This is a genomic window from Streptomyces sp. NPDC005402 (assembly GCF_040606575.1).
GTDB lineage: Bacteria > Actinomycetota > Actinomycetes > Streptomycetales > Streptomycetaceae > Streptomyces.
This window is the reverse complement of sequence record NZ_JBEXFB010000025.1, coordinates 1-115,343: the sequence shown is the minus strand read 5'-3', so window position 1 is coordinate 115,343 and position 115,343 is coordinate 1. Positions and strand designations below refer to the sequence as shown.

Sequence of the window (115,343 nt, the reverse complement as noted above, 5' to 3'; positions counted from 1 at the left end):
CGCGGCTGCGGTCTGCCTTCCGGCAAGACACCGACGCGACGCAGCAGCCACACGGGCGGCCCGCCGATCCGGGACGTTCGGAAGGGTGGAAACGTCGAGGATTAGATACTCGGCTTGGTCCAGAAGTCTCGTCCTCCCCGCCGCTCGCACCGCCCCCATCGGCGCGAGCGGCGGCAGGGGAGTGATCGGCATGGCCGGCGCGAGACGGTCGCACTACTGCTCGTGGGTCAGGTGACTTTGGACGACCGGCCGGCAGGTTACGTACGTCGGCCAAAGCGCCCACGGCGGCGGCGATGCCCTCGGCGCCGCCGAAGCCGACCCGGCCCTTCCCCGCCGCCATTTGGATGGTTCCGGTGCCGCGGATGCCGAGCGCGCGCACGTGCGGCCGATGTGGGCAGGTCGTCATCCTGGCCGAAACGGGCCGTCCGCGAACGTTCCCCTCGACGCCCCCGACACCGTCTGTCCCCGCTCTCGAGCACGTTGATCGCTTGGCGTGTGGCAGCGACGGCTGCCCGCCACGTCGGCTGCGGTTGTGACGGTGACGTCGCCGGTCGGTCTCCACCTACGGGCCGAAAGAAGGTGCCGACGTGGCCTCGCGGCCGATCGCGCGGGCGATGGCGCGCGCCTCGATGCCCGCCTGGCGGAGAACGCCGGTGAGGGGATTGGTGTAGCCGGTGAAGTAGAGACCCGGTGCTCGGGGATGGGTCTGTGGACCTACGGCAAGGGGTTGTCCGTCCTCGTCGACAACGCCCAGGGGGCCGACCATGTCCTGGAGGTTGGTCCGGTACCCAGTGGCGGCGATGACGGTGTCGGGCCGCAGTCGGGTGCCGTCGGCCAGCACCACGTCTGGGCCGTCGAACCCCTGGACGGCCGTGACCGGCTCGACCCGCCCGGACCGGACGGCGTCCACGAAGCCGTGGTCGAGCACGGGGTTGACCCCTTCGCGGACGTTCCGGGTGTACAGGCCCGTCCGGGGCCGTGGCAGTCCCCGTGAGGTCAGGTCGGGTACCGCGAGACGTTGCGTGAGCAGAGAGGTGCGATCGCGCCAAGCCAGCGGAAGGACTTCCGTCAGTCGGCCGACCGCATGCCATCGGGCACTTGAGCGGGGCAGGATGTTGGGTGGGGTGCGGACTGCGATCCTTACCCGTTCGGCTCCGGCTCCGGCCAGGACACTGGCGATCTCGGTACCGCTGTTACCTGCACCGACAACCAGGACGTGCTGCCCGCGGTAGGGGGCAGGGGAGCGGTAGTGGGCCGAGTGCAGCAGCGTGCCGGTGAAGGTCGTACGCCCGGGCCAGTGGGGGATGTTCGGGGCGTGGCAGCGGCCGGTGGCCACCACGACCGCCTCAGTGGGGAAGGGGCCGCCCGGGGTGTGGACCAGCCACCGGGGACTCGAGCCGGACTCGGCCTTCTCGATGCGCAGCACCGGGGTCGTCAGCCGGACGTCGAGCCGGTGGTGGGCCACGTAGCTCTCCAGGTAGCGCACATAGTCGTCCCGGCTCATCCACGGGCCGGCCTGACGCGGCACCGGCAGGCCGGGAAGTCTGGAGGTGCCGGGGGTGGTGTGCAGGCGCAGATGGTCGTATCGCTGCGCCCAACTGGCTCCTACTCGGTCCGACCTTTCCAGGATCACGGTCGGTGTGCCGGAGCGGCGCAGTAGCGCGGCGGCCGCCAGGCCGTGGGGGCCGGCCCCGATCACGATCGTGGGAGTGCTGACGTCTCGCTGTGGTGTAAGGGTCATCGCTTGCTTCAACGGCAAGTCCCGATTCACGTCACGCGCGGGCTAGAGGCCCGTGGAACGGCGATGCCACCTGTGGACCGGCACGGCGGTGGCCGCCGTTACATCGGAGGTACGGACTCGTTGACACCGGGCAGCAGGGTGCCGCCGCCTACAAGGGGGTCGGTCCGCCCAAGGCCGCAACCGTCCGGACCACACGCAGCTGAGCGTCAGGCGCCGGACGCGGCAGGAGACATGGACGTGCGCGGCCCCGGCTCTCTGCGACGGGCTCGTCCTCCGGGTCGGCCCGGCTACACCGATCCGTCTTTCGAGGGGTTCTTGTGCAGGCAGTGACGACGTGCCACCGGCCACGGCTGTGGATCAGCGGAGTGTGCAAGGGGTACGGCAGCAAACAGGTCCTGCGCGATGTGGACCTTGATGTGCCTGCCGGGACGTTGGTGGGAGTCGTCGGCGAGAACGGGGCCGGCAAGAGCACGCTGCTCCAGATCGCCGTAGGACACCTCGCACCTGATCGCGGGACGGTGACACGGACCGGGACGGTGGGGTACTGCCCGCAGCGAGCGGTACTGAACGATGCGTTCACCGTCCAACAGCATCTGCGGTTGTTCCAGATGGCCTACCGGCTGCCGGCTCTGGAACGCGCCGACGAACTGATGGAGCTGCTGGCGCTGTCCGACTGCCGTCGACAGCAGGTCGGCGAACTCAGTGGTGGAACACGGCAGAAGCTGAACCTGCTGATCGCGCTCATGCACGATCCGCAGCTGCTGGTTCTCGATGAGCCCTACCAGGGCTTCGACTGGGACACCCACCAGCGGTTCTGGGCTCTGGCCGCCGGTCTGCGTGATCAGGGCCGGTCGATCATCGTGGTTTCGCATCTGCTGCACGACCTGCATCACTTCGATGCGATCGCTCATCTGCGCCAGGGGCGTCTGTACTTCGAGGAGACCATCCGTTGAGGCTCTCCCGGATGTCATTCACCGAACTGCTGCGCTGCACTCTGCTGGGCCACCTGCGCAACCGGCTGGCGTTGGCTCTGGCCGTCGCGTTCATCCCGGTCTGGATCGCCGTGGCACGCATGTGCACCTCCGACGAAGTGGTACGCATCTGGCTCGACGCCATCAGTGCCCCCGTCTCCGCGCCGGCCAGCCAGGTGGGCCAGGTGGCCAGCGCGCTGGGCGCCATTACCATGGTCGCCGGCTTCATCACCTTCACCGAGACCTTTCAGTCCCGGCAGATGGACCGCCGTCTGCTGCTGGCCGGCTACCCCCGGCTGCCGATGCTCCTGGCCAAGCTCGCCGCCGTCACCCTCACCGCCGCCCTGCTGGCCGTCTACACGTCGGTCCTGCTGTGGATCTCCCTGCCCGTACGCCACGCCGGCCCTCTGATGTTGGCCCTTGCGGGTGCCGGCCTCGCCTACGGCGGCATCGGCCTGTTGCTCGGCTCTCTGGTCCACGGCGAGCTGGAGGGCTTCTTCCTCATCATCATGCTCAGCCTGGTCGACACCGGCCTGCAGAATCCCGTCTTCAACACCCTCATGGATGTGACAGGCGTGTCCGCGCTTCCTCTGTACGGCGTGACCCAGCTGGCGCTCAGCTCAGCACTCACGCCAAGAATCCCCTGGTCCCACGGCCTACTCTCCCTCACCTGGTCCGCAGCAACCGGCGCCCTGGCGCTGTTTGTCCTCCACACTCAGCGCCCTTCCCCCTCCCCGTTGCCGCGCAGGGCGGGGGCCCGGAAACAGTGATCACGGTGAGGGCTGGGCTTCCGCCCAGGCCCCGGTCCCGGCCCAGGATCCCTTCGGTCAACGGTGCAGGCAGACTCGTCGAGGTCAGTCATGCCGCGCTGAGTCGGCCGGCGAAAGTCGATGTCACCGACACCCAGGGTGCTTTGAAGCGCCAATTTCAGTGGGCCGGTCCCCGGTCCGGCACGTTGTCCGACTCCAGGAGCCGTCTGAGCCCGGTCGGCGTCGTACGTGGTTGCCGCTCCTCGTTCGCCTCGCCGCAGCGCACCCCGTGAGTTTTCGGGCTACCCGGGTGCACTCTTCTTGACCTCCTACGGTTCGCTGCCTCCAACAGAGCAGGGCATCCCTGGCTCCGCCTCGCTCCAGCCGACGCCAGGGCGGACGGCTACCGCTAGGACCCGGCCGGGCAGGTCGCCGGCCGGTCAAGCGGCATCGGCCAGGGGACGTCCGCTCCGACGGATGCCCTTCTCGCTGCGCACGCGAGCGTGCTCGCGGCGCTGGGCTGCAAGCACGTCGGGGTGACGGACATTCGCGTTGCGCCAAGCTCAGTCAAGCGTGCAGGGCCCGGGTCTGCACGATGTGGTTGGGGTCCGGGCATGGGAACGACACGCCTCTCGTCGCGGTCTCACGCAGCGGGATCGCCTGCGGCCTGCCGCTCGCGCCGCACTGGGGTCCGGAGGCCCTCGTACGCGCCTGGCGTTGACCGGCCGGTGTCTGCCCTCCGGGGGAGCGGCGGAGGGACGTGAGTGGCCGGTCGTCACCCGCCTTCAGACCGGTCCGGGGCGTGGTGCTGAATCGCCCGGGCGGCCAGGGTGCGGTGGCAGATCTTGCCGGTGGGGCCGAGGGGCATCTCCTCCACCACCAGGAGGAGTTCGGGGAGTTTGCGGCGGGCCAGGCCGCGGTTCAGCAGGTGGGTGGTGAGGTTGGACAGGGTGGGCGTGGGCGTGCCGGGGGCCGGGCGGACGCAGGCGCACAGGCGTTCGCCGAGGGCCGGGTCGGGTACCGGGACGCAGACCGCCTCGGCCACCGCGGGATGGCTGCCGAGTTCGCGTTCGACCTCGGCGAGGCTGATGTTGAGGCCGCCGCGGATCACGATGCGCTTGAGCCGTCCCAGGACGTGCAGCCGTCCGTGCTCGTCCAGCCGGCCGAGGTCGCCGGTGCGCACCCAGCCGTCCGACGTGCGGTAACGGGCGTCCAGTTCCGGCGCGTTGACGTAGCACATCGGTGTCATGGGGCCTCTGGCCTCGATCTGGCCGGTGTGCCCGGTGGGCAGGGGCCTGCCGTCCGGGCCGGTGACCCGGATGCGGGCGACTGTGGGGTCGGGGGTGCCGACGCTGTCGCCCGGCGGGTGGCACTCGCCCGCGGTGTGGCAGTTCACGCCGTCCGAGGAGCCGTAGACCGTCACCACCGGCCGGGTGAACCGCCTGAGGCACGCGTCAGCGGTGGCTGCGGGCAGCGCCGCGCCGCTGGAGACGACGACGCGCAGCGACGAGGTGTCCTCGTCGGGCCGGGGTGGCAGGTCGACGAGCCGGCGGAGCATCGTGGGCACCGCGAAGAGGTGGGTGGGGCGGTGCTCGGCGACCAGCCGCAGCGCGTCCTCCGCGTCGAACACCGACTGCACGATTAGAGTGCCGCCGAGGGCGGCGAGGGTGACGGGCGTGCCGAGGGAGCCGAAGGAGGAAGCCAGCGGGACGAGGACGAGGTGACGGGGCGGCACCGAGGAATTCGGGTGGAGCGCCCGGACGTAGCGGGCCCGGCCGCCGGCCAGGGCGTGATGGCTGTAGGCGACCATCTTCGGCTCGGACTCGGTACCCGAGGACACCAGGATGCGGGCGGGGCCGTACGGATCGGCCGACCGGTGCCGCCGGCCGTGCCGAGACGTGGGGAGCGGGGCGTGCAGCCCCTGGGTCCGTCCCTTGCCGGAGCCGGGTACGAACACGGTGTGAAGGTGGGGAAGGTCCCAGACGACCTGCGCCTGAGGCTCCACGGTGAGGACGGCGCCGTGGGCCCGTGAGCGGGCGAGCAGCGCCCGCAGGTCACGGTCGTCGCGGCCCGGTGGGAGAGGGAGGGCCACCCCGCCGATCGCGTACACGGCGAGTTCCGCGGCGACGGCGTCGCGTCCGTTGGGCAGCCGCAGTGCCACCACGTCCCCGGCCCCCAGGCCCGCCTGCTCGAACACGGCTGCGATGCGGCGCACCTCGGTGTCGAGGGCCGCGTAGGACAGCACACCGGCGTCGTCCACCAGCGCCTCACGGTCCGGGTGTTCCCGGACATGGGCGGTGAACAGGCTGTACAGGTCGGTGTCCGGGCACACGCCGGCCGCCACCCAGGCCCGTCGCAGGTCGCGGGGCACGAAATCGGGGAACGGGACTCCGGCGCGTGAGGTCCACACCGGTTGCTCGTTACCCGTCGTCCCCGTCGTCCCCGTCGTGGTGGGAGCGGCTGTCATGCGAACTCCCACGGTGTGTACGGACGGGCGAACCCGTCTGCCGGGCCCGGTGGCGCCACGGCTTTCCGGAAGGCGGCGTCGTGGGGCAGGTCGGACAGGTCGGTCAGTACGGAGGTCGCCGTCAGCCCCGCCTCGGCCAGCCGCACCCGCCACTCCTCGGTCGTACGACGGGCGAACCGGGCCGCGACGTCCCGCGCGGACGTGGTGTCGGAGCCGTCCAGGAGGCGGCGCACCGCCTCGGGGTGCCGCCGGGCGCGGGGGCCGAGGTACAGGTGGCCGTCCGCCGTGCGCAGCGGCCGGTCCAGTGGCGTCCAGCGGACCCGGTGCGCGGGACGGGGGACCAGGGCGCCCGCGGAGAGCAGACAGGAGTGGACCTGGCTGCCCCGGTGGGCCGTCTCACGGACCGCCAGCGCGGTCAGCACGCCCTGGGCGCACACCAGCCCGCCGAGCACGTCGGTGAGGGTCATCAGGGACGGGGCCGGGGGTTCGTCGGCCGGTCGTACCGCGGCGGCGAGTCCGCTGTGCACCTGGGCGAGGTAGTCGGTGCCCACGGGGGGCCGGTCACCGAAGGCGTCGCCGAAGCCGGATGCCCAGGCGTACACCGGAGCGGGGCTCCCGGGCATCAGGTCGGAGGCGGCCAGACCGAGACGGGAAGCTTTCCCGGGGGCCCAGTTGTGCAGGAACACGTCGGCTTCGGCGGCCAGGGCGCGGACGGTGCCGCGGCCCTCCGCGGTGGTGAGGTCGGCCTCGATGACCGGCTTACCCGCGTTGAGCGCCAGGAACCGGGCCGAGCACTCGCCCGCCAGCGGGGGGAGCCAGCGCATCGGGTCGCCGCCGGGCGGCTCGATCCGTACGACGTCGGCGCCCAGCATCCGCAGGATGTGCCCGGCGAGCGGGCCCTGCACTCTGCGGGTGGACTCCACGACCCGGATCCCGGTCAGCGGCAGGGCCGCGTCGCGGGCCGGGCGCGGGGAGGAGGGGGCCCCGACGGCGCTGTCCGCTTGCGGCCCCCGACCCGGCGCGGGATCCGGCTGCGGCCAGGGGGCCAGTTCCCAGGGCTCCAGGCGGACGGCGGGGGCCGGGTCGGAACGTACGACGAGGAGGCTGACCCCGCTGTGGTCTGCGGCGGCGCGCAGATGCGGCAGCGTGTGACGGCGTGCGGCCTGCCGCAGCGGGTCGGGGAGGGGACAGACGGCGGTGGCGAACCGCTGCTGGAAGGGCAGCCAGCCGCGGCCCGCGACAGGGGGCGGCACACCGAGCCGGGCCCAGAACTCCCGCCAGGCGTCCGGGTCGAGAGTCTCGACCTCCACCCGGACATCGTCGGACGTGACCAGGGTCGCCAGGCCGCCACCCGTCTGCGTCGCGGAGGCGGGCGGGCGTCCGGGTTCTGCCGGGCCACCGCTCCCCCCGGCCGTCGCGGCGGCGAGGTACTGGCCGACCGCCAGCAGCGCTCCCTGAGCCACCGAGGTCCGCACCTCGCACAGGTCCAGCCCGCGGGCCCGCCCGACGCGCAGGGCGGTGGCGCCCAGGGCGGCGAGTACGCCTGTCACGACCGAGGCGTAGTCGACTGCCAGCGGGGAGGGCCCGCCCGTGGCCCGGCCGTGGACGTGCATCAGCCCGCAGGCGGCCTGTACGGCACGCTCGTCCGGCAGGTCCGTTGCGACGGGGCCCGCCCACTCGATGCGCGGCTGCACCGGGTCCGGGCCGGCGCCGGCCCCCTGCGACAGGGCCTGTGCGGTGTGCCGCAGCAGACGCTCCGCGATCGTGGTGGCGACGGCCGGTCGGGCCTCGGTCCGCAGTCCCGGCGTCACGGCCGCTCCTCGGCGGGCCGACGGCCCTGTACGGAGTAGAAGACGCTGGAGGCGGCACGGAAGGACTGGTCCCGCATCAGATCCCGCACCCGGTCCAGGTCGTCGTCGGTCATGCCCTGTTCCTTGAGCCGGTCCCGGAGGTTGCGGGTGTGGTTCAGCTGGAGCCCCAGGCCGGGGTCCTGTGCGTGTCGTACGCCGATGTGGAGGTGGACGTCGAGGGCGGTCAGCCCGGCCGCCTTCATGACGGCCGGTACTTTCCGTGCCCAGCACGGGTCGCCGCCCGCGGCGCGCAGCGCCGCCGTCTTGGCCTCGAGGAACCGGACGTACAGTGCCTCGGCCCCTGCGTCCGGGGTGAGCAGAGGCGGTTCGTAGGAGGCGTCGATCTCGTCGATCTGCAGCAGGCCGCCGGGTTTGAGGGCGCGCACCAGCTTGTGCAGGACGGTGTCACGGGTGGGCACGTGCTGCAGGACCAGGCGGGCCACCACCAGGTCGTAGGCTCCCTCCGGGAGCGGGTCGCGGGTCACGTCGAGGGCAGCGACCTCAAGGCCCGGGCCGGGTACCAGGTCGCGGGGGTCGAGGTCGGTGGCGAGCACGGAGCCGCCCGGTGCGACCCGGTCCGCCAGCCAGCGCGCGATGCTCCCACCGCCGGCACCGACCTCCAGACAGCGCCAGCCCGGACCGACGCCAACGGCGGCAAGCCGGGGCAGGGTCACCGGGTCGTACGCGGCGGCCACGCAGCGGTGCTGGTCGCGGCTGTGCGCGGTGCCGTTGCCGAAGACCGCGCGGGCGCTTTCCCGGGCGTGGGACGGCTCCCGGGCGTGGGACGGCTGGGACTGGGTATCGGGAGACGGCTGGGGCACGCAGAACTCCTCTCGCCACGTGGTGGCTTGTCAGATCAGGCTCGTAGGCGGTGGCTTGTCAGGCCCGGCTCGTAGGTGGTGGCCTTTGTCAGGTCCAGCGGCCGGTCCCGGTGACCGCGGTGCCGGTGAGGTGCCGGGCCAGGGCGGCGCGGCGAACCTTGCCGGTGCCCGTGCGAGGGACCTCGTCCCAGGTCAGGACCGCGGGCTGACGCATCGTCGGCAGCCCCTGGGCGGCCTGTTTCCAGGCATCCGGATCCAGTCGGCCGTCGGCGGTGACCACGGCCGGCAGCGGATCGCCGTCCGGGGCGCCGACGATCACGCATTCCAGGGCCTGGGGCAGCCGCTGCTCCAGCACGTCCTCGGTCCGCAGGCAGCTCATTCCGGGCAGGGTGTCGGCCTCGCGGTCCAGGACGCTGACGCTGCCGTCGCGGTGGTGCACCCCCACATCACCCGTGGACCACCAGTTGCCGACGCGCTTGGCCTCCCAGCGTTTTTGTTCGCCGACGTAGCCCAGGGCGAGGGCCGGTGTGCGGACCAGGAGCAGACCCGGGCGGCCGCGCGGGACCGGGCGCAGTGTGTCCGGGTCCACCACGCGCAGCCGGGTCCGGCCCGGCACCGGACGGCCCAACTTGCGCGTCGTGGACGCGGCGTTCGGTGCGAGCGCGGAGCTCCGCGTGTGGAAGCGGAACGTCAGCGGTCCGGTCTCGGTCTGGCCCCAGCCCTGCATCCACAGCGGGTGGGCGCGGCGGCTGGCGGTCAGGTACGCGCGCAGGGCGGGCGGGTGCATCGCGTCGTAGGTGCTGATGTACAGGCGGACGCGCCGGAACGGGTTGTCCAGCCGTACGGTGAGCCGCCGCAGCCGGACGTAGGTGGCCGGCAGCGCCTCCACCACGGTGGGCGGGTACGCCCGCAGCAACGGGTCGGCGGTGTCCGGGTCGTCGCCGGTGAGGACCACGATCCTGGCGGGCGCGAGCGCCGTCACCACCGCCGTCCAGCAGAAGGTGCGCCCGTGTGCGTACGCGCTGGCGTTGCACAGGACGTCGTCCCGGCGCAGGCCGATACCCGGGTAGCGCACCGCCTCCAGGCGGGCCAGCTTGTGCACGAGTGTCCGCGTGGAGTGGACCACCAGTTTGGGCACGCCGGTCGTCCCCGAGGTGTGGTGGATGACCAAGGGCTCGTCCTCGTGGCGCCGTACCGGCGCACCGGGTCCGGAGGCGTCCAGTGCGGCGAGGTGGGTCGCGCCGGGCACAGCGGTGTCGACGGTGATGCAGAGGGGGGCCGCGGCGGCGGCGTCCCGGCAGCGGGCCAGCACCGCGGAGGTGGTGATCAGCGCGGCCGGCCGCAGCCGCCGCAGCAGGGTGAGGAGGTCCGGGGTGTCCAGTCGGGCGGACAGTTGGGCAGGCACGGCGCCGACGCGGACGGCGGCGCAGGCGAGCAGGTCGTAGTCCCAGTGGTTGTTCTTCACGATGGCCACGCGGTCCCCGGGCCGGACCCCGGCTCCGGTGAGCCGGGCGGCGGTGGCGCGGACCAGGGCGGCGAGCTCAGCGACGGTCCACCGGGTGCCCGCCTGCGGGGCGATGTCGAAGGGCCGGTCCAGGTGGAACACGGTCCGGGCGCCGCCCGCCGCCGCGTCGTCGAACAGGGTGCCCATGTCATGCGGTCGCACGGATCTCCTCCGCCAGGTCGGGGCCGGACGACGGGCGCCGCCGCAGCCTGCTCAGGACACGGGACGCGGCCAGCGCGCCCGCGCGAACGGCACCCTCGGACGCGGGCCGCAGCATCACCCAGTCGCCGGCGTACTCCACGGCGCGCGCCGGGCGGGCCAGGAAGCCGGGGCGTTCCCGCAGCGCCTGCGGGGTGGCTTCCGGCAGGCCGTGGCGGAAGGCGTGCACGAGGTGGTGGCGGCGGGCACCGGCGAGGCCCGGTACGTAGCGTTCCGCCGCGTGGGCGAGCACATCGGCGGCCTCGTCGGGGGAGGCGTCCAGCAGCTCGCGGACCCGGCGCGGACCGGCCACGAGGGTGATCAGCCCGCGCCCGGCGGGGGCCCGGCCGGGGTCCTTGGCGTGGTCGACGACCACACCGGAGAGTACGTCCTCCTCGACGGCCGGGGTGAGCAGGATATGCACCGGACGCCGGTCGGCCGGGGCCAGCGGGCGGTCCAGCAGGTAGCTGACCTTCATCATCGGGGTGAAGGTGCAGGCCGTGACGAACGGTCGCTCGTCGGCGGGGACGTCCGGGCGGAGCGCCGCCGCGACGGGAGCCGGTACGGCCAGGACCGCGGCCCGCGCCCTGACCTCACCGTCGTCGAACCGCAGGACGGCGTGCTCGCCCGCGTCGGTGACCTCCCGCACGGCGCGGCCGGTGACGACGTCGGTACCGGCGGCCAGCCGGCGGGCCAGGAAGTCCATGCCACCCCGGTAGGTACGCCAGGTGGTGGGGGAGCCGGTCTCCAGCAGCAGGCTCACCAGGGGGGCGGCGGCGGAGCGGGCGGTGTCCCAGCCGAAGAAGCACCCCGCGACCGGCTGGAGGAGGTAGTCGTGCAGGTCGGGGTGGTAGCGGGCGGCCGTCTCCCGCACGCTGGCGGCACCGAGCGGACTGTGCTCGGGGCGGTCGCCGTCGAACCGGGTGCGACGGCGACCGGTCCACGCCGAGAAGACGGCCAGGTCGAGCCGGGCGCGGGCGGACAGGCCGGCGCCGGTGAACACCGCCGTGCTCTCGCCGACGCCGAGGTGGGCGCGCCCGTCACGCCAGACGGCCACCCCACCGCCGACCCGGGGGACGTCCGCCGGGCCGGCGCCCAGTCGGCGCAGCAGCTCCCAGGTGGCACGGTAGCCGCGCGAGGCGACTTGCTCGGCTCCGGTGTCCACCGTCCAGCCCTCGTGGCGCAGGCTGCGCATCCGGCCGCCCACCTGCGGCAATTGCTCGTAGACCCGCACCGACAGCCCGGCGCGCCGCAGTTCGTGGGCGGCGGTCAGACCGGCGATGCCGGCGCCGACGACCGCGACGTCGACCTCGGGCGTCATCGGGCGGCCCCCGCTGCCACCAGGATGTTGGCCACGGTCATCAGCACCACACTCAGCCGGTGCACCGCGAAGCCCGTCCGGCGGGCCGTCATGATGTCTGCCCGGACGAACCCGGTCAGGTACTGGCGGGCCCGCAGCGCGGTCGCCGGCAGCATCAGCAGCACGAACCACCACGGGGCCGCCCCGGTGACCGAGGCGACCGCACCGATGAGGAACTCGGTGACCGACAGGGCCCCGATGAAGACGGCGTTGCCCCGTTCGGACACCAGAGCCGCCACGGTCGGACGGCCCACCGTCCGGTCGCCGGCGACGTCGTTGGTGTTGGAGTAGACGCCGAACATCAGCGGCCCGAACCCGAAGAGCACCGCCTGCACCATCAGGAAGCCGGACCAGCCCCCTGCCACCAGGCCGTACGGCACGATCACGAGCACGGCACCGAGAGCGACGAGGAACGCCTCCTGGAAACCGTGGTAACTGATCTTCAGGCCGTACGAGTACTGCAGCGACACGGCGAACAGCGCGCCCGCCGCCACCAGCGCCCACAGCGGGCGGTGCGGTGCCAGCGCGGCGGCGCCCACCCACAGCACAGCGCCCGCGGCCGCGCAGCCCCAGGCGAAGCGCAACGCCTGCGGCACCGTCAGCGTCCCGGCGACGAGCGGTTTGCGTGCCTTGCTGCGGAGTGGATTGTCGGGACCGTAGTTGGTGAGGTCACTGCCGTCCCGGAAGCCGGTGACGTCGTCCAGGGCGACCATCGCCATCAGGACCGCGATCTCCCCGGCCAGGAACAGCACCAGCACCAGCGCCTGCCGGGCCGTGAAGTCGCCGACCGGGAACAGGGCGGCGGAGAGGGCAAGAAAGATTCCGAGGTAGTAGTCGTACACGTCCAGCTTGCCGAGCCGCGCGTAGACGCGCAGCCTGCTGGTGCCATGGGCGGCGGGCGCGGGACGGCCGACCGCGATGCTGTCCGTCATGGGTGACCTCTTGGGTTTCTCTGCGTCGGACGGGGTGCCGCGCGCCGTCCGGGAGACGGGACGGTCCCGGCGGCTGTCGTATGTTGCTGTGCTCTGTTGTGGTGCTGTGCTGTAGTGCTGCGCCGTCGTGCGTCAGGGGCGCTCGGTGACGAACGCGCACACCAGGTCGGCGACGTGTTCGACCTGCGTGTCGCTCAGCAAGTGGTGCACCGGGAGCGCCAGATGACGGCGGGCGGCCTGTTCCGCGCACGGCCAGCGGGCACCGGGGGGCGCGTAGGGGGCGAAGGCGCGGTGCGCGGGCAGGGGACGCGGGTAGTAGACGTGCGAGGCCACCCCCCACTCGGCCAGATGGGCGCCGAGGGCGTCCCGGTCGGAGGCGAGCACCGTGTAGACGTAGAAGCACCGGCCGTCCCGGTCGGGCGGGGGCGGGACCACACCGCGGCCGGTCAGCGGCGTGAAGCGCTCGGTGTAGTAGGCGGCGATCTCCGCCCGCCGCGCCAGCCGCTTGGGGAAGCCGCGGTAGCGGTGCGTCTGGAACGCGGCCTGGATCTCGTCGAAGCGGCTGTTGAGCCCGATGGCGTGGTGCACGAAGCGCTGCCCGGCCACCTGGCCGTGGTTGCGCAGCATCCGCACCTTCTCGCCCAGCTCCGCGTCCCGGGTGACCACCACGCCGCCTTCGCCGGGCATGCCGCAGGTCTTGACCTGGACGAAGGAGTAGACGCCCGCCTCGCCCCACAGTCCGGCCGGAACACCGCGCAGGACGCCGCCCTGGGCGACCGCCGAGTCCTCCACCAGACGCAGTCCGTGCCGACGGGCCAGCTCGACGAACCTCGGCATGTCGGCCATCACGGAGAACATGTGGGCCGGCATCACCGCCTTGGTCCGCGCGGTGACGAGTCGCTCGGCATGGTCCGGGTCCATGGTCATGGTGTCCGGCCGGATGTCGGCGAAGACCGGGGTGGCGCCGGTGCCGGCCACCGACGCGGCCAGCGGCGCGCACCCGAACGCGGGCACGATCACCTCGTCACCGGGACCGACCTCCAGAGCCCGCAGCACCAGGGAGAGCGCCGAGGTGCCGCTGGAACACGCGACCACGTCGGCCGCCCCCAAGTCCTCGCGCAGCAGATCCTCGAAGGCCGCGGTGCGCCGGCCCAGGATGAACCGCTGCTCCGGGTCCAGGCCCACCTCCCGGACCAGGCCGATGAGCGCGGTGCGGTCGGCTTCGAAGAGGGCGGGCGGGAAGAACGGGACGGCGGGAGGGAGCGATACGGTCATACGGTCGTCCTCCCGCCGGCGAGGAAGCAGCGGACGGTGTCACACACGCGGTCCAGGTCGCCGGGGCCGAGATCGGGGTGGAACGGCAGAGCCACGGCACGCCGGGCCGCCGCCTCGGCGTGCGGGAACTCGCCCGTCCGGTGGCCCAGGTGGGCGAAGACGGGCTGGTGGGGCAGCGGCACCGGGTAGTAGACCTCGGTGCCGATGCCGTGCCGGTCGAGATGGGCGACGAGAGCGTCCCGGTCCTCGGTCTCGATGAGGTAGACGTAATACACGTCGCGGGTGCCAGGCCCCTCGGCGGTGACGCGCGGCAGGCGGATGATGCCCGGCACGTCCCGCAGGCGGGCGGTGTAGGCGTCGGCCAGCTCGGCCCGGTACGCGATCTGCTCCTCCAGGAGGGGCAGCTTGGCGAGCAGGACGGCCGCCTGGATGTCGTCCATCTTGCTGTTCACGCCCGGCCACGCGCTGTCGGTCGAGATCGCCGGGAAGTCGTTCAGCGTACGGCCGGTCCTGCCGTGGTGGCGCAGGGCCGCGACGGTGTCCGCCACCTCCGGGTCGTCGGTGAGCACGGCTCCCGCGTCCCCCAGCGCCCCGAGCGTCTTGGAGGGGAAGAAGGACAGCACCCCTCCGGCGCCGTGCAGGCCCGCGTGCACACAGCGTCGGCGCATGCCGATCGCCTCGGCGCTGTCCTCGACCACCGTCAGACCGTGCCGCCATGCGACCGCGGTGACGGCCTCCAGGTCGGCCATGGTGTGGAACAGGTGCACCGGCATCACGAACCGGCTGCGGGGAGTGACGGCCGCCTCCAGGGCCGCCGGATCCATCGCGTACGTCCCCGGGTCGATGTCGACGAACTGGGGCCGGCCGCCTGCCAGAACGACGGCCGACGCGGTGGCGAAGAACGAGTACGCGGGCACCAGGACGCCGTCGCCGGGACGCAGCCCACAGGCGCGCAGCAGCAGCACGAGCGCGTCGGTGCCGCTGTTGACGCCGACCACGTACCGCGCGCCGGTGTATTCCGCGAGCGCCGTCTCAAGCTGTCCGACCTGTTTTCCGTGAGAGAACTTACCGCTGTGGAAAACCTCCTCCAGTGACTTTTCGATGGAAGGCCACAGCAGTTCGAAGGTTTTAGCCTGGGAAAAGAAGGGAACCGCATGCGCCGCTTCTTCTACGGCCGGTAATCCGCTCAATTTCTTCACCGCTCCGTTGGGTCGTGCCGAATATCGACGCTAATAGGAATCGTGGGCCGCAGAGAATGAGGAAGGGGCAACTTCACACTTTGTGAGTAAATGCCTTCCGGATGTCTTGACCCATTCCTTCCGGGACGGCAATAGTCCTGCGTCACAACGGAGTTGGCGCACGGACTAGGAGGCCCTGTGCTGCAGCCCCTCGTGGTCGGGCTCGGCCGGTCCGGATCCGGACTGCACTTGAGGACGCTGGCCCGGCTGGCCGGGCGGACCGGAAGCACGGGTGATCCACTCGTCGCCCTGCCCGCGGTCGGCTGCGACCCGCGCGCCGGCGTTCTGCGGCTGGCGGCCGCCCCCGACGGGACGACCGTCGTCACCACGCTGGACGAGGCCCTGGACCACGTGGACCCCGCCAACGCGGTGGTGCACGTGTGCACGCCGCCCCGGTTGCGGCACGCCTTGATCGCGGAGCTCGCCGGGCACGGCTTCCGCCGGATGATCGTGGAGAAACCCCTGGCCGCGTCCTGCGACGAACTCGACGCCCTGATCCGGCTCCGTGACGAGACGGGCCTCGCCCTCGTGGCCGTGGCCCACTGGACCGGCTCCCGGCTCGCGGGCCGACTGCGCGGGCTCGTCCGCGGCGGCCGGCTCGGCCCGCTGCGGCGCATCACCGTGGACCAGCACAAGCCGCGCTTCCTGCGGTCCCTGACCACCGACGGGCACCAGAGCGCCCTCGACGTGGAGATCCCCCACTCCCTGGCCCTGGCCCTCGACCTGGCCGGCCCCGCCGAACTGCGCGCTGCGCGCTGCTGGGACCTGCGCTGCGAAGACCGGGAGCTGCCGGGTATGGGCGGCGCCCACCTGGAACTGGAGCACAGTACCGGGGTGTCCACCCTGCTGCGCTCCGACCTGGGCGCACCCGTGCGGCAACGCAGCGTCGTCTGCGAGTTCGACGGCGGGACGGCCACGGGCCACTTCCCCCTCAGCGAGGACGACGACCACGCCCAGCTCGTCATCACCCCTGCCGGCGGCGATGCGCGCGCGGCGCCGACCGGAGCCCCCGCCACGGGCGGCGTGCCAGGACCCGGCCGCCAGGTTTTCCGGGACGACGCCCTGACCGACTTCCTGGAAGGCGCCTATCGCGGCTTCCTCTCCCAAGCGCCGGACGCCACCGGGTTCTCGCTCGCCGGTGAGACCGCCCGCCTGCTTTGCGCGGCCCGGGAACACTGCGCCGCCGCACCATCCGCCTACACCAGGAGCCGCTGACATGCCCCGACATGGCACCGCCGGATACCGCGCCGCGGGATTCGGGCCCCTGGCCGGGATCGGCGACGAGGCGGCGCCCGATACCGACGGCCAGCTGGCCGCCTTGTGCCACCTGGGCTGGAACGCCATCGAACTGCGCACCATCGACGGCACCGCACTCGCCGACCTCTCCCCAGCCGCCTTCGCCACCCTGGCCCGGCGGCTGGAGGACGTCGGCGTCACGGTGATCGCCGTGGCCTCCAGGATCGGCAACTGGTCCCGTCCCGTCACCGGTGACCTCGCCGTGGACCTCGCCGAACTGGACGTCCTGGCCGAGCGGTGCGCTGCCCTGAATTGCCGTCTCGTACGGATCATGTCGTACCCCAACGACGGTCTGACGGAGACCGAGTGGGCCGACCGCGTCCTCGCCCGCACCGCCGTCCTGGCGGACCGCGCCGAGCGCGCGGGCCTGGTGCTGGTGCACGAGAACTGCGCGGGCTGGGCCGGGGACCGGGCCGACCGCGCGCTCCGACTGCTGCGTGCCGTGGACAGCCCGGCCCTGCGCCTGCTGTTCGACACCGGCAACGGCGTTCCCTACGGCTACCGCGCGCCGGACATGCTTCAGGACCTCGCCCCCTACGTGGCCCACGTCCACATCAAGGACGCCGTCCGCACCCCGGACGGCACCACCGCCTACACCCTGCCCGGTGAGGGCGGTGCCGAGGTGGCCGCGTGCCTGCGGATCCTGGCCGCCCACGGCTACACCGGGGCCCTCTCCCTCGAACCGCACCTCGCCGTGCGCCCCCACGAGGGCCTGGTCCGGGCCGGTGAGGACGCCGGTGACCTGTTCGTGCGGGCCGGACAGGCGCTCACCCGGCTGCTGCGGTCCGTGGAGGCGGCACCCGCCTGTCCGGACGGTACGGCGTGACCGCACTGTTCACCGACCAGTACCAGAAGCTGCTGCTGGACCTCCTGCGCCTGCCCAGCGTCAACCCTCTGGAGGCCGGGCCCGACGACCCGCCGTCCCGGCTGCCCGACCTCCTCGACCGGTACGCGGCAGCCGCCGCCGACGCGGGGTTGGACACCGTACGGCTCGCGGCCGCGCCCGCCGCATGTCTGGACCGGCCCGGGGTTCCGTCCACCGTCCGGGCCGCCGCGTGCGATCCGCGCTTCCTAGCAGACCAGCCCAGCCTGCTGCTGCGGCTGGGACCCGAGCGTCCCCGCGTGGACACGGTGATGTTCAACGTCCATCTGGACACCGTCGCCGGACACGTCCCGCCCGCCTTCGACGGAAGCAGGTTCACCGGCCGGGGCGCGGTCGACGCCAAAGGGCCCGCCGTCGCCCTGCTCGCGGGACTGCGGGCCGCCGCGTCCCACCCCGCCGTCGGACGGGACATCACCGTCCTGGTCCAGGCCGTCGCCGGGGAGGAAGGCGGCGCCCTGGGCACCTACGGCACCCGCCCCCTGCTGGAAGCCGGCCATTACGGACGCCTCAACGTGTTCTGCGAGCCGACCGGTCTGCGCGCGCTGCCCCGGGCGACCGCTTCCATGACCACCCGGATCACCGTCACCGGTGAGGACGCCGTGGACGACCATCCGGACGCCGGACACAACGCCACCGTGCTGCTCGGCTTCCTCGCCCAGCACCTCGCCACCCGCCTGGACGGGGCCGTACCCGGCGCACGGGTGTGCCTGGCCGGGCTGCACACCGGCCGCACGCACAACCGCGTCCACGGCACCGGCACCCTGTTGGTGAACCTGTCCTACGGCACCACCGCGGACGGCCGTCACCTGAAGGCCGCAGTGACCCGGCACGTCAGCGACGGTCTGCTCCGCTTCACCGAACTCTTCGCCTCCACCCGGGAGTTCGCCCGCACGGCACGGGACGGGGCACGCATCACACGGCTCGGCTGGGACAAGCACGGACTGCCCGCGCTGGACAACCGCGATCCCTGGGCCGAGGCACTCCTGGCCCGCGCGGGAGCCCGGCCGGCGGACGGCGACCCCGGTTTCACGTGCGACGCCATCTGGGCCGCCGGTCTGGACGACGCGTTCACCACCGTGCTCGGCCCCGGTGACCTCGCCGCCAACCACGCCCACGCTCCCGGGGAGTTCGTCGACCTCGCCGACCTGGAGGACTTCGCGAACGTCGTCCACCGCCTCGTCACTCTCTTCGCCGAAGACCACCGACCGGCCCCTCCCGTAAGGAACCCCGTATGACGGTGTCCACCGCCTCCCCGGCACCCTCCGACCACGCATCCGTCCTTGTCGGCCACGCCGAGCTGCGTGCCGCGCTGACCGGCCTGTTCACCGGCCACGGCATTCCGGTGCCCCGGGCCCGGCTCGCCGCCGACGCGCTGTGCCACGGCGACCTCACCGGCCTCGACTCGCACGGGGTGTTCAACCTCACCCGGCTCTACCTGCCGCTGCTGGAGTCGGGGCGCTGCGCCCCCCGTGCCGAACCGCGGACCGTCACCGACCTGGGCGCCTGCGCGGTCGTCGACGCCCGCCGCGCCCTGGGCCTGTGGGCCGCGGCCGAAGCCATGGACGACGCCGTCGCCCGGGCCCGCCGGCACGGCGTCGGCCTGCTGTCCGTGCGCGGCGCTACCCACTTCGGGTGCGCCGGCTTCCACGCCGTCCGCGCCGCGCACGCCGGAATGATCGGCGTCGTCGCGAGCAACTGCGGCGGCCAGCGCATCGCACGCCCGCCGGGAGGCGCGGTGGCCATGCTCGGCACCAACCCGCTGAGCGTCGCCGCACCCGCCCTCGACGGCCACCCCTTCCTGCTGGACATGAGCACCACCGTCGCGCCGACCGGACGGGTACGCGTCGCCGCCCGCCGCGGCACGCCGGTGCCCCCCGGCTGGCTGGAGGACGCGGCGGGCGACCCGGTGACCGATCCGTCCGCCTTCGACCGCGGCGAGGCGTTCCTGCGCTGGCTGGGCGGTACGGCCGAGACCGGGGTCCACAAGGGCTACGGACTCGGTATCGCGGTGGAACTGCTGGCCGCGGTGGTGTCCGGGGCGGCCGTGGGGCCCTCGCCCGCCGCCCTGGAAGGAGACGGCCGGCCGCACGGACAAGACGACGGCATCGGCTTCTTCCTCCTCGCGATCGCCCCGGACGTGCTGCGTCCGGGCACGGACGTCGCCGGCTCGACCCGGTCCCTGTTCGGCGCGCTCGCCGACTGCCCGCCGGTGCCCGACGGCGAACCGGTGCGTTACCCGGGCTGGCGGGAGGCCGAACTCGCCGCCGAGCGCCGGCGCGACGGCATCCCACTGCCGGAGCACCTGTACCGGGAACTGGCCGACCTGGGCCTCCTCGGCGGTCCCGGCTCCGGGAACCCGCGATGACCCGGCCCCTGCGCCTGGGCGTCGTCGGCCTCGGCGCCATCTCCCCCTACTACCTGGCCGCCGCCGAACGGCTGCCCGGCTGGGAGCTGTCGGCCGTGTGCGACACACGCGACCAGGCCCTGGAGCAGTACCGGGGCCGAGCGGCCCGCTTCAGCGACCACAGGACACTGCTGGCCCGGGCACGGCCGGACGCCCTGGTCGTGGCCGTCCCCAACCACGCGCACCTCCCGGTCTGCCGAGAGGCGCTGGCCGCCGGTGTTCCCGTGTGCGTCGAGAAACCCCTTGCCCTCACAGCCGCCGAGGGAAGCCTGCTGGTGGATCTCGCACGGCGCTGCGGCGTCGCTCTGATGACGGCGTTCCACCGCCGCTACAACGCGGCCGTCCGCGCGCTGGCGCACCAGGCGACCGGCCGGAAGATCGTCGCGGTCCGCGTGCGGTACCTGGAGCGCATCGAGGAACATCTCGGCGGTGAGGACTGGTACCTCGACCCCGCCCGCTGCGGCGGCGGATGCGTGGCCGACAACGGCCCGAACGCCCTCGACCTGGTGCGACTGCTGCTCGGCGACGTCACGGTCACCGGCTGCGAGATCCACCGCGACGGCTCGGGCGTCGACCGGCAGGCCGTGATCCGCCTCAACAGCCCCACCGGAGCCACCGCATCGGTGGAACTGGACTGGTCGTATCCGGGAGAACGCAAGGACGTCGAGGCCGAACTGGCCGACGGGGAGGTCCTGCACGCCGACATGCTGGCCGGCCACCCCGGCTTCAAGGCGTCGCTGTGGCACGAGTACGAGGCGATCCTCACGGAGTTCGCCGCCCTCGCCGGCCGGCGCGCCCCGGTCGGCGAGGGAGCGCACGGCGGCCTGCCCGCACTGGAGATGGTCGAGGCTGCCTACCGCTGCGCCCGGCCCGCGTCCGACGCGGCGACGGCGGAGGCGGACCGGTGAACCCGGCGGAGGACGGCCCGAAACGTGTGGTGCGCGCGAGCCTGGTCAAGGTGCTGACGCACCACCGCACGGACCGCGGGATGCGGTTGGAGGAACACGCGGCGCGCTGCGTACGCCGGGGCGAGGTGCACGAACTGGTCAGCACCGACCAATGGGACCCGCGCCCCGGAGCCCGGATCGACCGGGTGGGCTTCCTCGGCTTCGCGGAACTGGTCTGCGGCGGCGTGATCGACCGCGGCGACCTGGTGAGCATCGGGGACACGCCGGTCGGCACGGTCCTCGGCTTCGACGCCTGCCACCTTCCGAACCACTACAACATCCTGATCCACACCCCCCGTCCGGTCAGTGGGCGGGACCTGCGGCTGCGGCCCGAGGCCCGTGTCACCTTCGTCCAGGGCCCGGATGACGGGGGCCTGGGGCAGAAGGACTGACGCCTTCGTCCAGGCCCCCTTCATGGGGTGGCCCCCCTGAGCGGATGCCCAGGGGGGTCACCGGAGCCGGTTCGGCAGGTCAGCCGAGAAGCTCGATGTCCAGCCGGCCGAAGTGGAAGTCGCGGAGCGCCCCCAGCAGTTCCTCCTCGGACAGGCGGCCGTCGCCGTTCGCGTCGATCTGCCCGAACATGTCACCGGCCCGGGAACGCGGCACGCCGACGGCGGTCAGCCAGGCCTGGAACTCGCGCTCGTCGATCTCGCCATCGTGGTTGTCGTCGCACAGGTGGATCAGCGCCTTCACGATGGGGGAGAGGGCGCGGTTGAAGCTCGCCTCGCCCTCCTTGAACAGCATGTCCCCCGTGGCGCTGAGGAACTGCTCCCGGCTGATGCCGCCCCCGGCGGCGACTCCGGCCTTCTGGGCCAGGTTCTCGTAGAGCCCCTGGAACGCGGTCAGGAGTTCCTGCACCTCCGCAGAGTCGGCCTTCCTCCCCAGGTTCTGGGCGATCCGGGCTGCCTCGCCCTGGAAGTCGGCGGGTTCCAGCACACCGTTGCCGTCGGTGTCCCACTTCTCGAAACGCTTCACCAGACGGTCGTTGGCGACAGCAGTGCTCATGTGTTCTCCTTCTCGGTTCGTCTCGGAGAGATGACGGGCTGCGGCCCCTGGTCAGGGCCGCGACCGCGCAGGGCGCTGCCACTGCGCGGGTCTGTGGGCCGGCGGGACGCCGGCAGGAAGGCGCCGACCGGGGTCGGCGGGAGGAGGCGTCGGCTGAGGCGGCGAAAGAGGTCGCGGCTCCAGTGCGGGAGGCGCGACGGGGCTGTGTCAGAGAAGCGTCACCCTGCTGCCCACGGCCTTGCCGCGGGTGTCCAGCACGGTGCAACGGGCTCGGCCCAGAGTTTCTCTCGCGTAGCAGGCGTGGTCCTGCAGCAGGATCGCCACATCCGCCTCAGCCAGGGCTTCCCGCAGGTCCGTGGCGCGCGGCAGGGACCGATCGTCCACGCTGAAGTCGGCCGCGTACGGGTCGTGGTAGAAGACGTCGACCCCGGTGGCAAGCAGCCCTGCGGCCACGGGGCGCGCCGGTGACTCGCGTATGTCGGCGACGTCGGCCTTGTAGGTGACGCCCAGGAGGAGGGCACGTGCGCCCTCGGGTCGGCCGCGCGTCTCGGTGAGCAGTGACAGGGCCCGGTTCACGACATGCCTCGGCATGTGGGTGAGGACCTCGTGTGCGGCTGCCAGCATGCGGAAGGAAAAACCGTGGGACCCCGCCCGCGCGGCCAGATAGCGGGGGTCGACGGGGATGCAGTGCCCGCCGACGCCGGGACCGGGACGGAAAGCGGCGAAGCCGAACGGCTTCGCCGCCGCGCAGTGCAGAACGTCCCAGACGTCGATGCCGGCCTGGTGGCAGAACAGCGCCACCTCGTCGACCAGGGCGATATTGACGTAGCGGTAGGTGTTCTCGAGGAGTTTGGCCATTTCCGCCTCCCGCGTGCCCCGGGCGAGGACGAGGTGGTCCACGAACCGCCCGTAGAACGCGGTGGCGTACTTCGCGCACAGAGCGGTGCAACCGCTCACGACCTTCGGGGTGTTGCGGACGTCCCAGACCTCGTTGCCGGGGTCGATGCGCTGCGGGGAGTACGCGAGATGGAAGTCCTCGCCCGCTCGCAGTCCACTGCTGCTCTCAAGCAGCGGTCTCACGACATCCTCTGTGGTGCCGGGATAGCTGGTGGACTCCAGGACGACGAGCATGCCGGTGCGCAGCCGGGCAGCGACGACTCTCGAGGCGTCCTGCACCGCGGACAAGTCGGGTAAGCCCTCCGGCGTGAGCCCGGTTGGAACACAGATCACCACGGTCTGTGCGTCGTCCAGGATCGCGGGGTCGGCCGTGGCGCGGAAGCCTGCGTCCAGCATGGCCGCGACCTCGGCGTCGCAGACACCACCGACGTGCGAGGGGCCCTCGGCGAGACCGGACACCACGGTGCCGGACACGTCGTACCCGGCGGTGGCCAGGCCGGCCGAGACCGCGGCTCGGGCGAGCGGTAACCCGACATGTCCAAGCCCCATGACGACAAGGTCTACGGTCATGTGAAGCAGTACTCCTGGGTGTGGGGGGACCGGAGCATGGAAAGCGGTGGTTCAGGCCGAGAAGCTGCCGCTGCCGGGCGCCACGTGCGCCCCGAAGCCGGGCTGCACGGTGAGGCCGGGCGTCAGACAGAAGGGGTCGCCGTATACCGTGACCGGCCCGTCGGTGCGATTCGTCAGCACGTGTGCGTCCGCCGGAAGCTTGTGACAGCCGTGAGGATCCTGGTAAACGGTCAGCGGCACCAGTTCCGTCCGGAACACCACGACCTCGCCGGGCTCCGCCGCGGCGGCTGTACCGGGGACTGCGGTCCCCGCGAAAAGCGCACAGGTCACAGCGAGCAGAAAGGTCCGGGCACCACGCATAAGCAGCCTCCTTTGGAATTCTTCGGTCATTTCTATTTTCCTCGGGAATTCTTCGCGGGGCGAAGGACGGTTGGGCGCCGAGGCCCCCGCACGAATATCGTCACAGTCCGTTGGTGAGTTCTTCGTGTATCTGCGGATGGTCATCCTGAATCGTGCGTCGCGGCATAGCGCAGTGCCGCGATGAAAGCTGTGTGGGCGTCGCCGTTGACCTCGTCGAAAGGGTCGACCCGGTGACCGTTCTCGCGGGTTACCGGCGAGAACGGTGGCCGCCGAGGCGAGGGCGTCAACGTGCGCGGCCGGCCTGGCGATCAGGCCGAGGGCGGAAACGGGGGATGTCGACCAGGTCGGCGTAGTGGTTGGTGAGCGCGGTGCGGATCATGGCGGCGCAGGCGTCGTGGAGGGAGGTCAGGCGGCAGGTAGCTGCGGTGTCGAGGGCCTGTCTGGTCATGAAGATGCCGTCGTCGCTGCGGGGCCACTCCTGTTCGCGCACGGAGTGCCAGGTCCGCAGGCTTCGGTGTCCTTCTCGGTTAGGGCCCACTTGCCGGCGCGCCCAGGTAGTACAGGACACGGTATTTGTCGGCTTCCTCCTGCTCGACGCGGATGCCCAGGACCCGCATCGACCTCACCACTTGGGTGGAGAAGAGGTAGGCGGCGGTGACGCTGCACTTCTGGGAGACCGGCTCGGCCCACGTGCCGTGGTCGCACTGCCCGGAGCGCTTCTGAAGTTCCCGGGCGGAGGCGTGCACCAGGCGTCGCACCTTGGTCGCGGTGGCCGCAAAGGCGCCGTCGGTCAAAGCGTTCTTGTTGCCCATGTCCATGAAGTGCCGGGAGGACTGAGACAGGCGCCGCCCTGGGGCCTTCCTTGGCGCCGAGACGCCCGGTGCAACGCAGCGTGAAAGCCTCGACCGGGGAGGGGTGGCAGCCGATCAGACTGGCCGTGGCCCGCATCATCGAGACGGTGGCGTGATGGTGCGAGAAGTACGCCTCCGCTCTGCGGACGTCCTCAGCCGTCCAGCCCGGCGGCGGCGCCACGGCCTCGCGCGGGAGCTTCTCGAGCCAGCGCAGCATTTGGTGATGCGGCGTGGGGAGCGTACCGATGGTGCGGAAGAAGTCGTTGGCGTGAGGGAGCTCGCCGGAGTCGAGCAGTTCGGCCGCAGAGACGTCCGCCGGCGGATCACCGATCTCGTGGGCCTCGGGCAGGTCTTCGACGGTCATGGGCACGGCTGCTTCCCTTTCTGGCGGCCATGAGACGGGAGCGGAACAACAAGTCGTGCGGCGTTCTTCGGGAGAAGAATGCTGCTGCGCTTCGGCGCCTGGAGTCTGTCCGCTTGCCGGAGAAGGATGCGTCGACGGCAGGTGGTGTACACGTGTGAGTGAATGCGCCTGCATGTGTGGTCAGTTGGCGGCGAGTGAGATGGCGACGTTGTGTGCCGCGAAGGTGCCACGGTCAGGGCGTGGAACGCGTCGTCGTAGCCGAACCGAGGGAGGGGTCGGGGTGCTGGATGGGTGGTCCACCGCGCTCGCACGGGAGGAAACCGCCGGTGACCACGTCCAACACTCCGACGAAGGAAGCCCGTTGAGCGAGCTGACCGGCACCCGCATTCACCACGGCCGTCAATCTCGGCCTGCCTCACTGGCCGATGCCCCGAACCAGTACATCCAGCGGGCTGACGAGAGCAAGACGGGCTGTCTCGACTTCCTCCACCTGGTGCTGCCCGAGAGGACGACCGGCGCTTTCGGCAGGGCCTGCGGCTGTCGAAACTGTCGCAGCACAAGACGCTAGACGACTACAACCTCTCCTTCCAGCCCGAGATCGGCCTCCGCAAAGGCAGGCACCTCGCCAGCTTCTCCTTCGTCGAGGAGAAGGCCAACGTTGTCCTGCTCGACCCGGGTGTTGTCAACGGTTTGATCTTGATCTGAGTATGTTGTTGCTGGTCGGGACGTTCCTTCGATCGATGTGGAGTGGACGAGAAACGCGATTGCCGGGGCGGCCTCTCCGGGCTCACAATCGCCGCGTGAACGATCTTCCGCGGGCTGACTTCTCCGCCAAGCCCACGCTCATCGGTGAGAGGGTGCTCTTGCGCCCGTTCCTCCTGGACGAGGACGCTTCCGCGCTGCGGTCGATCCTCCAGGACCCGGAGGTGGGCCGCCTGACCGGCAGTGACCACGGCCCGGTGGATCCTGAGCCATGGGACGATGCCGCCGAGCAACGGATGCGTGCGTGGTATGGCACTCGTCACGAGCAGTCGGACCGGTTGGACCTGGCGGTGGTCGAGCGTGCGACCGGTACCTGCGTGGGTGAGGCGGTGCTCAATGAATGGGACAGTGGCAACCGCAGCTGCAACTTCAGGATCGCGGTGGCCGCGGCCGGCCAAGCCCGTGGACTCGGCACCGAAGCCGTGCGATTGATCGTCGGTTATGGCTTCGAGCGGCTCGGGCTGCACCGGATCTCGCTGGGTGTGTTCTCCTTCAACCCGCGCGCCCGCCGTGCGTATGAGAAGGCTGGGTTCGTGGTGGAGGGCGTCCGGCGCGACGCGCTGCTGTATGACGGGGGGTGGGTGGACGACATCGTGATGTCGATCCTGGCTCCCGAGTGGGAGCGTCACCGCGGCCATCCGGCATCTGGCCGGTGACCGGGCTGAACTCTGGTGAGGCGGGACACGGAATTCAGCAGGGTCAGATGACCCCGGACTGTGGCGAGGCGGTGCCGCCGCGGCGGGCGAGTTCGCGTCGCAGGTCGAGGTTCTCGCCGTGAGCCTTTTAACGCGTCGCGCAGAGCCGCGCGGAGCATCCAGCTGTAGGTGCCCGACGGGTAGGGCTTGTCGCCAGCGGGAAGGAACGGTGCGGGACAAGACCGCCGCCCTGCGAAGGAAGGGCGCTGGTCCCGCTTCCTGGACGCCGCACTTCCCGCATCCCGCGCCAGCGCGAACTCAACGACGAGCACTACGTCGACGACCAAGCACTCGCGCAGACCCCCGCCGCCCTCCATGGCCGTGAGCACGGGATCACCCGCGTCGGGTGAGGTCACCGGCGCCGGGCGTGTCCACGCTGAAGACAGCACACAACGGCGGCCGGGCCGGAGCCCGGGACGGAGGAGACACATGAGCGCGCAGACGTACCTCGCGTACGACTACCCCCTGCTGAGCGTCTTCTGGAGCATGCTCCTGTTCTTCTTGTGGATCATGTGGTTCGTGCTGCTCTTCCGCGTCGTCTTCGACATCTTCCGTGACGACGAGATGAGCGGCTGGGGGAAGGCCGGCTGGCTGGTGTTGACCATCCTGCTGCCCTTCCTGGGCGTCTTCATCTACGTGATCGCCCGCGGCAAGAACATGGGCCGCCGGGAAATCGCCCAGGCGCGGGCGCAACAGGAAGCCTTCGACGCCCGCGTCAGGGAGGCCGCGGGCGCCGCCAACCGGCCCAGCAGCATCGACGAGCTCGCCAAGCTGTCGGAGATCCGTGCCCGCGGCGACATCACGGACGACGAGTTCCTCAGGGCCAAGGAACTGGTCCTGGCCGGTCACGGCCCGGCGGAAACCACCGGCTCCACCACCCGCAGCCACGGTCTCTGAGTATTCGGACCCCACCAATCGAGGCGCAAGAAGATGACCACGACAAACACCTGGCAGGAACACACGGCGAAGCAGGAATGGGCCACGGGCCTGACCGCCTTCGCGGCAGTGATGCTCTTCCTCGTCGGCCTGCTCGACATCTTCCGGGGCATCATGGCCATAGCCGAGGACGACATCTTCGTCACGACGCGCAACTATGTGTTCGAGTTCGACCTGACCAGCTGGGGCTGGATTCACCTCGCACTGGGCGCGGTCGCTGTGATCGTCGCCATCGGGCTGCTCCGGACCGCGATGTGGGCGCGCGTTGTCGGCGTGGCCATCGCCGGACTCGTCATCATCGCCAACTTCCTCTCCCTGCCCTACTACCCGGTGTGGTCAGTCATCATGCTCACCATGTCCGGGTTCATCATCTGGGCCCTGTGCGTGGTTCCGCATGCCAATCTCTCCGACCTGTCCGAGGCGCGTCCACTGGCCGAGGAGCGCCAGCCGAGCAGGAGCACGTATCCGCGCGGGCCCGCATGAGTACATGGCGGTGAGGTTCTTGCCGTCCTCGCCCCGCTGTCCTCACCTTGTGCGCACCGTCCGGCAGGCCGTCGCCGGGCCGCCCGCCCCGATCCTGCGGGCACCGGGCCGTACGGCGGCGCGTGGCGATCCCTCAAGGTGCGGAGGGGACCTGGGATTCGGTGGTCCTCGGGGCGGGGCCGGTGTCCAGGAATTCCCGGACGGCAAAGCCCAGCAGCACGATGACCGTGGTCCACACCACGACCGCCATGGTCGGGTAGCTCCAGGTGAAGAGGACGATAGCGGCGACCACCACCATCACGACCCCGATCCAGTGCTTGAAACGGTGGACGAACCGCCCGACCGCCCCCAGCCGAAGTCCCCCGGAGACCGCGACGTCGCGCAGGGCGCCGATGCTCCTGCGGCATCCGTTGCGGACGGGGACGGCGATCTTGGACGGGCCGCTGAGGAAAGCGCCGACGGCGGTGATGAGGGCGACGGCACCGAGGGCCCGTACGCCGGCGCGCAAAAACTTGATCAGTGCGTCGTACACCGCTCCGGCGGCGGCCGGGGACGCGCCGGAAGGCAGATGGTCGAGGTAGACGTCGCGGAAGACGGTGAGGGTGATCCCGAGGCACAGCATGGCCACGAACACCGCCAGTCCCACCCCGATCAGCGCGTGCCGGCGGTTGAACGCGGTGTACACCCCCGCAGCGGCCACCAGCAGGGCCACGACGGGCAGCCAGCCGCCCATGATCTCGAGGATCCTCATGTAGGTCTTGATCTTGCCGATGTCCTTCGACTGGACCACCACGAAGTCCGTGTGGACATCCGGGATCTTCGCGGCCGCTCCGAGGCCCGCGTCGACCAACCGTTCCTTGACCTGGGCCACGATCGGCGCCACGTCGATGGCCACCTGGTCGTTCTTCAGCGAGACCGCGCGGCCGCCTTCGCCCGTCAGGGCCTTGTCCACGGCCGAGTGCACCCTGCGGTTGCCCTCCACCCAGGCCGTCTTGAACGCACTGCTGGTGACCGCCCGCTCCACGGTGGCGCTGATCAGCTGCTTCAGACCGTTCGTGATCGGCGCGTCCAGGTTGCCGACCAGCTGGGCCGCCTTCGGTGGGACGCTCTTCTCCGATACGGCATCCTGCAGCTGTTTGACCAAGGCGTCCACGTCGATCTGTGCCAGCACCACGTCGGTGACCCGGTTGGTGACCGCCTTCTGCACATCCGGATCGGAGGCCAGCGGCCCTACCGTGGCGACGTAGCGGTCCGTGTCCCGCACGATGCTGTTCGCCCAGACCGCGACCACGGACAGCATCGACAGCAACGCCGCGAAGAGGATCAGCAGGACCGAACCAGCGGATCGGAACGGGTGATGCCGCGCAGCCCGCGGGCGCGCGCCACTCTCCAGGGCACCCAGGCGGTGCCGCAGTTCGTCCAGTTCGTTGCGTTCGCGGGTGTTCAGCGGCTTGTCGATACCGTCGGTCATGGACACCAGGAGATCCGTGTTGCGCCGCGCGTGCGACCCGTGTGCGCCCGACGAGTGAATCGCGCGCGATGTGCGACCGCCGCCATGCGGTGTTGCAATGGTGTGGGGGAGCAGGGACGAGCCCAGAGGTGAGCCGTGAGCGACGTATTTGATGAAGTCGACACATCCGGCCAGATGGGACCGATCGACTACCTGGTCGTGGAGTTCCCCGGCAACCGAATGACCGGCGAGGGCCTCCCCCTCCTGGTCGACCTGGTGGACCGAGGCCTCATCCGGATCCTCGACCTGACGTTCATCCGGAAGGATGCCGACGGATCCGTGACCGGTCTGGAGATCGGTGATCTCACCGGTGACGGTGAACTCGACCTGGCCGTCTTCGAAGGAGCGTCCTCCGGCCTGCTGGGCCAGGACGACCTCGAAGAGGCAGCCGCCGCCCTCCAGCCCGGCAGTTCCGCCGGCGTCCTGATCTACGAAAACCTTTGGGCCGCGCCGTTCGCCGCTGCCCTGCGCCGCGGCGGTGCCGAGCTGGTCGCCTCCGGGAGGATCCCGGTGCCCGCGGTTCTGGCCGCCCTCGACGCAATCGAAAGCGCGCCCTGAAGGGCAAAGGGGCGAGAAGGGAGATCACCATGCCGGGTCTGCTCCGAGGGGTCGCCCGTACGGCCGTCGTCGCCGGAACGGCGACCGCCGTGTCCAACCGAGTGTCCCGCCGACAGCAGGGGCGATGGGGGGCCCAGCAGGAGTACCGGGAGCCCGCGGCGCAATCGGCGCCCCAGTACCAGGCGTCCGCACCGCAGGCGATGCCTCCTGCCGAGCGGCCCGCTCCGGTGGCCTCCGACATGACGACCAAGATCGAACAGCTGAAGCAGCTGGGTGAGCTCAAGGCCCAGGGAGTTCTCACGGAAGCGGAGTTCGAGGACCAGAAGCGCAAGCTCCTCGCTTCCTGACCTTCTTCGGCAACGCCACCCGACCAGCGCGCGAGCGAGCCTCGTTCGAGATCCCGATGCGTACGACGGGACGGTGCAGCACCTGACAAGGAAACGTCCGCCTCCGCGCCGGACCGCGCGTCTGGCCCTCGTCGCGGGAGCCGCGGCGGTGGTGGTCCGATGGGACGGTCACCGACATGTGCCTGTGTCGGTGACCGTCCCATCGCGCAGTCGAAGGTTTCGCCGCTGAGGTTCTCGGAGGGCTCCAGGTGCCCCTCTTCTCCTACCGATCCCAGGAGTCGCCGAAGTCCTCCTTCCGGGCGACGCACAGGGCCCAGATGATGAACCCGGACATGGCGATCATGATGACCGACCACACCGGGTAGTACGGCAGCGAGAGAAAGTTGGCGATGATGACGAGCCCCGCGAGGGCGACGCCGAGGACCCTGGCCCACGTCGCCCCCTGGAACAGCCCCACGCTGACGATCACGGCGACCACGCCCAGGGCGAGATGGATCCAGCCCCAGCCGGTCAGGTCGAACTCGAAGACGTAATTGCGTGTGTTGAGGAAGATGTCGTCCTTGGCGATCGCCATGATGCCGCGGAAGATGTCGAGGACGCCTACGAGGGTCAGCATGACGGCGGCGAAGGTCATCAAGCCTGCGGCCCACGCGAACTTCGTGGAGTGGTCTGTCCGGGGTGCTTGGGTGGTGGTCATCTTTCTGCCTCGTTTCCTGGTACGAGTTCAGTGAGTGGCGGACATGGTTGTGGTGCCGGGGCAAGGGGTGTGCCGGACTCGCTCAGGACGAGGCGCTCGGTGCGGTGGAACCGCGCGTCGGGGACGTCTCCGCGGGTGCGGATGTCGGACGGCGAGTTCTTGGCGCTCCTGGTGCGAGTGCTGTCGGGTGCCGCCTTGGGCGTGTTGCTCGGCGCTCAGCGCCACGTGGGTGCTGTCGCCGCGGCCCGGGTCGGAGGTGGCGGGTGACGTTGCCGAGGCATGGGGGCCTCCTCGAGGGAGGGAGCTGGACCTCACGCCGGCGGTGGGCCGGATCCGGTCTCGGAGCGGTTCGTGCGCAGGGCGGCGCGCAGCGCCAGGGCGAGCCCGAGTTCGGCGACCCCAAGCAGCACCAGCCACAGGCCGAGCAGCCGGGTCAGGGCTACGGCGGACTCGGAGGGCAGGGCCAGCACCACCACACCCGCGACGGTGGCGAGGGCTGCCACGCCGAGGACGAAGCCGCGGTGCGGCATGCCCTTGGCGGCGAGGGCCATCCAGGCGGTCAGCATGCCGGTCACCAGCCAGACGGCGCCCGTGATGAGCGAGAGTGCGGCGACGGTCTGCATCGGGTGCCGTAGGCACAGCACCCCGGCCAGGACGAACAGCACCGCGACCAGGCAGCCCGTGTGCCGGTCGCCGTGCTCCCGGGCGAAGGCGGCGACGAAGCGGAAACATCCCGTCACGATCAGATACAGGCCGATGAGCACGGCCAGCACATGAAGGGTCTCGTCCGGCCAGACCAGGATCAGGATGCCCGGCACCAGCGTCGTCACCGCCGACCCCAGCAGCCAGGTCCAGGAACCGCCCAGCCGGGCCAGCTGTCGTTCGGGACCGGAGTCCGTCGTGTCAGCCGACCGGGCCTGGACGCCGTGCTGGGTGGCTTCCGCCCTGTCGGTCGCAGGATCGGGTTCGGTGTGCGGGATCGGACCACGCGGCACGGTCACGGCGCCTCCTCGCATGAAGCGGTCCGGCTCCGGACCGCCGGTCGAACGGTGCGCGGGCTGTTCACACCGCCCTCGCCTCGCCAGCATCGTGCGCATCACCGCATGCCGGGTCACCCCTGGCGGGTGATCCGCGCCGGGGGCCGTGGCGGTGGGCTGATGCCTGTACGGCTCATTCCTGTACGGCGCATTTCTGTACAGGACAAAAGTCCCGGAGGGACGACGTGATACGCCATGAGTGATCCAGCCGTCGCCTGGGAGCAGGCCTCCGAGGCAGGAGGGACGGCCTTTCCGCCGCTCACGACTTCACCTCCCAGCCGCCTGTCGACGGCAGCCGCGTTCGTGTGGGCAGCCCTCACGGCGACGGCCCTGATCACCGTCTGCTATCCGCTGCGCCTGGATCGCGGCGAAGAGGACGCGCCCACCGCGTTCCTGGTGGGCGGCATGCTCGCCATGGCCGACATCTCGCATGGGAGGTGCGGGCCATCATGCGGTCGCCCAACCCCCGCGTGAAGGCGGTCGACGCACTGGCCGCCGCTGTGGCGCCGTATCTGCTCCCCCTCGCCGGCACGCGCTGCCTCCTGGAGCAGTCTGCCGCGGCCTCCTTCAGCGAATCGCCGACCAGGACCGACGCCCTGTACTTCACGCCGACGACGTTCACAGCCGCCGGGTTCGGAGACGTCAACGCCCGTTGCGAAACCGCGCGCATGGTGACGATGCCCGAGGTCGGCCGACTGATGCTGCTCGTCGTCGCGACGCGGCTCCTCGCCTACGCCGTGCAGACGGGACTGCGGCGGGGCGGGCAGGTGGGACCGGACGACGGCGGCAGGGAAACGGACGGACAGCCATGACGACCCCGATGACCACGCAGGCGGCCCTGTCCGCGGCCGAACGGGCGGCATACGGCAAGGACGCACGTAAGCGCGCTCCGCGTACCTGCCACGGATGGTTCGAGGCGGACGGGGGCCGCATCGATCCGGTGGAGGTGCTGGAGGGCCAGTCGGCCACCCGCGTGCCGGAGTTGGTGCCCATCCGCTACGGCCGGATGCTCGAGTCGCCGTTCCGTTTCTACCGGGGCGCCGCGGCCCTCATGGCCATGGACCTCCGGCAGCTGCCGAACACGGGGCTGACGGTGCAGTTGTGCGGAGATGCCCATTTGCTGAACTTCCGGCTGCTGGCCTCACCCGAGCGCCATCTGGTCTTCGACATCAACGACTTCGACGAGACCCTGGCCGGCTCCTTCGAATGGGACGTCAAACGGCTCGCGGCCTCCTTCGCGATCGCCGGCCGGCACAACGGATTCTCCGCCGCCGAACAGGACAGCGCCGTACGCGAGTGCGTACGCGCCTACCGTACGCGCATGCGTGCATTCGCCACGATGGCCACCCTGGACGTCTGGTACGCGCAGGACGACGCCGACCAGATGCGGGCCCTGATGGCCTCGTCGATGAGCAAGGAGGCCAGGCACCGCACCGCCCAGGCGACAGCGAAGGCCCGCACCCGCACCCATCTGCAAGCCTTCGCCAAGCTCACCCGGATCACGGCCGACGGACGGCGGATCGCGCCCGATCCGCCACTCGTCACTCCTCTGCGGGACCTGCTGAACGATCCGTCCGACGACCGCCAGGAAAAGGAGCTGCGCAGCGTGGTGGAGGGATACGCGCGGACGCTGTCGTCGGAACGGCGGTTCCTGCTGCGCCGCTACCGGCTGGTCGACATGGCCCGCAAGGTGGTCGGCGTCGGCAGCGTCGGCACCCGGTGCTGGATCCTGCTCCTGCTCGGCAAAGACGACGACGATCCGCTGCTGCTGCAGGCCAAGGAGGCCAATGAGTCGGTGCTGGCCGCCCCCACCGGTGCCGCCCGCTACGACAACGAGGGCCGCCGCGTGGTGACTGGACAGCGGCTGATGCAGACGACCAGCGACATCTTCCTCGGCTGGACTCACGCAACGGGCCTTGACGGCAAAGGCAGGGACTTCTACGTCCGCCAGTTGCGGGACTGGAAGGGCATCGCCCAGCCGGAGACCATGGACCCGGCCCTGCTGCGCCTGTTCGCCCACCTGTGCGGAGCGGGGCTGGCCCGGGCGCATGCCCGCTCCGGCGACCCCGTTGCCATCGCCGCCTACCTGGGCGGCAGCGACCGTTTCGACCGGGCGCTTGCCGTCTTCGCACAGGCGTACGCCGACCAGAACGAGCGGGACGCCGCCGCACTGGCCGCGGCCGTCGCGTCGGGCCGGGTCCGCGCGGCCATCCTGTGACCGGGCGGTGTTGACCGGGCGGTGTCAGTCGGGCAGCCGCCGCATCTCCAGCACTTTCAGCCCCAGCGACTGACAGCGGCCCAGCAACCCGTACAGGTGTGCCTCGTCGATGACAGGGCCGAACAGCACCGTTTCATCGGAGATCACCACGTGGTCCAGCTCGGGGAAGACCTTGGCCAGTGTCTCCGAGAGATGTCCCTCGACGCGGATCTCGTAGCGCATGTGCCGCTCTCCTGCCGACAGCCGATGGCAGTCTTCCTGGGCTTCGTGTCCGAGCTTGCTGCTCTCCGGCCACACCCCGCCTCACCCTGGGCAGGTGACCCGCGCCCGATTTGGCCGGCTGCGCGGACACGCGGGTCTGGTGGACGACACGGTGGGGTTCGGCAGACGCAGGTGTGAATGTACGGCTCTCAGCGCCGGATCCGGCGGAGTGAACCCGCGTCCTCGTGGCGTCCTCGATGGCGCGCCGACGGCGGTTACGCTCGTGCGGTTCACCTTCGTGCACGTCTAGGAGGGCAGGGCGACGGCCGGGATCAACCGCGAGCGTCTGACCAGGACGCTGACGTTCTGGCTGCGTCCCGCGTTCGCCCTGCGGGTACTCAACCGCTTCCAGCGCATCGTGGGGTTCGACCGATCGATGGCGCTGGCCTCCAGCGCCTTCACGGCGCTGGTGCCGCTCGCCCTCCTGCTCGGCGCTCTGCTGGGCAGTGTCGCTCACATGGACGCGGCGGAGCGGATCATCCGGCGCTACGATCTCAGCGGCGCCGGAGCCGACGCCGTGGCGTATCTCTTCTCCCCGGCGCAGAACGACACCGCGAGCACCGGTGTCTTCGGCGCGGTCTTCCTGACGATCTCCGTTCTGAGCTTCGCCCGCGCCGCGCAGCGGCTCTTCGAGCAGACCTGGGAACTGAAGCCGCTCAGCGTGCGGAACTCGCGCAACGGCCTGTGGTGGATCCTCACCCTCGGCGCCTACGCCCTGGTCAGCGGCTGGATTTCCGCGGTGCTCGGCGGGAGCGCGGCCGGCCTGCCCGCCGCTGTGTGTGAGGCGGCCGTGACGGCGGTGTTCCTCACGTGGACCGGCTGGATCCTGTCGGCCAGGCGGATCGCTCTGCGTGCACTGGTCCCGTTCGGCGTCACCGGAGCCGTTCTCACGTCGCTCTACTCCTGGGGTGCAGCCTTCTACCTGCCGCACTTGTTCAATACGTACGCGGACCGCTACGGCGTGGTGGGCAGCGTCTTCGCGATGCTCTCGGCCCTTTTCGCGGCCATGTTCGTCCTCGTCGCGTCGGCCGCGCTGGGCCGCGAGGTGGGCGACGAGCTCACCCGGATCCGGCAGGGACGGCGGCCCTCCGAGCACGAGATCCGTCAGGAGTGGGAAAGCGTGGTGGAAGGGATGCGTTCTCGCTGGCGCAGGGCGCGCGGGGACGCGTCCGGGCGGCGGAAAGGCATCCGGTCCTGACGAGGGGCCCGCCGCACACGGGCGGGGCCTGGCCGTCAAGTCTTGCGCCCGGGTACACCTGCACTTCGTGCCGCGGCCCGCGCACCGGTGCCCGGTGCGCGGGGGAGGCACGTTGCTGCCATCAGGCCGCCGAGTCCTGCGACGGCCAGGGTGATCATGGCCACCGCGTAGGCGCCTGTGGTCAGTCCGGAGACCAGGATGGTGCCGGCGATGGCGGTACCGAAGGAGGACCCGAGGTTCGACACGCTGCGGGACAGGCCGGAGATCTCTCCCTGCTGCCTCTCAGGGAACTGCGACTGCACGATGTTGACCGACGGCGTCAGCATGACGCCCAGGCCCAGCCCGATCAGCAGCAGTCCGGGGACGAAGGCCCAGGCGGAGGAGATCGTTTGCACCAGGGCGACCAAGGCGACCACGCCGGCGTCGCAGACGATGAAGCCGGTCATGATCAGGGTGCGCTGCGACCTCCGCCCGGCCAGCCGGTGCGCGGCCAACGACGTGGCCAGGAGCCCGAGTGTGGCGGCGGTGAACACGACTCCGGTCTGGATGGCGTCGTAGTGGCGCACGGTCTGAAGGTAGGCAGACACCGTGAACGAAGTGCCCATGAGCATCAGCCACTGGATGTTCTGGGTGGCCAGCCCGAGGTTGGAGACGCGGTCGTGGAACAGGCCGACCGACAGCAGTGGCTCCGTTCCGGAGGCTTCCTTTGCGCTTGCCGAGTGGAAGAACCACGCGAGGACGCCCGCGCCCAGGACCAGCAGGCCGATGGTGAGCCAGATGTTGTCGTCCGCTGCCAGGATCCCCATGACCACGAGGACGAGACCCGTTGCCGAAAGGATGGCGCCGACGACGTCGAACGAGCGGGTCGGATCAGGCGGCAGCGGATCGTCGAGTCGGCGGCTGAGGAAGATGATCACCGCGATGACCAGTGCCTGGAAGACGAAGGCCGCGCGCCAGCTGATGCCGGTGGTGATCAGTCCGCCGATGAGTGGTCCGGCGGCGGCACCGATGCCGCCCAGTGCCATGACGATTCCGAAGGCGCGGGCGCGTGATGTTTGGCCAGGGTGGAGGAGGGTCGTGAGGATGTAGACCGGCGGAATGAGCAGGGCGGTGCCGATCCCCTCGAAGATCGAGTTGCCGAGGATCAGGACGCCCAGATTCGGGGCCGCCGCGCTGACCAGAGCGCCGATCGCGTAGACGGTGAGGCCGGTCAGGAAGCAGCGCTTGCGGCCGTAGCGGTCGGTCAGCTTGCCGCCGGGGATCATCAGCGCCGCCATCACCACCAGAAAGACGGTGATGGCCACCTGCACGCCCTGGACGGTGGTGTCCAGGTCCTCGCTGATGTCGTTGATCATCACGTTCATGTTGGAGCCGGCGAAGCTGCAGATGAACTGTGCGAGGGCCAGCGCGGCCAGGGCCCGTCCTGGTCCGGCCGCTTGGCGGGGCGGGATTGACTCAACCACTGCCGGGGCTCCCAGCAACGCTACCGGTGGGCACCCTGAGACCCCGGGTCGACGGGCGCCATGAGCCGTCCGCGCGGAGACTCCCACCCTGCTCGGACAGTTCCTCGTCCAGTGCCATGGCCGCGGTGACCAGGGCGAGGTGTGTGAACGCCTGTGGGAAGTTGCCGAGTTGCTCACCCGAGGGGCCTATCTCCTCGGCGAAGAGACCGACATGGTTGGCGTAGGTGAGCATCTTGTCGAAGGCGTACCGTGCCTGGGCCAGTCTTCCGCTGCGGGCGAGGGCCTCGACGTAGAAGAAGCTGCACAGGTTGAAGGTGCCTTCCGAGCCGCGCAGACCGTCGGGGGAGGCCGCGGGGTCGTAGCGGTAGACCAGGCTGTCACTGACCAGCTCCTCGTCCATGGCGTCGAGGGTGCTGAGCCAGTCGGGGTCACGCGGGGAGATGAAGCCGACCTTCGGCATCAGCAGAAGGGAGGCGTCCAGCACCTCGGTGTCGTAGTGCTGTACGAACGCCTGGCGCTTCTGGTGCCAGCCGTGCTCGACGATCTGCCGGAACACCGTGTCACGCGCCCTGGTCCAGCCGAGTGTGTCGCCGGGGCGGGAGAAGGTGTGGGCCGCCTTGATCCCGCGGTCGAAGGCCACCCAGCTCATCAGCCGGCTGTAGGTGAAGTTCTGCCGGCCGCCGCGGGTTTCCCAGATGCCCTCGTCCGGCTGGTCCCAGTGATCGGCGAGCCAGTCCAGGACATCACTGAGCGCCTTCCAACCGCGGATCGCTCCGATGTCCCCGCCCACGACCAAGGCGTCCGATGCCTCGCCGTAGATGTCCAGCTGAAGCTGGTCCGCCGCCGCGTTGCCCGCCCTCACCGGACGGGAGCCCCGGTATCCCTCCAGGTGGTCCAGGACTTCCTCCGAGAGGTACGGGTCGCCGTCAATGCGGTACATGATCTGCAGAGGGTTGCCCTCCGGCGTTTCCCGGGCCTCGATGCGGTCCCGTAGCCATCGGCGAAAAGCCTGCGCCTCCTCCTGAAAACCCAGGTCGATCAGAGCCCGGACCGAAAGCGATCCGTCGCGGACCCATGTGTAGCGGTAGTCCCAGTTGCGCTCGCCGCCGACCTGCTCGGGGAGCCCCATGGTGGCAGCTGCGATGGGGGCCCCGGTGGGCGCGTACGTGAGCAGTTTGAGGGTGATCGCGGAGCGGTTGACCATGTCCTGCCAGCGCCCGTGATACGTGCACGAACGCAGCCAGGACAGCCAGAAGGACCGGCAGCCCTCCAGGTCGCCGATGACGCTCTCCAGCGAGGGGCGTGGGGGCGCGGAAGCACCGCCTGCCGTACTGGTCAGCACGATCGCGGCGGCCTCACCGGCCGCGAGCGTGAAGCGCGAGGTGACGTCGTTGCCCTCGGCACGCAGCGAGACGCCGGCGGTGGACTGCACGCAGAGGTCCGTGCCCGGGCCGTGGAACGCCGCCGTGCTGTCGTCGGCCAGTGCCAGCTCGTGGGACGCGCGGCCGTAGTCGAAGCGGGGACGGCAGATGAACGTGAAGTGCAGAGTGCCGCGGACCACGCGGGCGACTCGCACCAGGCGGTGTCCGTCCTGGGGCGTCGTGGAGTCGATGGGGACCATGAAGTCGGCTACCTCACCGACGCCCTCAGGCGCCATGAAACGGGTGACCAGAATGGCCGTGTCGGACAGATACAACTGCCGGACCGTCGAGCCGTTTCCGGACGGAAGGTCCGCCGCGAGACCGCAGTGCCCGCCGCGCTCGCTGTCCAGCAGTGAGGCGAAAACACTGGGGGAGTCGAAGCGAGGCGTGCACCACCAGTCGATGCGTCCGCTGGAGGAGACAAGAGCGGCCGTCTGCAGGTCGCCGATCATGCCGTGGTCGGCGATGGGCGGATATTCGTTCACGATGTCCTCCGACTCGCGGACATGCCCTCGGGCACGGCGCCGGTACGGCCGGCACGCGTTCAGCCTTCGCGCCGGCCGTCGCAAGGGCATCACCCCCCGCGGGTGAAGGCGCGCCATGGCCCCCGAGACAGTAGGAGCTCTCGCCGCAGTCGGCGGACGAGGGTCAAGGGACCAGAGACCCGCATCGGGGCCGTTCGGTCCCTGTGTGGCGCGCGGCGGGGCGAGGGGGTGTGATGGTGGAGGGCCTCCGCGACCCGGCGGGTGGTGAGAGCAGTGGCACTTGACGACAAGATCCCGCGACATCCTGCTGGTCAGAATGTCGATCCGCTCGGCGATCCGTTTCTGCGGAGCCGCTTCGCCCTGCCGGCGAGACCAGTGACGTTCCTGCGCCGTGACCGGCTCGTCGAACGTCTGGAGCAAACCTTCTCCACTCCGCTGGTCATGGTCAACGGAGCCGCGGGGGCGGGCAAGACCCTGCTTGTCGGCGACTGGGCCGCGAACCTCGAGCAGCCGGTGGCCTCGCTGACGGTGGACGAGACGGTCCGGCGGCCGGGCATGTTCTGGGCTCATCTGATCAAGGCCCTGCACACCGCGGGTGTGCCGATGCCCGCCGACATCGGCTTTCCCTCCGACGCACGGCGCGTCAACCCCACCCTGTTGAGCCGGCTGACGGCGCAGCTCAGCGGCACCGGCCTGACCGTGGTGATCGACGAGTACGACAAAACAGTGCCCGAGGTCTCGGAGCAACTGGCGTTCGTCCTGCACCACGCCGGGCCGGGACTGCGCCTGGTACTGGTCACCCGCACCGAACCGCTCCTGCCACTGCACCGCTATCGTGCGGCCGGCGAACTGGTCGAGATCAGGGACGCCGAGCTCGCCTTCACGCCCGAGGAGGCCGTGGAGCTGCTGGACCTGCACGGACTGCGGGTATCCCTCGCGGCGGCCGACGCCCTCGTGGAGCGCATGCGCGGTTGGGCGGCGGGTCTGCGGTTGTGCGCCCTGGCCGCTCGCCAGAGCCCGGATCCGGAGCGCTACCTGAAGGAGTTCGAAGTCGGCCACAGCACGGTCGCCGACTTCCTGCTGGCCGAGGTGCTCCGGCGGCAGCCGACGCCGACGCAGGACCTGCTGCTGCGCGTCAGTGTTCTGGAGCGTTTCTGCGCCGACCTGGCGGACGAGCTGACCGGTCGCCGTGATGCCGCGCCCATCCTGGCCGGACTGCACCATGTGAACGCCTTCGTGGACGACCTGGGGCACTCCTGGTACCGCCTGCATCCGCTGTTCCGGGAGATCCTGCGCGTCCATCTGCGGGAGCGGAGCCCCGGTCTGGAACCGGAACTGCACCGGCGGGCCGCGCACTGGCTGCGGCGGTCCGGGACACTGCCGGAGATGGTCGCCCACGGCGCGGCTGCCGGTGACTGGGAGTTCACGGCTCGTGCCCTGGTCGACGACCTGGCGATCGGGCAGCTGTTCACCGGCCTTTCCTCCGATGACCTGGACCGGCTGTTCGCCGGGATGAAACCCCTTCCGCCGACTCCGGAGTCGGACCTTGTCCAGGCGGCCCGCGACCTCTCCCACCACGACGTCGACCGGGGCCTGACCCGTTTGGACCACGCGAGGGAGCACCTCGCCGCCGAGGACGCGTGCCCTCCTGCTGCGCAGCTGAGCTGCGCGCTGCTGGAGGCGTTGGCGGCCCGGTTGTCCGGCTCCCCGCAGAGGGCGGAACAGGCGGCGCAGGCCGCCATAGAACTGCAGCGGGAGGTTCCCGTCCACCTGCTCGACGAGCATCCGGAAGTGCCCGCCCTGCTGCTGACGCATGTGGGTTCGACGCGGCTGTGGGCAGGGCGGCTGGAGGAGGCACGAGCCGCCCTGACCGTGGTCACGGGCAACCAGGGGGGTGCATCCACGGCGCTTGCCCGGCAGGAGTCACTGGTTCACCTGGCCCTGATCGACTACCTCACCGGATGGCCGGACAGGGCCCAGCACCACGTGTCGGCCGCAAGGGCGGAGTCGGAACGCTTCAGCCTGCCCGAGCATGCCGACTCCGGTCTCGGGGGACTGGTCATGGCAGCGGTAGCGGTCGAGCGCGACGAACTGGACCAGGCGCAGACGCTGCTCGATCAGATGCCCGACGGTGAGGCGCCGGACCCGGTGACGGCTGCGGGGCGGTCCCTCGTGACAGCCCGGCTGCTGCTGGCTCGGGGCAGGGCACGGGCCGCGATGGCGGCAAGCGCCACGGACGTGCCGGCCGACGTCGCCTCTCCCTGGGCGGAGGGTCATGCCGCGCTGGTCGCCTCAGCCTGCCACCTGGCCGAAGGCCGCCCGGACGCGGCCGCGGAAGTGCTGCGTGACCTGGACACCGATCAGCCGGTGTGTGCGGTAGGCGCGGCGCGGGCCCACCTGGCGACCGGCGACCGGTTGACGGCACTGGGGGTGCTCAACGCGATGCAGGGCACGCAGAACATCGGACCCGCGCTGCGTGTACGCGCCATGCTGGTGCGGGCACAGGCCGCCCACGCGGGTGGCGACGACCTCGTCACCCACCGGCTGCTGACCGAGGCGCTGCTGACCGGCCGCCGCGAGAGACTGCGTCGGCCCTTCCGGGAAGCCGGCGGATGGATCGCGCCGTTCCTGGCGCAGCCACCGCTACGGGGACTGGCCACCGGATGGCTCACGCCCGGTGACGCGATGCCCGGTGCGGGGGCTGAGCCGCCACCCCTACTGGTCGAACGACTGAGCGAGCGTGAGTGTGACGTGCTGACGCTGCTGGCCCAGATGATGTCGACCGAAGAAATCGCCGCCGAGCTCTTCGTGTCGGTGAACACGGTGAAGACCCACCTCAAGAATCTCTACCGGAAGCTCGCAGTGAGTCGGCGGAGTGACGCCGTGCGACAGGCTCGCGAGATGGGGCTCGTGTGACCGCACGGCGGCGAAAACTCCGGTGACTGGCTCGCAGGGTCGGGGCGGCCTCGGTGTCGAGGGGCGGGAACCCCTCGTCGGCCCGTCACGTGCGCCGCCGCGGCACGCGCCGTCCCCCGTGAGGGGTGAGGTGGCGCATCGGGGGCTTGGGGTGCGATGGGAGCGGCGGCAGGGTGACCGGCCGCCACCCGGGTGCGAGCGCCGCGGCCCGGGCCGACTGGGCGAGGTGGGCACCGTGCGATGCTGCCGGGCTCTGAACGCCCTGGGGAGGATCCCGTCAGTGGTTCTCGACGGATCGGTTCGCCGATGCCGTCACGCACTTCCGCGCAACCGCCCAGCTCGGTGGCCGACGGACGGCGATGCGGGCCGCCGGCCGCACTGTCGTCGCCGACCGCGCGGTTCCGCGACCGGCCGTTCGCAGCCCGGCCTCCTGGGACCACTGAGGGGACGTACGTCGTTCGTAAGGCAGGGACCATGTTGAGATCCGACCCCACCATTGCCCGTGAGCGTCGCAGGGAGCACCGCGCCAACGCCGACTACACCGGCGGTGTCTACGGTTCCCTGCTGGCCGCCACCGTGGTGATCGGTGCCGGCACGCTGGGCTCCTTCCCCCGGCTGGAGCTGGTCGTGCTCCTGCTCCTGAGCGGGGTGGCCTTCTGGATAGCCCATGTGCACGCCCAGCTGTTCGGCGCCCGCCTCGCCCAGCACCCCCTGGACCGCCACGGTGTCCTGCACGTGTGCAGGGACGAATGGCCGATCGTCAAGGCGGCCGTCCCTCCGGCTGTGGCCGTGGCGGTCAGCCCGCTGCTGGGACTCGACGTCCAGGGCACGCTGTGGCTCGCGCTCGCAGTGGCCGTGGCGGGGCAGATGGGCTGGTCAGTGGCGGCGGCTCGGCGGGCCGGTGCCTCAGGCCGCCTGATGGTGCTCACGGCCTCGGTCAACCTGCTTCTCGGTCTGCTGATCATTTCCTTCAAGCTTTTGGTGAAGCACTGACATATCGGTCACGTGGGCGTCGGCCGTCACGCGGTACCAGTCGGTGGCGTCGCGCGAAAAACGCCGGAGCGGCTGTCGTTCCGGGAATCGAAGGGATCTGGTCCAAGATGTGCCGCTGGATCGCCTATTCAGGCACTCCTGTCCTTCTCAGCAAAGTCCTGTTCGAACCGACGCACTCGCTGATCGACCAGAGCCTGCACTCCCGTATGGGGGTGGAAACGACCAACGGGGACGGCTTCGGCATCGGTTGGTACGCCGAGAACACGGCCCTCACTCCGGCCGTCGTGCGGGACATCGGCCCCGCGTGGAACAACCGCAACCTGCAGGAGGTCGCCCACCACGTTCGATCGGGTCTCTTCTTCGCCCATATCCGGGCGGCGACGGGTACAGCCGTGCAGCAGTCCAACTGCCACCCCTTTCGACACGGCCGCTGGATGTGGATGCACAACGGGATGATCAACGGCTTCCGCCTCATGAGGCGCGACCTCGCCGTGGCCGTCGATCCCGCGCTGTACCCCGACATAGAGGGGTCCACCGACTCCGAGCTCATGTTCTGCCTGGCGCTCACTTTCGGTCTGGAGGAGGATCCACCCGGTGCTGTGGCGCGCATGGCGAGCCTGATCGAGGAGATGGGGCACTCCCGTGGTGTTCAGCATCCGCTCCAAATGACCATCGCTGTGGCCGACGGCGAGCGCGTGTGGTGCTTCCGCTACTCCAGCGAAGGCCGCTCGCGGTCGTTGTACTTCAGCACCGAGGTCGCCACGCTGCGCGCACTCCACCCGGATGCCGCCTTCCTTCAGGACATTTCCGATGAGACCCGGCTCGTCGTGTCGGAACCGCTCGGCGAACTCGCCGGAGCCTGGAACGAAGTACCGGAGAACAGTTACGGAATCGTCCAGCCGGGCCGTGATGTGCTGCACGCCTTCCAACCCGGCCGTGCGGAGTGACCGCAGCCGGCTGGCGCTTCGGCGTGCAGCGGCTCCACCATCCGGCCCGGCCCACTCGGTGGTTGAGGCCCTGATACATCCGCGCACGCACCAAAACGGATCCTCGTCCGAGAACGGAGGCGGCTGCCCTGTCATCCGTGAACCGCGGTGCCCGGTACCGCGGTGGACGACAGGTCAGGCGGACCACGCGGCTGAAATCGTGTCGGGGTAGGACGCGAAGCCGGTGTTCATCGGCGTGGGCGCCAGGTGTCGTAAAGGGCGGCGACGGCGGCGCGTTGACTGAGAGGCCGGCATCGGCCCCGCGCCTCCCAACGCCCCTGCCATGCTGTACGCCGTTGTCTCCTGAACTCTTGATCCGGCAACGCCCGCACCGCGAGTACGACGTCGGCGGTCGGCTGGACCGGGCCAACGTGAATGCCGGGCAGCGACGCGTCGACGTCGGCAGCGTGACCGTCCGGCTGCGCCGGGGAGGAGGCGTCGGCGGGCCGCCCCGGACCCCGCGGGGCGATGCCGGGGGGCGAAGCGACGCCGAGCGCGGAGGTTGCTGCATCGCCCCGTCAGGGATGAAGCCGATGGCGCTGGCGGACGTGGTCCTGCCGCGGGCGTCGTGATCTACGTCCCGGGGATCTCGAGATCCCCGGGAAGCATGTCCGCTTGATGGCCGTGTGGTCAGGGCGCGTCGATGAGTGTCCGGCCGTCAGCGGGCGCGAGCGTCGCGATTCCGCCTGCGTAGGCGGACTGTACGCGGGAGCGCTCGGTGGTGTTCGGTGTGGCGTTGGTGCAGGCCGTGCCGGCGCTCGATCCCGACATCAGCTGTGAGCAGGGGCCGGGCTTGGTGTCCGGCAGGCCGAGGCTGTGCCCCAGTTCGTGAGCGGCGATCCGGGTCTTGTTGTAGCCCTGGTCCACGGCCTGGCTGCCGAGCTCGACGCGGACCTGGCGGCCCGGACGAACGGGGCCGAGCGTGGCCTGCGGCCAGCCCGTGGTGGCGACGATGACGATCTCGGCCGCGGTGCCGGGCGCCGCTTCCACCAGATGGACGTTGCTCACGTTCGCGTTCCACGAGGCGACACCGGCCGCGATCGCGGCCTCCCAGCCTGCGGCGCGGCTGTCGTCGTAGCGAAGGGTCACCGCAGCCGCCTGCGCGGCGGACGATTCACCCGCGGGAGCGTGAGCTGCGGTCGCGGGGCCCGCCATGGCCAGGACGAGCGCTGTGGCGGAAGTGCCTGCCTTGAGCCAAGTGCCGAGGGGCATTGCTGCTCCTTCATCCGTGGGGGGGAATCCGGCCCCGGCTGGGCCGGGTACGCGAAGGAGCGGCACGAGTTGTCCGGTGAGGGCTGGACGCACCGTCGACCGCCCCTCCGGCGCGGTGCGATGATATGCCCTGCGATCCCGGGCTGCCATGTACCTGCCATGATGAATATCCGTCAGAATCCAGTTTCCAGCGGAAGTTGTCTCGCTGGTCTTCGAACGCCATCCGCTGCGCCTGTGTGACCGCCAGTCAGGGATGGGCGAAGCGGACCCGTCCTGTCCCCCTGGCCCGCAAGAGCCCGAGCGTTAGCCCCTGAAAGAACGGGCTGCGATGGAGCACCGTCCTTTCGCCTGCGCGGCCCGGGAACTCGGGGGCGCCGGCCTGTGATTCCACATGGGTGAGACGTGCAGGAGCTGCTCGCGGGATGACCGGCCGTCGTCCGCCGCAGGCAGTTGCCGCATAGCGGAGGCGCGCTCCCTCAGGCTTGCTGCCAGGCGTTCGTCCCCGCCGCCACGCACAGGGCTCGACGCCGATGTTGACGCCGTCCCGGTAGGTGAGGGTGGCCGCCGCCTCCAGTAACCGTTGCCTGCGGCGCAGCTTCACTTCGCTGGCCGTACCGCGAGGTTGACGCGCCTGTCGTCCCCGGCGCGGCGGCGCACGCCGGGGGCCACTGCGAGTAACGGCACGGGTGACCCGCCAGTACGCCGGGACGGCGGCCTTCTCGGGCGTCGCCTCCGCTCAGCGCACGTCCGCCGCATCGAGCAGGGCGGCCACGGTGGGAGCGAGGAGCCCTGTTCGTGTGTCGGCTTTGATTCCCGCACGGGCGCTGGCGCCATCGAAGACCAGGATCAGCTGCCGGGCCAGCAGGCCCGGGTCGATCGCCCCGCCCCGTTCGGCCTCGGTGCGGAAGAAGGCTGTCAGGTTCTCCTTGACCTGGCGGGCGACCCGGCTCGCGGGGTGGCTCGGGTCTTTGAGCTCGATCTGCGCGATGAGGTATCGGCAGCCCTGGAAGTCGGCTGCACCCGCCTGCGATTCCGCCTGTTCGAACACGTGCAGGATCCGCTCGCGGGGTGGACGGTTGTCGTCCGCCGCGGGAAGGAGCGCCGTCACATAGGCGGAAGAGCGTTCCTCCAGGCTCGCCGCCAGCAGTTCGCCTTTGCTCTCGAACAGCTGGTACATGGAGCGCTTCGACACCCCCGCGGCCTTGCACAGCGCGTCGACGCCGATGTTGACGCCGTCCCGGTAGGTGAGTGCGGCCACTGCCTCGAGCAGTCGCTCTCGGGAGCTTGACTTTGCTTGGGTGGTCATCTCGCGAGGTTAACTCGATTCTGGTCTGCTGAAAACCGATCGGTTTACAGTGCTCAGTCTTTTCGGGCTTCGTTACCGCGGGGATGCGGTGCAGCCGGCGGGGCGCGCCGGCTGCACCGCATCCCTGCGGAACGGAAGAACGCGGCCCTCACTCGGGCGCCGCAGGAGAGGGTCGAGCGGATACCGCTGGTGATCTGTCGCAGGCTCGAACCCTGCGAGGAAGCGGCAGAAGCAGGGCGGCGCCTTGATGGGGGTGGCGACCGAACGTCGGCACCGCCCATGCGGTCTCCAGGATCGGTGCGCTCACCCTCCCTGCCGCGTTCGCCGCGCCCGGCGTCGCTCGCCTGCCACTGCCCTTACTGCGCTCGGTGCCCCCATGGCCGGTATGCCCATCGGCCTCGCGTATTCAGCCCACAACGTGGGGCCCTCTGCCGGCGGTGATCGCTTTGATGAAGACGGAACGCGCCGGCAGAGGTGGACGCAAGGCATCTCTCACCACGGTGGGTTCAGGCTCAGTGGGCGATCACAGGCTCGCCCTCCGACGGCGCCAGCGGCGTATTCGGAATCAGAAGGGCCGAAAGGGCGGCGCCGACCACGAAGAACCCTGCGCCCCACGCCAGGGTGGCCGTGTAGCCCTCGACCCCGGCCTGCGCCACGGCCAGTGCGCCCGGCTTGTGCGAGGACAGGTAGTCGGTCGTGGCCGATGAGGCGACGGTGGTCAGCAGTGCGGTGCTGATGGAGCCACCCACCTGCTGGCCGGTGTTGATCAGTGCGGAGGCGACGCCCGAATCCTCGTGATGGATGCCTGCGGTCGCACCCTGGAACGCGGTGGTCATCACGCCACCGAGGCCGAGACCCAGCAGGATCAGACCGGGCATGATGTGGGCGGCGTACGTGCTGTCCAGCTCGAGCTGGGTCAGCAGGGCCATACCGGCCGCGGCGACCAGGAAGCTGGCGCTGACCACGATCTTGGGGCCGACCCTGGGCAGCAGCAGCGAAGGTGCCGTGGTCGACGCGGCGACGATGCCCGCGACCATCGGCAGGAACGCCAGGCCGGTCTTGATCGGCGAGTAGCCGATGCTGGCCTCCAGGTAGTAGGTCAGGAACAAGAAGATCGAGAACATCCCCATGCCGATGACGAACACCGCCAGGAACGAACCGCCACGGGTCCGGTCCAGCACGAGTCGCAGCGGCAGCAGCGGATGCGCCACCCTGAACTCCAGCCATACGAATACCGCGAGCAGCACCACACCGACGATCATGGAGCCGAGGGCGACCGGATTGGTCCAGCTGGTGGACTCGACGTGCGCGAATCCGTAGACGATGCCGAACAGCGCCGCGCTCACCACGATCGTGCCCGGGATGTCGAGTTTGGGTCGCTCGGTGACCGCAGGTTTGGCGAGCAGCAGCACCGCACCGACCAGTGCGACAGCCGCGAAGATGACGTTCACGTACATCACCCAGCGCCACGACGCCCATTCGGTGAGCATGCCGCCGAGCAGCAGCCCGATCGCTCCGCCCGCACCGGCCAGCGCACTGAAGATGCCGAACGCCTTCGGCCTTTCGGCCGGGTCTGTGAAGGTCACGCTGAGCAGCGAGAGGGCCGCGGGCGCGAGCAGCGCGGCGAACAGCCCCTGGGCCACACGTGCTGTGACGAGGATGGCGAAGCTGTTGGCCGCACCGCCGAGGACGGATGCGGCCGCGAAACCGATCAGGCCGGTCACGAAGGTGGTGCGCCGGCCGAACAGGTCGCCGAGCCGGCCGCCGAGCAGCAGCAGGCTGCCGAACGCCAGGGCGTAACCCGTGATGACCCACTGTCGGCTGCCGTCGCTGAAACCGAGGTCATGTTGCGCCGCGGGCAGCGCGATGTTCACGACGGTCGCATCGAGCGTGACCATGAGCTGCGCCGTGCCCAGCACGACGAGCACCCACCAGCGCACGGCATGTGAGCCGCGGCGGCCCGAGTCTGTTGTCCCGGAGGCAGGCGCCCCACGGTCGAAGGTGGTGCTCACGTTTCCCCTTGCTTTGCTGGGCATCGGCCGAACACAGGTCGGAAACCGATCTGTTTCCACTTAGATAAACAGATCGGTTTCCGTGGTGCAAGTGCGGGTCGCCTGCGGCCGGGAGTGACCCAGCGGAGCCGAAGCCCGCGCAAGCCGGTGGCGCGTGACTGGTCGTTCGACGTCGCGGCACGGCTGTCCGGGCGAGTCGGCGATCCGTGGCGGTACCCGGGCGCGTTCAGCGCGGTGCTGCTGCCGTTGCTCGGCGCTGCTGCCGCTGAAGGTCATCGCGAGGAACCTTCTGTCGCTGAGCGCGCCCTTCAGGGCCCCTGGTTCGGATCTTCCAGGACGGCCACCTGTGCAACGTGCTCTGCTTCGATGCGGGAGCCGCGCGACAACCAGGACGACGACAGCACGGAAGTCGTGGCGACCGCCCTTTAGGTCATCGGCCTCCCGGCGTGGGTGCGGCGCTACAAGCCGGCCTTGCTCCCCTGTCGGCCGCGAATGCCGCTGGCCCGCCGCTGCGGCCGTTCGCCATCAAGGGGACGGCGTGGCGGCCGACGGCATCGCTGACGAGCCGGAATCCGCCTGGGTCGGGCGGCGCGGCGGCCTGGCCGCCGGCTCGAACAGTGCGCAGGGGGGCAGGGTGCAGAGGGTTGCCCGCTTGGTGAGGGTGATCTGGTTGCAGAAAACCTTGCCGGGCTTGCGCTCGGAAACCCATCGGTTTACCTTGGTGGAAACCGATCGGTTTCTCATTGTCTGGAGAGAGTCATGACTGCTTTGAAGGGCGCGAACGTCTTCGTCACCGGCGGCAGCCGCGGTATAGGCAAGGCGCTGGTGGAGGAGCTGTACGCGCGCGGTGCCGGCAAGGTCTACGCCACGGCCCGCGACCCGCGCAGCGTGACACACCCCGACGCGGTCCCGGTGGCGTTGGAGGTCACCGACCCCGCCTCCGTGGCGGCCGCCGCCGCACAGGCGCAGGACGTCACCGTGCTGATCAACAACGCCGGCGCCTCGGTCGGCGCGTCCTTCCTCGACTCCCCGGTCGACGACGTACGCCGTGAGTTCGAGACCAACTTCTACGGCCCGCTGCTGGCCGCCCGGGCGTTCGTGCCGGTCATCGAGCGCAACGGCGGCGGCCACATCCTCAACGTGCACTCCGCGCTCTCCTGGATCGCGCTCGGCGGCTCCTACAGCGCCTCCAAGGCCGCCCTGTGGTCGCAGACCAACTCCCTGCGCCTGGAGCTTCAGCCGCGTGGCATCGCCGTCACCGGACTGCACGTCGGCTACGTCGACACAGACCTGACCGCAGGCGTCGACGCACCCAAGTCGGACCCCCGTGACGTCGCCGCACTCGCCCTCGACGGCATCGAGACCGGCGCCCACGAAGTCCTCGCCGACGACATCTCGCGGCAGGTCAAGGCCGGTTTGGCCGGCGACCTGGCCGGGCTGTACCCCCAGTTGGTCAAGTAGCCACCCATACGAGGAGTCGGCGAGATGCCCGTCCACGAGCCACGTCCCACGATTCACATTCAGGGGACCGCCAGCCACACCATCGCCCCACGCGCGGGACACGACGGCCGCGAGGGAAGCCTGCGCTACCTCAAGGCGGGCACCGGCGCCCCCCTGGTCCTGCTGCACACCGTGCGCACCCAGGCCGAGCACTTCCGTCACCTCATCCCGCTGATCGCGGACCGGTACACCGTGTACGCGCTCGATCTGCCGGGGATGGGCTACTCCGAGATCGTGCCCGGGGCGTCGTACGACGAGCCGGCCATGCGCGCGGGCGTCAAGCGGCTCCTCACCGAACTCGACCTGCACGACGTGACGTTGGCGGGGGAGTCCATGGGGGCGGTGCTCGCCCTGACCACCGCGGCCGATCTCCCGGAGCGGGTCCGGCGCGTCGTCGCGGTCAACACCTACGACTTCCGCGGCGGCATCGCCCGGTCCAGCCTCCTTGCCCGTACCGTCGTCAGCGGAGTTCTCGCCCCGGGGGTGGGCCCGGTGATCGCCGGGGTCGAGCCCAAACCTGCCCTCCGCAAGATCCTCCAGGGCGGCCTCGGCGACAAGAGCGCGCTACGGGACGACTACGTGGACGAACTCCTGCAGGTCGGCCGCCGCCCCGGCTACCCGACCGTCGCCCGGGGCGTGTACCAGAACCTGCCCACCCTCATAGCGGCCCGCTCGCGCTACCCCGAGGTCAAGGCGCCCATCCACCTCGTCTACGGCGAGAAGGACTGGTCCCGCCCCTCGGACCGCCAGGCCAACAAGCAGCTGCTGCCGGCCGCCGACTTCACACAGGTCCCCAGCGCAGGCCACTTCGTCGCCCTGGAACGGCCCGACGTACTGGCCGACCTGCTGCACGCGGTGGCCTGACACCCCGGACCACTGACCTGAGAGCAGTGCATGGCGGAGACGCAGATCGAGGTCGCCGTTCCGGCACAGATGCGTAGTGGCACCGTCCTGCGAGGCTGTCCAGCGACTCGGCGGCCCGGGGCCGTGGCCCGGTGCCGCTGAGCCCGCTTCATGCTCGATGCGGTGGCGGCTGCCCGGCGCGGGTTCATGGTGGTCGTTCAGGACTTCTGCGGTCGGTTCACCCCCGAGGGGGAGCGGGAGCGGTGCGCGTACGAGGCGGATCCGGCAGCATGACCCTGCAGGGCGTTGGGCCGGCCTGCTTCGGCTCGGTGGCCGCAGGCATCGGAACAGGCGGCGTGCTCTGGCCGGAGGCGCGGCGGTGCTTACCGCCGGCTGGATTCTCACCTGGCCCACGCCACCCCGGCCCCCACGTCTCTCTGACAGACGCCGTTGCGGACCACGTACAGGGTCTTGAGACCACGAACAGCCCATGGAAGATTCATGCCGCATGATCGATGAATTCGCGAAGGACACCCTGCACGGGAGGCTGCGGCGGGACCGCGAAGCGCTGCTCTGGAAACTCGACGGCTTGTCCGAATACGACGCCCGCAGACCTCTGACGGCGACCGGGACCAACCTCCTCGGCCTGGTCAAACACGTGGCCACCGTCGAGGCCAGGTACTTCGGCGAGGTCTTCGACCGCCCTTCCCCGGAATCGCTGTCCCGGTGGCAGGACTCCGACGGCAGCGATCAGTGGGCGACCGAGGACGAGACCCGCGATCAGATCATCGGGTTCTACCGGCGCACGTGGGAACACTCGGACGCCACGATCGTCGAGCTTCCCCTCGATGCCCCCGGCCACGTGCCGTGGTGGCCGGAGCCGTATCCCAACACGCACTTGTTCGCCATCATGGTCCATGTACTCGGCGAGTCCATCCGGCATGCCGGCCACGCCGATATCCTGCGCGAGGGCCTCGACGGCCGGACCGGGGTACGTGCAGAAAACGAACAGCAGCTCGATGAGGAAGCCCGTGCAGCCTACTGCGCGAAGATCGAGCAGGCGGCCAGGTCGGCCGCATCAATCGCGCCTTAGTGGGTCATGCCTGGCAGTCCGACATCAACTCCTGTACCGGGGCTTGTGATTTTCGAGCACCCGGCCACCTGATATGCCCGCGTCACTCGACGTGGTTCAGCCCGTGCCTTTTGTGGTCCACGTCCAGCTCGAACGCGTCCGCGTCGATCAGCGGGCGCAGGGCGCAGGGCGCCGGCGGCCGGGACCGAGGCGGAGAAGCTGTAGCGGCGAGCGGGTTCAAGTTGCGGTGCTGCACGCCGCGCGGCATCGGAGTGGGTGGCCGGTGGCGTGCAGCTGACGATCGACACCAGCGTCGCCCCCTACGAGCGGGTGGTCGCGGCGTTGGGGGCCGCGTAGGGCTGGCAGCGCTCGCAGTCGCGTCCGCCGGGTCTGCTGCGGGTACTTCCCGCGGGATGGCGAAGAAGAGGTCGGGCTCTTTGTCAGTGTCTCTGAGGAGGAACGGCCACGGACCCGTTCATTCCGTGTCCGGGTTCGGTAACCGGTGGCGGTGGTCTACAACGCTGGTCGGGTGACGCGGGTCAGACCCTTCGAGGTCGACGAGCTGTTGGAGCAGTCGACGAAACGGGGGATTCACATGAACATCATTCAGCGTGTCGCAGCGGTCGGAGCGGTCGCAGCCGCCGTGGTCGGCGCCATGGGGGCCGTCGCTCCGCAGGCAGGGGCGGCGACGCCCTTGGCGAAGTACAACGGTGTCTGTGGGGCGGGCTACACGGTGGTCGACTCGGCGGCGGTCGGTACGGCGGGCACGGTCTACCTGACGTACAACCCCTCGACCGGACAAGACTGTGTGGTCACCGTGCGCGCCCGTCCCGGCACCGCCGTGTCCATGCTGGCAGGGCTCACGGACGCCCAGGACGTCGACCCCGAGTTCGATGACGGTGACTACACGACCTACGCCGGCCCGGTGTACATCGGTCACCCCGGGCACTGCGTGAGCTACTGGGGACGGATCTCCGGCCAGAGCGGCGGAGCGAACAACGTGCACTGCACACCACTGACGGACTGAGCGGTCAGTGGGCCCGGACCAGGTGCTCGCATACTGCTTGGAGGGTCACGCCATGGTCCGCATCTACACCGGTCAAGGCCGCGACAACGACGGCGACCAGTACATGGACCGCCGCGACTAGGTGCGGGACAGCTACTCCGACACCGCCACGCTGCGCAACGACCACAGCCGCTTCATCGGCGACGCGTCCCGGGCGGGCGTCATCACCACCCCTGACCCGCATCCCGCATCTGCGGGCTCGAGATGCCACGGGATGTGGCCCCGGCCGGTTCGCCCGGCCGGGGCCATCCGGCGTGCACGGCGCGTAACAGCTGGCACGGGTAGACCGGCGGAAACCTGGGGCCCCGGGATGCTTCGTTCCGAGCCGGGATGCGGTCATAGTCGGGCGCGACCGCTCAGGTTTGCTGCGGTTACGTGACGACGTGATCGTTTTGCATGAGATGCGATGGCCGGAAGAAGTCCGGGATCTGGTGGCCGTCGACCCCGGCGCACGAGAAGGCACCGAAGGAGGAGATCGAGGAAGTTCTCGCTCTCATCAACCGCGGGCAGAGCAATTCGCCGGTTCACTTATGCCGTTCGACTATCAATAGCCCCTCCCCTCATCGGTCAACGAATCACACCTGGGGCCGTGTGGATCGGGGAGGTGGCTCGCCGAGAAGCGACGCGCCCCGCAAACCCTCTCCGGAGAACGTGGCGGGTGACGTAGTCGCGGGCGATGAGAAGCTTTCGCTCGATGCTGCGCGGGGGGGCAGCGCTCCATGCGCAAGAACGGCCTGTTCCTGCCCGAACGCATCGCAGCCCTCGACACGTGCTCCAAAGCCGGGTTGTCGGCTCCGGCCGGGGCCCGGTGAGGGCCCCGGCCGGAGGCGGCGTCAGCCGTTCAGCGGTGCGACCGTGATCCGGTCGATGTCCGGCGCGTACGCCGAGGAGTTGGCGAAGGTGACGGTGTTGGTGCCGGCCTTGAGAGTGACCGGAACCGGCAGGTACCAGTAGTTCGACCAGCTGTAGGTGTTGCGGAACATGACCGTCTGCGTGGTGCCGTTGACGGTGATGTCGGCCGCCCGCGAGACGACGTTGGTGTTGTAGTTCCCGGAGCCCGAGACCTGGTTGTTGGCGTAACGGACGCTCATCACGTACCGCCCGGCCTTGGCGGTCTTCACGGGCAGGGTGAGGGTGTTGCCGGAGCCGTTGCCGATGTTGCCGACGTACTTGCCGTCCGAGGTCCAGGAGTTGCTCGCGACAGCCGCGCTGCCGGCGAGGGTGCCGTCCTCGGCCTCGTAGGCGGTCACGCCCTCCGTGCTCGGCGCACCGGTGACGCGCAGGTCGCGCAGGGAGAGCGAGTTGGAGCCCTGCGCGGCCGCGGTGATGCGATTGTTGCCCGCCGACAGGTACAGCCTCAGGGTCTTACCCGTGTCCTTCCCCCTGACCGGTGTCAGCGTGGCGGCGGTGGCGCCGTCTAGGCTCAGGGTGCCGCGGCCGGTGTAGTCGGCCCGCACCGTGTAGTACCCGTCGGCCGGTGCGCTGACGTCGAAGACGGCCTTGTCGTTCTTCCGCAGCACCAGGGTGCCGGCGCCGCTGACGCCCGAGGTGGAGTAGTCGTACGACGGCGAGCCGGTGATGTCGGCGTACGTCGCCGGGTAGACGGCCTGCGGTGTTTCCGACGCGGTGAGGTCGATCTTGTCGAGGGTGACCTCGCTGGTGCCCTTGGCCAGGGCCAGGGTGTGGGTGCCGGCGGACAGGGTGACCGGGGTGCGCACGATGGAGCGGTAGGTCCAGTTCAGGGTGGACCCGTAGGTGAGGGTCACCGGGGAGCCGCCGTCCACCGTGAGGGTCTGGGTGGAGGGGGTGCCGGACTGGTTGCCGTAGAAGACGTCCAGGTCGTACGTGCCCGTCTTCGGGACGGTGACACTGAAGGCGACCTTGCTGTTCGGCTGGTTGAGGCTGCCGACGTCCTTGGTGCCGGAGGTCGCGAAGCCGTAGGGGTTGGAGCGCGAGCCCTGGGAGTAGACCGTGCCCGCGGTGATCGCGGCGTTCTCGGCCTCGTACGACGCCGACCAGGGCAGGCTCGCCGCGGTGGACGTGCCGTGTCCGGCCGGGTTGACGGTGACGCGGTAGGCGGCCATGGGGTCCAGGCCGGTCAGCGGCACGGTGACCCCGTGGTCCTTGCCGACGGTGAGGGTGGCGCGGGAGACGACGCTCGGTGCGGCGGCGGCGCCCTCGTAGCCGCTCCATCCGACGCGCTCCACGGTCACGTCGACCTTGTGTCCGAAGGAGGCGGGTATGTGCCGGAGCACGGTGTCGACGGAGCCGGAGGTGCCGCCGAGCAGGACCTGGGCCTGCTTGCGGCGTGTGTCCAGTGACCCGATGCCCTGCAGTGTGTCGATGGTGTTGGCCTGCGGCGGGGTCGTCTCGACGGTCTTGCCGGTCAGTCCCGCGTACCAACGGAGCAGCCACCAGCTGCCGTTGGGGATGTTGGTCTGGACGGCGTTGTCGTTGAGGTTGCCCGCGATGTTCCAGTACGCCTGGTCGGCGTAGACCTTGTTGCGTTCGAACATCGACAGCCACTGGACCATCTGCCCGGGGACGGACTGGTCGCGCCGGTTGGCGTACTCGTTGATGCTGACCGGTCGCGCGGAGATGCCGGCGTTCTTCTCGATGGCCCGGTAGGCGGCGAGGTTGGACTCGAAGTTGGCGAGGGAGCTGGGGTCCAGCTCGTGCCAGGTGGTGACGTCCGGCAGGACGTTGTTGGCCTTCGCCCAGGGGTAGAAGTCGGCCATGAGACGGGCGTCGTAGTGGGTCTCGTTGGGGCCGGCGATCCGGGCGTTCGGGATGATCGAGCGGATCTTCTTGTAGACGGTGGCCCAGTCGCTCTCGAACCTGTCACGCGCGCCGGTATACGTGGCGGTGTCGGAGCTGCCCAGGCCCTGGTACCAGATGCCGTCGGGCTCGTTGAACGGCACCCACACGAAGTCGTCCGCGTCGGGGCGGGCGGCGACCTTGCGGACCATGGTGTCGACCTTGGCCAGGTAGTCGGCCAGGCCGAGGTTCTCGTAGGGCCACTGGGAGTAGTAGTCCTGCATGTAGATCTGGACGTCGCCGCCGCCGGCGCGATCGTAGGCGGGCTTGACCGTCAACGCGTCGCCGTTGGGGTGCTGCAGGCCGTCGGGCGCCTTCTGCACGATCGAGGTCATGTGCAGTGGGTCGAGCAGACTGTCGCCGGGGACGCCGTCGTCGCTGAGACCGTAGAGGGTCCCGTTGGCACCGTGCATGACGGCGCCGGTGGTCCGGCCGAGGTCCACTGTCAGCTGGGGTGTCGCCGCTTGCGCGGCAGGGATGGTCAGAGCCGTGCCCGTGAGGGCTGCGGCGACGACGCCCACGCCCACGAGGGTGCGGAAGCGTCCGGATCTGCTGGTTGTACGAGGCATGACGGTCCTCCTCCTCCCGCGGCGTTGCGGGAGGCGTGCGGGGCTGGGTGGATCCGGCGTGGGCCGGGGGTACTTGACGGTGTCGCTGGTGATGCCGGAGACGCTACGGCCCTGGGCGGTGACGAAGACGAGCATGTGGGAGGGCTCGTCATCGCGCACAGGCGAAGATCAGCTGCCGGTGGTCGAGGTACTGCTGGGCGCCGGTGACCCGAGTGGGGTCGAGCGGCAGGGTGTCCTCGTCCCCTCCGTCGGGGGTGAAGCAGGCGGCGGGATACCGATGGTGTCGGCTGCGAGGTGGTCGCCGGCACCGGTGGTGTCGCTCAGGACCGCGCTGACGTACGGCTTCCTTGGGAGTTTGCTGGCGGTCTGCGCGTCCCGGCTCCTGCCGGGCGGCGCGTCTGGGCTCCTGCCAGGCGGCGAATGAGACGACGCCCCTGGCGCTCGCAGGGGCTGTCGCCGCCCCTTGCCGCCGAGTGTGGCCACGGCGCCTCGCAGGGTGGCTACGCAACCGTGGAGGGCGATGTCGGGCGAGCGGACTGGCACGGACCGGATCAGACCGCCGACCAATGCCGGGACGAGCGCGTCGCGGCTGGAGCCCGGCGCCTCGGTGGCCGCCTGGGTCCGCTCCGGGATCCCGTCGTTCACGTCGGAGAGGCCTGTCGCATCTTTGTGACCGGTCACATGCATGCATGGATTGTGAGCGGTCACAACGTGGGCGTCAAGAGGTGGGCGCACGGAATTCATGCTCCGAATCCGGCAGTTGGCGACGGCCCGGGGTCCCCGTCGAGCGGAGTGCCCAGCTCAGGCCTGCGAGGATTGCCTAGGCGCGGCCTGTTCGGAGGGAGGGAAAATGTTGACCACGTGAGTCGGGGGTGGGGCGGCAGATCGCGTCTGGTCTCGGCGTCGGGGGCTCTTTGTCGGGCGGCGTCGGCGGTTCGGTCTTCTTGCGCAGTCGATACAGTTCAGTTCCTCCGCCTCCTTCCGGATCACCAACGTCACGGACGGACTCGCCCTGGACAGCGGCGGCGATGTCACCTCGGGCTCGAACCTCAAGCAGTGGGCCTGGGACGGCAGCCCCAACCTCCAGTGGCGGGCGGTCGAGCTCGGTGACGGCTACTACAAGCTGGTCAACATCGCCAACGGCATGGTCGCCGATGGCTGGGGTGACGCGGCGAACGGCGCCGCCGCGCTCGTCAGGCACCCTGATCGCCGACCGGGGCGACGGCCGTTACTCGATCGCTAACCGCACCACGGGTCTGGTGCTCGACGGGGGCGGCAACGTCGCCTCCGGTTCCTTCACCAAGCAGTGGACGTATGACGGCAACACCAACCTGATGTGGACCTTCACCGCCCTGTGAGGCTCACGCCGGAGTGACAGGTGGCCGCCCGCGCGGAACAACGGCGCGGGCGGCCACTGCCTGTTCGTGACCAGAACCGAGCAGCCCTCACCGCCCGGGCGCCTTCCCCGCTTCCGGCGACGCCCGGGCGGCGAGGGCACTCTGCAACCAGCTGCTGTGTGGGGCAGTTTGGCGTCGTCCTGCGGACTGCAGCCTGGAACGCCCATTGCTGTGCCCGGGAGCCGTCGCGCTGTGTGGCCACCACGTACGGGGCCCGTACTGGAGTCGGGCCCCAGGGCGAGATCCTGAAACGTTCGGATACGCGAACGAGGGCGATGGGCAGCCTGTTCACCCGGCGAGAGCCCGGCCCCACACCGGCGCGACCCGCTCCGGCAGGGGGCCGCTCCCGCTTCGGCGCACGGGCGGCTGCCGCATCCCGCGCGGCGAACAGTCCCGGCTCGCCATCGGTCAACCACCCTCGCTCGACCAGGCGTTTCAGCTTCGACCCAAAGCCTTCGACCTTGCTCTTGTCCGTCGACAGGCCCAATGCGGCACTGAGGTGATGCGCCCGCATCGGAAGCACCACATCGCTGAGCACCTCGACGATTTCCTGGTAGACGCGCGGCAACACGCCCCCCGTCAGATCGGGCGTCCATTGCGGCACCAGCCGCACCCCCCAGCGGACCCTCCTCGGCGGGACGCTCCGCCCCTTTTCGCCGCCGTGGCAGCCGACGCCGTGGTGGTCTGCGGCCGCACCTGCAGCTCGGGCTCCTGAACCGACCCGTCACCCGAGAGGATCTCCGTCATCGTCTCGCGGGTGATCTCCAACCGCGACAGGACCGCCTCCTGATCCTCCAGACGCCCGGTCAGCTCTGCGATCTGCTCCGGCAGTTCCTCAAATCTGCTCCCGCGTGGCAGCCTCCCGCCGATCGAGTTCCTCCCACCACGACACCATCGCCGCCTCCAAGACCGCGTCCTGGGACACGACGATCCGCCCTCCGACCACGAACGGCAACGGCGCACGGCATCACCAGCTCACTTCACCGAAACTTGTGCAACTTGAAGATGCTGGTCACGGGGTTGGTGTGGATCGTTGATCGCGTACTCGTGCTCGTTACGGGCGATTCCCCACGCTCAAGATCGCCTGCCCGTGCGCTCAGCGACGGACGCGGTAGCGGATGTGGGTGGCCTGCGGCGTGTCGATCACCCGGACGATCTCCAACTCGATCTCTGACGGCAACACATCGAACAGCCGATGGCCACGCCCGAGAAGCACCGGGATCTGATGTATCTGCACCTCATCCAACACCCCGGCCTCGAGCGCCCGCTGCGCCGTGTACGCGCCACGCACCTGCACGTCTCTGCCTTCGGCTGCAGCCTTGGCCTGTGCCATCGCGCTCTCGATCCCATCGGTCACGTACGTCACCAGTGGATAACCCCAGCGAGCGGCAGGCCCGGGCGGGCGGTGGCTGGGCACAAAGATCGGGAGACCGCCGTGATCACCACCCCAGTGATCCATGAGCTCGGCAGTCCGCCGGCCCGCGAGCACCGCACCGGCCGCATTCCATTCGTCCTGGAATTGCACAGCCGGCCCGGATGGCTGGCCGGACTCCCCGTCAGCGTCGGCCCACTTATGCAGCCGCTCGCCATCGTCGCCGCCGAGGAAATCGTCGGTGTCGGCGATGTACCCGTCGAGTGACACCGACATATCGAGTACTGATCTAGACACTTCGACCTCCTGTGGTCTTCCTCCAGAACCGGTTTCACTGCGTGTAGACCTGGCGTGGCGGCATTACTCATCGGCCTGACAGACAAGCATCACCACAGGCACCCGCCCGCGACCAGCCGAGGAGACGACCATCCACCGACACCAGCCCCGATGACCAGCCGTTTTCCAGATACACAATGCTCACTGCAGAAGAGCCGCACCCCAACTGGATCCACTCTGCCGACGGGCTCGCCGTCAAGGCGGGTGACGCGGAGGAGTCCATCATCAGCGGTGTCGACCCCGTCCTGACCGCCGAGGCCGTCAAGCGCCTCAACTGGCAGGGCATGCGCGCCTTCACCGAGACGCTGGGCGCCGCGGCGACCGACGTGCCGCTGACGTACGTCGTGGCCACCGAGGATCCTGCCCTGCCGCCCGAGGTGCCGGAGCAGTGGGCCGGCGCGCGGCCCATAGTCTGCGTGTTCCGTGCGGGCACGCACTCCCCGCACCTCTCGCACACCGACGAGGTCGCCGCCTTCCTCGCGGAAGCGGTCGCACGCGCCGAGAAGTAGATCGCGGACCGGCCGTCTTCCATGCGGTGGGAAGGTCTCCCGCCGTCAGGGCGGTGAGGAGGAACGGAAGTTGGCCGGAGGCACGTCCAGCCCGTACTCGGGCAGCACGCCAGGTTGCCGTTTTCCGGGTTGGCCGGGAGGCGCAAGTCGGGGTCAAGCACAGCTCGCCTTTGGCGGGGCGAGTCCTGCAATCTCTCCGCGATTTCATGAATTGCCGGACCGGCACCTGCACCACCTGCCCTCACCCATACGGGCCCTGCCAGCGCAAAGATCGGAACCCACTCACGCCCAACCGAGCCCCTCCGCCACCCGGTTCAGAAGGCGTGCGCCATCAGCTCCGCGAACAGCGCGTGCTCGTCGGCATCGAGGCCCCGCGAGCGGAACCAGCCGCAGATGTTGGCGCAGTCGCGTTGGAGGAAGGTCATCCCGTTGAGGTTGCCGACCAGGTCGACGATCTGTGGCAGGTCGATGACGACCAGCCGCTCGCCGGCTGCCAGGATGTTGTACGCCGATAGGTCGCCGTGCACGACGCCGTTCTGCACCATCGTCGCGAGCGCGTCGGTGAGCTGCTCGAAGTACGCGGCCAGCAGCTCGGGTGAGGGTCGGGTCTGGGCGAGCCGGGGCGCGGTTGCGAGGGCGCCGTCCTCGTCGACGACGGTGATCCACTCCATCAGGATCTCGGTGCCGTCGATCTGGACCGGGTAGGGAACCGGCAGCCCGAGGTTCCAGAGTCGCACCAGCGCACCCCACTCGGACACGGCCCACTCGCCGGCCGCGACCTGTCGGCCGAAGGTGCTCTTCCGCTTGACGGCCCGCTCGTCACGTGAGCGTTTCATCGAGCGCCCCTCGGTGTAGGACGCGGCGCGGTGGAAGGTCCGGTGCTCGGAAGAGCGGTAACGCTTGGCCGCCATGACGACGGCGCCGGCGGGCTCGAGCGGGTCGGCGCGCTCGATGAGGTGGACGTCGGCTTCCTTGCCGGTCTTGAGGACGCCGAGTTCGGTGTCGATCGCGCCCTGCGAGGTCACCACCCAGTCCGGGAGCGGCTCGGGGCCTCGGCAGAGGGGTTCGACACTGAGCCAGGTCGACCAGCGCCGGCCGTCCCCGGGCTCGTCGTAGGAACGGAAGTCGAAGACGAACCGATCGTCGATGTCGCCCAGTTCGTCGCGTGGCGGGACGTGGCTCTGGGGGGCGGCGAGGAAAGCGTCAGGAGATGTCGGGTGCAGCGGGAACTGCGGGTACTGCGGGAGATCGTCGTGAGACATCGCTGGAGGTGCTCCATGAGATGAGAGGGAAGCGGTCTGCGGGCAGGCCGAGGACAGTCGTATTCACGGTCGTGCCTCCTCTCGTGGAGCACCGGGCAGCTCCCGATGTCGCGCCCATGCTGCGGGACGGACACGGGGAGCGGCAACCGAATAAAGCGGGCTGCGTCGAGCGGTTTCTGCGGTGCCGTACGTCCTCCGCACACGCCACCGTGGCGCACCGCCCCCCACGGGCGGCGCGCCGTGTTCACTACAACTCCCCGAGCGTCTCGACACTTGCGAGCGCCTCCCTCGGCGGAATCGCCAGCAGACGCGCGTGACGGGCGGGGCCTACTCGGGGAAGTCACCAATGGGGGCAGCGAATTCGTCCGGCGCGCCCAGCCGGACATCGAGGCCTTCGGCTTGGTTACGCTTGGATCCGGTGCCTTTGCCGACGGCGTCCAGGGGGTCTTGCGGGAGACGCTGGTGGAGGAACGGCCCCGGCACGTTCGACGAGCCCGTCACTTGCCTACGACTGGGGCCTTGGCAGGACGTCGGTCATCGCGACGGTCACGACCACCGTCATTCCGGCCGGCGGCCCGTCCGCTGTCTCCGCACCCCCCGTACCGCTGTCGGCATCGACACCGTGAGGGTCGACGGGGTGGCGCGGGGCTCGGTCATGTTCACCCCGGCAGACGTTAATTGAGCCTGTCCACTGTCCAGTCGACAGTGGACGGCTCGCCCCCGGTGCTCGTGAGACCACATCGCTCGGCGCGTTGCACCCTGTGTCAGTTCCGGTGTCAGCTGCGTTCTCCACCGGTGGTGCCGAGTCGGACCAGCACGGCCGTGTTGGGGCGTGGCAGGGCAACGGTGAGGTGCGCCGTGGCCGCATCCCAGATTGCTGTGGCGCCTGCGTCGGTCGGGTAGAGGAGCTCGACGCGCGGGGGAGTGCCGGTGAGGTGGGGGAGCCGGAGGGTCCTGCTGCCGGCGTTCTCCAGGGCTTCGGTGCCCGAGGGGGTGGGTTCCCGTCGCCACAGTGCGAGGTAGGTCGCGGAGTCGGTGCGCAGTCCGTGGGCCAGCCACTCGTCGTCCCATGACGGCAGACCCAGGGGCCAGAGGGGAAGCGCGTCGTTGATCTCGGACCGGATGCGCTTGTAGACGTCGACGCCCGAGCGGACGAGTGCCGACTGTGCGTCGTCCATGCGGTCCAGGAAGCCGGAGAGGTGCACGCGGCCCAGCAGGGCGGTGGTCATCGTGAACGCGATCTCGTCGAGATCGAAGTGGGGCTGGGGGTAGGCCCAGACGGCTGCCTGTTCGGGCGTGACCGCGGTGGTCGCGGCGGCTGCGATGGGCGGGTAGCGCAGCGGGTCCTGCTGGTCGCTGGTGGACTGCAGCTGGGTGACGGCGAGTTGCGCGTAGTCCATACGCAGGCCACCTGATCCGCAGTTCTCCAGTACCAGGTCGGGATGGCGGTCCAGGAGCGAGGCGAGCCAGTCCAGGTGGGCGCGGTGGTGCCCGAGCAGACCCGCACCGGCGCTTTCGGTATCGTTCTCGGTCCCGGGGCCGATGTTGATGTTGTAGTCGAGCTTCAGGTAGCCCACGCCCCATTCGCCCACGATCCGGTCGACGACCTGGTCGAGGTGGGCGCGGGCGGCGGGGTGGCGCAGGTCCAGGTGGTGGCGGCCGTGCTCGGTGATCCGGACCCCGCCCCGGCGGAAGAACGCCTCGGGCGGCAGGGTGTCGGCCAGCGGACTGCGTACGCCGACGACCTCGGGTTCCAGCCACAGCCCGGGCGTCATGCCGTGCTGTCTGATGGCGTCCAGCACTTCCTGGATGCCGCCCGGAAAGCGGCGCCCGGCGGGTTCCCAGGCGCCCACGGCGTCCCACCAGCCCTGGGCGTCGTCGTCGTACCATCCGGCGTCGATGACGAAGACCTCCGCCCCGGCGGCACCGGCCGCCTCGATGAGCGGCAGGAGCTTGTCGGTGGTGGGGTCGCCCATCAGGGTGTTCATGTAGTCGTTGTAGATCACCGGCAGGGCGCGGTGGTCGGGGTGGTCGCGGCGGATGCGGCGGCGGTAGGCGGTGAGCTCGCCGAACGCGCCGTCGAGTCCACCGGTCCTGGCGCGGACGAGGACGGCGGGCACCGTGGTGAACTCCTGGCCGGGAGCCAGGGTCTGACGCCACTGGTGGTGGGCGTCGTCGGGTCCGAACAGCGCGATGTAGGCGGCGCCCTCGCGCTCGCCGGTCTCGTAGCGCCAGCCCGCGCTCGACTCGATCTGCCACAGCCAGGCGCCCTCACCGCCGTCGGTGAGGGCGGCGAGGGGCAGGTGCCGGCCGGTCGACCAGGAGCCCTGCGAGTACCGCTCGAAGCAGCCGCGGCCCTCGTGGCCGTGGGCGGCCCGGTTCAACGGGACGACCTGGTCCCGGAAGGCGGCTTGGCGCCAGCGGCACTCGGCGAGCCAGTCGTTGTCCGCCCAGTGCAGGGTCAGGCCGTCGAGACCGGCCGCCCGGTCGACGATGCCGCCGAGGGTGAGGGTGGACACGCTCTCCAGATGCAGGGGGGAGTCGCCCTCGTTGACCAGACGTACCTGCGAGCGCAGGAAACCCGAGCCGGGGACGGTGCTGAGGGTGACGTCGGCGGCGAGACGGGTCTGCGGGTCGGTCAGCCGGATCGTGGTGTGCCGCCACTGTCCGTCTTCGACGGTGTCGTGGTCGCGGAGCACCAGGCGGTTGCCGACGGTCGTGTCGATGAAGCGTTCTCCGGACCAGGTGCGTCCGTGTCCGGTGAGGACGACCTCGACGACGGGGACGAGGGAGTCCCAGTGGTGATCGGCGTCGGTCAGTCTGACGGACCCGGCGGAGTCTGCGACGGCGCGCAGTCCGAGGGCTTCATGGGTCCACAGCAGAGACTCCTGGGCGATTTCAGCAGCAGCTGTCAACGCGATTTCCCTTCTGGGACAGATCGAACGGTTCGGTGGTCCCAGGCGGGCGTCTTGAGCTGGTATGCGCAGGTGGCGTTGGGTTTGTGGGGTCTCCAGGCCTGCGAAGCGATGGTTCGCGTTTTTGCCTGCGAGGTAACACCGCGGTTGCGACCTCTTGACGACCGTGCTGTGACCGCTCACAATCCTCGCATGTCTGTGACCGGTCACACAAGCTCCGGAGCCCATGCCGGCCCTCAGGGGAAGCAGCAGAAGCCCGCGAGTATCCGCGACGTCGCCCAGGCGGCCGGCGTCTCCTACCAGACGGTTTCGAGGGTCATCAACGACCACCCGAACGTGAAGGACGAGACGCGGCGCCGGGTCGAGGCCGCCATCGGCGAACTCGGCTTCCAGCGCAACGCCACCGCGTTCGCCCTGGCCAGCGGCGTCACCAAGTCGGTCACAGTACTGACGTCCAACACCGTCCTCTACGGCTACGCAGCCACCCTGCAGGGCCTGGAGGAGGCCGCCCGGGCCGCCGGCTACTCGGTCGGCGTACGGGTCCTGACCCCCGAGGACGACCTGGACCGGACGATCGCCACGGCGACCTCGGCCGGGGGCGGGATCATGGTAATCGGTTTCGACCGGCTCGGAGCGGCGGCCCTGGACCGTATTCCGTCCAACGTGCCCTGCGCCGCGGCCGTCGAAGCGCCGCCACCGGGCCGGACACCTCCCCGACCGGCCGTGTGGGTCGACGACCGGGAGGCGGCCCGCGCCGCCACCGAATACCTCCTCGGACTCGGCCACCCCACCGTCCACTACGTGGCGATCCCGGCGTCCACGGGCTCCAAGCGCTCGGCGGCACCACGCGCAGAGGGCTGGCGCCAGGCCCTGGTGACCGCCGGTGTCACCCCGCCGCCGCCCACGGGCAAGGGCTGGGACGCGCAGGCCGGCTATGACGCGGGCCGCAAACTCGCCCGCGATCCGGGCGTCACCGCGATCCTGTGCGGCAACGACGACCTGGCGCTGGGCGTGCTGCGCGCCCTGCACCACGCCGGCCGGTCCGTCCCGGGGGACGTCAGCGTCATCGGCTTCGACGACGCCCCGCACTCGGGGTTCGTGACACCCGCCCTCACCACGGTCCGCCTGGACTTCCAGGGGCTGGGCCGCTCCGCCTTCGGACTCCTGCGCGCCCAGCTGGAGTCCGACTTCCAGCCGCCCGAGCCGACGCTCGCCGGCCCTGATCTGATCCGGCGCGAAAGCTCCGGGAGCCGGGACGTATGACCCGGGCACCTTCGCGCCTCTGCTTCGCCTCAGCCCTCACCCACCTTCACAGCCCCGCTCCGCCAACCCTCGCGCGCTTAAGGAAAGACCCATGAAAAGAGCCGTTTCCTCCCTCGCCGCCGTGTGTGCCCTCGGACTGGCTGCCACCGCCTGCAGCGACGCCTCCGGCGGCACGAACTCAGGTGCCGCCCCGACCGGGTCCGTGAACGCGACCGCGAGCTTGAAGGGCGTCCACCTGACGATGTGGGTGGCGCAGAACAGCGTCGGCGAGCCCAAGCAGGCCATCAGCGCCTTCGAGAAGGCGACCGGGGCCACCGTCACCACCCAGGTGATACCGGACCCCTACGAGTCGAACGTGCCCACCAAGCTGGCCTCCGGCGACAAGCCCGACCTGATGTTCTGGCAGCCCACCGGCTCCACCCTGCCGTTCATCCAGCCGCAGAAGAACCTGCTCCAGCTGGACAACGAGGACTGGGTTTCCAAGCTCGGCAAGACCGAGCAGAGCCTCGGCCAGGTCGACGGCCACCGCTACGCCGCGATCGTCACCAGCCCGGCCTCCCTCGGCGTCTACTACAACAAGGCCGTCTTCGCCAAGGCCGGCATCACCAAGATGCCCGCCAGTTACGACGACCTCCTCGCCACCGCCGCGACGATCAAGTCCAAGACGGGTGTCGCGCCGTTCTTCGAGGTCGGCGGCGACAAGTGGCCCCTGCAGTGGCAGGTCCAGCTGCAGCTGACCGACCTGCCGCAGAGCTTCTGGGACAAGCTCAACAAGAACCAGGCCAAGTGGACCGACCCGGTGATCGTGAACGCGATCAAGAAGTACAAGACGAAGGTCCTGGACGGCGGGCTGGCGCAGAAGAACTACAAGACCGCCACCTTCGTCGACCAGGGCAAGGCGATCCTGGACGGCAGCGCCGCGATGGCCGTGAACGTCACCTCGCTGCAGAGCGAGATCCAGGCCACCTCCAACACCGCCGAGATGGACCAGAAACTGGGCTGGTTCCCCGTCTCCAACAGCTCCGCCAAGGCGCTCTACTCGCCCGACCAGACCAACGGCGTCGTCGCCTTCAACACCGGCGACAACCAGCGGCAGAACGCCGCCCGCCAGTTCCTGTCCTTCTGGCTCGGCAAGGACTACCCGGCCTACATCAAGGCGAACCGCATCGTCTCGGTGGAACCGTCCGTGCCCAACCCCGACGGCCTGCCCCAGACCGCGACCGCTCAGGCCGACTCGCTCGCCACCGCCACCGGTGTGTTCCAGGTCAAGGCTCTCACCGCGCCCGACATACACCTCGCCCTGGCCGACATGATCTACGGCAAGAAGACGCCGGAGCAGGTCGCCCAGGCGGCCCAGGACCAGTTCACCCAGGTTCTCAAGGCGCGCGGCGTCTCCGGATTCTGACCGGCACGTCCCTTCGCACGACCCGCCCCGGGCGCCTGCCGACAGCACTGCCCGGGGCCACCCACCGGAGGTGAGAAGTGGCGGACACAGCCACCATCGGCGTCACCGACGTCAGTCCCAGCAAAAAGGCCGACGGGCCGGCCGGGCGCGCCCCGCGCCGTCGGCCGCGCAGCAAGCCCAACCAGCCGTGGTGGTTCGCCCTGCCCGCGCTCGCCGTGTTCGGCGCCTTCTTCCTGCTGCCGAACCTGCTCAACTTCGTCTACCCGTTCACGAACTGGTCGGCGTTCCACTCGGACATCCGGTTCGCCGGACTGTCCAACATCCGGAGCATCCTTCAGGACGGCTCGATGTTCCGGGACATCCGCATCACCGTGGAGTACGCGGTGCTGGTCGCCCTCTTCCAGAACGGCTTCGGGCTCGCCCTGGCTCTGCTGCTGGAGCGCGACAGCCGGTTCAACCGCTTCTTCCGCGCGGTGTTCTTCCTGCCGGTACTGATCTCGGCCCTCGCGGTCGGCTACATCTTCCGCGCCCTGCTCGCTCAGGACGGCGCCCTCAACAGCGTCCTGTCCTCGCTCGCGGGCCACCACGTCGACACCCCCTGGCTGGGCTCCACGACCTGGACGCTGGTCGTGGTGACCCTCATCCACGGCTGGAAGTGGATGGGCCTGGCCATGCTGATCTACCTGGCCGGTCTCAAGAGCATGCCGGGAGACGTCCTGGAGGCGGCCCGTATCGACGGCGCCGGGCCCTGGCGCACCTTCTGGTCGATCCGGTTCCCGCTGCTGGCCCCCGCGGTGACCTTCAACGTCACCACCGCACTGATCGGCTCCATGAACACCTTCGACATCGTCCAGGCCACCACCGCCGGCGGCCCGGGCAGCGAGACGGAGGTCTTCAACATCTACATGTTCCGCGTCTTCGGTCAGGGGCTGTACGCCCAGGCCTCCGCGATGAGCCTGGTCCTCTTCCTCATCGTCGTCGTCCTCGCCGTCCCCGTCATTGTCGGCCTGCGCCGAAGGGAGAACAACCAGTGACCACCGCGCCCGTGTTCATCCCCGCGCGCCGGCATCTGCCGCGCTGGGTGCAGCCGGTGGCCGTCGTGCTCGTCGCCGCCGTCACCATCGGCATCCCGCTGTGGCTCGTCGTGGTCACCTCGATGAAGCCGCAGGCCGAAGCGATCAAGCCCAACCTCTCCCTGCCGCACCACGTCCAGGTCGCGGACAACTACCAACAGACCTTCGACCAGGGCAAGATCGTCCAAGGCTTCGTCAACAGCCTGCTGGTCGTGGTCCCTTCGGTCGTCCTGGTCCTGTTGCTGGGCGCCGGCGCCGCCTGGGTCTTCGCCCGCCGCACCGGGCGTCTGGTGGGCACCCTGTACGCCCTGAGCATCAGCGGACTGCTGCTGCCCCCGGCCGTGATCACCATCGTCATGGAACTGCGCCAGCTGGGCCTGGCCGGCACCCAGCTCGGCATGATCGCCGTCTACACCGGCATGTATCTCTCCACGTCGATCTTCTTCATGACCGGCTTCATCCGGAACCTCCCCGAGGAACTGGAGGAGGCCGCCCGCATGGACGGCGCCGGACCGGCCCGGGTCTTCTTCCGGATCATCCTGCCGCTGCTGCAACCGGTCATCGCCACCGCGACGATCATGGTGATGCTGTTCGCCTGGAGCGACATCTTCTACGCCTTCTTCGTACTCGGCGGTGGCTCGAAGGCCACCTTGCCGCTCAACCTCTACCAGGTCGCCAGCGCCCAGCTGTACCTCAACAACTGGCACCTGATCTTCGCCTACGTCGTGATGATGAGCCTGCCGATGGTGGCGGTGTTCGTCGTCGCCCAGCGCCGGGTCGTCGCCGGAATCACCAGCGGTGCCGTCAAGTAGCCCCACTCCCGTGATCCCCGGGGCGTCACTCCCCGCACGCCCCGGGGATCACGCCCGCTCTCCGCTCCCGGTTCCACCCACGAGCGCCCCGCAGTGACGCGCGCGGCGGAGGACAGATACGCCGCGAACCGATCCACAGATCCGGACGTGTCCGGCGCCGCGTGGGTGCGGTGACCTTCACCGCTGTCCTGGCCGGCACGGCCCCGACCGGTCCGGTCGGCCATGTGGCCAACACTCGGGTGACGTCGACCTGGGCGAAGGTGCCCGACAGTTCGCCAGCGGTGGCGGTTGGAGAGAGGGAGGTTCAGAGGGTCCACGACCTGTGCCAGGGGCCCCGACGGCTGTAGCTCTCGCTCTGGGAAGTTCGCGGGTCTGGGCCGAGCGTGCCTTGTCGGGGTTGTCGGCCTGTTCGGTAGCGCCGGGGTAACGCTTGTCGGGTGGGCGGCGGCGAAGCCGTGACGCGTGGTACCCGACCGGCGGCAGCTTGGATACGGTGATCGCGTGGACCAGGATGACCGGCTACTTCACAGCTCGTCGTTCGGTGCGGCGGCGGTCGCCTATGCCGAGCACCGCCCGGACTACGCGCAGGCCGCAGCGCGCTGGGCGCTTGAGCACGCGCCCGGCCTGCGCGTGCTCGACCTGGGCGCCGGAACCGGCAAGCTCACTGCCGCACTTGTCGCACTGGGCGCCGATGTCGTCGCGGTCGAGCCCGACCCGGCGATGCTGACCGAGCTGCGCCGCGCGCTGCCGGCCGTTCGTGGCCTGCCGGGTCGCGCCGAGGCGATACCGCTGCCGGACGGTTGTGTCGATGCCGTGCTGTCCGGCAACGCCATGCACTGGTTCGACATGACCGTCGCCGGACCCGAGATCGCCAGGGTCCTCGCACCCGGCGGCATCCTGGCGGGTCTGTGGAACGTCATGGACGACCGGGTCGACTGGGTGGCCGGGCTCGCGCGGGTCAGCGGGAGCGCAGCCATCGGCCCGCGTGACGTTCCCGCGAGTTGGCGCACGGAGACGGCCGACATGCACCTTCCCAGGACGGGCGTGGCCGCCAGGTTCGGCTCGTCGGAGCAGGCTGAGTTCCCGCACGGGCAGCGTCGTACCGCCGACTCGCTCGTCGCGACCCTCGCGACGAAGGCGGGGATGCTCGTCATGCCGGAACGGGAACGAAAGGCCACGCTCGGCCGGATCCGCGCCTACCTCGCGAGCCGACCGGAAACCGCCGACGGCGAGTTCACCCTCCCGATGCTGACCTGCGCGCTGCGTGTCCGGCGGCTATGAAGGTCATCGACGACGGGTGCGGCTCGCCTCGCCGACGGAACGTGCTACTGGTCGTTGATGATCGAAGCACGAGTCGTGTTCCCCACCAGACGCCCATGAGCAACGATCAGTTCGCCGGTCAGGCGCCCCAACTTGCCAGAACCTGGAGGCGCAGAGCGGTTCACCTTCTTGGCTATGAGGTGCACCGAGTTGATCGGCGTGAAATCCGTCCACCAGCCATCCTTGCGGATCCTCGGACACTAGTCACAGGTGCCGGTCCGGTTGTACTCGGTGCACAGCAGGGCTGCGGTCCCGCCGTACTGGATCTACGAGAACCTGCCGTAGCCGTCCCGGATGTGGGTGGGTGTCGACGAGAGCGGTGCACCCTCGGCGTACAGGCAGTCGGCTCCGTCCGCACAGTCGTACCAGGTCACCTCGGCCTGCGCCTGAGCAGGACCGAGCGTCCCCGGGCAACTGAAGCATCCCCGTCAGGAATCAACCCACCGTTGGCCACTGCCAGTTCCTACTAGCGGGAGCGACCGTTCGGCTGGATGGTGGCGGGATGGGGAAACGGGAGACAGGGAGGAAGTGGTCCGCCGGGTGGCGCGGGATGCTTTGGGCTTTCTGACCGAGGCAGGGTTCGCGATGCCGTCCGACATCGACGGGGGTCTCGAGTACGACGGTCACGGCCTGAAGATCAGTGTTTACCACTACGTCTGGCACTGTGAAGTCGCGGTGTCTGCGTATGTGAAAGTGACGGAGGAATCCGCAACTGCACCCCGCCGGGCCGACGTTGCGGGACTCTACGCCGAGTGCGGGCTTGGGCCACCGAATCATCTGCCGGGGACAGCAGGCAACGCGCGCCTGACGGAGGTCAGGGTGCGGGCGTTCGCAAGGGCCCTGAGAGAACTGCTGCCGTTCCTGCTCGGCGCCGACCGGGACACGATCATTCGTAGGGCTTCAGCCCGCTGATTCAGCGTCTGCTTGTGCGAGGGACGGTGGAGTGACGGCGAGTTCCGTTTGCCGACCGAGGTGGGTGAGGCACTGAGTCATCATCGGGACGATCTGGACGCTGCGGTGCACAACTGGTCCGCCGCCAACGGATCCAGTGGGAACGACGCGACGACATTCACGAGGCCTTCCTCGAACGCGCCGTCTGCCTGATCACCCACCGGCACGTCCAGAGATTTTGTTGGGGCCAGTCAGCGTCGGCCGTCCCCGCTGGGAGCAGGACAGCCCTGGGGGCGCGCCGTGGGCCGGCTGAGCGAAGATCCGCCGCCGGTCGGCTTCTGGCGCCGCACGTTCAGTCGGCGCCACCAGCGCTGCCGTTGTGGATCATCCGGCTGCACCGGAGCATCCGGCAGCGCCGAGAAGACGTCGGCCTTCGCGTGCCAGCCGCCGAACACGGCACGGAACATCGGATGGGGATCGTGCGGTACGGGGCCCCTCGAAGAGGTCATCTCGTTCTCCTCAGCTCGTTCCGTTACCGTTAACGTGACCGCTAACGTTACCGGTAACGGGATTGTTGCTCATGGGCCCGGAGTCAGTCAACGCCCGCCGCCGGACGGCTCACGAAGCGCCGCCGGTACCTCAGGGCTGCCCTGGCGGGCGGGCGGTGGGGCGACTGGTCGGCGAACCTGGTTGACTTGGGTGCAGGGCGGCACGAGAAACAGAAGTGAGTGGGCAACGTGGCCGGACAGCGGGCAACGGAAGACCAGCCGGTACGGGGTGCGAAGGCCGTCAAGCGCGTCACGCTCCGGGACGTGGCTCAGGCGGCAGGCGTGTCCCATCAGACCGTCTCCCGGGCGATCAACGGCAAGGGGGAGATCGATCCGGCGACTCAGCGCCGCGTGCTCGATGTGGCAAGGCAGCTGCGGTACCGGCCCAGCAGGTTCGGCCGGGGGCTGAACCGCCAGGACGTCGTATCCGTCGGCCTCATCGTGCCCGACGTGGTCAACCCCTTCTTCCCGGAGTTCGTGGCAGGGGTCATCGCGGCCGCGGACGAACGCGACTGGCAGGTGCTCGTGGCCAGCACCGAGAACGACCGGTCCCGGGAGCTGGCCCTGGTCCGCTCACTCGGCCAACAGGTCGACGCCCTTGTCGGCTACATCAGCCATCCCGACGCGGAACTCGAGCCGTACGTCGAAACCGTGCCGCTCGTCCTGGTCGACCGGGGGCTGGAATCGTCGAACCACGCGCTGGTCCACATCGACACCGCGGCCGGCATCCGGGCCGGGATGCAGCACCTCATCGAACGCGGTCACCGCCGTATCGGCCTGCTCGACTGCGAGTGCCTGAGCGCCCCGCTGGTCCGGCGCCGCATCTTCCTCGAAGTCGCCGGCGAACATGCGCTCCCGGTCGACGAGGGGTGGATCGTCATGGGGGAGCAGTCACCTGCCGGCGGCGCCGCGGCGTTCGAGGCTCTGCACGCCGGGCACCCCGACCTCACCGCGGTGGTCGCCTTCAATGACCTGGTCGCGATCGGCGCGCTCCGGGCCGCCCGCCGGATCGGCGTCCAAGTGCCGGACGATTGTGCGCTGGTGGGCTACGACGGGCTGAGCGTTGTCGATCTGGTCGACCCTCCGTTGACCACCCTCCACCTCGACAAGCGACGCCTGGGCGAACTGGCCATCCACCAGGTCGATCAACTCCTCGCAGGCGAAATCCCACCCCCTATCGTCCTGACACCCAGCCTGCGTGTCCGGGGCACGACGTGACCCACCTTTGACCGTCGAGCAGAGGGATGGCGCCGAGCGCTTGCGGCATGCGCAACAGGTGTTGCGATGGTGCGGCCACGTGAGCGGAGCGGCGCCGCATTGACGGCCGTGCTGCAGTGGCGCGAAGGACGGGACGTTCGACAAGCTGAGCGTGTCGTTCAAGGTCGGGCGGCCGTCAGTTCGAGAATCAGCTTTATGGCGTCATCGAGGAGGAACGTCTCGCACTCGCTCATGGACGGGTCGGATGCCCGCCTTTTCCTGGCTTCCGTGAGGCATCCGGCGCCGGTGTTCTCGGGAACGACCGCGGGACCAGGGTGTGTGAGTAAGGAACCGAGCAACGAGCGGGCCACTGCCCCCAGGGCCGTGGTGTCGACAGCGACCTGCGCCAGAATCAGGGACGACATCGCCCAGTCCAGTGCGGGCGGCCCTTCCTCGGAGTTGCACCAGTCGATCACCGTCGGTCCTCCCGCTGTGAGGATCACGTTGTCCGGGTGCAGGTCGAGGTGGAGGATGCGGTGGGCTGGATCGGCTGAGGTCCGTGCGGGGACGGAGTGTAAACGGTGCAGCAGGCCGGCGAGCGCAGATCCTGCTTCCCCGGCCGTGATCGTGCCCTGCAGCAGCGCCTGCAGCATGGTCGGGCCGTGCAGCCGCTGCATCACCAGATCGGTTCGCGGCGCCGTGCCAGGTCCGGCGCCCACCGGGTCCCGGACCCTGGGCACCGGATATCCGCGCTCCGCGAGGTAGGCCATCACGGCAGCTTCGGCGGTGGCGTCGCCCCCGTCCCGGTATCGGCGAAGGACCCAGTGGTCATCGATGGCGAACACGTCCGCACTGCGGCCGGAGCCGAGTAACTCACCCCTCTGCATGCCCAGACCCTAACCGTCGGCGGGGCCGCCCTTTTCCCCCGTGCGCCGTGGCTTGGTGTCCATCGTGCGATGGGAGTGCGTGTTTGTGCTCCCTCCGTGCTCTGTGGCTGGCCTGGTGACGGCCTTCGACCAGTGTGTTCGCTTCTGGGCCGGTGTTCGGGAACTCCCTCGCCGTCCAGAGGGGTTTGGGAGGACGGCGTCAAGTGGTAATTGATGCGTTTCAATCAGGTCGGCCGGGGGCTTTGCATGCTCCGTTCGGCCCGCCAGGAGTTGTCGTTTCGATTGCATAGATTGAATGTTTGTTCGCCTGGCTGCCCTGTGCGTCGATAGGTCGTCTGAGGCAATGAGTTGGGGACCATTCGGCCGAGCTGTAGGTGTGTGCGTTGCCTTTGTGTAGCGCAAATCCTGTCACCCGGGGAGGGCCGGGTGCGATGCTTTGAGCGCTTCAACGCGAGTCATGTATTCTGCCGGTTGCCCGAGACTGCCCGGTCAGGTCACTGTGAGTGCAGTGCGTGCGGTCGGGGCGGGATGAGACCGGAGGTCGAGGAGCACTGTGGCAACCGCCCGTCCGCGAGTGCAGGGGCATGCCGGTCCGAGCATGCAGGACGTCGCCGATGCCGCGGGCGTCTCGGTCGGCACTGTCTCCAACGTGCTGAATCATCCGGCCAAGGTGAGCCCCGCGACGGCCGAGCGTGTCCGTGAGGCCATCAGCCGGCTGGGTTTCGTGCGCAACGACGCGGCCCGCTCGCTGGTGTCGGGTTCGACCAACAGCGTCGGCATGGTGCTCGCCGATATCGAGAACTCCCTGTTCATCGACATGGCGCACGGTGCGCAGGACGCCGCTCGCGCGATCGGCCAGAACCTGCTGCTGGCGAACACGGCGTGCGACATGGCGCTTCAGGACGACTATCTGGACCTTTTCGACGAGTCCCGGGTGACCGGCGTGCTGCTGGCTCCGATGGAGGACTCCTCGGCCGGCATCGCTCGCATCCGTTCGCACGGGCGCCAGGTCGTGCTCCTCAACTACGCTCCGAGACCGGGTACCTGCTGCTCGGTGCTCGTCAACAACGAGCACGTGGGGTATCTGGCGGCCCGCCATCTCATCGACTCCGGGCGCACGCGACTGGCGTATGTGGTCGCGCACGACGACTACCAGCCGGTGCGCGACCGGCGCAGGGGAGTGCGCGCGGCGATCGAGGAGGCGGGTTCCGGCGTATCCCTGGAGGAGATCGACAGCGTCGGCCTGACCACGGCCCATGGGCACGTGGTCGGGCAGGACCTCGCGCGACGGGCGCCCGGCGAGCTGCCGGACGGCCTGATCGTCGTGACCGATGAGCTGGCCAACGCCATCATTCACGAACTGCACACCGTGGCAGGAATCCGGGTGCCGGACCAGGTCGCGGTCGTCGGCTGCGAGAACAACCGCGCGGCCGGTGCGGCGGCGGTGCCGCTGACCGCAGTGGACATGCCGGGCCGGGCGATGGGCCAGGAAGCGATCCGGCTGCTCATGGACGAGGTGGCCTCCGGCGAGCAGCACCGTCATGCCACCGTCGTGCTGGAGCCGGAGCTGATCGTCCGCGCCAGCGCACCGCGCTGACGGTACGGGTCTGCCCTTCGACCTGAGCGCCGTCTCCGTCGCCTGCCGGTCGCTGTGACACCTTCTGCGTCCGCCCGCGCCGTGACCGTCCCGGATCCGCGCCAGCCGTCACCTTCCGTGTCGGCGCACTGCGTTGACCAGTGGTTCCTCGCCTCTCGCTTGGAGAAACCTCTCCAGACGACCACTCCGCAACGCGCGAACGCGGTTCGGAAACATCCGCGACAGATCCTTGACACACATCGAAACGGGTCATAGGTTCCCGGCATCCCTCCGTTGAAGCGTTTCAACGCCCCGTGCCGAGGAGCACCCGTGCACAAGACCCTCAGAACCCGCCGTATAGCCCTCCTGGCGACCGCCGCCACTTCGAGCCTGCTGCTGAGCGCCTGTGGTGGCGGAAGCGGCTCGGGCGGCGACGCGAAGGCGTTCAGCCTCACCATCAATGACGACAACCACATCGTGCAGCAGGAGCTCACTGCCCTGGGCAAGGGCCCGTGCACGCCGCAGAACAAGGCTCTGCCGCTGAAGATCCAGACGCTGCCGATCGGCAACGTCGACCAGAAGGTGCAGCTCCTCGCCGGCCAGAACGCGCTGCCCGTGCAGTTCGCGGCGGGAGGTACCCCTCAGCTCACCAAGACGCTGGACAAGGCCGGGCAGGTCCTCGACCTGGAGAAGACGCTCAAGGACCTCGGTGTCTGGGACGACGTCCAGCCGGCCGCCGTCAAGACCGTCGAGAACCTGTACGGCAAGTTCAACGTCATGCCCTACCAGTTCAACATCGAGGGCATCTGGTACAACAAGAAGCTCTTCGCCGACCATCACATCGCCAGCCCCACGACCTACGATCAACTGGTCGCGGCGGCCGCGAAGTTCAAGAAGGCCGATGTCACCGCGTTCGCCGCGGACGGCAAGGACGGCTGGCCCCTGACCCGCCTGGTCAGCGGCTACCTCTACCGGGAGCTGGGCCCGGACGCCCTGCAGGCGGTGGCGGACGGCAAGGCCAAGCTGACCGACCCCGAGTACGTGAAGGCCGCACAGGCCATCGCCGACCTGGGCAAGGCCGGCTACTTCGGCAAGGGCGTCGGATCGATCGACTACGACACCGCGACGCAGCAGTTCCTGACCGGCAAGGCCGCGATGTTCTACATGGGCAGCTGGGCGCTCGGCGACTTCAACGACAAGACCAAGAACAAGATCGGCGTTGACAACGTCGGCTTCATGCCGTTCCCGGCCGTCACGGGCGGCAAGGGCAGCGCGGACCAGATCCCGGCCAACGTCGGTCTCCCCGTGGCCGTCTCCGCCAAGTCCTACAACGCCGAGGTCGGGGACTGGCTCACCTGCATCACCAAGAACTACGGCGCCGCCTCCCTGAAGGACCAGGGCACCGTCTCTGGGTTCAAGCCCAACGGTGACACCGGCACGCTGCCCCCGCTCACCCAGACGGTGCAGGACACCATCACCAAGACCAAGACCAGCACCCTGTGGTTCGAGGCGCTGTTCAACACGAAGGCGACGGAGACCAGCCAGACGAACGCCGCGCCGCTCGTCACCGGAAGCCTCTCGGCCAAGGACTTCATGCAGAAGGTCCAGACCGACCTCGACAACGGCTGACCCCTCCCGTCACATCCGTGATCCGCAGCAACCCCTTCGTGAGAGAGCCCTCATGCGTTCAGTTCTGGGAGACCGCCGTGCCATTGCCGTCCTGTTGGGCCCGGCGCTGCTGGTGTACACCCTGGTGATGCTGGTGCCGATGGGCTGGTCCCTGGGCTACGCCTTCTTCAAGGGCAACGTCATCGAGGGCTTCACCTTCGGAGGGTTCGGCAACTTCGAAAAGCTGTGGAACGACCCGCAGGCGCACTCGGCGCTGTGGTTCACCTTCAAGTACGGCATAGCCGTCAGCGCCGGGCAGGTCCTCTGCGGATACCTGCTCGCCCTGCTCTACGTGTTCGTCCTGCGCAAGTCTTCCGCGGCCGTCCGGACGCTGGTGTTCTTCCCGGTGATCCTCCCGACGGTCGCCGTGGCCCTGATGTTCCAGAAGCTCTTCGCCGTCGCACCGCAAAACGGCCTGGCCAACGTCGCCCTCGAAGGGCTCGGCATCCACCACGGCGACTGGTTCGCCGGGGCAGGCGGATCCTTCGTCGTCCTGGTCGTCATGGACGTGTGGCGCTCCATGGGCTTCTACGGCGTCCTCATCTTCGCCGGGCTCCTCGACATCCCCGAGGAGACGCTCGAGTCGGCGCGGATGGACGGCGCGACCGGATGGCGGCTGATCCGGCACATCGTCCTGCCGCTGTCCGCGCCCGTGTTGTTTTCGTCGGTCGTGTTCAGCATCAACGGCACTTTGAAGGTGTTCGACTCGGTCCTCGCCCTGACCAACGGCGGTCCTGGCAGCGACACGACGCCGCTGACCCTCTACATGTTCCGCACCGCGTTCTCCTACGGCGACTACGGCTACGGCAGCACCATCGCCTCGCTGCTCACCGTCGTCTGCCTCGGCGTGTCCCTCATCATCTTCCGCTTCTCGCGCCGCGACCTGACCAAGGGCTGAACTTCCATGACCGACTCCCTGACGGCACCGCCGCGGGAACTCCTGGCCCCTCGCCGACCGGGCGCCGTCCGAGGGCGGGCGTACGCCCGGCGCCTGGTGCGGAACCTGCTCATCGCACTGCTGGTGGTCGTCGAGGTGATGCCGCTGCTGTGGCTGGTGCTCAGCTCGTTCAAGACCCAGTCCGAGTTCGTCAACGACCCCGCGTGGTCGCTGCCCGGCAAGTGGGACTTCCAGAACTACGCCGACGCGTGGACGACCGGGCACGTCGCCCTCTACATCCGCAACAGTCTCCTGGCCACCGCGCCCTCGCTCGCGCTCATCATCGTGCTCGGCACCGCCGCGGGCTTCGCCCTGGAGGTCATGGTCTGGCGGGGACGCCACCAGGTCCTCCTCGTCTTCCTGGTGGGCATCATGGTGCCGAGCCAGATGATCCTGCTGCCGTTGTTCCGGGTGTACTTCCAGAGCGGGTTGTCAGGGACGATGTGGCCGCTGATCATCACCTACACGGCGGTCGGCCTCCCGCTCACCGTGTTCATGATGGCCACCTACTTCCGGGCGGTCCCGCGCGAGATGTTCGAGGCCGCCACCCTCGACGGGGCCGGCATGCTCACCGCGTTCTGGCGGATCGGATTTCCCGTCGTGCGCAACGCCGTCTTCACGGTCGCGCTGGTCCAGTTCTTCTTCATCTGGAACGACCTGCTCGTCTCGCTCACCTTCACCACCGACGACGACCTGCGCACCATCCAGGTCGGGCTCCTCAACTTCACCGGCCAGTACGGGGAGACGGCCTACGGGCCGCTGTTCGCCGCGATCAGCATCAATGTCGTCGGCGCCCTGGTGCTCTATCTGCTCATCAACCAGCGCATCATCAAGGGTCTGACCGCCGGGGCGGTGAAGGGATGAGCCGCGAGCAGACACCCGCGGTGGCCGCACCGACCGCGGAACACCACCGGGAGCCGTTCGGTATCGGTGAGTCCGCGCCCCGGATCTCCTGGAAGACCACGGCACCCGCCGGCTGGACGCAGCAGGCGTACCAGATCGAGGCCACCCGCGCCGACGGGACGCACCGCACCGACTGGGTGACCTCCCAGGACTCTGTGCTCGTGCCCTGGCCTCTGCCACCGCTGGCGTCCCGGGAAAGGTGCGAGATCCGCCTGCGGGTCCGCGGAGCCGACCAGGTGACCAGCGGCTGGAGCCCGCCGCTCCAGATCGAGACGGGCCTGCTGGCACCTACGGACTGGACGGCCCGCGCGATCTCACCGCACGAGCCGCAGGGACCGGTCCGGTCCGACGCCGAGCGCCGTCCGCCCCTGCTGCGCAAGGAGTTCACCGTCGTCGGCTCGAACGTGGAGCGTGCACGGCTTTACGTCACCGCCCACGGTCTGTACGAGATCGAGATCAACGGCCGTCGAGTGGGCGACCACGCGCTCGCGCCCGGCTGGACCAGCTACCACCACCGGCTGCGCTACCAGACCCACGACATCACCGACCACCTGCGCGCCGGCGCCAACGCCATCGGCGCCTGGCTGGCCGACGGCTGGTACCGCGGACGTCTGGGCTTCGGTGGCGGCCACGCCGACCTCTACGGCGACCGGCTCGCCCTCATCGCCCAACTGGAGATTCTCCACCGCGACGGAACCGTCACCGTCATGGGCACCGACACCTCCTGGCTCGCCGGCCAGGGCCCGATCCTGGCCTCGGGACTGCTTGACGGCGAGACCTACGACGCGCGGCATGAACTGCCCGGCTGGTCGAGCCCCGGATTCGACGACGCAGAATGGTCGTCGGTGGACAGTGTCGCCCGCGACCCGGCGACCCTGGCCGCACCCACCGGTCCGCCCGTGCGCTGCACCCAGGAGGTCACCCCGGTGTCGGTGACGCCTCTGGACGCCGAAAGACTTCTGGTGGACTTCGGACAGAACCTCGTCGGCAGGGTCCGCATCACGGTCACCGGTCCGGCCGGACACACCGTCGTCATCCGCCACGCCGAGGTACTCCAGGACGGGGAACTGTGTGTCCGGCCCCTGCGCGATGCCGTGTCCACCGACCGGTACATCCTGCGGGGCGGCGGCCCGGAGACCTGGGAGCCGCGCTTCACCCTTCACGGATTCCGGTACGCGGAGATCACCGGCTGGCGCGGAGACGATCCGCAGGACGCCGTCGTCGCCCGCGTCCATCACACCGACATGGCACGCACCGGCTGGTTCGCCTGCTCCGACGAACAGGTCAACCGGCTGCACGAGAACGTGGTGTGGAGCCTGCGCGGCAACTTCGTCGACCTCCCCACCGACTGCCCGCAGCGCGACGAACGGCTCGGCTGGACCGGCGACATCCAGGTCTTCGCACCCACCGCCGCCTTCCTGTACGACTGCCACGGCATGCTCGCGTCATGGCTGCGCGACGTCGCCGTCGAACAGCACGACGACGGCACCGTTCCCTGGTACGTCCCCGAGATCCCGGGAGGCGAGCAGTGGACCCCGGCCCGACCGGGCGCCGGCTGGGGCGACGTCGTGGCACTCACCCCGTGGGAGCTCTACCAGGCCTCTGGCGACACCGGTCTGCTTGCCGCCCAGTACGAGAGCGCACGGCGGTGGGTCGACCTCATCACCGAAATCGCCGGTGAGTCCAGCCTGTGGAACGGCGGGTACCAACTCGGCGACTGGCTCGACCCGTTCGCACCCCCGGAGGACCCGGGCGCCGGCCGTACCGATCGGCACCTCATCGCCACGGCGTACTACGCCTGGTCCCTGCAGCACGTGGCGTGGACCGCCGACGTCCTGGGGCGCGACGACGACCGCGACCACTACGCACAACTCGCGCGACGCGTCCGGCAGGCGTTCGCCGACGAGTACGTGCTGCCCGGCGGTCTCATGACCAGCGACACCCAGACCGCCTACGCCGTCGCCCTCCAGTTCGGCCTTCTCCCCGACGCGGCGGCCCGGGCGGCCGCTGGACGTCGCCTGGCCGAACTGGTCGAGGCGGGCGGTCACACCATCCAGACCGGGTTCATCGGCACACCGCTGGTGGCACCCGCGCTCAGCACCACCGGTCATGACGACACCGCCTACGCCCTGCTCCTCCAGCAGGAGTGCCCCTCGTGGCTGTACGCGCTCAAGCACGACGCCACCACCATCTGGGAGCGCTGGGACAGCATGCTGCCCGACGGCACGGTCAATCCGGGCGAGATGACCTCGTTCAACCACTACGCCCTCGGCGCGATCGCACAGTGGCTGCACACCACGGTCGCCGGGCTCAGTACGAGTGCGCCCGGCTACCGCGACATCGTCTTCCGCCCACGACCGGGCGGCGGCATCACCTGGGCCGGCGCCGCGCACGAGTCGCCGTACGGCCGCGTGGCGATCCGATGGGAGCTGCGGGAAGCAGAGCTCACCGTGGAGACGACCGTGCCCACCGGAGCGACAGCACGTGTCGAATGGCCCGATGGGGGAGTGACCGACCTGCCGACCGGGACCACCACCACTACACGGCAGGCTGCCGGCCCAACCAGCGGCTGACTGCCCGGCCGGCACGCATCGGCCCCCGCAGGGCAGTACCGCGGCCGATCGAGAACCGAGGCCTGACACGGGCCACTGGCTCGTGCCAACACCCCAGCGACACAAAGGAGTCTCGCGTGACCAACCCACACACCACACTGCCGCGCCCCGGCATCCGCAGACAGCACGGACGTCCCGTCCTCGGCACGATCGTGGTCGCCCTCCTCACCGTTCTCGGCCTGGTCACCGCCTCCCCCACCCAGGCGCTCAGCGGTGACCTGCGCATGCATGACCCGAGTGTCATCAAGGTCGGCAGCTGTTACTACGGCTTCTCCACCGGATTCGAGAACGACTCCCTCAACCCCAGCGGATCCATCACCATCCGCAAGACCTGCGGCAGCACCGCGGCATCCGGCTGGACCAAGGTGGGCAACGTCTGGGAGTCGACCCCGTCCTGGATCACCGGCAAGCTCGGCTCGACCCCGCCGAACATCTGGGCCCCCGACATCAAGTACTTCAACGGCACCTACCACCTGTACTACGCCGGTTCGCTGTGGGGCACGAACTACGCGGTGATGGGCCTGGCCACCGCCACGAACATCGAGGGCCCCTGGACCGACCAGGGCATGGTCACGGACGTCAACTACCCCATCGACCCCAACGTCGACTGGGGCCCCGACGGCCGGCTGTACGTCTCCTGGGGCTCCTGGACCGGCAGCGGCACCTACATGCACGTCCTGGACCAGTCCACCGGCAAACTGTCCACCACGGACAACAACCTCTGGCACATCGCCGTCGGCATCGAGAACCCCACGATCATCCTCAACGGCGGCTACTACTACCTCTTCGGCTCCAAGGGCCTGTGCTGCAGCGGGACCAACAGCACCTACTACACCGTCGTCGGCCGCTCGACCAGCATCACCGGACCGTACCTCGACCAGAACGGCACGGACATGGCCTCCGGCGGCGGGACCACCGTCCTTACGGGCGCCTACCCCAAGGTGGCCGCCGGCGGCGCGGACGCCTACGACGACGGCACCTCCAAGTTCCTCGCCTACCACTACTACAACGGCGACGACTCCGGCCAGGAAACCCTCGACATCCGGCAGGTGACCTTCGCCGGAGGCTGGCCCGTCATCGCCGGTCCGCTCGGCGCCGCGAACAACCACCTGCTGAACCGCAACAGCGCCAAGTGCGCGGACGTCTGGTCCCTGAGCACCGCGGACGGGGCGCCGGTCAACTCCGGCAACTGCAACTCCGGCGCCAACCAGCAATGGGTGCCCACCGCCGTCGGCTCCACCTACGAACTCGTCAACGTCAACAGCGGCAAATGCCTGCAGATCTCCGGCGCCTCCACCGCCGACGCGGCGGCCGCCGTCCAGTCCACGTGCACCGGCGCCTCGCACCAACTGTGGACGAGGACGGCGGTGATCGGCGGGTACGTCACCTACACCAACGTCAACAGCGGCAAGTGCCTCGAAGTCGCCGGAGCGTCGACAGCCAACGGCGCGGCCCTGGACCAGTCGACGTGCACCTCCGGCGTCAACCAGCAGTGGATGGTTGTCTGACCGCCGCGCCAGAGCACGGCTCGTCATGCGTGGCGCTCCGGAGGAAAGGGGCGGTGTGCTCAGCGTCTCGTCCGGTGTGTCCTGCGATCCCCTCAGCCGTCGGTGGTGAGGGGATCCCACGCCGATTCGGGGTCGAGCGGCAGGTCGGGCCGGTGGCGCTTGAATGCCTCGGCCTGTTCCAGGCAGGCGGCGGCGACACGTCGAGGGGGCGTGTCGCCGCGGCACTGCGGGCTTGGAGGGTGATGGCCGAAGGCCGGGCGGAGTGCCCGGCCTTCGTGCTGGCTGACCGACGGGTGACGGCTCGAAGGACGGTGTCCCGCGGAAGGGGGCTCGGGAACGGCCGGCGCGAACCGGTGATCCGCCTTCCGCGTGAGACGACCTGCCTTCCGCACGAGCCCGTTGCCTACGGCTCCCCGCCTTCGGAGGCCGGGACCCGCTTCGGCCACTGCAACCCTGTCGCGGAGCTCAGCAGCAGCCTGCCGTGAGCGCGCTCGGGGCAGCCATCGTCGTTGCTGTGGGCGTGGCGGCCTGCTGATCCTGGGCGATACGGCCGCGCAGCATGGTCTCCACGATCTTCATGAACCGCTCTGTTCCTGAGGTGCCGACGATGAAGCGGTTCTCGCGACCGTTCGGCGCACCGCGCAGCTGCTCCATCCGCTCGAGGCCGTAGTCGGCGAAGCCGTGGTTGCTGAGCTCGATGTCGACACCGGCCCGCCTCATGCGGGAGGCGAAGGTGAGGGCGGAGGAGAGGTAGGTCTCCTTGCTCGCGGTGGCCGCGGGCGGGTTGGTCCCGCCCCACAGCATCGCGGTGTGGGCGCGGCCCCGCCAACGGGCCGGGAAGATCGGCGAGACGGTGCCGGGTGTGTGCCCGGGCGTGTGGTTGAGCGTCACGGTGGTACCGCCCAGCGTCAGCTTCTGGCCGTCGGCGATGTCCAGGTCGCGGGTGGGTGCGTTGGCCGGGGAAGTGGAGGCGAGGAGGTCCCAGTCGGCCGGCGCCATCATGACCCGGCTGCCGTACTGGTCGGCCAGGTACTGGGCGCCGCCGAAGTGGTCGCCGTGGCCGTGGGTGACCACGACGTACTTGATCATCGAGGGATCGGCCCCCAGGCTGCGCAAGCCCGCGACGACGTACTGCTCCGCCTCGTCCGGTGTGTTGAGGGCGTCGATGAGGATGATGCCGCCCGGGGTGAGGATCGCCGTGGCGGACACGAATCCGACGCTGAGCACGGCGACGTTGTCGAAGATCCGGAGCGGCGCGGGAGCGGGGGGCCTCGGCGGGGTGTAGCCGGCGGTGAGCGCGCTCACGATGCTCTTGAGGTTCGGGGTGTCGCCGGCCAGTTCGGCGGCGCGGTCGAAGTAGTCCTGTGCGGTCGGGGCCGCGGACGCCGAGGTCTCGGCTGCGGCGCGCTCGGGAAGCAGTGACGCGGCACCGACGGTGACCGCCGCGGCGGCGCCGAGTTGCCAGAAGCGGCGCCGCGTCAGGGCTCCGTGGCGGTGGACTTCGAGCGATGCCGGCCGAGTGGGGTCAGCCTGCGGCTCGTTCATGTGTGGCTCCTCGAGGTAGATGCAGGGTTGGGATGGTGTTGTCAGGTGTGACCGGCCGCTCGTCGCCCGATCTGGCTGCGTCACCGGTCTGAGGTTCCTCAGGCGGTCACGACCGCCTGCTCGTCCTTCTCGCCGGCTTCGGTGTCACTCAGCCGTACGTCCTGGCGTTCTTTCAGGAAGAACGTGACGGCGAGCCCGATCACCGTCACCGCGGCGAGGTAGACGGCGACGGAGTACACGGTGCCGGTGCTGGACTGCAGCGTTTCGGCGATCATGGGCGCGAAGGCGCCGCCGAGTACGGCTCCGATGGCGTAGGACAGTGCCGCACCGCTGTACCGGACCGCGGTGGGGTACAGCTCCGCGAACAGTGCGGCCTGTGGCCCGTAGGTCAGTCCGAGGCCGATGCTGTAGAGGACGAGCGCCACCACGACGAGCCCCGCGTTCGCCGTGTTGAGCAGTGCGAAGAACGGGAACATCCAGGCGAGTTGGATGACGAAGCCGATGCGGTAGACACGCAGGCGCCCGATCCGGTCGGACAGCCGGCCGCCCGCCAGGGTGCTGGCCAGCCAGCCGACCGCGGCGACCATCACGCAGATGAGGATCACCGTCGGGTCCATGTCCAGATGGTTCACGGAGTAACTCTGGACATAGCCACCGGTGGTCATGTAGCCGACGGCGTTGTTGGCGGCGAAGAGCAGGGCGCCGGCCACGACGAGCGGCCAGTGGTGTGTGAACAGGGTGGCGATCGGTGCCTGGGACCGTTTCCCGGACTCCTTCAGCTCCTGGTAGACGGGGCTTTCCTCGACCTTGCGCCGGATCACGAACCCGGCGGCGACGAGGACCACGCTGAGCAGGAAGGGGATGCGCCAGCCCCAGGCCAGGAACTGGTCGTCCGTGGTGAGGGCGGTGACGGCTGCCAGGGCGCCGTTGGCCAGCAAGAGGCCCAGCGGGGCTCCGAGCTGGGGGTAGGAACCGAACCTGCCACGTTGCCCCGGCGGCGCGTGCTCCACGGAAATCAGCGCGGCACCGCCCCACTCGCCGCCGGCGGACAGACCCTGGAGGATCCGCAGGAGGACGAGGATGACGGGGGCACTCATGCCGATGGAGGCGGACGACGGCACCAGGCCGATCAGGGTGGTGGAGACGCCCATGAGCAGCAGGGTGGCGATCAGCATCGCGCGGCGGCCGAGCCGGTCACCGAGGTGGCCGGCGAGTGCGGCTCCGACGGGCCGGAAGAAGAAGCTGATGCCGATGGTCGCGAAGGAGATGACCAGCGAGTCCTCACCGAGCCCGTCGAAGAACCGGCTGCTGAACACCAGTCCCGTGCACAGGGCGTAGATGAAGAAGTCGTACCACTCGATGGTGGTGCCCGCCATGGCGGCGAGCGCGACGGTGCGGTGCTGACTGCGGGTGCCGGATGCCTGAGCGGATGGGGACATGCGGAGTCCGATCGTCGTCGGGTCGTCGTCGGCCCGGGGGAGCGGGGGGAGTGGGGAGTGGGAGGAGCGGGGGGAGCGGGAGGGTGTCAGACGGCGTAGTCGGGGGCGATGCGGTCGATCCTGCGGCGCAGGGCGTCGAACAGGGTCCTGCCCGCCTCCGTGCGCTCGCCCATCTGGAAGGACTCCTTGGTCGAGCGCACCGCCGCCTCCCGGCTCACCGGCGTCAGCGGCTGCCCGGACTGCTGGGCGGCGAGCTGGATCTCGCAGGCCCGTTGGAGAGTCCACAGGGCGGCGAAGGCCGCGGGGACGGTCGGTCCCACCGCCAGCAGGCCGTGGTTGCGCAGGATCATCAGGTCGCGGTCACCGAGGTCGGCAACCAGCCGCGGCTTCTCCTCCGGGTCGACGGTGATGCCCTCGAAGTCGTGGTAGGCGACCATGTCGTGCAGTTGGGCGGCGTAGAAGTTGTCCGGGTCCAGGCCGTCGCGCAGACAGGCGACTCCGGTGCCGGCGGTGGTGTGGGTGTGCATGATGCAGTGTGCGTCGGGCCGGTTGGCGTGGATCACCGAGTGGATCAGCAGTCCCGCCTCGTTGACCGGCCAGTCGGAGTCCGACAGGACGTTGCCGTCGAGGTCGATCTTCACGAGGTTCGAGGCGGTGACCTCGTCGTACATCAGGCCGAACGGATTGATCAGCAGGTGTCCCTGCTCGCCGGGGACCCGGACGGTGATGTGGTTGAAGACCATCTCCACCCATCCGAGGTGGTGGAAGACGCGGTAGCAGGCGGCCAGTTCGAGCCGCGCCTGCCACTCCGCATCACTCATGCGTGCCGGTTTCGCCGTGCTCGTCGGGGTGTCCAGAACGGTCACTGCCGTGCTCCTTGATCGCTTCGTGGGCATCGCCGGTACCGGGCGACGGCCTCGGTGTGCAGGAGCATGGGTGCGCGACCACTCGGGAGCCAATGTCGGGATCGACAGTGAATCCGGCCGGACGGTGTCCGACGCGACATCAGCCGGGCGTAGGCGGCTCCGACAGGCCGGCGAGAGCAGTGAGTTCCAGTGTCAGCAGAAGGCGCCGCGTCGGATCAGCGAGTGATACGCCGAAGAGCTGCTCGGCCCGGCGCAGCCGCAGCCGCAACGTGTTCTGGTGGATGTGCAACTCGGCGCTGGCCGCGGCGACATCACCGAAGTGCCGCAGATAGGCGAGCAGTGTGGCGCAGTGGTCGGTGGCGTGTTCGGCGTCGTGCGCCCGCAGGCGTTCCGCGATGCCGGTGCGTAGTTCGGCGTCCTCGCGCACGGCGCCGACGAGCCGCCGCAGCACCAACTCCGGCCGCAGGTCCTCGGCGTGGTACGCGCCGGGGCCGGCGCACTGCTCCCGGAGATGGTCGAGCGCGGCGTCGATGTCGCGGCGGGCCGCGATCAGGGCCGAAGTCGTCCCGACGGTCGGCGAGTCGACCGCCGTGAACGACCTGTGCAGGCTGTGCCGGACCCGGTCCACCAGGTGGTCCAGCAGGACACCGGTGGACACCGAACCGGAACCGGCGGCCGGCAGCAACACGTAGACGCGGTCGTCGAGCAGGGCCGCCGCCGGTTCGTACCCGAGCGAGCGCCCGTCGAGGACGGCCAGGTCCAGGGTGCGCAGCAGCGCGGCGCGGCGGCGGGCCGCGGTACCCGCTTCCCACGACTCCTCGCTGCCGCGCGCCCCCGCCGCCTCGGCCAGCCCGACCAGCACGGCGGGAAGACGGACACCGCCCGGCGGATCGCCCTGCGCGGACCGGCCCTCCAGTGCATGCCGCAGGGCCCGGTCGCGGCTCTCCTGCTCGGCGTCGACCTGGCGGCGCAGCGCCAGCATGTGCAGCGCCGCGACCCGGGCCGCCTCCTGCAGGGTGGGCCCGCAGTCGGCGGCCGCGGCCTCGTCGGGAAAGGCGACCCAGAGGGAACCGAGGACGTCCTCACCGGCCCTGATGACCACGGCCGTGCGCGGCAGATCGCCGGGCCGGTGCTGGCGTACGACCGTGTCGCTCACCCACACCTCCCGGTTCAGGTGATCGGCGAGAGCGTCCTCGGGCACCCGCCTGCCCAGGATCCCGCGCCGCCGGGTCTCGTCGATGGGCTGGTCGGGCAGGCTCGAGTAGGCGACCACCACCTGCTGGGTGTCCATGATCGCGACAGCGCCGCCGACGATTCCGGCGACCGCGTTGGCCAGGGAGAACAGGTCGCCGCCCGTCGTCCCACCGCCCGGTTCGGCCACCGCCGCGCGTGCGGTCAGGATGGTCGTGATCAGTCGTTGCACCCGCGTCCAGGGCACCTGCGGATCGACGGCCAGGACGGGAACGCCGGTCCTGGCGACCTGCGCCGACACCTCCGGCGGCGGGGGAGTGGAGCACTTGACGGCGAGTGCGCAGGAGTGGTCCGCGGCCGTGCGCAGCGCCAGGCTCAACGCGTCACGGTCGGCGATGTCCAGGCCGACCGCGAGCAGCAGGTGCCCGGGGGCGTTGGTACCGAGCGCCTCCGGGCAGTCCAGCAACTCGGCCCCGCCAACGTGCCAGTCACCTCCGCCACCGTCCGACAGCAGGCTGATGACACCGCCTCGCAGTGCCTCGACGAGCTGATCCAGGGGCATCGCGGTCATGCCGGCCCTCCCTTCAGGGGATGTCGGAATCTACATCACGGGACCTTTGAGGGTGTAGGCACCGACATTGTTGTGGGCCCGCGACACAGCGCATGCTCGCTGCGACCGGCCACACCCTCCCTGGACCCTCCGGAAAGGAGGTGCGACGGCGTTGTCACATTCGCCCGCATCCCCACCGCCCAGCCGGCCACCTCGGATCACCGTCGTGGGACCGGGCGCCGTCGGCGCCACCCTCGCCGCGGCGTTCGCCACCTCGGGCGCAGAGGTCTCCCTGCTCGGACGGCCCGGCCCCCACCTCGACGCGATCGCCGCGCAGGGGCTCCTGCTGCGCGGCCCGGAACCGGGAGTCGATCCGGAGACGAGAGTCAGCCCGGAGTCGGGAGTCGGCCCGAAAACGGGAGTCGGTCCTGGCGTCGGCCGGAACACGGGAGCCGGAGTCGAGGTCCGTCATCACTTCTCCACAGCACACGACCCCGCGCGGCTCCCCGTCCCGGACCTGGCCGTCGTCTGCGTCAAGAGCCAGTACCTGCTGCCGGCCGCCCGCAGCATGCGGACCTGGCTCGCACAGGGCACGGACGTGCTGGTCGTGGCCAACGGAGTGCCCTGGTGGCTGCCGGCCACCGTCGAACGCGTCGCAGGGCAAGACCCCGTGCTGAGATCGGTCGACCCCGACGGAGAACTGCTGCAACTCCTGCCCCCCGAGCGCGTGATGTCCGGCGTGGCGCACTTCAGCAGCGCTGTCGAGGGGCCGGGCCGGGTGACGCACCTCAGCGGCGACAGGCTGATCATCGGCGACTCGACAGGCGGGATCTCCGACCGTGTACACCGGTGTGCCGAGGCCCTCTCCGCAGGGCCCGTCCGCCCGGAACCCAGCGCGGACATCCGCCGGGACATCTGGGAAAAGCTGTTGGGCAACGTCAACCTCAACCCCGTCAGCGCACTCACCGGCGCCACCGTCCTCGACATCCTCGACGACCCGGACGTACGGCAGATCTGCGCCGCCGTGTTCGACGAGACGGCGGCCGTCGGTGCAGCACTGGGTATCGAGAGCGCCATGACGGCCGACGACCGGCTCGACATCGCCCGCAAGCTCGGCGCGTTCCGCACCTCCATGCTGCAGGACGCGGACCGGGGCCGCCCCCTCGAACTCGACGCGATCGTCGGTGCCGTACGCGAACTCGCGCGCCGCGCCGGCGTGCCGTCCCCCTCCCTCGACGCGGTGCACGCACTGCTCGCCCTGCGCGAGCGGGTCCGCGGCCGCGGTGAGTCGTCCGTCAGGTGAAGGAGCCCCGGTGCCACACCCCTTGGGGAACACCCCGTCAAAGATCATCGCCGTCCACCTCAACTTCCGCAGCCGCGCCAGGGAGCGAGGCCGGACCCCCGCTCACCCCTCCTACTTCCTGAAGCCGCCGTCGTCGTTGGCCGGTACCCACGAAGCGATCGTCAGGCCCCGGGGCTGCGGGCTCATGGGCTTCGAAGGCGAGATCGCCCTCGTCATCGGCGCGCGCGCCCGACGGGTGCGGCCCGAGGACGGCTGGCGCCACGTGCGCTGGGTGACCGCCGCCAACGACGCGGGCGTCTACGACCTGCGGTACGCCGACCGCGGCTCCAACCTGCGCTCCAAAGGCGCGGACGGGTTCACCCCGATCGGGCCACGACTGCTGGACGCCACCGAACTCGACCCCGGCGCGCTGCGATTGCGGACCCGGGTCAACGGCGAGCTCGCCCAGGACGACACGACCGACACGCTGCTGTTCCCGTTCGGAGAGCTGGTCGCGGACCTGTCCCGGTTGGTCACCCTGGAACCCGGCGACGTGATCCTCACCGGCACACCGGCCGGCGCCTCGGTCGTCCAGCCGGGGGACGTGGTCGAAGTGGAGGTCGGCGACGGCCGGTTGAGCACCGGAGTGCTGCGCAACCCGGTCGCCGACGCCGAGCACGACCTGGAGCCGTGGGGCGCGCAGCCCAGAAGGGACCGGGCGGAGGAGGAGTCGGCGTACGGCCCCTCCTACGAGCCCGCTCCGCTGCTGGACGAACGCCTCGCCGACGGTCTCCGCTCGGTGGCCGTGGCGACGATCAGCGCGCAGCTGCGGAAGCGCGGTCTGCCGCACATGTCGGTCGACGCGGTACACCCCGCCACGCCCGGCACCCGCATGGTGGGCGTCGCGCACACCCTGCGCTATCTGCCCCTGCGCGAAGACCTGTTCGAGCAGTACGGCACCGGAATGAACGCCCAGAAGCGGGCGATCGAGGAGCTCCGTCCCGGACACGTGCTGGTGATGGACGCCCGGCGGGACACCTCCGCCGGAACCCTGGGCGACATCCTCGCCCTGCGCGCCCAGCAGCGCGGCGCGGCCGGAATCGTGACCGACGGGGGGCTGCGGGACAGCGCGGCCGTCGCCGCCCTCGGACTTCCGGTGTTCCACGGCGGAGCCCACCCGTCGGTGCTCGGCCGCCGCCACGTCCCGTGGGACACCGGTGTGCCGATCGCGTGCGGCGGGGCGCTCGTCCAGCCCGGCGACCTGATCGTGGGCGACGACGACGGCGTGGTCGTCGTACCCCCCGACCTCGCCGGCGAGCTGGTCGCCGACTGCCGGGAGCAGGAGCGGCAGGAACGGTTCGTCACCGAGCAGGTGCGGGCCGGAGCGAGCGTCGACGGGCTGTACCCGCTCGGGCCGACGTGGCGGGAGCAGTACCGCACCTGGTGCGACAAGAACGCCGCCACTGGCGCCACCGAGAACGCCACCGAGAACGCCGCCGACAAGGCCGCCGAGAACGACATCGAAGGAGCACAGGCGTGAAGTTCCGCAGCGACCCGTCCACCATCCGGGGTTCGATCGCCCCGGTCATCACCCCCTTCACCGCCGAAGGGGCGGTCGACCACGACAGTCTGGCCGGGCTGATCCGATTCCAGCTGGAGTCGGGTTCGCACGGCATCTCGCTGGGCGGTTCGACGGGGGAGCCCAGCGCGCAGAGCGTCGCCGAGCGGATCGCCGGGATGCGTACGGCGGTCGAGGTGATCGCCGACCGGGTGCCGTTCCTGCCCGGCACCGGCTCGCACAAGCTCGACGAGACCCTCGAACTGACCGCTGCCGCTCGGGAGTTGGGTGCGGACGCCGCGCTCGTCATCACGCCGTACTACGCGCGCCCCACCCAGGAGGCCCTCTACTCCTGGTACGCCACGGTGGCCCGGGAGTTCCCGGACCTGCCGATCGTCGCCTACAACGTGCCCTCCCGCACCGCCGTGGACATCGCGCCGGAGACGGTGAAGCGGCTGTTCACCGACTTCGACAACTTCGTCGGGGTGAAGGAGACGACCAAGGACTTCGAGCACTTCTCCCGCGTGCTGCACGCCTGCGGACGCTCGCTGCTGGTGTGGTCCGGCATCGAGCTGCTGTGCCTGCCCCTGCTGGCGCTCGGCGGCACCGGCTTCGTCTCCGCCGTGGCCAACCTGGCCCCGACGGCGGTGGCGCGGATGTACGAGCTGTGGGAGGCGGGCGACTTCGAGGCCGCCCGTGACCTGCACTATCGGCTGCACCCGCTGGTCGACCTGCTGTTCGTGGAGACCAATCCGGCACCCGCCAAATGGGTCCTGGCCCAGCAGGGCCGCATCGCCTCCGCCCACGTCCGCCCGCCGCTGACGACGCCCACCGAGGCGGGTCTGACGAAGATCCGCGCGCTGCTGGCCGAGGGCGGCGACCTGACCGCACAGATCGGAGCATGACCATGAGCGTCGAGAACAGCATTGAGAACCTGCCGTCCGCCATCCAGCACTGGATCGGCGGCGAACCGGTCGACAGCACCGACGGGCGGACGTTCCCCGTGTCCGATCCGGTCTCCAACACGCCCTATGCTCAGGCCGCGCGTGGTGCGGCGGCCGACGTCGAACGGGCGGTGGCCGCAGCCCGGTCCAGCTTTCCCGCCTGGTCGTCCCTGGGCAGCCGGGAGCGCGCGGACGTGCTGGTCAGGATCGCGGACGCGGTCGAGGCCCGTCAGGAGCGGCTGGCGTCCTTCGAGTCGTACGACACCGGGCTTCCTCTCACCCAGGCCCTCGGCCAGGCCCGGCGCGCGGCGGAGAACTTCCGCTACTTCGCGGATGTCATCGTCGCGCTCGGCGAGGAGGCGTTCCGGCAGGGAGCGTCGCAGTTCAGCTACGTGGTGCGCAAGCCGGTCGGGGTGGCCGGGCTGATCACACCGTGGAACACCCCGTTCATGCTGGAGAGCTGGAAACTGGCCCCGGCGCTGGCCTCCGGCTGCACGCTGGTCCTCAAGCCGGCCGAGTGGACCCCGCTGTCGGCCTCGCTGTGGCCGGAGATCTTCGCCGAGGCCGGCGTCCCGGCGGGCGTGGTGAACATCGTGCACGGCATCGGCGAGGAGGCCGGACAGGCCCTGGTCGACCACCCGGACGTACCGCTGATCTCCTTCACCGGTTCCACCGACACCGGCCGCCACATCATCCGCTCCTCCGCCCAGCACCTGAAGACCACCTCGATGGAGCTGGGCGGCAAGTCCCCGGCCGTCGTCTTCGCGGACGCCGACCTCGAAGCCGCCCTCGACTCGGTCGTCTTCGGGGTGTTCTCCCTCAACGGCGAGCGCTGCACGGCCGGTTCACGGGTCCTCGTGGAGCGCCCGGTGTACGAGGAGTTCACCCGCCGGCTGGCTGAGCGGGCGGACGCCGTCCGGGTGGGGCCGCCCTCGGACCCCGCGACCGAGGTGGGCGCACTGGTCCACCCCGAGCACTACGCACGCGTCCTGAACTACGTCGAGATCGGCAGGAAGGAGGCCCGCCTCGTGGCCGGCGGCACCCGGCCCGCGCATCTGGCGGACGGCAACTACCTTCAGCCGACCGTCTTCGCGGACGTCGAGCGTGACGCCCGGATCTTCCAGGAGGAGATCTTCGGCCCCGTCGTCGCCGTCGCCCCCTTCGACGACGAGTCCGAGGCCGTCGAGCTGGCCAACGCCACCCAGTACGGTCTCGCCGCCTACATCTGGACCTCGGACCTCAAACGCGGTCACCGCATCGCCCACGCCGTCGAGTCCGGCATGGTCTGGATCAACTCCCACAACGTACGGGACCTGCGCACCCCCTTCGGCGGTGTCAAGGCCTCCGGCGTCGGCCGTGAAGGCGGCGCCCACAGCATCGACTTCTACACCGAGTCGAAGATCGTCCACGTAGCCCTCGACGACGTACACACCCCCCGCTTCGGAGTCGCCTGATGACCACCGCGCACCCGGACGCCCCGGACGTCGTCCGCTCCGCCTACGCCCAGCTGGCCGTCACCGACCTCGCCGCATCCCGCTGGTTCTGGGTCGACATGCTCGGTTTCCACATCCAGTACGAGGACGCCGACACCCTGTGCCTGCGCGGCACCGACGAGTTGACTCACCACTCCCTCGTCCTGCGCAGGGGCGAGCTCGCCGCTCTCGACCACATCGCGTACCGGGTCCGTACCTCCGAGGACGTCGACAAGGCGGAGAAGTTCTTCCGCCAACTCGGCCGCCCGGTACGGCGCATCCCGAAAGGGCAGGGCACGCCCGGTGTCGGCGACGCGGTCCGCGTCATCGACCCGCTCGGCTTTCCCGTCGAGTTCTTCCACGACATCGAGCACGCCGAGCGGTTGATCCAGCGCTACGACCTGCGCCACGGCGCCGAGGTGGCCCGACTGGACCACTTCAACATCTGCACCCCCGACATACCCGCCGCCTACGCCCACTACAAGTCGCTGGGTTTCGGCTGCTCGGAGACCATTGAGGGCGACGAGCACGAGCTGTACGCGGCCTGGATGTACCGCAAGCAGACCGTCCACGACGTCGCCTTCACCTGCGGCGCCGGGCCCCGTCTGCACCACCTGGGCATCGCCACCCACGAGTCCCACCAAGTCCTGCGTTGCGCCGACCTGTTCGGCGCGCTCCGCAAGGAACACCACATCGAACGCGGACCGGGTCGGCACGGCGTCTCCAACGCCTTCTACCTCTATCTGCGCGATCCCGACGGGCACCGGGTGGAGATCTACACCTCCGACTACTACACCGGTGACCCCGACCACGAGACGTACCGCTGGAACGTCCACGACGACCGCCGCCGGGACTTCTGGGGCAACGCCGTCATCGAGTCCTGGTACAAGGAGGCCACCCCCGTCCTCGGCCTCGACGGGAGCCCACAACCCGTCTCCGACGCCCTGCTGGACGAGTCCGCCGTGCAGGTCGGCGCGGACGGCCTCGGCTGACCCGCCGACATACAGAGGTGGCAGTGGAGCTGTCGGGGACGCTCCAGCCGGCCCGGAGGGCGAGGGTCTGCGCGGAGGCGGAGGCGGAGGCAGAGACGGGGTCCGGCGGTTCACCGGCAGAGGTGGGGTGAGATCGACGGAAGGCTGCCTGCGGGGCCGGTGAAGGGTCCGCCGCTGCCCCCAGGCTGCCGGATGTCCGGAATCTACAAGCGCTGAGGTCCGCCACGGGAAAGACGTCACCGCTCCCTCCGGGATTCACTCCGGTAAGTCCGCGACGAAAGAGGCCCTTCACATGCCCGACATGCCCGCCGGAGAGTTCTGGAAGGACCTCAGGCCCATCGAGAACTCCTTCCGCCCCGACGCCCTCCCGGAGGTCTATCTGTCCAAGGTGGCCACGGACGACGACCGCTACTACGTGCCCTTCACCGAGACCGTCGGCTCGCGCCCGCTGTGGATCAACGTCAAGGACAACAGCTGGGCCGACATCCTGCGGGCCAAGAAGGCGGGGCTGGTCAACCGGCACTACCACCCGCACGAGGTGTTCGCCTACACGATCTCCGGCAAGTGGGGCTACCTGGAGCGGCCCTGGACGGCGACCGCGGGTGACTTCGTCTACGAGGCCCCGGGCGAGGGGCACACGCTGGTCGCCTACGACAGCGACGAGCCGATGAAGGCGTTCTTCATCGTCAAGGGCCCGCTCATCTGGCTGGACGAGAACGGCGAGCCCGACGGCTTCTTCGACGTGCACGACTACATCAAGATGTGCCGCGAGCACTACGAGAAGGCCGGGATCGGCGCCGACTACGTCAACTCCCTGTTCCGCTGAGCCGCGGCGCACCCCGACCGATCGAGACCGCCATGACCGACACCACCGTCGCGCCGGACATCCGCACGGCCGAACGGTACGAGACCCGTCTCCTCGCCCTCTTCGTGACCGTTGGACACCTCGCATGAGGGCGGCCGTCTGGTACGGGGCCCTGGATGTCCGCGTCGAGGACGTGGAGGTGACACCGCCCGGCCCCGGCGAGGTGACGATCGAGGTCGCCTACTGCGGGATCTGCGGCAGCGACCTGCACGAGTACACCGATGGGCCGCACGCCATTCCCGTGGGCGACCCGCACCCGGAGTCCGGCGTGGCGGCTCCGATCGTCCTGGGGCACGAGTTCTGTGGCACCGTCACCGAGGTGGGCGACGGTGTCACCGCTGTCGTCCCTGGCGACCGGGTGGCGGTGGAACCGCACTACCGGTGCGGCAGCTGCCCGCGGTGTCTCGCGGGGGAGTACAACATCTGCCGGCACTTCGGGTTCGCGGGGCTGATGGGACATGGCGGGTTGGCCGAGCACGCCACCGTGCCCGCGTACATGCTGCACCGGCTGCCCGAGTCGGTCTCCCTGGAACAGGCGGCGGTGTTCGAGCCGGCCGCCGTCGCCCTGCACGCGCTGCGGCGGGCCGGGATCCGCCCCGGCGAGACCGTCGCCGTTCTCGGCCTGGGCCCGATCGGGCTGCTCGTGACCCAGCTGGCGGCCCGTAACGGTGCCGGACGCATCGTCACGGCCGACAGGTCTTCGGCCCGCCGCGAACTGGCACTGCGCCTGGGAGCCACCGAGACCGGCGCGGACCTCGCCGACGTGGTCGACGGCGAGGGAGCGGACGTGGCGTTCGAGGCGGTCGGCTCGGAGGACACTTTGCGTGCCTGCCTGGCCGCCACCCGACGCGGCGGCCGGGTGATGTTCCTCGGCCTGACCGGCACGGTCCGCCTGGACGCCTTCGCTCTGGTGAACAACGAGCAGACGATCACGACCAGCGTGGGATACCGCGACGCCTATCCCGAGCTGATCCGCCTGGTGGCGGAGGAAGGCGTGGACCTGGCGGGGATCGTCACCTCCACCATCCCCCTGAAGCACGTCGTACGTGACGGATTCGAGGCGCTGCTGCGCGGAGAGGAGCAGGTCAAAGTGCTGGTACGACCGGGGGAGCAGCGTCCGTGAGCGGCGAGTTCGCGGGTCAGCGGGCGTTCGTGACCGGTGGCACCTCGGGGATCGGTGCGGCCACGGCCGTCCTCCTCGCCGAGCTGGGCGCCGACGTGACCGCTCTCGGCCTGCCACCCGCCGATCCTGCCGAACTGCCTGACCACCCCCGCGTCCACCTCGTGGAGCACGACGTGCTGGACCGCGCCGGGCTGACCGCCCTGCTGTCCGCGGAACAGCCGCTGGACGTGCTGGTGAACTGCGCAGGCGTCAGCCACGACCGCGAGGAGTACGACTTCGCCCGCTGGCAGCGGGTCATCGAGATCAACCTCACCGCCACCATGGCCGCCTGCCAGGCCGCCCGCCTGGCTCTGGCCGACAACGGCGGCGCCATCGTGAACGTCTCGTCCATGTTCGCCTTCTTCGGCAGCAGGGACCGGCCCGCCTACAGCGCGAGCAAGGGCGGCGTGTCCCAGCTCACGAAGTCGCTGGCCGCCGAGTACGCGGCCGACGGCATCAGGGTCAACGCCGTCGCGCCCGGCTTCGTACTCACCCCGCTGGCCAGGGGCGTCCTCGACGACCCCGAGGCACGGCCCAGGTGCTGGCCCGCATTCCGGCCGGGCGACTGGGGCAGCCGCGCGAGGTGGCCTCGGTGGTGGCGTTCCTGTGCTCGGCGGCGGCCTCGTACGTCACCGGAGCGGTCGTCCCCGTGGACGGAGGCTATCTGGCCGTGTGACACCTCGCCTAAGCTCAGGGACCCTGACCGCATGACCATGGGAGGCCATGTGTCCGCCCCCTCAGTGATCTCCCGGGCCACCACCGAGCACATCGCACCCGCCGAGCGCGTCCACTACTGGGAGGACTACAACCGCAGGGCGCTGGTGGGCCTGTCCTGCACCTCCTACGCCGAGCAGGGGCTGCTGGCCAGGCAGACCAACATCGAGCTGGGCGGCCTGCGCCTCGCTGACATCGCCGGCAACGCCCACGCCATCGAGCGCAGCCCGCAGACGGTGAGGTCGGCGCCCAAGGACTCGGTGTTCGCGACTCTCCTGCTCAAGGGAGAGGCGGTGTTCCTGCACGAGAAGGGCTGCCTCGCGGCCACCGCGGGCGAGCTGCTCGTCTACGACACCCGAAGGCCGTACCTCTTCGGGTTCTCCTCCTCGATGCGGCAGATCCTGGTGGACGTGCCGCATGACCTGTTCGGGCAGGCGGGCGTGGAAGGCGGGTTGCCCGGGCCGATGCTGTTCGGACGGGGTACGGCGCGGGAGGGCGCGCTCGTGGCGGCGCTGAGCTCCGTGCTCGGCGAGTTGGCCGCATCGCGTGGCGGGCTTCTGGGGCCCGCCGACGGCGAGGGAGCCGTGCTCCGCCTGCTGAGGCGACTCACCGAGGAGCGTACGGGAGGTCGGTCGGGACCCGACGCGTACCGTTCGCAACTCATCGTGGCCGAGGACTACATCGACCGGCATCTGCACGACCCCGGTCTCGGGGCCGCGCAGGTGGCCGGCGTGATGGACATCTCGGTACGCCACCTGGGGCGGATCTTCGAGTTGACGGGCACGTCTCCGGCACGGCACATCGTGGAACGACGCCTGGTCCGGGCGTATCAAGAGCTCACCGGACCGGGAGCGCGGGAGACCAGGATCGCCGACGTCGCGCACCGATGGGGGTTCTCCAGCCAGGCCCACTTCGCCCGTCTCTTCCGCTCCAGATTCGGCCTCACTCCGAGCGAGGCCAGGGCGGAGGCGACGAAGTGACCTACGTGCGAAGGCGCCATCGCCGAGGTTGAGCTCGGCACGGGTCCGCCTTCCCCGGTGGAGCCGGGTCCCGCCCGGCGTGCATGCAAGGCGGCCGCCGGGTGGATCTCGCCGACTGTGATCGGCCGTACGCTCATCGACCATGGGCGGTCGGGTCGGCCAGTTCCGCGAAGAGATCGTGTCGTACGCCGTAACCCATGCAGCCCTCCGGACCCACACCGCCATCGCCTGCGCACGGGTGGTCTTCCCGCTGTCGGTGGACGCCGGCCATGGCGCGACGACGGGCGCCCGCCACGGCGCGGACACGTACTGCGGGCCGAAGGCCGCCACTTCAGGTGGTGCCCGGGCCGGTTTGTGAGAGGCGGACCATGGCGCGGTAGAGAGCGGTGGGCGCTGGTGCTTCGGGCAGCGGGGGGATCGGTGCGCCGGGCGCGGCGTAGGAGCGGATCATGTGGCCGACGAGGCGGCGCCAGGTGTCGGGGGCGGCGTCGCCGGTGGCGGCGATGACGCCGGCGTTGGCCATGAGCAGGATGACGACGTCCTGGTCGGTGAAGTCCTCGCGCAGGTGCCCGGTGTCCTTGGCGCGGGCAGTGAGTTCGAGCAGGCGGTTGTAGGCCTCGGCGCGGCGGGCCTCCAGCGCCTTGGCGGCGGGGAAGGTCATGGTCAGGACGTCTGCGAAGCCGCGGTCTGCGGCCTGCATGGCGCAGATGGCGTGGAGGTAGCCGGTGAAGCCGTGCCAGGGGTCGGGGTCGGCGAGTGCCTCGGCGACGGCGTCGGCGTAGGCGTCCATGCGGTCGGCGAAGACCGCGTTGACGAGTTCCTCCCGGGTGGCGAAGCGTCGGCCGAGTGTCGCTTTGCCGACGCCTGCCTCGCGGGCGACGGAGGCCATGGAGACGCCGAGCCCTTCGGTGGCGTAGAGGCGACGGGCGGCGGCCAGGATGCGGTCGCGGTTGCGTTCGGCGTCGGCGCGCAGTCCCGTGCAGGGCAGCCGACACGGTGTCTGGTCGGTAGGTGGCGAGGTCATGCTCCCATTCTACCTAAGTGGAACGGGCGGTCCGATTCTGTTGTACGGTGGGCGACAGTGAAAGTGGGTCGCCTGGCCCACTTACTTGAAAGGGTGTTGTCATGCGTGCTGTCGTGCTCGAGTCCGTCCCCTCCTCCCCGGCCGTGACCGAGGTGGACACGCCTCGCCCGGAGACCGGGGAACTGCTGGTCAAGGTGGCCGCCGCCTCGCTGAACGGCATCGACATCGCCACCGCCGCCGGCTACACGCAGGGGTTCATGGAGCACCGGTTCCCGCTGGTCCTCGGCGGGGACTTCGCGGGCACCGTCGAGGCGCTCGGTGAGGGTGTGGACGGCTTCGCGGTCGGCGACGCGGTCTTCGGTCTCGTGCTGAAGCCCTACCTGGGCGCCGGGTCACTGGCCCAGTACGTCACCGTGTCCGCCGGACACGGCGTCGCCCGCATCCCCGCGGGCCTGACCGTGGGGGACGCGGGCGCGCTGGGCGTGGCCGGCTTGACTGCCGTGGTGAGCCTGGACGCGGTGGCTCTGGCCGAGGGTGAGACGGTGCTGATCTCCGGGGCGGCCGGCGGGGTGGGTGCGCTGGCGGTGCAACTCGCGGCCGCCCGCGGTGCGAAGGTGATAGCCACCGCCCGTCCCGGCGCGCAGACCGACTTCGTCACCGGCCTGACCGGCACGGAGACCCACGTGGTCGACTTCACCGCGGACCTGGAGGGCCAGGTCCGCGCGATCGCCCCGGAGGGTGTGGACGTGGTGCTGCACCTCGCGGGCGACGGTGCGGCGCTGGCCGCTCTGCTGCGGCCGGGCGGCCGGCTCGCCTCCGCCACCGGCCTGACCCAGGACGACGTCAAGGGGCACGACGTCACCGTCCACACGATCATGGCCGCCCCCGGTCCGAAGACCCTGACCTCGCTGGCCGAGCAGGTCGCCTCCGGCGCACTGCGGGTGCCGGTCACCGCCACCTTCCCGCTGGAGCAGGCCACGGAGGCGTTCACCGCCTTCGGCGCCGGCACCCCGGGCAAGATCGCCGTCTCCTGCTCCTGACACACATCCAACCGAAGCGAGACCACCGTGCCCACTATCGCCATCATCGGCGCCGGCCCCGGTATGGGCCTGGCCATCGCCCGCACCTTCGGCAGCCGCGGCTTCGACGTCGCCCTGATCTCCCGCACCAAGGAGAAGCTTCAGACGCTGGTGGACCAACTCGGCCGGGAAGACATCACGGCCGCCGCGTTCCCCGCGGACGTGCTGGACCGCGACTCACTGACGGATGCCCTGGACGCCGCAAAGGCGCGCTTCGGCGACATCGACGTCCTGGAGTACTCGCCGGCCCCGCACTCCCCGGTGCCCGGCGTCACCCTGGCCGCCCCCTCGGAGGCCACTGCGGACAACCTGCAGCCGCAGATGGAGTACGTCTTCTACGGCGCCGTCGCCGCCGCCCGCACGGTGCTGCCGGCGATGCGTGAGGCAGGCGCCGGCACCCTGCTGTTCACCAGCGGCGGCGGTTCGGTGGACCCCGTCCCCATGCTCGGCAACGTCAACGCGGCCGGCGCGGCCCTGCGCAACTGGGTCATCAACCTGAACAAGGAACTGGCCGGCAGCGGTGTACACGCCGCCCACGTGGCCATCAACGTGTGGATCGGCGACGGCGGCCCAGAGGGCTTCCCTACGGCCACGGCCGAAGAGATCGCCCCCCTGTACTGGAACCTGCACGAAGAGCGGGACCGCTCCGAGGCCGTCTTCAACGCCTGACCGGCCCACCTCACCCCGCTCCGGGAGGGAGCATCCGCTCCCTCCCTCCGTCCCCTCTGCCGAGGAATCCGCATGTGAACGTCTTCTTGCGGACAGTCCAGTCCGTGCCGTGCCGGCCGCCATGTTCGCCAATGGCCGGTGTCATGAAGTCCACCCAGCCCAAGGAGAAGCTGGTCGGCCGGCTGCCTGGACGGCCGACTTCTCGCAGGGCACCGTCCGTTTCATCGGCATCGTGGGTTCGCCGCGGCCCTGGGGCTGATCCTGCCCGCCGCGACTGACATCCCCCCGTGCTGACCCCGCTGGCCGCGACCGGCCTGGTCGTGGTGATGGTGCTGGCCGCGATCACGCACGCCCGCCGCAAGGCGAAGCCCGCGCCGATCCGCCGTCGGGCACTCAGCGCCTGGTCTCGTACCTGGTCAGGACCACGCCGTCGGGAAACGTCCCGGTCTCCACCAGGCTCAGATTCACCCAGTTGTCCAGGGCTGTGAAGAACGGTGTGCCGCCGCCCACCAGAACCGGATGGGTGACGATCGCGTACTCGTCGATCAGGCCGGCCCGCATGGCCGCCGCGGCGAGTGTGGCACCGCCGATGTCCATGGGGCCGCCGTCGTCGGCCTTGAGCCTGGTGATCTCGCTGACCGCGTCGCCGGTGACCAGGCGGGTGTTCCAGTCGACCGTGCTGGTCGTAGAGGAGAAGACCACCTTCGGCATGTCCCGCCAGCGGCGGGCGAACTCGATCGCCGCGGGTGTGGCACCCGGCTGCTTGTCGGCGGTCGGCCAGTGGGAGCTCATCGTCTCCCACAGCTTGCGCCCGTACAGCGCCAGGCCCGTCGCGTCCACCCGGTCGGACCACCACTGGAACAGCTCCTCGCTCGGCACGCCCCAGCTGAGGTCGTCACCGGGCGCGGCGATGTAGCCGTCCAGGCTCATGTTCATGCCGAAGGTCGGTTTCCGCACGGCGTCAGCCTCCCGTGAGTCGGTATTCGGCGTACAGACCAGCACGGCGCGCAGAAATCATCGGTCACGATCCACGGCCGTGACCGACCTTCCCCACGATCAGCCCAACGAGCAGACAAGCCACAGTCGCGTGATCAACTTCCTTTGTTGGAGCCAGCTAGGCTCAGGACCGTGGCTGATCAGATACAGAAGATCGTGACGGGGCTGCCAGACCTGAAGGACGTCACCGACGTGTGCGCGGTGGTCGGCGGCCGGGTCGCACAGGGGGATCCCGCCTTCGCCGCGGACCTTGGCATCGCTCTCGCCGGGACGTATGGCACCGGGGGGCAGATGTGGCAGTACAGAAGTGTCTTCGACCATCTGCTTCGGGTGTTGGCAACCACCACTGGTCCCGAGAATGTCGCCCAGACGCTGCGGCTGATCTCCTCGGCCCAGGTCGCGGGCACGAAGCTGGATCGCTACACGGCCTCGTTGGTGGCCTCCAGCCAGGAGGCGACGGACCTGGCACCGGTGTTCAACGGCCGTGCTTCGGAGGAGCTTCGTGCCTGCTTGGTCCACGAGCTGGCTCTCAGGGGTGTGGCCGTCGAGGAGACGCCGGGAATCGCGGGTTGGGCGACGTCACCGCATTGGCGTCATCACCCGCTGGGCTGGCTGCCTCTGACGCTGTCCGACATGGAACGAAGCGCGGACTTGCCGAACTACAGCATCCGAGGCAGCAGTCACTCGATGCCGTACGGACCCTCGAATAGCCGCGATCTGGCGATGATCGCCGGCGCGAGTGTCCCGTCGGTGGAGGAGACGACAACACAGACCTCTGCCACGGCGATGGCCAAGGCGGTGACGAACTGGGCTGAAGAGTCCAACGGGCGCATCGAGGCACGGGTGTTCGACGTCGCTGAGCCCCTGGACGCCCAGTTACTCCCTAACGCGCTTCTGACGCTGGGGCTGAAGTGTCTGGACGGTATTGGCAAGCGGCCCGCTCTGTCGGTCGCTGTCCGCCCGCCGGCTCAGGCATGGCGAGTGCTCTTCGCCGCGGCGTCGACGGGAGGGGCATACAACTCCGGTTCCTACGGCGCCTACGGTCGGCTGGCTGCCTGGCAGTCACTTGCCGCGCTGGCGGGAAGCCCCGAAGGCGCCACCGCTGACGAGGCCGAAGCACGTGCGCGGGACTGCGTCTGGCACGGTTTCGACGCCGACACGAAGTGGTTCGAACAAGTGGCTTGGGACATCGGTCTGGCCGCACTTGCACCGGGCCGTCGACGCTTGGCCGTGCTGGCCGCGACAGACACAGACTGACGTCCCGTGGTCTCGAGTTCCAACCCGCCGTAAGGGTGCACGTGCGTCCAGAACAGCGGCGACAAGTCCCTCGACACAGCAGCCCGCGCGCCGAAGCGGAGGCTCCGTCGACGTGGAGCGGTTCCCAGCAGCACGCCGAGACAGTGTGCCTGGCGTTCACCGCGTACCTGACTGGAGCAATAGTCAAGAGTTGTGGGTGAGTTGATGTCAGTTCTCGCTGCGGTGGTCGAGGCAGGTCCTGGCGGTGTTGCGGATCCGCTTGGTTCGCCCGGCTCCGGCGAGGATCTTGCCGGCCTCGGTGTTCGTCCCGGCAGCGGTCTTGAGCTGGAGCCAGTTGGATGACGCGAGCAAGTCGTCCGGATGCCAGGACAGCTTGAGCGTGACAGCGCGGAAGAGCGACCACTCCCGCAGGCGCTGAGCCAGGAATGGGTGGTCGATCGTGGCCTGGGTCATCACCTGCACCCATTCCTCGTAGGCGGGACTGGGGCAGAGGTCGGCAGCTCGACGGTCCAGGTGCCGCAGCACGGCGGACCGGGCCATCGTCTGGTCCGGATCGGTGAGCACGCGACTGACCAGGTCGATCTCGTCCGGGTTCCGCACGATGTCGTCGACGTTCACGCGGCCTGCTCCTCGCGCTCGACCAGGACGCCGTTCTCGAACCGCGCGCGAAGCCCATGGCCATCAGTTGCCCGCTGGGGAGCCTCGGTGTCGTACGGCGCGTCGCCACCGAGCATACTCAGTGATCGTCACTCCGGCGCAAGGGCGGTGGTGGGCGGCGGTGTTTCTGATGGTCAGGTCGAGAAGGGCACAGGGGACATGAGCGAGGCGAGTCGACCGGTGATGCCGGAGACGGTGGACAGTCCGGCTCTGCGGGCGCAGCCGACCGGTGCGGCGGCGCGGTGGCTGCTGCGTCACCGGGTGCAGCCGGTGGGGCCGGCGGCCGGTGAGAGTCATTCCGAGCCGCATCCCTGGTGGAAGGTGATGTGCCTGACCGGCGTCGACTATTTCTCCAGCCTGGCCTACGTCCCGGCGATCGCGGCCGTTGCGGCGGGCGCCGTATCGCCTCTGGCGACGTTGCTGATCGTGGCGCTGACGTTGCTGGGGATGCTGCCGATGTATCGCCGGGTGGCCAGGCAGAGCCCGTACGGTGCGGGGTCGGTGGCGATGCTGGAGGACCTGCTGCCGTTCTGGTGGGGCAAGCTGTTCGTTCTCATCCTGCTCGGCTTCGTGGCCACCTCATGGATCATCACCATCACCTTGTCCACGGCGGACGCCTCGGTGCACGTGGTGGAAAACCCCTTCTTCCCCTCGGCGCTGCACGGCCATGAGGTTGCCCTGACGGTGACGCTGCTGCTGATCCTCGGCGGAGTGTTCCTGCTGGGCTTCAGCGAGGCGGTCAAGGTGGCCATCCCACTGGTGGCTGTCTTCCTCGCCCTCAACGCCGTCGTCATCGGCGTCGGTGTTGCCCACGTGCTCACCGATCCCGAAGCCTGGTCGGCGTGGACCGGTTCCCTCACCGACCTGGGCGGCTTCGGCGGTCTGGCCGGCCCTGCCCTGCTGGCCTTCCCCCTGCTGGTACTGGGCCTGTCCGGCTTCGAAACCGGTGTGAGCATGATGCCGCTGGTGGCGGCCGACGGCGCCGACGACGAGCAGCGGCTGAAGGCCCGCATCCGCAACACCCGCAAGCTCCTCACCACCGCCGCGCTCATCATGAGCGTCTACCTGCTGGCCGCCAGCTTCGTCACCACCGTCCTCATCCCCGAGAAGGAGTTCGAGCCCGGAGGCGCCGCCAACGGCCGTGCCCTGGCCTGGCTCGCGCACGAGCACGTCGGTGAGGCATTCGGCACCGTCTACGACATCAGCACCATCCTCATCCTGTGGTTCGCCGGCGCCTCCGCCATGGCAGGACTCATCAACATCGTGCCCCGCTACCTGCCCGACTACGGCATGGCCCCCGAATGGGGCCGTGCAGTGCGCCCGGTCGTCCTCGTCTACACCGCCCTGTGCATCATCATCACCATCACCTTCGACGCCGACGTGGACAAGCAGGCCGGCGCCTACGCCACCGGCATTCTGGCGATGATGGTCTCCGGCGCCTTCGCCGTCACCGTCTTCGTCGTCCGTCATCGACGTCGCGCGGCCACCGTCGGCTTCGGGCTGCTCACCTCGGTTCTGCTCTACGCGCTGATCGCCAACATCATCGACAAGCCCGACGGCATCGCCATCTCCGGCTTCTTCATCCTGGGCATCATCACGGTCTCGCTGATCTCGCGTATCTCGCGCACCACCGAACTGCGCGCCGACCGCCTCGTCTTCGACGAAGCCGCCCGCCGGTTCATCACCGACACCCTCGCCCACGACCAGTCCATCAACATCATCGCCAACCGCCGCCAGGCCGGCGACGCCACCGAGTACAGCGCCAAGGAACGCGAACAGCGCGGCACCAACCCGGTACCGGGCCCGGCCGACGTGCTCTTCCTCGAGATCGACGTCGTCGACCCATCCGACTTCAGCGACACCCTCACCGTCCACGGCGTCGAAGTCGACGGCCACCGCATCCTGCGTGCCCAGGCCCCGGCAGCGCCCAACGCCATAGCCGCCGTCCTGCTGGCCCTGCGGGACGCCACCGGTGTGCGGCCGCACTGCTACTTCGCCTGGGCCGAAGGCAGCCCCTTGGTGCACATGATCCGCTACTTCCTGCTCGGCCGCGGCGACACCGCCCCCGTCACCCGCGAGATCATCCGCAGCAACGAACCCGACCCGCAACGCCGCCCCGGCATCCACGTCGGCGACTGAGCCCGCCGCCGGAACTGAGTACGGAGACCGGGACGGTATGCCAGCGGCCAGCAGCTCAAGGGGAATCCCTGTGCTGCTGCCTTCCGGGCGTCTCGGAGGGGCGTGTGCCTTGCCTGCGTCGAGTGCCGGGCGCACGCTGGTCGTATGGGTGCGGACGACGGCCCGACGCTCATCACGTCCGTCCAGCGGGCCTTCCGCCTGTTGGAGGCGGTGAGCGCGCACGAGAACGGCGCGCCGGCCAAGCAGCTGGCACGGGAGACGGGGCTGCCCCTGGCCACCGCCTACCACCTCCTGCGGACGCTCGTGCACGACGGATACCTGTGCAAACTCGCCGACGGCGGGTTCATCCTGGGCGACAAGCTGCAGACGCTGGGCACCACCGGCCACGGGCAGGCGCTGCTCAGCCGGGTGCGTCCCACACTCGCCGCGCTGCGGGACGAGCTGAGCGCCGCCGCCTACCTCACCTTCTACGAGGAGGGTGAGATCCGTGTCGCCGAGATCGTCGACGGTCACCGCACGCCCCGCGTCGATCTCTGGGTCGGGTTCGAGGACGCCGGACACGCCACCGCGCTGGGCAAGTCCGTGCTGCGCGAACTGGGCGAGGACGCCCGCAAGGACTACCTCTCCCGCCACCACCTCGCCGACCTCACTCCACGCACGATCACCAGCCTGTCGGAACTGCTGCGGCGCATCGACTCCTCGCCCGTGGCACCGGCCGTCACGGACCTGGAGGAGTACGCCCTCGGCACGGTCTGTGTCGCCGTGCCCATTTACAGCGGGGACATACTCGGCTCCCTCGGCGTCTCCGTGCCGGTGGGCCGGCTCTCTCAGCTGGAGAAGATCCGGGCACGACTGCTCCCGACCGCGAGCCGGGTGACCAGGAGCCTGTCGCTCACTATCTGAAAATCTGCTTCTTGTGGCGCCGTGGCCCGATCCGTTTCCTGGATGAAACAGGCATTTCAGGATTGCGCCCTGAACAGGTGAGGACTGCGGACGAATCTATGAGCCAGGCCCGAGACCATGGCGGCGACCACTGGACGCCGCGGCCGCCCAGTGACCGAGCGACCGGTCCCCGGTCGGTGGGACGCAGGCGTGCCGCCGCCCAGCTGGCCGCCGGGACGCCCGTACTGCCCGTGCTGATTGTCTTCGTCGTCGTACTGGCCGACCTCGTCGGCGGAGCGGGGATGATCTGGCTGCCCCTGCTCGCGGCCGGGCCCGCGCTGGCCGCCACCACCAACGGCCCGCGCGGTGTCCTGTGGGTGGGTTTCCTCGCCGCCGTGCTCGGCGCGACGCTCGGGGCCCGGGACGGTGTTCCGGTGCGTGAACTGGCCGCCGTCCTGTCCGCCCTGCTGGCCGTCACATTGGCGAGTGGCCTGGCCAGCGTGCTGCGCGGACGCCGGGAGCGGGTGCTCGCGGCCGTCCGCTCGGTCGCGGAGACGGCCCAGCACGCGCTGCTCAAGCCCGTGCCGGCGACGGTCGGCCCCTTCCAGGCGGCGGTCCGCTACAGCGCTGCGGCGGCCGAGGCCCGGATCGGCGGGGATCTGTACGCCCTGATACCCACGCCGTACGGGGTCCGGCTGATCGTGGGCGATGTGCGCGGCAAGGGCCTGCCAGCGGTGGGGACGGCCGCGCTGGTGCTCGGTGTCTTCCGGGAGGCCGCCTACGACGAGCCAGACCTCCTCGCTGTCGTCGACCGGATCGAGCGAAGCCTGGCGCGCAACCTCGGCAGCGACGACTTCGTCACCGTCGTGGTCGCCGGATACGCGCAGGAGGGGCGCCTGGAAGTGGTGAACTGCGGACACGCGCCGCCGCTGCTGGTCCGCGCCGCCGGAGGCGTCGTGCCGGTCGAGCCGATACAGCCGACCCCGCCTCTGGGACTGCGCGCCCTCACCGGCCGCACCCCCGGACTCCAGGTTCTGTCCTTCACCGACGGGGACCAGTTGCTGCTCTACACCGACGGCGTCACCGAGGCACGCGACCGCGACCGCGCGTTTTACCCCCTCGTCGAAGGCCTGGCCCGTCATCTGTCCGACGAGCCCGACCGCACCCTCACCGCCCTCCACGACGAACTGCTGGCCCACGTGGGCGGCCGACTGCACGACGACGCGGCACTGCTCCTGATCCGAAAGCCAACCGTTTCCGAACCGGCCGTCGCCCAACCGACCACTGTGTGAAGCCTGTTGGCCATGGTGCGTATGTCGCCAACTTGCCCCATGACGCACCTGAGGAGAGCTGCCGCGGTGCCGTCGGCCGCGGCAGCAATACGGCGCCGACATCGTTGCGCTCCCGACCCACGTCATCGCTGAGGTGAGCGCGTGATCACGGCCTCGTATGAGATCGAGATCAGCGAAGCCGACGACGGCAGGACCGTCCCCGGCCTCCCCAACCCCGACCACGGACCCGTGCCAGCAATCTGGGCACCTCTGGCTCTGCAGCAAGGTGACCAGCAGCGACCTCAGCCAAGCTGACTTGATCAGCATGTCGAACCTCCCGCCGATTCTGATGCGCTTGAAGATCACGGGAGAGAAGCGGCATAGCGCCGACTCACCTGGTTCCTCCTGGTCGCCGAAGAGCGTCATAGCGCTCTGATCGGCGGCCGCCTGCCCTGGCCCGAGCCAACTGGGCTGTTGGTCACAGTGTTGTGGCAGGCGGGGTCCATCGGTGGGTGCGGGGCACGGAGTTGCTGACACCGTAGGCCTTCTTGAGCTGTTCGGGGATGGCGTAGTGCATGACGCATCCGCGGGTGAGGGAGGACAGCTCGAGGACGGTGGTGAGGTGGCCGAGGCGGTCCAGGGCCCCAGGCGCCGAGCGGGGAGCGGTCCTCGATGGTTTCCAGGACGCCCAGGAGGTGGGGTGCGGCCTTGACGACGGTGTGAGGTGAGCGGCGGGTTGAGGAAACACCCCGCGGTCGTGGGCGAGCAGCGGGTGAACGGTGGTCGGGTCAGGTGACAAGGCCGAGGTCCGTTGCGTGGTGGCGGGATCTCGTACACGGTCTCGGCGGGACGTCGCGGGCCAGGGACGGATTCGAAGCCGCTTCTCCCGGCCAAGGCGGTTGTCATGGTCGACGGCTGTTCGCAGGTGCCTCGTTCGAGGCGATGGCCGCGTCTGGCTCGGTGGAACCGAGCGGCGCTGCGGAGCCTGCCATGGGTTTGGACCTTGCCAGCCACAGACCGGTGAACACGCTGCTCGCCAAAGTGAGGGCGCCGGCTGCGACGAAGGCGCTGTTGAGGCCGGTCTCGAAGGACGCGCCACTGGACCGCCGTGTGCGGACGATGGCTCCGAGTATTGCCACGCCGAGCACTGCGCCGATCTGCCGGGTGGTACTGCTGATGCCTGATGCGAGGCCGCTTTCTTGGGGGCTGACCGATTGGATGGCGGCGCCTGTCAGGGGGGACATGGCGAGGGCGAAGCCGGTGCCGGCGAGTGCCAGTCGCCACCACACGTTCCCGTAGCCGGTGTCGGCGTGCACCATGCCGAGCGTCAGCAGTCCCAGGCCGGCCAGGGCCAGGCCGGTGGTGCACACGACGCGGAAGCCGTACCGGGCGGCGAGCCGGCCCGCATACGGGCTGACGATCACCATGGCGAGGGAGAGGGGCAGGGTCTGCAGGCCGGCGCGCAGGATCGAGCTGCCCTGGACGTACACGAAGAACTGGGAGAAGAAGAACGACGACCCCATGAGCGCGAACCCCACCACGGTCATGGCGGTGTTGGACACGGTGAACAGCCGCTGCCGGAACAGTCGCAGCGGCAGCATCGGAGCAGAACGACGCGCTTCGACGGCGACGAAGGCGGCGAGGAGGATCGCCGCGGCGGCGAAGCTTCCCAGGATGGCTGGTGAGGTCCAGCCGCGGGCACCGCCCTCGATCAGCCCGTACGTCAGCGCCCCCACCCCTAGAACGGACAGCATCGTCCCCGGGATATCGATCGCGGGGGCGCTCGGATTGCAGGACTCGCCGAGGTGGCGCAGGCCGACCAGTACCAAGACCGCGCCGATGGGCAGATTGACCAGGAAGATGGCGGGCCAGCCGAAGAGTTCTGTCAACACCCCGCCGGCGACGGGCCCTGCGGCCAGACCGATTCCGCTGAGTCCGGCCCACAACCCGATCGCCTTGATGCGTTCCTGCGGTACGGGGTAGGCGGCGGCGAGCAGGGCGAGCGAGGCAGGGGCCAGCGCCGCGGCGCCGATCCCCTGCAGCACCCGGCCGGCGACCAGCCATCCGATTGAGGGCGCGAGGCTGCACACCAGCGAGGCGGTGGTGAACACCACCACGCCGATCAGGAACACCCGCTTGCGGCCGAACCGGTCGGCGAAGACACCGCCAGACAGCAGCAGCATGGCGACCAGCAGTACGTACGCGTCGACGATCCATTGCAGACCGGCCAGTTGAGTGTGGAGACGGTGCTGCATATCGGGCAGCGCCGCTCCGACGATCGTGTTGTCGAGCAGGACCATGAACTGGCCCAGGCAGGCCACCGTGAGCAGCACGGCCCGGCTTGATCGACTGCCTGTGGTCGCAGGCGATGGAGCCGCAGATGCAGCCATGGGGTTCCCTCGATCGGTAGGTGTACCCGGCCAGGGTCGACGCGGGCGGCGATACAGCAGTGTGCCCTAAAGCTGTCGGCGACTGCGTTAAGAGACCGTAAGTCGACGCCCCTCACAAACGCAAGTCTGGACTGCATTAAGGTGGGCGCATGGACGAACGAGAGCGAGCCCGGCGGCCCGGCGGGCGCAGCGCCCGCGTCGCCGCGCAGGTGCACCAGGCCGTCACCGACCTGATTGGCGAGCGCGGCTACGGCAATTTCACCGTCGGCGATGTCGCAGCTCGCGCGGGCGTGGCCGACAGCAGCATTTACCGCCGGTGGGGCAGCCTGGAAACCCTGCTCACCGACGTGGCGCTCACCCGCCTCAATGCGCAGTCGCCGATGCCCGACACCGGGAGCCTGAACGGCGACCTGCGCACTTACGCGGCCCAAGTGGCCCGAGAGATCACCGGACCCGACGGTCCGGCGGTGCTGCACCTGGCCGTCGCCCTGTCGAGCAGCGGTCAGCAGGGCCTGCAGGCTGGTGCCGACCTCCGCGCCGAACGTACCCGGCAACTGCAGTCCATGCTCGATCGCGCCCGCGACCGCGGCGAGCCCGCACCCGACGTACTCGACGTGCTGGACCACATCCTGGCCCCGATGTACATCCGCGTCCTGTTCGGCATGGTCCCGCTGACCTCGGACTACATCGACGGGCTTGTTGACCGATTGCTGTGACCTCGCCCCGATTCCCGCGATCAGTACTCGAATGCGCTACCAGGGCTCCGCGAGTTGCTCGCCGGCGCGCGCCCGGCCAACTCAGGCATCCAGCCCCTGGCGGCTCACGCGGCCTGGTCGAATCCGTCGGTCGGCGCGGGCCGTCGCCGCGGATCAATCGGCTTCAACACGCCGATGCAATAGGGATGGTCTGCCACTTCACCCACCACCGGGCCCTGACGGACCCCTTCACTTGTCCGGGCGGCGTGCCCGCGGGGTGAGCAGCGCCGACCACCTCTACGTGAAGTCGGCCGCCGCGTGGCTGCGTGACCGGGACACCGACACGGCAGGTTGCCGACGCCGGCATCTCCTTGTGGAGCTCCCGCGTGCACGACGCATTCAGAAGACTGTGGCCGCACGGTGTGGATCCGGATGGTACGCCGACGCCCCGATGGCGGTAATCCATGCCCAACCGACCGTGTACTTCTGCGAGGTCGCCAGCCGTGTCACCAACGAGGTTCGGGCCTCCGGCGCGGAGGCCAGCGTACCGGCGCACCGATCGGGATTGATCGGCCGCATTGCCTTACACGTGCTCGAGGCAATCGCACGAGACGGAGGGCGAGTTGAAGTCGAAGGCTCGGGGCGTACAACGACGGCAACAGGGTTTCCGGGTGAACCGGACGATCACGCCCTCGGCGGATCCAGAGGCGGACTGACCACCAAAGTCCACGTCACTTGCGACGGACGCGGGCGGCCCCTCGCCATCCTGCTGACACCTGGCCGACGCCACGACACCATCTGCGCACGCCCCTTCCTGGAACGGATCCGGGTCCCGCGGGCCGGCCATGGACGTCCCCGGTGCAGGCCCGACCGGGTCATCCCCGCCGCTCCAAGCAGGGCTCTTCATCCGTTATGCGCCACGCCGAGGATCGCAGCCACATCGGTCAGTCTGCGCGCCGCGCACAGGGCTCGGACACCAAGGCCTCCAGCGGTGGGCACGGATGTCTGCCGCCTCTCCCACTGCTCCAGCCGCTAACCCGGCGAACCATGCGGGCGGGGCGCTGGACGGCACATAGTGACAGTCCACTTTCAATTGGAAGACAACTAAATATTGACAGTACGCTCCCATTTAGGGGTAGCCTCTCACTACAGACTGCTTCCTAGTGGGAGGTCCCCATGACCGCACTCGTTTCGCGCCGTTCGCCCCGCCGCTGGCTCGCCCTCGCCGCGCTCACCCTGAGTGTGCTGATCGTCGGCCTCGACGGAACCGTCATCAACGTGGCTCTGCCGACCATGGCGGGCCAGCTCCACGCCGACAGCTCCCAGTTGCAGTGGATCGGCGGCGGCTATCTGCTCGCGCTGTCCGTCGCGATGCTTCCGGTCGGCCTGCTCGGCGACCGATACGGCCACAAGCGCCTACTGCTATCCGGTATCACCCTCTTCGGGCTCGCCTCGCTCGGCGGCGCATTCGCCGGCTCGCCCGCGCAGGTCATCGCAGCCCGCGCTGTGCTCGGCCTCGGCGCCGCCCCGATCATGCCGCTGTCGATGGCGATCCTGCCGCGCGTCTTCGCCAAGGACGAGCTGCCGAAGGCCATCGCCGTCTGGACCGCCGCCACCGCACTCGGCATGCCCGTGGGTCCGGTCGTCGGCGGCTGGCTCCTGGACCACTTCTGGTGGGGCTCGGTGTTCCTGTTCAACCTGCCCGTCGCCGTCCTGGCGCTGCTCGCCGGTCTGTGGCTGCTGCCGCGTGACGAACGGCGCACCACCACCGCCCCGTTCGACACCCTCGGCACCGTCCTCGGCGGTCTCGGCATCACCACGCTCGTCTACGGCACGATCCTGATCCCCCGCGACGGCTGGACGTCCGCCTCCGTCCTCGCCTCGCTCACCGCGGCGGCCGTCCTGCTGACCGGCTTCGTCCTGCGCGAGCGCCGCACCCCGCACCCCATCGTCGACCTGCGCCTCTTCACGGACCGCCGCTTCCTGTGGGGCACGCTGATCGCCGTCTTCGTCAACTTCGCGGTCATGGGCATCCTGTTCGTCGTCCCGCAGTACCTCGACGCCGTCCTGGCCAACGACTCCTTCGGCACCGGAATCCGTGTCCTGCCCCTGATCGGCGGCCTGATGGCGGCGGCCACCGCGAGCGAGGCCGTCGTACCGCGCCTGGGCGCCCGTACGGTCGTACCGCTCGGCCTGCTCCTGCTGGCCGCCGGGTCTCTGCTGGGCGCGACCACGAACACCTCGGACGGCTACGCCTTCACCGCGCTGTGGCTGTCCCTGACCGGCCTCGGCTTCGGTCTCGCGGTCGTGCCGGCGACCAGCCTGGTCATGGGCGCGCTCCCGGAGACCAACACCGGCTCGGGCACCAGCCTCCTGGAGACAGTCCAGCAGCTCGGCTCGGTCCTCGGAGTCGCCGGTCTGGGCAGCCTGCTCGGCTACGGTTACCTGGCCCGCCTGCACACCGACGGCCTGCCCGGCGCGGCGGCGCGCGCGGCCCGCGACTCGGTCTCCGGCGCCGACGCGGTGGCCGCCCAGCTGCACGACACCGGCCTCACGGTCTCGGCCCACGAGGCCTTCGTCCACGGCATGGACCTGGTCCTGGCGGCCTGCGGGACGATCGCCCTGCTGGCCGCCGTCCTGGCCACGGTGTTCATGCCGGGCCGCTCCACCTGCTCCCGTACGGTGGCCCGGTCCACCGCCCAGCACGCAGAATCGGTGGCATGACGATGCACGAGACCTCCGCCGCGCCCCTCGGCCTGCGGGAGCGCAAGAAGCAGCAGACCCGCGAGCGCATCCGGCGCGAGGCCTACCGCCTCTTCGCCGAGCACGGCTACGAGGCGACCACGGTCGACCAGATCGCTGAGGCGGCAGAGGTTTCGTCGAGCACGTTCTTCCGGTACTTCCCGACCAAGGAGGACGTGGTCATCCAGGACGAGTACGACCCCGCCCTCGCCGAGGCCCTGCGCAACCGCCCGGCCGACGAGCCCATCGTCGACGCGCTCGTCAACTCCCTGAAGGGCCCGATGGGCCAGATGCTCCAGCAGGACCGCGAGGACCTGCTGCTGCGCAGCCGGCTCACCTTCAACGACCCCGCGATCCGCGCCCGCAACGTCGCCGAACAGCAGCGCAGCGAGGACGCCATCGCCGCCATCATCGCCGAACGCACCGGCCGCGAGCTGACCGACCTGGAGATCAGGTGCGCGGCAGCGGCCATCATCGCCGTGTTCACCACTCTCGTACGGCACTGGGTGGAGGGCGACGGCAATGAGGACCTGACGGCACTGTACGAACGCCATCTGCCGTTGCTGTCACGGGGGTTGGACTTCTAGTTCAGGTCAGTCTCGCTGTGCTGCGGGAGGCGTTCGTCGTCGCAGGCGTTGCGGCGGGCTTCAACACCCAGCCGTTTGATCAGCAGATGGCCTGGTGGGCCGCGTTGTACACCCTGTCCATGCTCGCCCGCTACGAACCCGCAGCCTGGGGCGCGCTCATCAACGTCGACAACAGCCCGGCCCCACCGCTGGTCAGCCGATCAGCTTGTGCAGCACGGGAACGCTGCCTCCAGCGGTCACCAGGCCCGTCGCGACGGGCGCGGGCACAGACTCCTCGTGGAGGAACATGAGCCCGCCCATGACGAGACCGATGATGACGGCCGCCAGGAACGCCACGGCGGCGTGCACCGACAGCAGCGGGGCCTCCGACGGCAGTCCTGGGCTGGGTGTGCTGGGCGGTGTGCTGGGCGGTTCGGATCGGGCAGGTACGGGGGAGTGTGGATCCCGAGACATCGGGAGTCTCCTACGAGGCGGAGGAACAGGGACGGCGGACACCTGTCGTGGTGTCGTCCGCGTGGGGGTGGTGCGCGCCTCGCGGTCGGCGTCCTGCTGCTCTCTGCCTGAGAGCGTCCCTGCGGGGCTTCGGCCCGAGCCCAGGGCGGCGTGTTCAGCGGAGCGGCGATCGGCACGGGTGTTGCCTTGGGCGTCTGGCGAGTGGTCATCGGTACTGCCTCCGGCAGGAGTTCGGATGAGGAAGTGGGACAGTGGCAGGTCTCAAGTGCTTGCGTCGCGTCCTCCCGGGCACGGCTTCTTCACCCCGTAGCCCTGGAAGTGGGCCCCCACAGCAGAGGCCGGGAAGAAAAATTCAGTGGCTCGACGAAGGCCCGGACGCCTGGCCCGGGCCTTGCTCGGTCGGAAACCGTCTAGTAGTGCTTCGTTAGGTTCTGGCTCTGTGTCTGGCTGTGGTGAGGGGGCGGCCGCAGGTGCTGCAGGTGCCGGTCCAGCACCTCAGCAGGTT

98 protein-coding genes and 8 pseudogenes are annotated in these 115,343 nt (G+C 69.8%); 65 read left to right on the top strand and 41 right to left on the bottom strand.

The genetic code is table 11. From position 1 onward, the window contains the following. Positions 1–562: 562 nt before the first annotated feature. The gene (locus ABZT02_RS36870) at positions 563–1,741 is read right to left on the bottom strand and encodes an NAD(P)/FAD-dependent oxidoreductase (protein ID WP_356025624.1); all 1,179 of its coding nucleotides are present in this window, start codon (positions 1,739–1,741) and stop codon (positions 563–565) included. Between the two features lie 317 nt (positions 1,742–2,058). Here ABZT02_RS36870 and ABZT02_RS36865 point away from each other — a divergent pair, with 317 nt between their 5' ends. Both ABZT02_RS36865 and ABZT02_RS36860 read left to right on the top strand, forming a co-directional pair. Further along, complete coding sequence (locus tag ABZT02_RS36865) at positions 2,059–2,694, top strand: ABC transporter ATP-binding protein (protein ID WP_356025622.1); 636 nt, start codon at positions 2,059–2,061, stop codon at positions 2,692–2,694. Positions 2,695–2,705: 11 nt separating this feature from the next. Next, positions 2,706–3,482, top strand: coding sequence for a hypothetical protein (locus tag ABZT02_RS36860; RefSeq protein WP_356025619.1), 777 nt, complete (start codon positions 2,706–2,708; stop codon positions 3,480–3,482). 419 nt (positions 3,483–3,901) lie between these two features. On the opposite strand, the pseudogene ABZT02_RS36855 reads toward ABZT02_RS36860, so the two are convergent. The 9 genes and pseudogenes from ABZT02_RS36855 to ABZT02_RS36815 form a co-directional block, all read right to left on the bottom strand. Continuing rightward, positions 3,902–4,067 (bottom strand): annotated as a pseudogene (locus ABZT02_RS36855) (IS630 family transposase); the annotation flags it as partial. Between the two features lie 169 nt (positions 4,068–4,236). After that, the gene (locus tag ABZT02_RS36850) at positions 4,237–5,928 is read right to left on the bottom strand and encodes a class I adenylate-forming enzyme family protein (RefSeq protein WP_356025616.1); all 1,692 of its coding nucleotides are present in this window, start codon (positions 5,926–5,928) and stop codon (positions 4,237–4,239) included. After that, complete coding sequence (locus ABZT02_RS36845) at positions 5,925–7,739, bottom strand: CoA transferase (protein ID WP_356025614.1); 1,815 nt, start codon at positions 7,737–7,739, stop codon at positions 5,925–5,927. Before ABZT02_RS36845 ends, ABZT02_RS36850 begins: the two co-directional genes overlap by 4 nt. After that, entirely contained in the window at positions 7,736–8,599 is an 864-nt protein-coding gene (locus ABZT02_RS36840) for a class I SAM-dependent methyltransferase (protein ID WP_356025611.1), read from the bottom strand. The genes ABZT02_RS36845 and ABZT02_RS36840 overlap by 4 nt, the downstream gene beginning before the upstream one ends. Before the next feature lie 88 nt (positions 8,600–8,687). Continuing rightward, positions 8,688–10,265 (bottom strand): class I adenylate-forming enzyme family protein, encoded by a 1,578-nt coding sequence (locus ABZT02_RS36835; protein WP_356025609.1) that lies wholly within the window; start codon positions 10,263–10,265, stop codon positions 8,688–8,690. Next, positions 10,252–11,622, bottom strand: coding sequence for an FAD-dependent oxidoreductase (locus ABZT02_RS36830; protein WP_356025607.1), 1,371 nt, complete (start codon positions 11,620–11,622; stop codon positions 10,252–10,254). The genes ABZT02_RS36835 and ABZT02_RS36830 overlap by 14 nt, the downstream gene beginning before the upstream one ends. Beyond that, positions 11,619–12,593, bottom strand: coding sequence for a UbiA family prenyltransferase (locus ABZT02_RS36825; protein WP_356025605.1), 975 nt, complete (start codon positions 12,591–12,593; stop codon positions 11,619–11,621). The genes ABZT02_RS36830 and ABZT02_RS36825 overlap by 4 nt, the downstream gene beginning before the upstream one ends. Before the next feature lie 132 nt (positions 12,594–12,725). Next, positions 12,726–13,868: a DegT/DnrJ/EryC1/StrS family aminotransferase gene (locus tag ABZT02_RS36820; RefSeq protein WP_356025603.1), complete on the bottom strand. Its 1,143-nt coding sequence runs from the start codon at positions 13,866–13,868 to the stop codon at positions 12,726–12,728. Then, entirely contained in the window at positions 13,865–15,067 is a 1,203-nt protein-coding gene (locus ABZT02_RS36815; protein ID WP_356025600.1) for a DegT/DnrJ/EryC1/StrS family aminotransferase, read from the bottom strand. Before ABZT02_RS36815 ends, ABZT02_RS36820 begins: the two co-directional genes overlap by 4 nt. 177 nt (positions 15,068–15,244) lie before the next feature. Here ABZT02_RS36815 and ABZT02_RS36810 point away from each other — a divergent pair, with 177 nt between their 5' ends. The 6 genes from ABZT02_RS36810 to ABZT02_RS36785 are packed head-to-tail and all read left to right on the top strand — an operon-like array spanning position 15,245 to position 21,028. Beyond that, complete coding sequence (locus ABZT02_RS36810) at positions 15,245–16,321, top strand: Gfo/Idh/MocA family oxidoreductase (RefSeq protein WP_356025598.1); 1,077 nt, start codon at positions 15,245–15,247, stop codon at positions 16,319–16,321. 1 nt (position 16,322) lies between these two features. Then, entirely contained in the window at positions 16,323–17,228 is a 906-nt protein-coding gene (locus tag ABZT02_RS36805; RefSeq protein WP_356025595.1) for a sugar phosphate isomerase/epimerase family protein, read from the top strand. Next, entirely contained in the window at positions 17,225–18,520 is a 1,296-nt protein-coding gene (locus ABZT02_RS36800; protein ID WP_356025592.1) for a M20/M25/M40 family metallo-hydrolase, read from the top strand. The genes ABZT02_RS36805 and ABZT02_RS36800 overlap by 4 nt, the downstream gene beginning before the upstream one ends. Further along, positions 18,517–19,650, top strand: a complete 1,134-nt coding sequence (locus ABZT02_RS36795; RefSeq protein ID WP_356025590.1) for an Ldh family oxidoreductase — start codon at positions 18,517–18,519, stop codon at positions 19,648–19,650. The genes ABZT02_RS36800 and ABZT02_RS36795 overlap by 4 nt, the downstream gene beginning before the upstream one ends. Then, positions 19,647–20,597, top strand: a complete 951-nt coding sequence (locus tag ABZT02_RS36790) for a Gfo/Idh/MocA family oxidoreductase (RefSeq protein ID WP_356025587.1) — start codon at positions 19,647–19,649, stop codon at positions 20,595–20,597. The genes ABZT02_RS36795 and ABZT02_RS36790 overlap by 4 nt, the downstream gene beginning before the upstream one ends. Continuing rightward, positions 20,594–21,028, top strand: a complete 435-nt coding sequence (locus tag ABZT02_RS36785; RefSeq protein WP_356025584.1) for a hypothetical protein — start codon at positions 20,594–20,596, stop codon at positions 21,026–21,028. Before ABZT02_RS36790 ends, ABZT02_RS36785 begins: the two co-directional genes overlap by 4 nt. 79 nt (positions 21,029–21,107) lie before the next feature. Here the strand turns inward: ABZT02_RS36785 and ABZT02_RS36780 are convergent, their stop codons facing one another. From ABZT02_RS36780 to ABZT02_RS36760, 5 genes are all read right to left on the bottom strand, one after another. Continuing rightward, positions 21,108–21,641 (bottom strand): EF-hand domain-containing protein, encoded by a 534-nt coding sequence (locus tag ABZT02_RS36780; RefSeq protein ID WP_356025581.1) that lies wholly within the window; start codon positions 21,639–21,641, stop codon positions 21,108–21,110. A gap of 207 nt (positions 21,642–21,848) precedes the next feature. Next, positions 21,849–23,108, bottom strand: a complete 1,260-nt coding sequence (locus tag ABZT02_RS36775; protein ID WP_356025578.1) for a nucleotide sugar dehydrogenase — start codon at positions 23,106–23,108, stop codon at positions 21,849–21,851. Between the two features lie 51 nt (positions 23,109–23,159). Continuing rightward, positions 23,160–23,468, bottom strand: a complete 309-nt coding sequence (locus ABZT02_RS36770; RefSeq protein ID WP_356025575.1) for a hypothetical protein — start codon at positions 23,466–23,468, stop codon at positions 23,160–23,162. Positions 23,469–23,751: 283 nt separating this feature from the next. Then, the gene (locus ABZT02_RS36765; protein ID WP_356025573.1) at positions 23,752–23,958 is read right to left on the bottom strand and encodes a hypothetical protein; all 207 of its coding nucleotides are present in this window, start codon (positions 23,956–23,958) and stop codon (positions 23,752–23,754) included. Between the two features lie 37 nt (positions 23,959–23,995). Then, positions 23,996–24,280 carry a hypothetical protein gene (locus ABZT02_RS36760; RefSeq protein WP_356025571.1) on the bottom strand — a complete coding sequence of 95 codons (285 nt, stop codon included), beginning with the start codon at positions 24,278–24,280 and terminating at the stop codon, positions 23,996–23,998. Positions 24,281–24,587: 307 nt separating this feature from the next. Between ABZT02_RS36760 and ABZT02_RS36755 the strand changes: the two genes are divergently transcribed. The 5 genes from ABZT02_RS36755 to ABZT02_RS36735 all read left to right on the top strand — a co-directional run bounded on the left by ABZT02_RS36755 (position 24,588) and on the right by ABZT02_RS36735 (position 27,559). Beyond that, entirely contained in the window at positions 24,588–24,716 is a 129-nt protein-coding gene (locus tag ABZT02_RS36755) for a hypothetical protein (RefSeq protein WP_356025569.1), read from the top strand. Positions 24,717–25,154: 438 nt separating this feature from the next. Continuing rightward, entirely contained in the window at positions 25,155–25,388 is a 234-nt protein-coding gene (locus ABZT02_RS36750; RefSeq protein WP_356025656.1) for an ATP-binding protein, read from the top strand. Positions 25,389–25,483: 95 nt separating this feature from the next. Beyond that, positions 25,484–26,101 (top strand): GNAT family protein, encoded by a 618-nt coding sequence (locus ABZT02_RS36745; RefSeq protein WP_356025567.1) that lies wholly within the window; start codon positions 25,484–25,486, stop codon positions 26,099–26,101. Positions 26,102–26,569: 468 nt separating this feature from the next. Continuing rightward, a complete protein-coding gene (locus ABZT02_RS36740; RefSeq protein ID WP_356025564.1) occupies positions 26,570–27,037 on the top strand; it encodes a PLDc N-terminal domain-containing protein in 468 nt (155 codons plus the stop codon). 33 nt (positions 27,038–27,070) lie between these two features. Beyond that, a complete protein-coding gene (locus ABZT02_RS36735; RefSeq protein ID WP_356025562.1) occupies positions 27,071–27,559 on the top strand; it encodes a hypothetical protein in 489 nt (162 codons plus the stop codon). Positions 27,560–27,692: 133 nt separating this feature from the next. On the opposite strand, the gene ABZT02_RS36730 is transcribed toward ABZT02_RS36735, so the two are convergent. Further along, a complete protein-coding gene (locus ABZT02_RS36730) occupies positions 27,693–29,030 on the bottom strand; it encodes a hypothetical protein (protein WP_356025559.1) in 1,338 nt (445 codons plus the stop codon). Positions 29,031–29,204: 174 nt separating this feature from the next. Between ABZT02_RS36730 and ABZT02_RS36725 the strand changes: the two genes are divergently transcribed. Beyond that, positions 29,205–29,627, top strand: coding sequence for a DUF6325 family protein (locus ABZT02_RS36725; protein ID WP_356025653.1), 423 nt, complete (start codon positions 29,205–29,207; stop codon positions 29,625–29,627). Positions 29,628–29,656: 29 nt separating this feature from the next. Then, positions 29,657–29,974, top strand: a complete 318-nt coding sequence (locus ABZT02_RS36720; protein WP_356025557.1) for an SHOCT domain-containing protein — start codon at positions 29,657–29,659, stop codon at positions 29,972–29,974. A gap of 262 nt (positions 29,975–30,236) precedes the next feature. Here the strand turns inward: ABZT02_RS36720 and ABZT02_RS36715 are convergent, their stop codons facing one another. Both ABZT02_RS36715 and ABZT02_RS36710 read right to left on the bottom strand, forming a co-directional pair. Beyond that, positions 30,237–30,671, bottom strand: coding sequence for a hypothetical protein (locus ABZT02_RS36715; RefSeq protein ID WP_356025554.1), 435 nt, complete (start codon positions 30,669–30,671; stop codon positions 30,237–30,239). A 311-nt stretch (positions 30,672–30,982) separates the two neighbouring features. Continuing rightward, positions 30,983–31,672, bottom strand: coding sequence for a DUF308 domain-containing protein (locus ABZT02_RS36710; RefSeq protein ID WP_356025551.1), 690 nt, complete (start codon positions 31,670–31,672; stop codon positions 30,983–30,985). A gap of 231 nt (positions 31,673–31,903) precedes the next feature. Here ABZT02_RS36710 and ABZT02_RS36705 point away from each other — a divergent pair, with 231 nt between their 5' ends. The 3 genes from ABZT02_RS36705 to ABZT02_RS36695 are packed head-to-tail and all read left to right on the top strand — an operon-like array spanning position 31,904 to position 33,926. Further along, positions 31,904–32,182, top strand: a complete 279-nt coding sequence (locus ABZT02_RS36705; protein ID WP_356025548.1) for a hypothetical protein — start codon at positions 31,904–31,906, stop codon at positions 32,180–32,182. Further along, positions 32,158–32,520: a potassium channel family protein gene (locus tag ABZT02_RS36700; protein WP_356025545.1), complete on the top strand. Its 363-nt coding sequence runs from the start codon at positions 32,158–32,160 to the stop codon at positions 32,518–32,520. The genes ABZT02_RS36705 and ABZT02_RS36700 overlap by 25 nt, the downstream gene beginning before the upstream one ends. Continuing rightward, positions 32,517–33,926: a DUF2252 domain-containing protein gene (locus ABZT02_RS36695; RefSeq protein ID WP_356025543.1), complete on the top strand. Its 1,410-nt coding sequence runs from the start codon at positions 32,517–32,519 to the stop codon at positions 33,924–33,926. Before ABZT02_RS36700 ends, ABZT02_RS36695 begins: the two co-directional genes overlap by 4 nt. Before the next feature lie 24 nt (positions 33,927–33,950). Here ABZT02_RS36695 and ABZT02_RS36690 read toward each other — a convergent pair whose 3' ends face one another. After that, positions 33,951–34,148: a hypothetical protein gene (locus tag ABZT02_RS36690; protein WP_356025541.1), complete on the bottom strand. Its 198-nt coding sequence runs from the start codon at positions 34,146–34,148 to the stop codon at positions 33,951–33,953. 397 nt (positions 34,149–34,545) lie between these two features. Here ABZT02_RS36690 and ABZT02_RS36685 point away from each other — a divergent pair, with 397 nt between their 5' ends. Continuing rightward, positions 34,546–35,385, top strand: a complete 840-nt coding sequence (locus tag ABZT02_RS36685) for a YhjD/YihY/BrkB family envelope integrity protein (protein ID WP_356025538.1) — start codon at positions 34,546–34,548, stop codon at positions 35,383–35,385. 35 nt (positions 35,386–35,420) lie between these two features. Here the strand turns inward: ABZT02_RS36685 and ABZT02_RS36680 are convergent, their stop codons facing one another. Then, positions 35,421–36,848, bottom strand: a complete 1,428-nt coding sequence (locus ABZT02_RS36680; RefSeq protein ID WP_356025535.1) for an MFS transporter — start codon at positions 36,846–36,848, stop codon at positions 35,421–35,423. Beyond that, positions 36,841–38,754, bottom strand: coding sequence for a glycoside hydrolase family 15 protein (locus ABZT02_RS36675; RefSeq protein WP_356025533.1), 1,914 nt, complete (start codon positions 38,752–38,754; stop codon positions 36,841–36,843). Before ABZT02_RS36675 ends, ABZT02_RS36680 begins: the two co-directional genes overlap by 8 nt. A gap of 273 nt (positions 38,755–39,027) precedes the next feature. On the opposite strand from ABZT02_RS36675, the gene ABZT02_RS36670 reads away from it, so the two are divergent. The 4 genes from ABZT02_RS36670 to ABZT02_RS36655 all read left to right on the top strand — a co-directional run bounded on the left by ABZT02_RS36670 (position 39,028) and on the right by ABZT02_RS36655 (position 44,221). Then, complete coding sequence (locus ABZT02_RS36670) at positions 39,028–41,670, top strand: LuxR C-terminal-related transcriptional regulator (protein ID WP_356025530.1); 2,643 nt, start codon at positions 39,028–39,030, stop codon at positions 41,668–41,670. A 474-nt stretch (positions 41,671–42,144) separates the two neighbouring features. Next, entirely contained in the window at positions 42,145–42,663 is a 519-nt protein-coding gene (locus tag ABZT02_RS36665) for a hypothetical protein (protein ID WP_356025528.1), read from the top strand. Between the two features lie 107 nt (positions 42,664–42,770). Next, entirely contained in the window at positions 42,771–43,610 is an 840-nt protein-coding gene (locus tag ABZT02_RS36660) for a class II glutamine amidotransferase (RefSeq protein WP_356025525.1), read from the top strand. 350 nt (positions 43,611–43,960) lie between these two features. After that, a complete protein-coding gene (locus tag ABZT02_RS36655; RefSeq protein ID WP_356025523.1) occupies positions 43,961–44,221 on the top strand; it encodes a hypothetical protein in 261 nt (86 codons plus the stop codon). Between the two features lie 58 nt (positions 44,222–44,279). Here ABZT02_RS36655 and ABZT02_RS36650 read toward each other — a convergent pair whose 3' ends face one another. The 4 genes and pseudogenes from ABZT02_RS36650 to ABZT02_RS36635 all read right to left on the bottom strand — a co-directional run bounded on the left by ABZT02_RS36650 (position 44,280) and on the right by ABZT02_RS36635 (position 48,095). Then, positions 44,280–44,861 carry a snapalysin family zinc-dependent metalloprotease gene (locus tag ABZT02_RS36650; RefSeq protein ID WP_356025521.1) on the bottom strand — a complete coding sequence of 194 codons (582 nt, stop codon included), beginning with the start codon at positions 44,859–44,861 and terminating at the stop codon, positions 44,280–44,282. Between the two features lie 355 nt (positions 44,862–45,216). Next, a pseudogene (locus ABZT02_RS36645) lies at positions 45,217–45,462 on the bottom strand (TetR/AcrR family transcriptional regulator); the annotation flags it as partial. A gap of 135 nt (positions 45,463–45,597) precedes the next feature. Further along, positions 45,598–46,167, bottom strand: coding sequence for a TetR/AcrR family transcriptional regulator (locus ABZT02_RS36640; protein WP_356025518.1), 570 nt, complete (start codon positions 46,165–46,167; stop codon positions 45,598–45,600). Positions 46,168–46,679: 512 nt separating this feature from the next. Further along, positions 46,680–48,095 (bottom strand): MFS transporter, encoded by a 1,416-nt coding sequence (locus ABZT02_RS36635; protein ID WP_356025516.1) that lies wholly within the window; start codon positions 48,093–48,095, stop codon positions 46,680–46,682. Positions 48,096–48,717: 622 nt separating this feature from the next. Between ABZT02_RS36635 and ABZT02_RS36630 the strand changes: the two genes are divergently transcribed. From ABZT02_RS36630 to ABZT02_RS36605, 6 genes and pseudogenes are all read left to right on the top strand, one after another. Further along, positions 48,718–48,942, top strand: a complete 225-nt coding sequence (locus ABZT02_RS36630) for a hypothetical protein (RefSeq protein WP_356025513.1) — start codon at positions 48,718–48,720, stop codon at positions 48,940–48,942. Continuing rightward, positions 48,939–49,640: an SDR family oxidoreductase gene (locus ABZT02_RS36625; protein ID WP_356025511.1), complete on the top strand. Its 702-nt coding sequence runs from the start codon at positions 48,939–48,941 to the stop codon at positions 49,638–49,640. Before ABZT02_RS36630 ends, ABZT02_RS36625 begins: the two co-directional genes overlap by 4 nt. 24 nt (positions 49,641–49,664) lie before the next feature. After that, entirely contained in the window at positions 49,665–50,543 is an 879-nt protein-coding gene (locus tag ABZT02_RS36620) for an alpha/beta hydrolase (RefSeq protein WP_356025507.1), read from the top strand. Positions 50,544–50,800: 257 nt separating this feature from the next. Continuing rightward, a pseudogene (locus ABZT02_RS36615) lies at positions 50,801–50,997 on the top strand (hypothetical protein); the annotation flags it as partial. 33 nt (positions 50,998–51,030) lie between these two features. After that, entirely contained in the window at positions 51,031–51,615 is a 585-nt protein-coding gene (locus tag ABZT02_RS36610) for a DinB family protein (RefSeq protein ID WP_356025505.1), read from the top strand. 574 nt (positions 51,616–52,189) lie between these two features. Beyond that, entirely contained in the window at positions 52,190–52,621 is a 432-nt protein-coding gene (locus ABZT02_RS36605; protein ID WP_356025650.1) for a spore-associated protein, read from the top strand. 872 nt (positions 52,622–53,493) lie between these two features. On the opposite strand, the gene ABZT02_RS36600 is transcribed toward ABZT02_RS36605, so the two are convergent. Further along, entirely contained in the window at positions 53,494–56,046 is a 2,553-nt protein-coding gene (locus ABZT02_RS36600) for a CBM35 domain-containing protein (protein ID WP_356025503.1), read from the bottom strand. A 955-nt stretch (positions 56,047–57,001) separates the two neighbouring features. Here ABZT02_RS36600 and ABZT02_RS36595 point away from each other — a divergent pair. Then, positions 57,002–57,404, top strand: a pseudogene (locus ABZT02_RS36595) (RICIN domain-containing protein); the annotation flags it as partial. 1,135 nt (positions 57,405–58,539) lie between these two features. Here the strand turns inward: ABZT02_RS36595 and ABZT02_RS36590 are convergent. Next, the gene (locus ABZT02_RS36590; RefSeq protein ID WP_356025500.1) at positions 58,540–59,112 is read right to left on the bottom strand and encodes a dihydrofolate reductase family protein; all 573 of its coding nucleotides are present in this window, start codon (positions 59,110–59,112) and stop codon (positions 58,540–58,542) included. Positions 59,113–59,174: 62 nt separating this feature from the next. Here ABZT02_RS36590 and ABZT02_RS36585 point away from each other — a divergent pair, with 62 nt between their 5' ends. Further along, positions 59,175–59,660: an alpha/beta fold hydrolase gene (locus ABZT02_RS36585; RefSeq protein WP_356025648.1), complete on the top strand. Its 486-nt coding sequence runs from the start codon at positions 59,175–59,177 to the stop codon at positions 59,658–59,660. A gap of 314 nt (positions 59,661–59,974) precedes the next feature. Here ABZT02_RS36585 and ABZT02_RS36580 read toward each other — a convergent pair whose 3' ends face one another. After that, the gene (locus ABZT02_RS36580) at positions 59,975–60,922 is read right to left on the bottom strand and encodes an RIO1 family regulatory kinase/ATPase (RefSeq protein ID WP_356025498.1); all 948 of its coding nucleotides are present in this window, start codon (positions 60,920–60,922) and stop codon (positions 59,975–59,977) included. 776 nt (positions 60,923–61,698) lie between these two features. Next, positions 61,699–63,837 (bottom strand): glycoside hydrolase family 36 protein, encoded by a 2,139-nt coding sequence (locus tag ABZT02_RS36575; protein WP_356025495.1) that lies wholly within the window; start codon positions 63,835–63,837, stop codon positions 61,699–61,701. Between the two features lie 192 nt (positions 63,838–64,029). Here ABZT02_RS36575 and ABZT02_RS36570 point away from each other — a divergent pair, with 192 nt between their 5' ends. The 7 genes and pseudogenes from ABZT02_RS36570 to ABZT02_RS36540 all read left to right on the top strand — a co-directional run. After that, positions 64,030–65,100: a LacI family DNA-binding transcriptional regulator gene (locus tag ABZT02_RS36570; protein WP_356025493.1), complete on the top strand. Its 1,071-nt coding sequence runs from the start codon at positions 64,030–64,032 to the stop codon at positions 65,098–65,100. A 91-nt stretch (positions 65,101–65,191) separates the two neighbouring features. Further along, positions 65,192–66,505, top strand: coding sequence for a carbohydrate ABC transporter substrate-binding protein (locus ABZT02_RS36565; RefSeq protein WP_356025490.1), 1,314 nt, complete (start codon positions 65,192–65,194; stop codon positions 66,503–66,505). Positions 66,506–66,705: 200 nt separating this feature from the next. After that, on the top strand, positions 66,706–67,539 hold the full coding sequence (locus ABZT02_RS36560) for a sugar ABC transporter permease (RefSeq protein ID WP_356025645.1): 834 nt from the start codon (positions 66,706–66,708) through the stop codon (positions 67,537–67,539). After that, a complete protein-coding gene (locus ABZT02_RS36555) occupies positions 67,536–68,390 on the top strand; it encodes a carbohydrate ABC transporter permease (RefSeq protein WP_356025488.1) in 855 nt (284 codons plus the stop codon). Before ABZT02_RS36560 ends, ABZT02_RS36555 begins: the two co-directional genes overlap by 4 nt. A 501-nt stretch (positions 68,391–68,891) precedes the next feature. Next, positions 68,892–69,671 (top strand): class I SAM-dependent methyltransferase, encoded by a 780-nt coding sequence (locus ABZT02_RS36550; RefSeq protein ID WP_356025486.1) that lies wholly within the window; start codon positions 68,892–68,894, stop codon positions 69,669–69,671. 567 nt (positions 69,672–70,238) lie between these two features. After that, entirely contained in the window at positions 70,239–70,622 is a 384-nt protein-coding gene (locus ABZT02_RS36545) for a hypothetical protein (protein ID WP_356025484.1), read from the top strand. A 119-nt stretch (positions 70,623–70,741) separates the two neighbouring features. Further along, positions 70,742–70,834 (top strand): annotated as a pseudogene (locus tag ABZT02_RS36540) (IS5/IS1182 family transposase); the annotation flags it as partial. Between the two features lie 18 nt (positions 70,835–70,852). Here the strand turns inward: ABZT02_RS36540 and ABZT02_RS36535 are convergent. Then, positions 70,853–71,110: a hypothetical protein gene (locus tag ABZT02_RS36535; protein WP_356025482.1), complete on the bottom strand. Its 258-nt coding sequence runs from the start codon at positions 71,108–71,110 to the stop codon at positions 70,853–70,855. Positions 71,111–71,338: 228 nt separating this feature from the next. On the opposite strand from ABZT02_RS36535, the gene ABZT02_RS36530 reads away from it, so the two are divergent. Beyond that, the gene (locus ABZT02_RS36530; RefSeq protein WP_356025480.1) at positions 71,339–72,367 is read left to right on the top strand and encodes a LacI family DNA-binding transcriptional regulator; all 1,029 of its coding nucleotides are present in this window, start codon (positions 71,339–71,341) and stop codon (positions 72,365–72,367) included. Between the two features lie 158 nt (positions 72,368–72,525). On the opposite strand, the gene ABZT02_RS36525 is transcribed toward ABZT02_RS36530, so the two are convergent. Beyond that, the gene (locus ABZT02_RS36525; protein ID WP_356025478.1) at positions 72,526–73,233 is read right to left on the bottom strand and encodes a phosphotransferase; all 708 of its coding nucleotides are present in this window, start codon (positions 73,231–73,233) and stop codon (positions 72,526–72,528) included. Positions 73,234–73,831: 598 nt separating this feature from the next. Between ABZT02_RS36525 and ABZT02_RS36520 the strand changes: the two genes are divergently transcribed. From ABZT02_RS36520 to ABZT02_RS36495, 6 genes are all read left to right on the top strand, one after another. After that, the gene (locus tag ABZT02_RS36520) at positions 73,832–74,830 is read left to right on the top strand and encodes a LacI family DNA-binding transcriptional regulator (RefSeq protein ID WP_356025476.1); all 999 of its coding nucleotides are present in this window, start codon (positions 73,832–73,834) and stop codon (positions 74,828–74,830) included. Positions 74,831–75,139: 309 nt separating this feature from the next. Continuing rightward, positions 75,140–76,438, top strand: a complete 1,299-nt coding sequence (locus ABZT02_RS36515) for an extracellular solute-binding protein (protein ID WP_356025474.1) — start codon at positions 75,140–75,142, stop codon at positions 76,436–76,438. Positions 76,439–76,490: 52 nt separating this feature from the next. Beyond that, positions 76,491–77,375 carry a sugar ABC transporter permease gene (locus ABZT02_RS36510; RefSeq protein ID WP_356025472.1) on the top strand — a complete coding sequence of 295 codons (885 nt, stop codon included), beginning with the start codon at positions 76,491–76,493 and terminating at the stop codon, positions 77,373–77,375. Positions 77,376–77,381: 6 nt separating this feature from the next. After that, a complete protein-coding gene (locus tag ABZT02_RS36505) occupies positions 77,382–78,278 on the top strand; it encodes a carbohydrate ABC transporter permease (protein WP_356025470.1) in 897 nt (298 codons plus the stop codon). Further along, positions 78,275–80,890: a family 78 glycoside hydrolase catalytic domain gene (locus ABZT02_RS36500; RefSeq protein ID WP_356025468.1), complete on the top strand. Its 2,616-nt coding sequence runs from the start codon at positions 78,275–78,277 to the stop codon at positions 80,888–80,890. Before ABZT02_RS36505 ends, ABZT02_RS36500 begins: the two co-directional genes overlap by 4 nt. 116 nt (positions 80,891–81,006) lie before the next feature. Continuing rightward, positions 81,007–82,437 carry a family 43 glycosylhydrolase gene (locus ABZT02_RS36495; RefSeq protein ID WP_356025466.1) on the top strand — a complete coding sequence of 477 codons (1,431 nt, stop codon included), beginning with the start codon at positions 81,007–81,009 and terminating at the stop codon, positions 82,435–82,437. Between the two features lie 465 nt (positions 82,438–82,902). Here the strand turns inward: ABZT02_RS36495 and ABZT02_RS36490 are convergent, their stop codons facing one another. From ABZT02_RS36490 to ABZT02_RS36475, 4 genes are all read right to left on the bottom strand, one after another. Next, a complete protein-coding gene (locus tag ABZT02_RS36490; RefSeq protein WP_356025464.1) occupies positions 82,903–83,982 on the bottom strand; it encodes an MBL fold metallo-hydrolase in 1,080 nt (359 codons plus the stop codon). Between the two features lie 98 nt (positions 83,983–84,080). After that, the gene (locus ABZT02_RS36485) at positions 84,081–85,421 is read right to left on the bottom strand and encodes an MFS transporter (protein ID WP_356025462.1); all 1,341 of its coding nucleotides are present in this window, start codon (positions 85,419–85,421) and stop codon (positions 84,081–84,083) included. A gap of 86 nt (positions 85,422–85,507) precedes the next feature. Continuing rightward, complete coding sequence (locus ABZT02_RS36480; RefSeq protein WP_356025460.1) at positions 85,508–86,287, bottom strand: class II aldolase/adducin family protein; 780 nt, start codon at positions 86,285–86,287, stop codon at positions 85,508–85,510. Between the two features lie 139 nt (positions 86,288–86,426). Beyond that, entirely contained in the window at positions 86,427–88,049 is a 1,623-nt protein-coding gene (locus tag ABZT02_RS36475) for a helix-turn-helix domain-containing protein (protein WP_356025459.1), read from the bottom strand. A 205-nt stretch (positions 88,050–88,254) separates the two neighbouring features. On the opposite strand from ABZT02_RS36475, the gene ABZT02_RS36470 reads away from it, so the two are divergent. The 9 genes and pseudogenes from ABZT02_RS36470 to ABZT02_RS36430 all read left to right on the top strand — a co-directional run bounded on the left by ABZT02_RS36470 (position 88,255) and on the right by ABZT02_RS36430 (position 97,997). After that, positions 88,255–89,331 carry a 2-dehydropantoate 2-reductase gene (locus ABZT02_RS36470; protein WP_356025458.1) on the top strand — a complete coding sequence of 359 codons (1,077 nt, stop codon included), beginning with the start codon at positions 88,255–88,257 and terminating at the stop codon, positions 89,329–89,331. Between the two features lie 10 nt (positions 89,332–89,341). Beyond that, on the top strand, positions 89,342–90,850 hold the full coding sequence (locus ABZT02_RS36465) for a fumarylacetoacetate hydrolase family protein (protein WP_356025456.1): 1,509 nt from the start codon (positions 89,342–89,344) through the stop codon (positions 90,848–90,850). After that, positions 90,847–91,773: a 4-hydroxy-tetrahydrodipicolinate synthase gene (gene dapA, locus ABZT02_RS36460; protein ID WP_356025454.1), complete on the top strand. Its 927-nt coding sequence runs from the start codon at positions 90,847–90,849 to the stop codon at positions 91,771–91,773. Before ABZT02_RS36465 ends, dapA begins: the two co-directional genes overlap by 4 nt. Beyond that, the gene (gene hpaE, locus ABZT02_RS36455) at positions 91,770–93,266 is read left to right on the top strand and encodes a 5-carboxymethyl-2-hydroxymuconate semialdehyde dehydrogenase (protein WP_356025452.1); all 1,497 of its coding nucleotides are present in this window, start codon (positions 91,770–91,772) and stop codon (positions 93,264–93,266) included. The genes dapA and hpaE overlap by 4 nt, the downstream gene beginning before the upstream one ends. Further along, positions 93,266–94,276 (top strand): 3,4-dihydroxyphenylacetate 2,3-dioxygenase, encoded by a 1,011-nt coding sequence (gene hpaD / locus ABZT02_RS36450; protein ID WP_356025450.1) that lies wholly within the window; start codon positions 93,266–93,268, stop codon positions 94,274–94,276. The genes hpaE and hpaD overlap by 1 nt, the downstream gene beginning before the upstream one ends. Positions 94,277–94,568: 292 nt before the next feature. Next, on the top strand, positions 94,569–95,102 hold the full coding sequence (locus ABZT02_RS36445) for a 2,4'-dihydroxyacetophenone dioxygenase family protein (RefSeq protein WP_356025448.1): 534 nt from the start codon (positions 94,569–94,571) through the stop codon (positions 95,100–95,102). 124 nt (positions 95,103–95,226) lie between these two features. Continuing rightward, positions 95,227–96,264, top strand: a complete 1,038-nt coding sequence (locus ABZT02_RS36440) for a 2,3-butanediol dehydrogenase (protein WP_356025446.1) — start codon at positions 95,227–95,229, stop codon at positions 96,262–96,264. Then, positions 96,261–96,979 (top strand): annotated as a pseudogene (locus tag ABZT02_RS36435) (SDR family NAD(P)-dependent oxidoreductase). Before ABZT02_RS36440 ends, ABZT02_RS36435 begins: the two are co-directional and overlap by 4 nt. 31 nt (positions 96,980–97,010) lie before the next feature. After that, positions 97,011–97,997: a helix-turn-helix domain-containing protein gene (locus ABZT02_RS36430; protein WP_356025444.1), complete on the top strand. Its 987-nt coding sequence runs from the start codon at positions 97,011–97,013 to the stop codon at positions 97,995–97,997. Positions 97,998–98,328: 331 nt separating this feature from the next. Here the strand turns inward: ABZT02_RS36430 and ABZT02_RS36425 are convergent, their stop codons facing one another. Further along, on the bottom strand, positions 98,329–99,021 hold the full coding sequence (locus ABZT02_RS36425) for a helix-turn-helix domain-containing protein (RefSeq protein ID WP_356025442.1): 693 nt from the start codon (positions 99,019–99,021) through the stop codon (positions 98,329–98,331). Between the two features lie 101 nt (positions 99,022–99,122). Here ABZT02_RS36425 and ABZT02_RS36420 point away from each other — a divergent pair, with 101 nt between their 5' ends. The 3 genes from ABZT02_RS36420 to ABZT02_RS36410 all read left to right on the top strand — a co-directional run bounded on the left by ABZT02_RS36420 (position 99,123) and on the right by ABZT02_RS36410 (position 101,257). Next, a complete protein-coding gene (locus tag ABZT02_RS36420) occupies positions 99,123–100,061 on the top strand; it encodes an NADP-dependent oxidoreductase (RefSeq protein WP_356025440.1) in 939 nt (312 codons plus the stop codon). 27 nt (positions 100,062–100,088) lie between these two features. Then, positions 100,089–100,769 carry an SDR family NAD(P)-dependent oxidoreductase gene (locus ABZT02_RS36415; protein WP_356025438.1) on the top strand — a complete coding sequence of 227 codons (681 nt, stop codon included), beginning with the start codon at positions 100,089–100,091 and terminating at the stop codon, positions 100,767–100,769. 287 nt (positions 100,770–101,056) lie between these two features. Next, entirely contained in the window at positions 101,057–101,257 is a 201-nt protein-coding gene (locus tag ABZT02_RS36410) for a DoxX family protein (protein ID WP_356025436.1), read from the top strand. Here ABZT02_RS36410 and ABZT02_RS36405 read toward each other — a convergent pair. After that, positions 101,163–101,726, bottom strand: coding sequence for a dihydrofolate reductase family protein (locus ABZT02_RS36405; protein WP_356025434.1), 564 nt, complete (start codon positions 101,724–101,726; stop codon positions 101,163–101,165). The two genes, ABZT02_RS36410 and ABZT02_RS36405, sit on opposite strands and share 95 nt — an antisense overlap. A 171-nt stretch (positions 101,727–101,897) precedes the next feature. Between ABZT02_RS36405 and ABZT02_RS36400 the strand changes: the two genes are divergently transcribed. Then, the gene (locus ABZT02_RS36400; RefSeq protein ID WP_356025432.1) at positions 101,898–103,022 is read left to right on the top strand and encodes a DUF6183 family protein; all 1,125 of its coding nucleotides are present in this window, start codon (positions 101,898–101,900) and stop codon (positions 103,020–103,022) included. A 207-nt stretch (positions 103,023–103,229) separates the two neighbouring features. Here the strand turns inward: ABZT02_RS36400 and ABZT02_RS36395 are convergent, their stop codons facing one another. After that, on the bottom strand, positions 103,230–103,640 hold the full coding sequence (locus ABZT02_RS36395; RefSeq protein ID WP_356025430.1) for a hypothetical protein: 411 nt from the start codon (positions 103,638–103,640) through the stop codon (positions 103,230–103,232). 198 nt (positions 103,641–103,838) lie between these two features. On the opposite strand from ABZT02_RS36395, the gene ABZT02_RS36390 reads away from it, so the two are divergent. From ABZT02_RS36390 to ABZT02_RS36380, 3 genes are all read left to right on the top strand, one after another. Continuing rightward, positions 103,839–105,818 carry an amino acid transporter gene (locus tag ABZT02_RS36390; protein WP_356025428.1) on the top strand — a complete coding sequence of 660 codons (1,980 nt, stop codon included), beginning with the start codon at positions 103,839–103,841 and terminating at the stop codon, positions 105,816–105,818. Between the two features lie 144 nt (positions 105,819–105,962). Then, a complete protein-coding gene (locus ABZT02_RS36385) occupies positions 105,963–106,721 on the top strand; it encodes an IclR family transcriptional regulator (protein WP_356025426.1) in 759 nt (252 codons plus the stop codon). A gap of 230 nt (positions 106,722–106,951) precedes the next feature. Next, a complete protein-coding gene (locus ABZT02_RS36380; protein WP_356025642.1) occupies positions 106,952–107,992 on the top strand; it encodes a PP2C family protein-serine/threonine phosphatase in 1,041 nt (346 codons plus the stop codon). A gap of 457 nt (positions 107,993–108,449) precedes the next feature. On the opposite strand, the pseudogene ABZT02_RS36375 reads toward ABZT02_RS36380, so the two are convergent. Together ABZT02_RS36375 and ABZT02_RS36370 are read right to left on the bottom strand one after the other, a co-directional pair. Continuing rightward, positions 108,450–108,690: pseudogene (locus tag ABZT02_RS36375) on the bottom strand (DUF2236 domain-containing protein); the annotation flags it as partial. 183 nt (positions 108,691–108,873) lie between these two features. After that, complete coding sequence (locus ABZT02_RS36370; RefSeq protein ID WP_356025424.1) at positions 108,874–110,361, bottom strand: MFS transporter; 1,488 nt, start codon at positions 110,359–110,361, stop codon at positions 108,874–108,876. Between the two features lie 149 nt (positions 110,362–110,510). Between ABZT02_RS36370 and ABZT02_RS36365 the strand changes: the two genes are divergently transcribed. From ABZT02_RS36365 to ABZT02_RS36350, 4 genes and pseudogenes are all read left to right on the top strand, one after another. Next, the gene (locus ABZT02_RS36365) at positions 110,511–111,077 is read left to right on the top strand and encodes a TetR/AcrR family transcriptional regulator (protein ID WP_356025422.1); all 567 of its coding nucleotides are present in this window, start codon (positions 110,511–110,513) and stop codon (positions 111,075–111,077) included. A 667-nt stretch (positions 111,078–111,744) separates the two neighbouring features. Next, positions 111,745–111,840 (top strand): annotated as a pseudogene (locus tag ABZT02_RS36360) (IS5/IS1182 family transposase); the annotation flags it as partial. A gap of 392 nt (positions 111,841–112,232) precedes the next feature. Then, positions 112,233–113,780, top strand: coding sequence for an MFS transporter (locus ABZT02_RS36355; protein WP_356025420.1), 1,548 nt, complete (start codon positions 112,233–112,235; stop codon positions 113,778–113,780). Beyond that, positions 113,777–114,385, top strand: coding sequence for a TetR family transcriptional regulator (locus tag ABZT02_RS36350; RefSeq protein WP_356025418.1), 609 nt, complete (start codon positions 113,777–113,779; stop codon positions 114,383–114,385). Before ABZT02_RS36355 ends, ABZT02_RS36350 begins: the two co-directional genes overlap by 4 nt. Before the next feature lie 192 nt (positions 114,386–114,577). Here the strand turns inward: ABZT02_RS36350 and ABZT02_RS36345 are convergent, their stop codons facing one another. Beyond that, positions 114,578–114,838 (bottom strand): hypothetical protein, encoded by a 261-nt coding sequence (locus tag ABZT02_RS36345; protein ID WP_356025416.1) that lies wholly within the window; start codon positions 114,836–114,838, stop codon positions 114,578–114,580. Positions 114,839–115,343: the final 505 nt, after the last annotated feature.

What these genes read in the sequence shown, in the direction of transcription:
- ABZT02_RS36365 (WP_356025422.1), top strand. Translation starts at nt 110,511, where the DNA reads ATGGACGAACGAGAGCGAGCCCGGCGGCCCGGCGGGCGCAGCGCCCGC.
- ABZT02_RS36510 (WP_356025472.1), top strand. Translation starts at nt 76,491, where the DNA reads ATGCGTTCAGTTCTGGGAGACCGCCGTGCCATTGCCGTCCTGTTGGGC.
- ABZT02_RS36760 (WP_356025571.1), bottom strand. Translation starts at nt 24,280, where the DNA reads ATGGGCAACAAGAACGCTTTGACCGACGGCGCCTTTGCGGCCACCGCG.
- ABZT02_RS36735 (WP_356025562.1), top strand. Translation starts at nt 27,071, where the DNA reads ATGACCACGACAAACACCTGGCAGGAACACACGGCGAAGCAGGAATGG.
- ABZT02_RS36610 (WP_356025505.1), top strand. Translation starts at nt 51,031, where the DNA reads ATGATCGATGAATTCGCGAAGGACACCCTGCACGGGAGGCTGCGGCGG.
- ABZT02_RS36505 (WP_356025470.1), top strand. Translation starts at nt 77,382, where the DNA reads ATGACCGACTCCCTGACGGCACCGCCGCGGGAACTCCTGGCCCCTCGC.
- ABZT02_RS36350 (WP_356025418.1), top strand. Translation starts at nt 113,777, where the DNA reads ATGACGATGCACGAGACCTCCGCCGCGCCCCTCGGCCTGCGGGAGCGC.
- ABZT02_RS36385 (WP_356025426.1), top strand. Translation starts at nt 105,963, where the DNA reads ATGGGTGCGGACGACGGCCCGACGCTCATCACGTCCGTCCAGCGGGCC.
- ABZT02_RS36720 (WP_356025557.1), top strand. Translation starts at nt 29,657, where the DNA reads ATGCCGGGTCTGCTCCGAGGGGTCGCCCGTACGGCCGTCGTCGCCGGA.
- ABZT02_RS36700 (WP_356025545.1), top strand. Translation starts at nt 32,158, where the DNA reads ATGCGGTCGCCCAACCCCCGCGTGAAGGCGGTCGACGCACTGGCCGCC.
- ABZT02_RS36660 (WP_356025525.1), top strand. Translation starts at nt 42,771, where the DNA reads ATGTGCCGCTGGATCGCCTATTCAGGCACTCCTGTCCTTCTCAGCAAA.
- ABZT02_RS36565 (WP_356025490.1), top strand. Translation starts at nt 65,192, where the DNA reads ATGAAAAGAGCCGTTTCCTCCCTCGCCGCCGTGTGTGCCCTCGGACTG.
- ABZT02_RS36600 (WP_356025503.1), bottom strand. Translation starts at nt 56,046, where the DNA reads ATGCCTCGTACAACCAGCAGATCCGGACGCTTCCGCACCCTCGTGGGC.
- ABZT02_RS36525 (WP_356025478.1), bottom strand. Translation starts at nt 73,233, where the DNA reads ATGCAGAGGGGTGAGTTACTCGGCTCCGGCCGCAGTGCGGACGTGTTC.
- ABZT02_RS36640 (WP_356025518.1), bottom strand. Translation starts at nt 46,167, where the DNA reads ATGACCACCCAAGCAAAGTCAAGCTCCCGAGAGCGACTGCTCGAGGCA.
- ABZT02_RS36420 (WP_356025440.1), top strand. Translation starts at nt 99,123, where the DNA reads ATGCGTGCTGTCGTGCTCGAGTCCGTCCCCTCCTCCCCGGCCGTGACC.
- ABZT02_RS36770 (WP_356025575.1), bottom strand. Translation starts at nt 23,468, where the DNA reads ATGCGTGGTGCCCGGACCTTTCTGCTCGCTGTGACCTGTGCGCTTTTC.
- ABZT02_RS36490 (WP_356025464.1), bottom strand. Translation starts at nt 83,982, where the DNA reads ATGAACGAGCCGCAGGCTGACCCCACTCGGCCGGCATCGCTCGAAGTC.
- ABZT02_RS36605 (WP_356025650.1), top strand. Translation starts at nt 52,190, where the DNA reads ATGAACATCATTCAGCGTGTCGCAGCGGTCGGAGCGGTCGCAGCCGCC.
- ABZT02_RS36500 (WP_356025468.1), top strand. Translation starts at nt 78,275, where the DNA reads ATGAGCCGCGAGCAGACACCCGCGGTGGCCGCACCGACCGCGGAACAC.
- ABZT02_RS36425 (WP_356025442.1), bottom strand. Translation starts at nt 99,021, where the DNA reads ATGACCTCGCCACCTACCGACCAGACACCGTGTCGGCTGCCCTGCACG.
- ABZT02_RS36370 (WP_356025424.1), bottom strand. Translation starts at nt 110,361, where the DNA reads ATGGCTGCATCTGCGGCTCCATCGCCTGCGACCACAGGCAGTCGATCA.
- ABZT02_RS36570 (WP_356025493.1), top strand. Translation starts at nt 64,030, where the DNA reads ATGTCTGTGACCGGTCACACAAGCTCCGGAGCCCATGCCGGCCCTCAG.
- ABZT02_RS36820 (WP_356025603.1), bottom strand. Translation starts at nt 13,868, where the DNA reads ATGACCGTATCGCTCCCTCCCGCCGTCCCGTTCTTCCCGCCCGCCCTC.
- ABZT02_RS36705 (WP_356025548.1), top strand. Translation starts at nt 31,904, where the DNA reads ATGAGTGATCCAGCCGTCGCCTGGGAGCAGGCCTCCGAGGCAGGAGGG.
- ABZT02_RS36780 (WP_356025581.1), bottom strand. Translation starts at nt 21,641, where the DNA reads ATGAGCACTGCTGTCGCCAACGACCGTCTGGTGAAGCGTTTCGAGAAG.
- ABZT02_RS36695 (WP_356025543.1), top strand. Translation starts at nt 32,517, where the DNA reads ATGACGACCCCGATGACCACGCAGGCGGCCCTGTCCGCGGCCGAACGG.
- ABZT02_RS36580 (WP_356025498.1), bottom strand. Translation starts at nt 60,922, where the DNA reads ATGTCTCACGACGATCTCCCGCAGTACCCGCAGTTCCCGCTGCACCCG.
- ABZT02_RS36740 (WP_356025564.1), top strand. Translation starts at nt 26,570, where the DNA reads ATGAGCGCGCAGACGTACCTCGCGTACGACTACCCCCTGCTGAGCGTC.
- ABZT02_RS36775 (WP_356025578.1), bottom strand. Translation starts at nt 23,108, where the DNA reads ATGACCGTAGACCTTGTCGTCATGGGGCTTGGACATGTCGGGTTACCG.
- ABZT02_RS36715 (WP_356025554.1), bottom strand. Translation starts at nt 30,671, where the DNA reads ATGACCACCACCCAAGCACCCCGGACAGACCACTCCACGAAGTTCGCG.
- ABZT02_RS36390 (WP_356025428.1), top strand. Translation starts at nt 103,839, where the DNA reads ATGAGCGAGGCGAGTCGACCGGTGATGCCGGAGACGGTGGACAGTCCG.
- ABZT02_RS36690 (WP_356025541.1), bottom strand. Translation starts at nt 34,148, where the DNA reads ATGCGCTACGAGATCCGCGTCGAGGGACATCTCTCGGAGACACTGGCC.
- ABZT02_RS36445 (WP_356025448.1), top strand. Translation starts at nt 94,569, where the DNA reads ATGCCCGACATGCCCGCCGGAGAGTTCTGGAAGGACCTCAGGCCCATC.
- ABZT02_RS36870 (WP_356025624.1), bottom strand. Translation starts at nt 1,741, where the DNA reads ATGACCCTTACACCACAGCGAGACGTCAGCACTCCCACGATCGTGATC.
- ABZT02_RS36805 (WP_356025595.1), top strand. Translation starts at nt 16,323, where the DNA reads ATGCCCCGACATGGCACCGCCGGATACCGCGCCGCGGGATTCGGGCCC.
- hpaD (WP_356025450.1), top strand. Translation starts at nt 93,266, where the DNA reads ATGACCACCGCGCACCCGGACGCCCCGGACGTCGTCCGCTCCGCCTAC.
- ABZT02_RS36860 (WP_356025619.1), top strand. Translation starts at nt 2,706, where the DNA reads ATGTCATTCACCGAACTGCTGCGCTGCACTCTGCTGGGCCACCTGCGC.
- ABZT02_RS36825 (WP_356025605.1), bottom strand. Translation starts at nt 12,593, where the DNA reads ATGACGGACAGCATCGCGGTCGGCCGTCCCGCGCCCGCCGCCCATGGC.
- ABZT02_RS36345 (WP_356025416.1), bottom strand. Translation starts at nt 114,838, where the DNA reads ATGTCTCGGGATCCACACTCCCCCGTACCTGCCCGATCCGAACCGCCC.
- ABZT02_RS36790 (WP_356025587.1), top strand. Translation starts at nt 19,647, where the DNA reads ATGACCCGGCCCCTGCGCCTGGGCGTCGTCGGCCTCGGCGCCATCTCC.
- ABZT02_RS36430 (WP_356025444.1), top strand. Translation starts at nt 97,011, where the DNA reads ATGACCATGGGAGGCCATGTGTCCGCCCCCTCAGTGATCTCCCGGGCC.
- ABZT02_RS36355 (WP_356025420.1), top strand. Translation starts at nt 112,233, where the DNA reads ATGACCGCACTCGTTTCGCGCCGTTCGCCCCGCCGCTGGCTCGCCCTC.
- ABZT02_RS36730 (WP_356025559.1), bottom strand. Translation starts at nt 29,030, where the DNA reads ATGACCGACGGTATCGACAAGCCGCTGAACACCCGCGAACGCAACGAA.
- ABZT02_RS36485 (WP_356025462.1), bottom strand. Translation starts at nt 85,421, where the DNA reads ATGTCCCCATCCGCTCAGGCATCCGGCACCCGCAGTCAGCACCGCACC.
- ABZT02_RS36650 (WP_356025521.1), bottom strand. Translation starts at nt 44,861, where the DNA reads ATGCCCCTCGGCACTTGGCTCAAGGCAGGCACTTCCGCCACAGCGCTC.
- ABZT02_RS36520 (WP_356025476.1), top strand. Translation starts at nt 73,832, where the DNA reads ATGCAGGACGTCGCCGATGCCGCGGGCGTCTCGGTCGGCACTGTCTCC.
- ABZT02_RS36535 (WP_356025482.1), bottom strand. Translation starts at nt 71,110, where the DNA reads ATGACCTCTTCGAGGGGCCCCGTACCGCACGATCCCCATCCGATGTTC.
- ABZT02_RS36795 (WP_356025590.1), top strand. Translation starts at nt 18,517, where the DNA reads ATGACGGTGTCCACCGCCTCCCCGGCACCCTCCGACCACGCATCCGTC.
- hpaE (WP_356025452.1), top strand. Translation starts at nt 91,770, where the DNA reads ATGACCATGAGCGTCGAGAACAGCATTGAGAACCTGCCGTCCGCCATC.
- ABZT02_RS36725 (WP_356025653.1), top strand. Translation starts at nt 29,205, where the DNA reads ATGGGACCGATCGACTACCTGGTCGTGGAGTTCCCCGGCAACCGAATG.
- ABZT02_RS36620 (WP_356025507.1), top strand. Translation starts at nt 49,665, where the DNA reads ATGCCCGTCCACGAGCCACGTCCCACGATTCACATTCAGGGGACCGCC.
- ABZT02_RS36440 (WP_356025446.1), top strand. Translation starts at nt 95,227, where the DNA reads ATGAGGGCGGCCGTCTGGTACGGGGCCCTGGATGTCCGCGTCGAGGAC.
- ABZT02_RS36665 (WP_356025528.1), top strand. Translation starts at nt 42,145, where the DNA reads ATGTTGAGATCCGACCCCACCATTGCCCGTGAGCGTCGCAGGGAGCAC.
- ABZT02_RS36625 (WP_356025511.1), top strand. Translation starts at nt 48,939, where the DNA reads ATGACTGCTTTGAAGGGCGCGAACGTCTTCGTCACCGGCGGCAGCCGC.
- ABZT02_RS36850 (WP_356025616.1), bottom strand. Translation starts at nt 5,928, where the DNA reads ATGACAGCCGCTCCCACCACGACGGGGACGACGGGGACGACGGGTAAC.
- ABZT02_RS36475 (WP_356025459.1), bottom strand. Translation starts at nt 88,049, where the DNA reads ATGACCGCGATGCCCCTGGATCAGCTCGTCGAGGCACTGCGAGGCGGT.
- ABZT02_RS36830 (WP_356025607.1), bottom strand. Translation starts at nt 11,622, where the DNA reads ATGACGCCCGAGGTCGACGTCGCGGTCGTCGGCGCCGGCATCGCCGGT.